Genomic DNA, 113,276 nt, shown 5'->3' with positions numbered 1-113,276 from the left:
CCGGTGACGATCAGCCCGATCACACCTGCCAGCAGGAAGGCCAGCGCCATGCCGCGGGTCGAACCGGAGCCCAGCAACCAACCCAGCTGGGCGCGTCCGGCATCGGAGTTCATGAAGGGAATCAGCCAGAACTCGGCGATCGGTCCGATCGCCAGCGTGCTCAGCGGTGCGGCGGCCAATTCGATGGCCATCGCGAAACCGAAGACGCGTCCCTGCCGGGCGAACGGGACGACCTTCTGCAGCACCGTCTGCTCGGAGGCCTCGGCGAAGGTCACCAGCCCCATATAGATGAAACAGCCCACCGCGAGCAGCGGAATCGACTCGCGGATCGGCATCACCATGCCGACGACCCACATCACGATGTTCGCGAGCAGCAAGGTGCGCACCGGGTTGGAGCCCAGGCCGGTGCGGGAGATGATCGCCCCGCCGAGCACGAACCCGATGCTGCAGACACCCCACAAGATGCCCCACGCCTGCACCGGCATCAGCTCGAGGCCGTAGGGGTCGAGCAGCGCCATGTAGATGCCGCCGAGCAGGTTGTTGAAGGTCGAGAAGATCACCAACGCCATCAGGCCGGGAATCTCCCGGGTCATCCGGAATGCCTGCACGAAGTCCACTTTCGCCGGTGCTCCCTCGGCATGCTGAATGACCGGTTCGTTGATCTCGATCGTCCGCAGATGCAGAGCGGTCGCCGCGACGATCAGCACCCCGGCGCCCAAGATCACGCCCATGCCGAGAAAACCGACGGCCAGCCCCGACACCACCGAATTGAGCGCAAACCCGAGGCCCTGCACCATCCCGACCATTCCGTTGGCCTTGGGCCGGTCGGTTGCGGGCACCAGCATCGTCACGCAGGTCGCCAGCGCCAGATTGCGTACTGACTCCACCAGAGCACCGGCCAGCAACACCAGCAGGAAGACCCAGAAGAACGGACGCCCAAGGTCCAGCAAGGTCTCGGACGGCACGAGCCAATACAGCAACGCGCCGACCGCGAACGCCGCGGCCGTGCAGATCGTGGCGCCGGTCATCACCGTCTTCTTGCGGACGCGGTCGATGAGCGTGCCGAACGGCACGCTGGTCACGGCGAGCAGCAGCATGTAGGAGCCGCCCAGAATCGAGGTGACGAGCACCGAACGCGATTCCAGGTACGCCCAGAACGTGAAACCGAACCACACCATTTGGGTCGTGATGTTGGCCAGCAGGGTGTTGAGCAGCACCCGTTTGAAGGTGCGCATAGTTCTCCCGTCGAGTCAGCAAACAAAGAAAATTGGACGCCCGAACTCGATCGTCCGCAGGTAGATCTTCGGGCTCAGGTCAGAAGCACGAGAATACCTGAGCCCACAAACTTCACTGATTCAGCTGCTCGAAGCGGTGCGCCCAGGCCCCGCTGATCGGGTTGGCGTCGGCCACCAGAGCGTTGAACCGGGCGTCGGTGATGTCGCCGATCTGGGTGATCGACTTGGCCAGCTCGCGTTCGGTGGAGCTCTCGACCCGACGCCAGCCCGCCGTGACCAACTGCTTGGTGGAATGCACATTGGCCATGGCCGCCACCCACGGCATGCCGTGGCGCTCACGGTAGGCCTGATCGACCGCCAGCATCGCCTCGCGGTCCTGATCGTCCAGCCGGTCGAGCGCGAGGGTGCTGGTCTCTTGGATCGCCTTGATGTCATCGCCGGCATGATCGGGATCCATCAGCAGGTCGATGATGTCGTGATACGACTCGACCAGTTCGCGCTGCCTGTCGGTCGGTGCGGTCAGCACGACATGCTGGAATGCCTCGCGCAGCTCGGCTGCGTCCGCGAATGGACGAAGGCCCCAGGCCTCCTCGATCGGCCAGCGCACCGGGAAGAGTGGCGAGAAGACCTCGACGAATTCGTCGTGGTCGAGCGCGTTGATCTGCGACAAGGTGATCGCCTTGCCGTCCTTGACCGCCAGGTCGGGGCCATCGGTGTTGCCGGTGTGGAAGAACAGCAGATTCAACAACACCGCGGTGAGCGCGCCGATCGTCACGCCGGAGCCGAGCAGGATCTGCGCCCACCCGGGCACGGCCTCGGCGATGCCCGGCTGGAAGGTGACCAGCATGGCCAGCCCGACCGAGGTCGCGACGATGACCGCGTTGCGGTTGTCGTGCAGGTCGACCTTGGCGAGGGTCTGGATGCCCACCACCGCGACATTCGCGAACATGGCGATGGACGCTCCGCCCAGCACCGGCGCCGGGATCGCCGCGACGATAGCGGCCGCCTTGGGCAGCAGGCCGAGGATGATCATGATGGTGCCGGCCGCGGTGACCACCCAGCGTGACTTCACCCGGGTGAGCCGCACCAGCCCGACGTTCTGCGCGAAGCAGGTGTAGGGGAAGGAGTTCAGAATTCCGCCGAGCATGGTCGACAGGCCATCGGCGCGCAGCGCCGCGGCGACATGGTCAGGAGTGACGCGTTTTCCGACGATCTCACCGGTGGCGAAGACGTCGCCGGTGGTCTCGACGGCGGTGACGGCCATCACGATCAGCATCGAGACGATCGCGGCCAGCGAGAACTGCGGGATGCCGAAGAAGAACGGCGTGGTGATGCCGATCGGTGCGGCGTCGCCGACACCCGAGAAGTCGGTGTCACCGAACGCCCATGCGGCGAGGGTGCCCGCGACCAGGCCGATCAGCACGGCGATGGTGCCCATGAATCCGGAGAAGAGTCGCTGCACGAGAATGATCAGCAGCAGTGTGCCGCCAGCGTATCCGAGGGCCTTCGGCAGCATCCCGGGATCGCTGGTGCCCCAGCTCACCACGTCGTTGGACGCCACCGACAGCAGCGTGGTGCCCATCACCGTCAGCAGCGTTCCGGTGACCACCGGCGGGAAGAACCGCAGCAGCTTCGCGAAATAGGGGGCGAGGAAGAAGGTGGCCAGCCCTGCGACGATGATCGACCCGTAGATCGTGGCCAGGCCTTCGGTGCCGCCACCCGCCGCCAGGCCGATCGCGATGATCGGCGAGACGGCGGTGAAGGTGACGCCTTGCAGCAGCGGCATCTTGACGCCGACCTTGCGTCCCAGGCCCGCCGATTGGATGATCGAGGCGATGCCGCAGGTGAACAGGTCGGCATTGATGAGGTGAATGGTGTCCTGCGCGGACAGGCCGAGGCCCTGCGCAATCACCAGCGGCACGATCACCGCGCCGGCATAGAACGCCAGCACATGTTGCAGGCCGAGGACGGCGAGTTTCGGGGTGGGTGGCACGGCGTCCACCGGGTCGATGAGTGGTTTGTGGGCGGCAGGAGCAGTCACGGACACGTGCATATGTTAAGTGCCGCCCGCCGGAACATGGCACTCGGGTAGTCGTTCTTGCCGCAAGTGGCCGCTAACGGGTGCGCTTGTAGGGGGTGTACCCGAAAACCGGCTCGAGATCGGCGACGAGCACCATCGCCTGGTGCGGGGCCAGCGTGAGGGTGATCGTCGCGCGGTGGGCGGGCACGTTGGTGCCGCTGAGCAGGTCGGTGAGATCGGAGAGATCCATCAGCATCGACTCGGGCACCAGAACCGTTTCGGTGACCTCGTCGGACGACGGGTTGGCGACCACGAAGACCGCCTCGCCGATGTGGTCGGTGTGGCGCTCGAAACCGATCAACCGGTCGGTCACCAGCCAGCGGATATCGCCGACGCGAAGCGCTCGGTGCTGCTTCCGGATCGAGATCAACCGGTGATAGAGCCGCAGGGTCTGGTTGGAGCCTGCGACCAGATCCCAGCGCATCGGGGCCCGATTCTCCGGATCGTCGCCGCCGGTCTGCCCGAGCTCGGTGCCGTAATAGATGTTGACGGCCCCGGGCAGGGTGAACTGCAAGACCGTCGCGAGCTCGCGGGCGCGGGCGTCCGGGATCGTGGAGGTGATTCTCGGCACATCGTGATTGTCGAGGTAATTCCAGCACTTCAGCAGATGCTCGAAATCCGAATCGGCGAAGTAGCGCTCCAGCATCGCCTGCATGTGGCCGGCGGTGATCTGCTGGTTGGCGCCCAGCAGCAGGATCTCGCGCAGAGTGAAGCTGAGCACGCCATCGAGGGCCGGGAACCAGCCGGCGGGGTAGTTGCAGACCTCACCCAGGGTGAGTGAGCCGGGCAACTCATCGTGGGCAGCCTGGGTGAGTTGCGCCAGATAGTCCGGCCCGAGCTCGAAGGCCACATCGAGCCGCCAGCCATCGATGCCGTCACGCAGCCAGCCGCGCACCACCGAATCCGGGTCACCCCAGATCTCGCGCTGCACCTCCGGGTTCTCGATCACCAGTTCGGGCAGGTTGACTGCGTTCGCCCAGGCACGGGCGCCACCCGGATAGTCCGGATTGAAATCGAACCAGCCACGATGCGGGTCGTGCTCGTCCGAACTGGCGGCCTTGAAGGCGGGACTGTGGCGTCCCATGTGATTGAAGACGCCGTCGAGCACCAGCCTCATGCCGCGGCCGTGCAGCTTGGAAGCGAGCTGCTTGACGTCGTCGCGGGTGCCGTATTCGGGGCGCACCTTTTTATAGTCGAGCCCGTCGTAGCCGTGGTTCGTCCAGGCCAGGTGGATGGGGCACAGATAGAGCACGTCGGCGCCCAGCTCGGCGACATAGCCGAGGCGGGATTCGAGGCTCGCGATGTCGCCTCCCCAAAAGTCGATCTCGTGCGACCAGACCTGCTGGTCTTCGAGATAGTGCCCTTGGGTCGGGGTTTCGCTCCAATCGCGAAGTCTCTTGGGTGCGGGATAGAGATCCTTCTTGGACGCCAGGTCGGCGCTCGGCGCGAACCGGTCGACGATCACCTGGTAGATCAGCGTCCCGTTGCGCCAATCGGCCTCGCGTTCGTCGTATTTGCTGGTGGGGGCACTGCTGCTGTCACCGTGTTGCTCGTCGGACATGGTTCCACGCTACCTGCAGCCTGCCCGAGGAGGTCTTGATGATGCCTGCGGCGCCGCCCCTGTGCCGGGCCGGGTTCGTCCTCGTCGCCGCCCGGGACCAGCCCCTCGAATCCCCCTATAGGGGCGATAGGGGTTCCGGGCTCATCCCCGATGTTCCCGGTCGCCCGCCGGCGCAGACTCTTACTCGAGACTTCCACTCATCACTTGGCCTAAAGGCCCCGTTGAAAGGCAAGAGCTGTGGCTGACGATATTTTGTCGAACAATGACGTTGAGACCGAGATCGAGGATTCCTTCAATACCGAGACAGAGGTCGAAGTCGAGGACTCCTTCAATACCGATACCGAAGTCGAGGATTCTTTCAACGACATCGCGTCCAATAACGACGTCGAGGTGGACGATTCGTTCAACACTGACGTCGAGGTCGAGGATTCGTTCAATACCGATACCGAGATCGAAGACTCCTTCAATGATGTCGCCTCCAACAATGACATCGAGGACTCGTTCAACACCGAGACAGAGGTCGAGGTAGAGGATTCGTTCAATGACAGCTCGGATAACTCCACCAACGTGGGTATTGCCGTCGAGGATTCTCTGAACGATATCGACGACTCCTACAACGACACCGCTGTGCTCTCGGGCAATGAAGATTCCTTCAATGACGTCGAGGACTCGTACAACGACACCGACGTTTTGTCGAACAACGAGGTCGAAGTCGAGATCGATGATTCCTTCAACGATGTGAGCGACTCCTACAACGACAATTCGACCAATGTCGAGGTAGAGGTCGAAGACTCCTTCAATGAGACGACCGACAACTCGATCCGCAATCAGGACTCGTTCAACATCACCAGCTCGTTCAACACCCAGACACTGAACGACTACTCGTCCACGGTGGGCGTGCGCCAGTACAACGCCGGCTTCGACAGCCTGAACCTCGGCGGCGCGGGCGTCGGCTTCTTCGGCAGAGGCTTGGGCGGCGACACTGACCTCAACGTTCAGGTGGACGCCCGTAGTCTGCAGTTCGATCAGTCGGTCAACCAGGTCATCACGGCCGGCGACGACGTCAACCAGGCCTTCGGCCAGAGCGCGAATGTGGCATTCGGTGACGGCTCGCTCGCGGCAGGCGGCGACATCGGTATCGACAATTCGGTGGTGAACGTGGCCACCGGAGACATCGCCATCGGCAACACCGAGATCAGCACGCAGATCGACGATTCGTTCAATGATTTCTCCGAGCAGTACAACCTCGACCTGGAGATCGAGGATTCGTTCAACGACTACTCGACCAACGTCGATGTCGATATCGAAGACTCCTTCACCATCGACGATTCGTTCACCAGTGAGATCGACGCCACCTACGACAACAGCTTCGAATGGGCGAACAATGGCAACATCTTCAGCCCGGGCGCAGGTGCCACCGGCGGCGAGGGTGAGATCGACTTCTGACCCGATAGGGCCCGAGACCCATCGTCCGACGAAGTAACTGAACCCGGTGGAATCCGCCACCCGAACAACGCAGCCCGGCTCCAAGTGGGAGCCGGGCTCGCGGGCGTTCACACGCAGCACCTGCACGAAGTCGCCGTTGCACCAGTTCCTGCGCCCGATGTGCGAGAACGCGCCCGATATATCGTGCGCAGCTCACTACTTCGGGCGCGGCTGGGTGGACGCCGTCAACGACGCCGACATGAACGAGAAACACGAGGGAACCGCATGAGCACACAGGTGAACCCGGTAGCTGCCGACTCCATCGACGCGGGTGATGTGGGTGTGGCAGGTAGCGCTGCGTCCCACACCCCGGATAGCGGACTCGGCGAAGCAACCGTGCCCCGCCGCAGCCTCACCGCCGTGAAGCCGGCCACCAAGCCTCGGACTGCCGCGGCCCAGGCCAGCCCCACAGCCATCGTCCCGCGTCCGCAATTGCTCAAGCTGGTCGAACAGACCGGCCGGTTCGCCACCGTGACCGGACGCACCGACCTGGTGCAGCGGCTGGTAGCGACCAGGGCCAGGCTGCAGGATCCCAACGTCCGCGTGGTGGTGGTCGGCGAGTTCAAACAGGGCAAGAGCAAACTCATCAACGCGCTGGTGAACGCCCCGGTCTGCCCGATCGATGACGACATCGCCACCAGCGTGCCGACCGCGGTCGGCTACGGCGAACAGCCCGGCGCATGGGTGATGACCCGGCCCGAAGGTGCCGACCAGACGCGAGGAAAGCCACAGCCCGGCGCACCGGTCGTCCGCAATGTGGTCGACCTCGACCAGCTGGCCGACTATGTCTCCGAGAAGGGCAACCCCGGAAATGAGCGGCATATCGTCGCCGCTGAGGTGGCGCTGCCCCGCGAACTGCTGAAGGACGGGCTGCGGCTGGTCGACTCACCCGGGGTCGGCAACCTGGATTCGACCCAGGCCCTCGCGACCCTGTCGGCGTTGTCCACCGCGGACGCGGTGCTGCTGGTCTCCGACGCGTCGCAGGAATACACCGACCCCGAGGTTCAGCTGCTCAAGCATGCGATGCGCATCTGCCCGAACGTGGCCGCGGTGCTGGCCAAGACCGACCTGTACCCCGAATGGCGTTCGATCCAGCACATCGATCAAGGCCACCTGAAGCAGATCGGCGACCTGCCGATCTTCGCGGTCTCCAGCGACCTGCGGCTGCTCGCGGCCCAGCAGCAGGACCGCGAACTCAACAGCGAATCCGGGTTCCCGGCGCTGGTCACCCACCTGCGCCGCGACGTGGTCGAGCGGGCCGAACTGTTGGGCGCGCGCAGCGCCGTGCACGACATGAGCTTCGCCGTCGAACAGATGACGGTCACGGTGCGCACCGAACTGAACGCCATCCTGCACCCCGAGGACACCCCGCGGATGATCGCGCAGCTCGAGGACGCCAAGCAGAAGGCGGACGACTTCCGCAGCGTGTCCGCACGCTGGCAGGTGGCGCTGGCCGACGGTATGGCCGACCTGATCTCCGACATGGAACACGATCTGCGCGATCGGTTGCGCCGGGTGCAGCGGGAAGCCGAGGAATCGATTGACGACGGCGATCCCGGCCCGATCTGGGACCAGATCACCGAATGGATCGATCAGCGGGTCGCCGCCGCGATCTCCGAAACCTTCGTGTGGACCGAGGAACGCTCGACCTGGCTCGTCGAGGAGATCGCCGAACTCTTCCTCGCCGACGAACGCGAACTCCCGGTGATCGAAGTCTCCTCGGTCGACGGGCTGCTGGACCCGGTTGACGAACTCCCCGATTTCGAGGAGGGGCACCTGGGGGCGGTCGAGAAGATCTATATCGGCGTGCGGGGCTCCCGATCTCGCTGCTGGCAGGGGTGCTGGTAGGACGCCGCGCCTACCGCGAGGACATGGCGAACCGGCTGACCAGACGTCGTTTCGAGGCCAAGAACATCGTCCGCCGCTATATCGACGAGGTGACCTTTCAGGTCTCCAAGCAGCTGAAGGACCGGCTGCGGATCGTGCAACGCACCGCTCGCGACCACTTCACGTCCATCGCGGACGAGCTGCATCGCTCGCTGGCCGAATCGGTGCTGGCCGCCAAGCAGGCCGCCGGTTCGTATTCCGACGAGCAGGACAAGCGGGTCGCACTGCTGAAGGGGCAACTGCAGCAACTGGAGCAGCTACACAGTGGGCTGCCCGCTGTGCAGGCATTGCCCACCGCCGAGGTACGGCGGGCGGTGACCAGATGAACGACGAACTGGACGACGTGGCCGGGCTCATCGCAGACGCCCGGTCGCTCTATAGCCGCGACCATTCGTCCATCGGCACACTGGACGAACTCGATGCCAGGCTGCGTGAGCCGCTGCGGCTGGCGCTCGCCGGCATCGTCAAGGCAGGAAAATCGACGCTGCTCAACGCCCTGCTCGGCGAGCAGATCGCGCCGACGGATGCCGGGGAATGCACGAAGGTGGTGACCTGGTACCGCTACGCGGACACCCCTTCGATCACCTTGCACCCCCATGACGGCCCCAGCCGTCGGCTGCCGATCCGGCGGGTGGCAGGGCAGCTGGTGATCGACATGGACGCCACCTCGGCCGACGAGGTGGAGCGGATCGACATCGGCTGGCCGGCGCCGGTGCTGAAATCGGTCATCCTCATCGACACCCCCGGCATCGCCTCGTTGTCGTCCGATGTCTCGACCCGCTCACTGGATTTCCTGACCCCCTCCGATGCCCCGTCATCAGCGGACGCGATCGTCTACCTGATGCGTCATCTGCACCCGTCGGATCTGGGATTCCTGGAGGCCTTCCGGGACACCGCGGCCGGTGCCTCCCAAACCGTGAACGCGGTGGGGGTGCTCTCCCGCGCCGACGAGATCGGGTCGGGCCGCATCGACTCGCTGCTCTCGGCGGGCAAGGTGGCCAGCCGCTACGAACGTGACGGCGAGCTGGCCCGGCTGGTGCTCGGGGTGGTGCCGGTCGCCGGTCTGCTGGCCGAGGGCGCACGTACCTTGCGCGAATCCGAGTTCCGGGCCTTTCGCGCGCTCGCGAATTGTGACCGGGGCGTCAGGGAGCGTCTGCTGATCTCGGCCGACCGGTTCACCGCCCCGACCGGCGACCTGGCCCTCGACGCCGGCACCCGAAGGCAGCTGCTCAATAGGTTCGGGCTGTTCGGCGTCCGGCTGGCAGTCTCGCTGATCAGGGCGGGTGCGCCCGATTCGGAGCAGTTGGCGGCACAACTCATCGAGCACAGCGGCCTGGTCGAACTGAGGGATGTCATCGACCGGCGTTTTCAGTCGCGGGCCGCCACCTTGAAAATCAGGGCGGTGCTCGACGGGCTGGAGCGCCTGCTGGACGCGGCACCGCGCCCCGGCGACGAGCAGGTGCGCGCCGGCATCGAACGGATCCGCGCGGCCGCGCATGGCTTGCGCGAACTTTCCCTGCTGTCACGGGCGCAGGTGTCAGGCCTCGGGCTGCCCGATGGGCTGAGCGCGGAGGCGGTGCGCATCGTCGGTGGGGATGGCCTGGACGCCGCCAGCAGGCTGGGGCTGGGCGAAGCGGCGGACCCGTCGTCCGGGCGACTGAGACGCCAGGTCGCCTCGGCCATCGACAGCTGGCGGATTCAGGCCATGTCGCCGTTGCTGAACCGGCCAGGAGTCGATGCGTGCCGGATCGTGATTCGCAGCCTCGATCAGATCGCCTCAGGCCTCGCCACCGATACCGGCGACCTCGCCCAGCCCGCGGCGGACATCGTGGCGCCGGGCGGTCCAGCGGATGGCCGACGGCAGATTGCTGATCAGCAGCGCGAGCGTGACGGCTACGATCTGGCCGGCTAACAGCTGGCGGATACTTTCTTCGTTCTCGCCGCCGGCGATGAGCTCGCGGCCCAGCCCGAAGAGCAGCAGCTACGCGCCGAGCGTGACGAGCTGCCACCACCTGGTGCCCGGCTTGCGGTTCATGAACGACACCATCAGGGTGATCTGGACGAGCAGCAACGCGATCATCACCCCGAAGACCGACCAGTAGACGATGTCGGCGGCCTTGTCATAGGTCTCGTCCGGACGATCCGCCTCTACCGCGCGGATGGCATCGGCGATCAGCGGCAGTTGGTCTTCGCGGATCACGAAGAAGAAGACGATCGCCGTCGCGGCCAGCACGAAATTGATCGCCCAGAAGAACTGGCAGGTGCGCACCGCGAAAGGCGGGGGCACCTTCACCACCACCGGTGCTGCATTGCCGTTCAACACAGAAGGACGCTCGGGCCTGGCCTGCGACGGCTTCGCGGTACGAATCCGCGTCACCGCCGGGGCCGGGCCCGAGCTATCCGATCGATCCAGTTCAGTCATCGACATGATTCCACTTGATCGCTATCACTGCTGGTCGAATTCGCCCGGAGCGTCCAAGCCGGGGTCGTAGACGATCGCACCGGCGTCCTCGTACTCGGTGACCGGGTACTCGGTGACCGGAGCCACCTCCACATAATCTGCGGCAGGAACGGTCTCGGCCGGTGCAGCGTCGAGAGGGGCGGCATAGGCCGCGTCCGACGCGCCATCGGTGCTGACGCTCAGCGAGGCGTCCGTGTTGAAGGAGTCGTCCACGGTGAACGAGTCCTCGACCTCGGTGCCGGTAGTCACCGACTCGTCGTTGAACGAGTCGTCGGCCTCGACCTCGACGTCCACCTCGGTCGACTCGTCGTTGAACGAATCGTCGATGTCGATATCGGTGGTGGTGTTGCCGATGCCGATGTCTCCGGTGCTGATGTCGGTCTCGGAGTTGTCGGTGAGCACGTCGTCGCCTGCCGCCACCGAGCCGTCGCCGCTCGCGATGACGGCTTCCTGATCGAAGATCTGGTTGACGTCGCCATGCGCCCAGATGTTCTGATTCACCGATTGGTCGACGATCGTGGCGCGCGCATCGACGGCGAAGTTGTTGGTGATGTGGGAGATCTCCTGGGCCGGGGTGGGCGGGAGAGGCTTCACGGGCGGCAGATAGCCGCCCGGTCCGTGTGCCACCGGTATCACCGGGGCAGGCTGCGCCACTCGCGCGACGACATCGGGCCGGTCAACGACAACCGGCGCGACGGCGCGCACATCGGCGGCGCAGACATTCGATAAACCGGCCGAGGCGAGCGCCTCGTCCGGGTCTGCAGCGAACTGCTCGGCCGCGGCCGGGTCGCGCAACAAACTGAGAATGAACTCGATGAGCGCGTCGGCAATCGTGGCCAAGGGTGTGGACATATCGCAACTCCTGTCGTGCGGGAATTCTGATCTGACCCTAGGCCCGTGCCGCCCGCGTGACATGGGGGTTGGCCCCCATGGTTGTTCGTGGCGGATCGGGGATCAGCTTCGGGGTTCGCCGTTGACGAGCTAATTCGCGCTCACACCCCAAGGGATGCACCGATGACCAGACGCAACTTGGCTATCAGGTCCGAGCGGGAGGTGGCGTCCAATCGGCGGCGGATGCTGGCCACGTGATGCTCGACTGTGCGTGGCGAGATGAAGATCGACTCGCCGATCTCGGCGTAGGTCTTGCCCTGCAAGATCAACTGGGCGATGTCGTTCTCCCGCTCGCTGAGCGGGTTCGGCTCGCGCTGCGCGGTGGCCGGCTGCACCGTTTCGGCGGCCGGGGTCGTCCGGGCCTGCTCGGGCGGATGCAATTCTCGGGCGCAGGCCGGCAGCCTGGCCGCTGCCCGGCGATCGGAGGAGACCCGCTGGGCCGCGTGCGACGCCAGCCTGGCCCCGTCCCAGGCCAGACCGACCGCTGCGAGCGCCCGGGCGGCGGTTTCGGCTTGGCCCGGGTCGGCATTGCCGGCGAGCACCGCGACCCACATCGATCCGGCCTGCGCCATCGCGGCGGCGACCGCGCTGTGCGGCGCGGCCGCGACCAGGGCCTGCGCGTGTGACGCCAGCCGGGCCGGCTCGTTGAGCAGAATGCCCTGTTGGACGAAAGCCCAGTGCAGATGATTCGACCACAGCGGGGGAGACCCCAGCGCTTCGATCAGATCGAGCGCCCGCTTGGACGCCACCCCCAACAAGGAGGCCTCGCCGAGCCGGGCGCCGGCATCGATCAGGGCGCCCAGTGGCAGCAGCGAGTAAATGGAGACATCGGTGTGACGCCGGTGAGCGACCGCGGCATTCCAGGCGGCGCGTAGCGCCTGAACATCTTCATAGTGGCGCGCCAGCATGATTCGCACGGTGCCGAGAAGCATCAGGTCGCGTGTCGATTGCCTGCCGATGAGCCGTTCGGCCTGGGCGAGGGCTTCCCGGGCGTCCGCGGGCCGTTCGGCATAGATGGACGCGAACGCCTGCCACAGCAGCAGTCTCGCTCGGGCCGGATCACCGCCTTGGCCACCCTCGACGGCAGCGACCATGACATCTCGGGCGGTCTGGGGCTGGCCTGCGGCGATCGCAACCGCCGCCGCGATCACCGCAGGTAGTTCGGGAATCGGCCCCACGTGCCGCGATGCGGTATACAACTCGGAGGCACGCACCAGATCGAGCAGCGCGGTGAGATCCGGAACCGGTGCGAGCGAGGCCGCCAGGCCTTCCTCGAGCAACTGCAGGGCGACGCCGAGCGTGGTGGGTGCCGGTGACGACTTCTGAGCCGGAATGGCTCTCTCCGGCATCCCGACACCCAGGTGGGCAATCGCGGCCCGGGCACTCGACTGCGCACTGATCGGTGGCCTGGCCAGATAGCTGTCGCTGCTGATCTGCGGCATGCCGCGCGCGCTCCAGATCGCTGCGGCCAGATCGGTGAGGCCATCGTCGTGCGGATTCCCCGCCGCCGGATCGAGCGCGTCGAGGATCGTGGCCGCCGTGTCCAGGTCGTCCTGCCGCCAGGCATCCAGGGCCCGGGCCGCGGACGAGGGCGCGGGCCCGGTGGCAGGATCGGGATCTGCGTGCTGTTCACCGACCGTTTTCAGACCGGCATGCCGATGAGCGGGGGTGCTCGCCATGACGGCTTCTCGGACGATCGGTGCGGGCTGCCCGTTGCGCAGCAGCAGCCCTTCGGCATGGCCTTGGGCAATTAGAGCGTCCGCGATCCGCGGATCGGCATCGGGGCAGCTCCCCATCGCCTGCGGATTGATGCTGACCACCTCGATCAGCTGTTTCAGGTCATCGTCCTCGCGGGCGACCCGGGCCGCGATCTCATCGGCGAGAACCTGCCGGATCCCGGACAGCTCGGGGTCGTCGTCGCTGCTCAGATACTCGTACAGATACATCGCGCGGATGACCAGCCAGCTGATGCCGCCGGTGAACTCCGTGATCCGTGCCAGGTCCCGGTCGGGGATTTGGAAGGCGTGGGTGCGCTGCAGAGCCAGCACGTCGCGCCGGGAGAGCTGCCCCAGCACAACCATGGGGATCGAACGCTCGATGGTGCGTGCGATGTCGGTCAGGATCTCCGATCGCGGCCAGGGCCGCGCGCCGATGATCAGGCCCGCGTCCGGTTTCGAAACGTGCTCGTGCAGCTGACCGATGACCTGGGCGTCGAGCCGGTGCGCGTCGTCGACGACGAGGGTTGCCGAGCGCGGTAACTCGGCGATCGAGGTTGCCGGACGCCAGTAGTGCACGTCGGTGCCGCGCGCTATCAAGATGTCGGCCGCCTCATCGAGCAACGCGGTGGTGCCGCTGCCCGCCGTTCCCAGCACGAAAAGCCGGGGCACCGCCAGATCGGCGATCGTCCTGAGGGCGGTCTGCGCGCTGGCGAAGGTGACGGTTGCGGCATGATGCGAGTCAAGTTGAGTCATGAGTGATTCCCCCGGTGAGTAGGCGACGTCGAGGGTGGTGACGTGGCGGTGTTGTCGGTCGATTGAACGGTGGCGGACGCTAGCGGATACGGGTGGCCGGTGGAGTCTCGGTCATCGGCTGCTGCCGGCTGCACCAGCAGCCAGACGGCGACCAGCACCACCGCGGCCACGATCAGGGCGATGCGGACGATGCGTGTGAGGTGCGCGCTTGACGGCAGGCGAAGCTTTCGTTTCTGCCGGGGAGCCTCGTCCGGCCGGTCGTCGCCGTCGTCTTCGGTGTGGAGGTCGTTGCCGAAGATGGAGTGGTCGCGTCCGGCAGCCGATTCGAGACCTGCCTGTGCCGCGCCGAGAACCGTGGAGGCCGCCGGATCGGGGTCGATGACGATGGGCCGGTCGAACAACTCGGACAGCCGCTGGGCGATCCGGGGCATCCTCGACGTGCCGCCGATCAATATGATCGCGTCGAGGTCGGCCGCGCCGATCCGGGCATCGTCGAGGGCCTCATCGAGCAGATCGGCGGTGTGTTCGATCAGCGGCTCCGCGAGTTGTTCGAGCTCTGCTCGGGTGAGTCGCACGTTGGTCTGGACGGGCGGCACCATCACCTGGACGGTGACATCGGTTTCGGACGACAGCGCTTCTTTCGCGGCCGTCCCGCTCTCACGCAACCGGACGAGAGCCTCATGCGCCGCGACATTTCCGCTGGTCAGAGTGGATGCCTCGGAAAGCCCCGAAGAATCCACCAGGTATCCGAAGATGGCGTCGTCCAGATCGGCCCCACCGAGATCGTCCAGTTTTCCGGTGGTTCCGGCAGGCCGGACGCTGCCGTCGGAGCCGGCCTTCATGATGGTGCAGCGAAATGTTTCGCCGCCGAAGTCGTAGATGGCGATGTGATGCCCGGCGTCCAGCGAGGCGGTCTGCCGGTAGCGGGCCACCGCGGCCTGCGCCGAGGCGGTGAAGCCGAAGCCGGCGAGACCGCACGCGGTCAGTGCGTCGGAGACGATCTGCAGCCGGTGTGGCCCCCACTCGTCGGGATGCACGATGACCAGGCCGGTGGGCGGCTCGTCCAACTGCTCGGTGGCGCGGTTGGCGACCCACGTGAGCGCTTGAGCAAACGCCTCCGGCGCCTCGATGGTCATCTCGGCGACGGTGAAACCGATCGGGTCGCCGATGCGCCCGGACAGTCCGTGAATGAGGCGTTCGGGATGGGCCTGGCCGTGCAACACGGCCTCGTCCCCGAAAATCAGCACACCGTCGGGCCGGACGAAGACCGCCGCGCTCGTCTGCGTGCCATGGCCCAGCCGAACTGGTTCTGTCGTGGTTTGTCCGTCGGAGCCTTGGTGGGCCACCGCGCAGGCGATGCGCCGTGCACCGATCGAAACGGCCAGATTGTGCTGCGTCACGTCGCGGTCCCCTCCCGAAAAGTCAGTTGGGGTAGTTGAAGCATAAACCGCGAGCAGTTCCGCTAGTGGGGGTCAGATGTTCGCTTTTAGCAAATCCACAGAATGCCGATGTGGCCCGGTCTTCGAGCGGGAGCGCGGAATAGGGTTGATTCATGATCCGGTTCGCCACTATCGGTACCAGCAAGATCACTCACCAATTCGTCGACGCCTTGACCCAGGCGCCCGGCGCCGAGCTTGTCGGCGTCTATTCGCGGAGCACGGATAAGGCGCGCCGGGCGAGCGCCGATTTCGGAGTCGGCCTGACCTGGACCGATCTCGGCGAGATGCTCGGCTCGTCCGACGTCGATGCGGTTTACGTGGCCAGCCCGAACGGCATCCACTATGAGCAGGCGGGACGCGCACTCGAGGCCGGCAAGCATGTTCTCGTCGAGAAACCGGCAGTGCCGACCGCCGCCGAGTTCGCCACGTTGCTGGACGAAGCCGAACGGCACGGGGTCGTGATCTTCGAAGGCATGCGCAACATCTATGATCCCAGCGTCGAAGCGATCAAGGCGCTGCTCGGCACCATCGGGCAGATCCGCCGGGTCTCGTTGAGTTTCTCGCAGCGCTCAAGCCGCTACGACCTGGTGCTCGCCGGCAAGCAGGTGAACATCTTCGACCCGAAGCTTTTCGGGGGAGCGCTCTATGACATCGGGGTCTACTGCGTCGGGTTGCTGATCGAGCTGTTCGGCGTGCCCGAATCCGTCTCCGGCGCCGACGTGACGATCGGATCGGGTGCCGACGGGGCAGGCATCGTGGTGGCCGCCTACCCGGGAATGGCCGCAGACCTCTCGTACTCGAAGATCACCGCTTCCGCCCGGGTCAGCGAGATCCAGGGCGAGCTCGGCACGCTCACCTTCGATTCGGTGACCTCTCCCCGCGAGATCGCCGTCAGCTATCTCGATGGACGCAGCGAAACACGGACGATCGATCTTCCCGCAGACAATCCGGCGGACAACATGGTCTTCGAAATCGAGCGGTTCTGCGACCTGGTCGCCGGTGCCGATCCGACGCCCGATCAGAACCGCACCTTGCGCACCCTGCAGATGATGGACGCCATCCGGGCGTCCATCATCAGGCCCTAACTGCGCGACATCGCCGCGGTCTCCTCGGCCTCCATGCCCGCGACGAACTCGTGTTTGGACGATTGCCAGCCGTCCTCGTTCATTCCGGCGCGCCAGTAACCTGAGATCGAGACGTCGGCCTTGTCGAAGCCGCGCTCGACGAAAAGGTAGCGGCGCAGGTCCTTGACCATCTCGGCGACGCCATGGACGAACCAGCTGGTCTTCCCATTCGTCGGGGTCGCGACCGTGCGGACCTCCTCGGCGAGCTTTTGGCCATAGGGGGCGCCGTCGCGATACACCCAGACGATCTCGACACCGGCGACCGCGGGAAGCTCGAAGACGGACTGCTCGTCGGCCACTTCGAGGAAAGCCACCCCGGCCTTGCCTGCGGGGAACTCTTCGAGCGCCGCGCAGATCGCCGGGGCGGCCGCCTCGTCGCCCGCCAGCACGAAGTAGTCGTAGTCGCCGGTTGGCGTCCAGGCTCCGCCCGGCCCGAAATAGTTGATGCGATCCCCGGGCTTCGCTTGCTCTGCCCACGGCCCGGCGACGCCCGTATCGCCGTGGGTGACGAAATCGATGTCCATCGTCCCGTTCACGGTGTCGCGGCGCCGCAGCGAATAGGTGCGGGTGGTGGGCCGCTCGTCCGGATGCTCGTCGGGGTCGAAAGGAAGCGCGTAGTCAGACCCGGCAGGCGGGAAGAGCAGCTTGACGTAGTGGTCGGTGAAGGGCAGATCTAAGCCCACAAGGTCGGGCGAATCGAGGCTCACCCGGATCAAGCTGGGAGAAATCGTCCGAGTGGCGGTGACGGTTGCGTGACGCACGACTCGCTTGCTGGGTGGCATGTGACCTCTTCCGGTTGATTCCAGATACTTAGGTCAGCCTAACCCGCCGCGTCAAGGAGAGCGGGCGCATTAGTTCGGTTCACAGTAGCCCGCTTCGGTAGGCGGCCACGGCAGCATGCACTCTGTTATCGACACCAAGGACGTCGAAGAGTTGGGAGACATACTGTTTCACTGTGCCTTCAGACAGATACATTGCCTGGGCGATTTGGGAGTTCGAAAGTCCGTGGCCAATGTGGGTGAGGAGTTCGATCTGGCGGGGCGTGAGAGCATCGGTGAGGTGCTTTCGGGCACCTTCGGCCCGCTGGCTGTCATGTTCGCGGGAAGCGAGCCAGCGCGCGACCCGCGGTGAAAATGCGCCGCCGCCTTGTGCGAGTGCTCGGACACTGGTGATGAGCTGCTGGGGATCGTCGGACTTCAGGAGGAAGCCAAGTGCGCCGGCGCCAAGCGCGTCCGAGATGAGGTGATCATCGGAGAAGGTCGTCAGCATCGCGATCGGAAGCTTTGGCTGCTGCCGCCGGATTTCACGCAGAGCCTGAATGCCGTCGAAACGTGGCATCTGGATGTCCAGAAGGGCGACATCGAGGCGATGCCTAGCTGCTTCGCGGACAGCTTCATGGCCGTCGGCTGCTTGCGCGGTGACTTCCATGTCTGACGCAGAGGTGAGGATCGCGGCGATTCCGGTGCGGACGAGCCGGTCGTCGTCGGCGATCAGGATTCGTGTTCGCGCTGCGGGATCATTCTCACGGGCGGTCATGACGCGGGTACCGTTCCTGTTCTACTCACCTGCTCAGAGGCGAAACAGACAACGTAGACATCGACGCGTTCGAAGAAGCTGACCTCGGCTTCGAAGTAGCGGCATTCCTCTGCCGATCGCGCGGGGAACTCATCTCGGGGCGCATCGAGCATGTCCAGGGCCGGAAGCACCTGTTCGACGCTCGCCCTGTCATCGCCCACCGCGATCGCGGCGAACTGAGAGCTACTCAGCACCGGCAGCGTGTTCGCGAGGACGAAGTAGCCAGCAACAACGAATGCGAGTGCGCTCGCAAGGGCCAAGGGCACCGTGATCGCCTTCCGCGCGGCGTTGGCGCGCAGACTGGCCGCTTCGTTTTCGGCCTCGACAATGACCAGGTCGTCCGGTGCCCTGTCTCCTGAGACGCGTGCGTGGAGCGGCAGAGTGAGAGTGATCGAGTACGCGGCCGCTGTGCTATCGACGGAGAGGTGACCATCAAGCATCCTCGCCCGATGACGCAGGCCGGTCAGCCCGAACCCGGGCCCGGTCGATTCAGCCTGCCGCTCGGGCAAGGGGTTGCTGATGCGTGCGATCACGGTCTCGCCATGAGTTTCGACACGAATGGTGACGGGCTGACCCGAAGCATGCTTGGCCGCGTTGGTGAGCCCCTCCTGAACTACCCGCGCCACGGCGTTCGCTGTTTCTTCACTGGCTTTTTCTCTCAGAGTGTCATCGACCTTCGCATCCACGTGCATGCCCGCCCGGCGAGCGCCCTCGACAGAGTCCTCGATCGTCTGCGGTGCCCAGCTTGCAGCGGCGTTGTCCGACTCGCGAAGCAATCGAACCGCGAGTCCAAGGTTATCGGCCGCGTCCGCCGCGAGCTCGCGAATATTGGCGACCTCGGCCCGGTCATCGTCCGATAGGGACGCCGTGACAGACAGCTGCCCGAGCCGTACGGCGATGAGCGTGAGGGAGTGGCCGAGACCATCGTGCATCTCCGCTGCGAGCGTCATCCGTTCCCGCTGCACCGCAGCCCGGGTCTCGCTGGCCCGTCGCTGTGACTCGGTGGCGGCAAGCTGCCAGCCTCGGCGTTGGAACTCTCGCCGCTGGTGAAGGGCGCGACGAATCGTCAACGGGCCGGCGAGTGTCAGGGCCGTCAGTAGTCCGTAGAGCAGGCCCTGGAAAACCGGCTCAATCTGTAGGAGTGGAAGTTGGACCGCGACCGCCGCCGATATCGACCCCGCAGTCACGCCAGACACCGGCGCACGAGGGGTCGTCAATACGAGTGCAACCGCAACAATTGCGACGAGAGTCAGGATGAGCACAGGGGCGTCCGCCAACCAGCGCGTGGACGCACCCGCGCAAGCGCCGGCGATGCAGGCCACAATCGTCTGCCGACCATGACCGGCCATACGATTCCTGAAGCGTTCGCTCATGGCCCCAACCTACAGACGCCGTTTCGGCCGGGACATTAACGATAGTGAACATCAATGACAGACTTTCGGCACTGCTGAGAAGCGGCTCGGTGAACCTAGCCTCACAGGCATGATCGATCTTCTGCGCACGATCCTCGAACAAGCCAGTGCACATGTCGCACTAGTGCTGGTATGTGTCCTGCTGGCCGCCGCGATGGACGCAGCTCTTGGCATAGGCGCCATCCTGCCTGGAGAAACTGGGATCGTGCTGGCCGCGATCGCCCTGTCCGATCGTGCCGAACTTATCGCCCTCGCCGTAGCCACCGCCGCCGTAGGGGCCTTCATCGGCGACCACATCGGCTTCGCGGTAGGCCGTGGGCTCGGATCGCAACTGGGAGACACCAGAGTTATTCGACGGCTTGGAATACACCGATGGAACACTGCTCGCCAATATGTCTCGGGCAGATTCTGGACAATAATCCTTGCGCGACTGCTCCCTGGCATCCGCACCTTTGTCGCCGCCGCAGCAGGTTCCTCCACCATGCCCTATTCAAGGTTCGCCGCAGCCTGCGGAATTGCGTCTGTTCTTTGGGCGACACTCTGGGTCGTCGGCGGCGCCACTATCGGCACCGCGCTCCTGGACGCGGTCGAACACTACACATTGCCCACTCTGACGGTACTCGCCGTTGTCGTGGCGAGCCGGCTATTCGCTCGCCGCCGAAAGAAGGTCCACCTATGAGCCACCTCACCACCAAACGTGCCCGCGCTCACGACTGGGCAACCATCCCCAATGCCATCACCCTCGTCCGGCTCGCGCTCGTCATCCCCGTTGCGATCCTGATCGTCAACAGGTCACAGCACGTGCTGGCCGTGGTCCTGTTGATCGTCTTCGGGGCCAGCGACTGGGTCGACGGCTACCTCGCGCGCAAACTCGGTCAGTCCAGCAGAACAGGTGCTGTGCTCGACCCGATCGCAGATCGCATGGGTGTCGCAGTGATCGCGTTAGCGCTCGTCGTCGCCGGTCAGCTAGCCATCTGGGTCGTTCTGGGCATCGCGGCAGTCGACGTCACCCTCGCTGTGACCTACCTCATCGTGCGACCGAGCCATGCTCCTGGAGTGTCTTGGATCGGAAAGATTCGCACAGCCGTGCTGATGGCAGGCATCGTGCTGGTCGGGCTCGGAGCGATCCCGGAACTCGATCAACTCGGCCTCGCGGGGCAAGCGCTCTGCATTATCGGAGCGGCCCTCCACCTCGTTGCAGGAATCGGGTACTGCTCCTCTATTGTGCGTGGACCTCGTGAAGCCTGAACAGGGGCGCATTCACGTCTGTCAGGCCCAAGATTTCCTCGAACACCCTGTCGCCTGCGGAACGTGGCCGGGAGTTCGATTTCAGCCTGGTAGCTCTGATCGAAGGCTTGGTTCGCACGGACTGCCTCCTCTAGGCAGCACAAATGACGAGTGTCACGTTCTGCCCGCCGAATCCAAATGAGTTGCTGATCGCGGCCCGCACGGGCGAGCGGCGGGTCTTTTTGACGACGTCCAGCTGGATTTCGGGGTCGATGGTCTGCAGATTGGCGGTCGCGGGAATGATCCCTGATTCAATGGTCCGTGCCGTGATGATCGCTTCGACGGCCCCCGCTCCTCCGACGAGGTGGCCCAGCGCGCCCTTCGGAGCAGTGACGTTCACACCGTCGCCGAATACTTCAACGAGCGCCTGCGCCTCGGCGCGGTCACCGATGATCGTCCCGGTCGCATGGGCATTCACGTGGCCGACATCGTTCGGGGTGAGACCACCGCTCGCGAGTGCCTTGCGGATGGCACGGACCTGGCCGATTCCGCCCGGCTCGGTGCCGGTGATGTGGTGTGCGTCCGAGGTGATGCCCCATCCGGAAAGCCAGGCATGGATGTGGCCGCCACGTGCGGCGGCGTGGCTCTCGCTTTCGAGAATCACGATGCCGGCTCCCTCACCGAGTACGAAGCCTCGGCGGTCGGTGTCGAACGGCCGGGAGAGTCGATCGACCGGCCCTCCGTCCGGTTTGGCGAGAGCCTGGGCTTGGGCGAACCCGGCGAGGGTCAAAGGAGTGATCGCCGCCTCGGCTCCGCCTGCGATCACCACGTCCGCCTCGCCCTCTTGGATGAGTCGCGCACCCATCGCGATGGCCTCCGCTCCCGATGCACAGGCCGACGTGGGGGTAAAGACTCCGGCCTTCGCGGCGTACTCAATGCTGATCTGGGCTGACGCGCCGTTGGGCATCAGCATGGGCACGGTGCGCGGTGACACTCGCCGCGGACCGCCGCTCTCAAGAGTGTCATCTTGGCCGAGCAGCGTCTGAATGCCTCCTATTCCGGTCCCGACGGCCACCGCCAGGCGTTCGGGCTCGATGTCGCGAAGCCCCGCCTGCTGCCACGCCTCGTTGGCTGCGACAAGTGCCAACTGTTGACTCCGGTCGAGCTGCCGTGCCCGGACGCGGCCAAGAACCGTTTCGAGATCGGTCGTCACGGGAGCGGCGACACGAACCGGGAGGTCAGCCCATGACGCGTCCAGCTCGTCCAGTTCGCGTGCTGCCGAGCGCCCCTCGATCAGGCCTGACCACAGGGTGTCCACGTTGGCTCCCAGCGGGGTCACCGCTCCGTGGCCGGTCATCGCAATCCGCATCAGCGTTCTCCTGTCTTGTATCGTATACAACTACATTTGTATCACATACAATTAAGAGGTGGCCGACAAGAATCAGCACAGGCAATCCGTTCGTGGTGCAGGCACGCGTTGGAGGATTCGCGAGGCCGCGATGGCCCTCTTCCGAGACCGCACGTTCACCGACGTCACGGTGAGTGTGTTGGCCAAGGCCGCCGGCGTCTACCCCAACCAAATCACCCACCACTTCGGCTCCAAGGACGCGCTGTATATCGACGCCGCATTCGGGCTTCTGCTGCGAGACACCGAACGCCTCAAGAAGGCAGGTCGTAGAGTGTCCACACCTGATGGTCTGCGCGAGGTGCTCGCCCGAACTGCTCTCACCATGCCATCTACGACCGTCGTGGTGAGCGCGCTCGCCCTCGCGCGCGGGAACCCCGCGGTGCAGCCGACGGTCGAGACTGGACTCAACCTCCTGTTTCGCCACTCCGAGCGGTTCCTGGAGAAAGAACTTGGCGAACACGGATGGACGACAGACCAAGGTGTCGGCCGGGCGGCGAAGACATTCTGGAGCGCGGTCTTCGGCGCCGTGCTTATCTCTCAGGCCGGCTTCCCAGGAGGGCCGTCCTCTGTCGACGTGGCGGCCACACTGTCGCTTCGCCCGGTTGATGAGAGGTAGCTTCGCCCTAACTGCATCAGTTCTCGAGCTCGAGAGAGACGAGAACCTCGACTACACGGCGATTCTTGAATCGCGCCGTAGAAGGTGTTGCGCTTCCCCTCAGAACACCGGTGGATTCGCGCCAGGCTATGCGAGGATCCCGGCAACGACAAAGCAGCCGAACGCGACGAGACTGGTGAGCGTGCGTGCCAGGTTCCAGCGCGTCCACGGTCGTTCAAAGGCTTGACGCGCCACTCGGAGACCCTCCGGGCTGCTGAGCGTCGCGCGATCGAGCTGATTGTTCAGTGGCACGTTCTTCACCGCCGTGATAGCGAAGGTGAGCAATGACCCGCCCGCAGCCGCACCGATGAGTGTCGGCATGAACGACACCTTCCAGATAGTGAGTGCGGCGCAGGCGACCCCGGTGACGGGTGCCGCGATGAAGACGCTCAGGAACCAGCTGTTGAGGATCGCCCGGTTGATCGCCTGGAACGCACACGCGAATGTACGATCATCTACACGCCGGAGGCCGGGAACGACGGCACAGGAGAATACGAAGAACACTCCTGCGAGCAGCCCATTGGTGACGGTGGCGACCGAGAGCAAGCTCGTCAGAAAAACGCACATCTGGCTGCCTGGTCAGCTTGCCGCGAGGAGGCGGTCGATCGTGACATCGATCGGCGTATGCCCGCTGACCTGGCGGTCGCCGCGAGGCGCGAGCAGCCCCTGTTGATCAGCTCGATACAGTTCGGCAAGGCTTGCTGCGATACGCGGCCGGAAGCCTGCTTCGGTAAGCACGTCCGCCCACACTTCTTCCGGAATAACCTCGACCGTCAATTCCTGGCCCAGTGCGCGACCCAGCACCGCAGCAACAGCTCGCTCCGAATACGAAGGGCCGAGAACATCAATTGCTTCACTCACGCTGGGAGGTGATTGCAGGACGTCGGCGGCGACTGCTCCAAGATCAGCAGTGGCGACCATCGGAACCGACACATCCGCCGAACCGGCGAACACCGGGTAGATGCCGCTCTCGCGAGCCGTATCGAGCACATCGGCGAGCTTCTCCTGGAAATGAACCGAGCGTAACGCACTGAGCACCGTGCCCGTCGCACGCAGAGCCACTTCCGCGCAGTGCAGCCCGGCGATCGGGCCGGTGCCCTCGGCGAGGTCCGCGCCGCCGGACGAGAGCAGCACCACATGCGGCACGGCGGCACCGGCCACGGCGCCCGCGATCGATTCGACCAAACGCTCCGTGTGCTCGTTGAGATCATTGGTGGTGAGGTCGAACGGCAGCAGCGCGAAGAACCCAGCGCAACCTGCGAGCGCTTCAGTCAGCGTGGAACGGTCGTCCAATGAGACGATGCGTGCTCCGGCACCCTGCGCCTCCCAGCCATCGGCATCGACCTGACGACGCACGAGTGCCCGCACTTCCGCATCCTCGGACAACAGTTGCCTTGCTACAGCCGATCCGACTCTGCCTGTTGCCCCGGCAACGACGTACATAGCGTTTCCTTTCGGTCGTATAGCGCTCTTACCAGTCCGACCGTACGATGTTGACGACGGTGGATCTATGCCTGAACATTCGAGTTTCTTGCTCATTCATCTGCTTTGGTCGGAACTATCGTGATCATCCATGGAAGGCTGTGCGCATGGAAGATGCTGTTGTCCCCGGCAGTACCGATCGGCTGGCCCGAGTGCTGCACACGCTGCGAATGCGCAGCACGTTCTACTGCCATGCCCAGCTCACTGAGCCCTGGGCGCTCGAGATGCCGGCCATCGTCGACTCGATCAGCTTTCATGTCGTCACCGCCGGCACCTGTTGGCTCCGCCTGCCGGGCGGCGAGTCCCGCGAACTACGAGCAGGAGACCTGGTGTTGGTGCCTCACGGGCTCGGACATTTCTTGGCCAGTGCGCCAGACGCGCCACCCGGCCCCCGCGTCGATCTGCTGCCGCAGCAGTACCTCACCGACCGCTACTCACTCCTGCAGTACGGAGGTGATGGTCGGCGCGGTCAACTGATCTGCGGCATCGTCTCGTTCGACGACGCGGCAGCACGGGAGCTCATGCGTGCGCTGCCGCAACTATTGTTCGTCGGTGGCGATACCGCCTCCGCCGCGGAACCGATCCGTGACACCCTGCGCTTCATGGCCGGCGAACTCGCACGCACGCAGCCCGGCGGCGAGGCCGTGGCCACCAGGCTCGCCGACATCCTCGTCATCCAAGCGATCCGCACCTGGCTCGCCGCCGATCCCGACACCGGGACCGGATGGTTGCTCGCCATGCAGGACGAACGAATCGGCAGAGCGCTCGAAGCAATCCACGCCGACCCCGGTCGCGAATGGACACTCGAACGACTCGCACACCTCGCAACGATGTCGCGCTCATCATTCAGCACCCGCTTCACCGAGCTCGTTGGAGAAGCACCGATCGCATACCTCACCCGCTGGAGAATGAACATCGCCCACAACCGGCTCCGTGAAGAGAACACCACCGCGGCCCGACTCGCCACCGAACTCGGCTACCGCTCCGAAGCAGCATTCAACCGTGCCTTCACACGCATCATCGGACGGACACCGGGGGCAGTGCGCCGCGAACAAAGCGCGATCTCTGGGGGTGTGATCACGCCGGTGCGATCCTCATTGTCGCTGCTCAGACCGTGATCCTGCTGACGGTACGGATGTTGCGATTCGTAGTCGTACGCTTCCAGGCGGTGCGGCCAAGTTCCTTGCCGAACGGAGAACTGGTCGTGTCGGTCACGGGCACGTTCCAGTAGATCACGCCCGGTCCGGGCAGTACGCAATCCTCCCCGTGCGGAAGATCATGGTACTTCTGCATCAGTGCATCCCTCGTCGCTCCGTCCGCGCCGAAAATCACATAGGAATTATGGGTCGTGTCGGCAGGGTCGAAGGGCAGTTCATCACGGGCTCGGCGGAGCTCATCGAGGGTGACGAGCACGCTCCAGGCCTCGTAGCCGAATCGCGCCGTAAGTGCCCGCTCGATCGTTGCTTTGAGTTCCGCGCGATCTGCGGCGTCCGAAGTGAAGCGCGCGTTACCACTGGCGAGATATGTGCGCACATCTTCGAAGCCGAGCCCAACGAAGAGTCCTTTGAGATCCGCCGAACGGATCGTGATGCCCTCGACGTTCACCCCGCGCAGCAGAGCTGCATGCTCCATGTGCGTGACCTCTTTTCTTCAATCACCCTTTCATCCACGATCCAGGCGGCGGATCGGGTCGACCGATCCGCCGCTGGGCGTCGGTTACTGCGTCTCGCCGGTTTCCTGGCCCGCCGCCCAGGCGGCGACTCGTTCCATGCTTTCGGCTTCGGAGAGATCTTCGACACGGGACATGACCGACCAGCGCACTCCGAATGGATCATGAATGGAGGTGAAGCGGTCGCCAGAGACGAACGTGCTCGTCGCTTCACGAATAGTGGCTCCGGCATGTTCGGCTCGTTCTACTGTCGCGTCGATGTCCGCGCAGTACAGGCCCATCGAATAGCACACGTTGTCTCCCGACGGAGCTGGCACGAGCCCGTAATCAGGGCTGGGCTCGCCGAGCTGCAGTTTGCCGTTACCGAAGTCCAGCTCGGCATGGACCACGATACCGTTGATCTCGGTGGCGTCGACGAGGCGAGCGCCGAATACTGAGCGGTAGAATTCGACAGCATCGGTGGTACCGGTGACCGCGAGGAACGGGGTCAGGCTGGTCGACCCGTGCGGGATGCCATCGGTAGTGTGGTTGCCAGAAACGCCAGGTTGGTGCAAGTTGTTTTCGGTCATGCTTCGAGCGTATTCGCGCGACGGCCACGGTGGCTTGAAGATTCACGACGAGGTGGGAACGGAGGTGCCATGACTGAGCTCACTGACGGACGAGGCATCCTGTACCCGACCAAACTCCCGTCCTTCCACAGAGAACGAGCAGAGGAAGGCATCGACGCATGGATCCGCTGGTTCTGGGTGCCGCGCTGGGAGCTTCCTCCAGGGCGAACATCTCGGCAGAGAGTGCTTCCGTTTCCGGCGTCGAACCTGGTCGTTCAAAGCGACGGAGTGAAGCTCCATGGCCCCACCACCGGCACGTCGCACCAGGATCTCCGCGGCCGCGGGTGGGCGGTCGGTGCGTCGCTCCGTCCAGCCGGAATCGCATCACTGCATGCAGATCCACACGGTATCAAAAACTCCGAGATTGCCTTTGACGCTCCCGAGCTGCATACGACCGTGACTGCTGCCATGGGAAAAGGGAAAGACACAAACGGTTTGGAGCACGCCATCGTTGCATTCACAGAGTGGGCTGCAGAGCGCTTCCAGGCTGCGGACGCGAATGCCATGCTGGCCAATGAGATGGAGAACCTCATCTCCTCAGACCGGACCATCGTTCGTGTCGATCAGGTCGCAACGCACCTGGGAATATCGATCCGCGCAGTGCAGCGTCTCGCGCGACGCTATGTGGGTCTCCCACCGCTCGCGATTATTCGCCGGTACCGCCTCCAAGAGGCCGCTCTGCGCTTGCGGCAAGACCCCTCACTTAACATTGCACATGTCTCGGCAGAACTCGGGTACGCGGATCATGCCCACCTCGCCGCAGACTTCCGTAAGGTCCTCGGCCTCGCACCGAGTGCGTACAGAAGTGACAGTCGCGATATCTAAGACCAGGCGGCCACTGACGTTCGCAATGTGCGCGACATGCTCATCGCGATGCGTCCTTGGAGCTGCGGCTCAATGATCCGAGCATGCCGAAGCATCGCGGATCCCATTTCCTTTCGGATCCGGAAGTGCGGCCGCACATATCTCAATCGGGTCGGTGCGTGTCCGCAACTGGCAAGCGAACAGCGAACCCTGCAGCCTTGTACGTGGATACCGCGGCCACATTGGAGTTCTCCGCGCAAACGATGGCGCTGGAGGCCACCATCTCACGCAGGTTGTTGGCGGCGGCGATAGTGATTGCCCTGCCATGAACTCGTTGTGGTCATCGAATGCTGCCAGACTGCGTGCTGACGTGTAGAAGGGACTTGCCGCCATGTTCATCCAGGCGTTCAGTCGCCGACGGCGATCTTCCTCGGTGAACGGCGTGTCGGTGCCGCTCGAACTCTGGTCGGTTTTGCTGGTCGAAAAGTGAACGGTTGTGGGCAGTTTAGCCCTGGTTGTTGTCGGTTGTTGTTCTGATGCTGGGCAGGCTGTCGATGCCTCGGTTGCGGAGTCGGTAGCTGGCTCCTTTGAGGGTGAGGACGTCGGCGTGGTGGACGATGCGGTCGATCATCGCTGCAGCCACGACTTGGTCGCCGAAGACGCCTCCCCAGCCGGAGAATGGCAGGTTGGAGGTGAGGATCAGGCTGGCGTGTTCGTACCGGCTGGACACGAGTTGGAAGAACAGGTTCGCGGCGTCCTGCTCGAAGGGGAGGTAGCCGACCTCGTCGACGATGATCAGTCCGTAGCGGCGCAGCCGGGTGAGCTCAGCGGGTAGTTTCCCGGCGTGGTGGGCGTCGGTGAGCCGGGTGACCCAGTCGGTCGCGGTCGCGAACAGGACGCGGTGGCCGTAGTGGGCGGCCTTGATGCCCAGGCCGATCGCGAGGTGGGTCTTGCCGGTGCCGGGCGGGCCGAGCAGGACGACGTTGCGGGCCTCGGTCAGGAACCCACCTCCGCCGAGCGCAGCAACCTGCTGGCGTATCGCGGGTTGGGCGTCGAAGTCGAAGTCGTCGAGGGTCTTGCGGGCGCCGAACCCGGCCGCCCGGATGCGCATGTCGGCGCCGGAGGCGTTACGTGCTGATACTTCGCGTTCCAGCACGGCGGCCAGGTAGTCCTCGAACGTCCAGCCGGCATCCCTGGCCTGGTCGGCCAGCCGGGTCGCGGATTCCAGGATCCGGGGTGCTTTGAGGGCGCCGGCCAGCCAGGTCAGCTGCTTGGTGGTGTCGCCGGTTTTGGTGGTCATCGTGGGCCTGCCTGGGTGTCGATCCCGAACGCCTTGTCGTAGTCGGCCAGGTCACGAACCAACTCATCAACGGTGGGTCGCGGACGGGGTTGTTGGAACTCGCGTCGCAGCCGGGCGGCGGTCTCGACGTGAGCGGTGTCGGTGACGGTCAGACCCCGGGCCCACAGGCGAGGATGCTCGGCGACGAGCCTGTCGTCCAGCTTCACCTGGACCCGGTCGAGGTCGGCGCGGGCCGCGACCATGCGGCCGATCGCGGTCGGATCGACGGAGTAGTCGTTTGACGCGATCCGCACGTAGTAGTCGCGGCCCAGCCGGACCTGGCTGCGCCACCCGACCACAGGTGGCACCGGCGGCAGGGCGAGCATTGCGGCCTTGTCGGTCTCGAGCCGGTCGTGCGGCCGGGCCCGGATCGTGCGTACCATCCGGGTGTTCGCGGTGGCCAGCCAATCGGTGAACTGGGCGTTGAAGTCGGCCGGGGACAGGAACGTCCGCCCGGGCATGAACGAGGTCTCGAACCAGCCGTTACGCCGTTCCACGACTCCCTTTGATTCGGGATCCCGGGGCGGTAGCAGCACCAGCCGAGTGGCCAAAGTGCCCATGAACGCCGGCACCCCTTCGGAGCGGTGCCGGCCACGGCCGATGCCGCGCTCGTTGTCCCAGATCAGGCGCCGGGGTACCCGGCCGAGCTGCTGGAGCAGAAGCCAGGTGCCCAGCAGCAGGTCCTCGGTGGTCTTGGTCGGGATCATCCGGCCCAACACGAACCGGGAGTACGCCAAGGTGATCACCAGCACCGGCAATAAGCTGGCCATGCCGTTCTCCAGCGGGATCTTCCGCGGCGGAAACCACAAATCACATTGAGCCGCGTCCCCGGCCTCCCACACGATCCGGTCGGCCGGGTCCCGCGGCTGGTACTCCGGCCGGATCCGGGACACGTTATCCCGGAACCACGACGACGACCCCGTCCAGCCCACCCGCTCCGCGAGCACCGTCGCCGGCATATCAGGCGTGTCGCTCAACAAGCCGCGCACCCTCGCCTCGACCGCCGAGAACGACGTCACCGCTGATCGACGCTCGTACTTCGGCGGCCCGTCCGACTTCACCGCCTTGATCACCGTCGTCCGCGAGATACCCAACCGCCTCGCGATCGCCGCATGCGGAACCTCCTCCGCGGCCAGCCTCCTGATCAATGCCCAATCCTCCATAGTGATCACCCTTCCGATGATGTCGGGTGTCCACTTTTCACCGGCGAAACTGTTCAGTTTTCAAGCGGCGTCGACACGGCGTACCGCGAAAAGCGGACCAATGTACTGACACCCAGTCTTCGGCTCTGTCCGGGCCGATGGGTTCGACCCGAACTTCTGGTTCTGGAACAGGTCCAGACAGGTCTATGAATAACGGGATCCATGGCTCATCAAGTTGCCACCCGTGCTCTGACAGTGCTTCTAAGAACGAGTGGGTTCCCCGTGTCTCGATCGTAGCGGCACCGACCGGCAATACGCCCTGCCGCGGATCCTCGACGTCGCTCACTGGTTGATGGGCAAACTGGTCATTGTCGTGCAGTTCGGGGTGAACTCCCAGGCGGAGAAGTCGTGGTCCATCCAGAAGTCCCACAGCCAGAATTTCTTCTCCTGCTGACCAGGTCCGGAGCGCTCTCGCAGTTTGCATTCATGCCGTTGGTGGAATACCAACCCAGGTCGCCAGGGTGCAGTTGTATCGCGCCGTCGTCATGCTGCCAGCCCGCCAGCATCCATGCCACGACACTGAGTTCCGAGACATCAGGCGTACGTATGTCGATAGTCATGTGTTATCTTCTCGCTCATTCACGTTCTCTTTGTAAAGAGTGCGCTGTCACCGTGGCACCACTTCGCCTGAGCCCGAAATGTCCTGCATAATCTCGGGGCTGCCTGCGTAGCGGATTTCACCGCTCCCATCGATTGTGGCATCGAGCGCCCCGCTGACGAAGACATCTGCCGTACCGGACCCGCCGATCACGACGCGGGCATTCGTACTTTCGAGATCATGCGCGTAATAGCCACCGGATCCGCGGACTTCGACTTCGTGTTCGTCTGTCCTTCCGTTGACAGTAATCTCGCCTGCTCCATCGATCTTCGTGGCCAGCTTCTGGGCATCGATGTCTTGGGCGGCGATCGATCCTGATCCATTGACGGTCATCGAGGCGCTGTCGGCTGCAATTCCGTTGGCGTGAACACTGCCTGAGCCCTCCACCAGGATGATCGGCTCGGCTGCACCGGTGAAGTCGACCGTCGCCTCTCCGGAACCGAGCACGCTGATTGCGTCGACCGTGGGCACGGTGAGTTCGTATCGGATGTCCCCGCCCCAGGCGAGCGGTTCGCCATCGATGCCCAGGTGCAGGACTTCATCCTTGACTTCTGAGGTGAGGCGGTCAATCACGTTCTCACCAGCCGTCACGGTGAGCGCGGTATGGCCGCCCCTCGTCACGTTCAACTCTCCCGAAGTATCGAGCTCTACGGCGCTGACCATCTCGATCTCCCGCTCCTGTGTGGTTGACGGGCCGGTGTAGGCCTGACTGCACCCTGTGAGCGCAGCGAGGCAGATTGCGACGGATGCTGCTGAAGCGATGAAACGTTGATGCATGAGACACGACGCTATTTCGTTGCCGCTCCCACCGACAGACTCTGCGGAGTGAGATTCAGGGAGTGGGAATCACCCTCCAGGGTGAGATCATGTTGCCACACTTCATGTTGCCGAACCGCAGGTTGATGACGTTCGCCGGCCTATGCGGTCACCCCAGGAGCGTCTCGATCAGTTGTTTTGCGTGACTTCGGTGGAGTCGACGTCGACCCGGTGGCCGTGCGCGTCGGTCGGGCGCAGTTGTGCGAGTGGGTGGCCACTCTCGTCCACGAGAGTGGAGTGCGCTTCGTCGTCGGCGAAGGCGTGTCGCTCACCCCACTGACGCAAGGCCACGATGACCGTGAAGAGGTCGCGGCCCGAGTCGGTGAGGACGTAGACCTGGCGGCGTCCAGATATTGCCGTCTCTCGCTTGAGGATGGCATGATCGACGAGGCGACGAAGCCGGTCGGTGAGGATGTTGCGCGCGACCCCGGTGCGTTGCTGGAAGTCAGTGAACGACCGAGCATTGTCCATCGCGTCGCGAATGATCAGCAGGCTCCACCGGTCTCCGACAAGGTCGAGCGTCCGCGCGACCGGGCACGCCGGGTCGGTCCAGGTCACGTCGTCAACATGCACGACTGAGTTCATCACGCCTCCCGATGAGTTGCAGATTGAAACCATTCTGCCATACTTTCTGCCATACTTAAATCAGTTGCATATTGCTACTGATTGGGGGTGGTGTGAGACTTACGCATGGTCGAAGGACGCTGCTCGCGATGGTCTGCTCAGTCGCTGTCGCGACGATCTACGTCGCCCAGCCAGTACTCGCGCGGATCGGGCGAGAGTTAGGAGTGCCAGAGTCTGACCTGGGGTGGATCGTGACAGCTGGGCAGATCGGCTACATGGTCGGCTTGGTTGTCCTGGTCCCGTTGGGAGACGTGCTGGACCGGCGCAAGCTCATCGGGGGCCAACTCCTCCTCGCCGCGGTCGGCATGCTGGTGGCCGCGGTCGCCCCTGGTCTGTGGCTGTTGCTCATCGGTCTCGCCGCGACAGGTCTGTTCGCCGTCGTCGTGCAGACCACCGTCGCATTCGCCGCTGATCTGTCCACGCCTACCGAGCGTGGCCGCACGCTCGGAATCGTCACTTCCGGTGTCATCATCGGAATCCTTGGGGCGCGCGTCCTGGCGGGGGCTCTCGCCGGCCTGTGGGGGTGGCGAAGTATCTACCTCACGCTCATGCTGCTTCTCGTCGCGCTCTCGATCGCGGTGCTGAATCAGCTGCCGGCAGACCGCCGATCGAATCGCAGGACCTACGGCGACGCGCTGACCTCCCTCGGACACCTCTTCCGTGAACCGCTGTACATCTCGCGCGGACTGATCGCGTTCTTCCTCTTCGCTTCCTTCGGCACGCTCTGGAGCGGACTCGCGCTACCACTTGCTGCCGAGCCGTGGCAGCTGAGCACCGCCCAGATCGGCTTGTTCGGAATCGCCGGGCTCGCGGGCGCACTGGGAGCTGCACGGGCAGGTCGATGGGCCGATATCGGCCGAGCCAACCCCGTGACCGGTACCGCACTGGCACTGCTGGCCCTCTCCTGGATCGCATCGGGGCAGGCCACCTGGTCGCTCTGGCTCGTCGTCGTCGGGGTCATCGTCCTGGACTTCGCGGTCCAGGTCGCGCACGTCAGCAACCAGACTCTTCTCACCAACGCCTACTCTGGTCAGACCAGCAGCACCATCGGCGGTTATATGATCTTCTACTCGCTCGGCTCCGCCCTCGGAGCGACGGCCACAGCCATGATCTACTCCACGTCAGGATGGACCGGATGCGCCATTCTCGGGGCAAGCTTCGCCGTCTGCGGACTACTCACCTGGACGCTGAGCCGGCGCACGGTCACGAGAACGCGACACGACGACGGCTACGGATCAGACCATACCGACGAGACGCCGAAGGCAGGCTGAAGAAGAATTACCCGTACGAGTCGCTGACGAACGAGGGGCGCCGACGATTGATCGAACGCTGTAAGACCAAACCCATCGCCCAAAAGTCGGTTACGGGTCATCGAAAGCGGCTCTTGAAGCACTGACCAGAGGTGTGGCCATTGATCTCGGCCCCCAAGGACTCCGCGTCAATGCGGTCGCCCCTGGTCCGGTACAGACAGGGTGGATGAGTGAGAACCTCGTCCGTGAAGCCGTGACAGCGATCCCGCTGGGGCGCGCCGGCACGCCGGAGGACATCGCCGATGCATGTGTCTTCCTGGCCTCACACCAGGCGCGGTGGATCACTGGCCAAGTACTCCAGGTCGCGGGCGGACACGCACTCTAACTACTGCTGAGCGCTTCACACTTCGAGTTCTGAACGGTATTACAACTTCCGCTCACCTGAGAAATAATCAAGACTTGTGGATCTGGGGGGAGGGTGTGCCTTCCCGCATAATGATCACTGTCAGTTCCAGTTCTTGATCAAGTCAGCGTTGCCGCGCTGGCGGGAAGGCACTCCTGTGCTTAACGTAGTTGATATCAATGTTGGTTCCAACCCCGATGGTGATGGCCGGTCGTTGTTGGATCAGATCGTGCGGGATGGGGCGCGGCAGATGCTGGCGGCGGCGTAGCAGGCCGAAGTCGCCGCCTATATCGACCAGCACGCCGATCAAACAGATGGGGATGGGCACCGGCTGGTGGTGCGTAACGGCTCCCACCAGCCACGCCAGGTGGTGACTGCTGCCGGCGCGATCGAGGTGAGAGCGCCCCGGGTCAACGACAAACGCACGGATGCGGTGACCGGGGAGCGCCGCCGGTTTTCGTCGAAGATTCTGCCGGCTTGGGCCCGTAAGAGCGGCGATATCACCACGGTGCTGCCCTTGCTGTATTTGCACGGCCTGTCGACCAATGATTTCGGGCCGGCCCTGGAACAGTTCTGGGGCACCAGTGAGGGTCTGTCCCCGGCGGTCATCACCCGGTTGACGAAGCAATGGCAGACCGAGGCCCAGGCTTTTTCTGAGCGTGATCTTTCCGACAGCGATTACGTGTACATGTGGGTCGATGGCATCCATCTCAAAGTACGTCTTGCCCAGGAGAAACTCTGCCTGCTCGTGATGATCGGAGTCCGCACCGATGGCCGCAAGGAGCTGATCGCCCTGGCGGACGGGTATCGGGAATCGGCCGAGTCGTGGGCCGATCTGCTGCGCTCCTGCAAACGGCGCGGCATGCAAGCCCCGGTACTCGCGGCAGGGGATGGAGCGCTCGGCTTCTGGAAAGCCGTCCGGGATGTGTTCCCGGCCACCCGGGAGCAGCGTTGCTGGTTCCACAAACAGGCCAACGTTCTCGCCTGTCTCCCGAAATCGGCGCAGCCGAACGCGGTCAAAGCGATGCAAGAAATCTACAACGCCGAGGACGAAGCCCACGCCCGCAAGGCTGCGAAAGCGTTCCAGCACGTGTATGGGGCGAAGTATCCGAAAGCAGCAGCCAAGATCACCGACGAGCTGGACGTGCTGCTCGAGTTCTACCACTACCCGGCCGAGCATTGGGTGCACCTGCGCACCACGAACCCGATCGAGTCCACGTTCGCGACCGTCCGGCTACGCCAGAAAACCACGAAAGGCCCCGGCTCCCGGTCGGCTGGTATCGCGATGGCGTTCAAACTCGTCCAAACCGCCGAAACCCGGTGGCGGGCAGTCAACGCACCCCACCTGGTGCCACTCGTGAGAGCCGGAGCCACCTTCACCAACGGCATCCTCGACCAACCCGACACAGACAACCAAAACCAGGCCGCCTAAAAGGTGCCGTCCACAGGATTTGACAATAACTCCGCTCACCTGACACCCGCTTGAACGGCTCGCAGCGCTCGGGCTGCAAGGTCGGTTAGGGCGTCCCGGAGTTCTTCACTCTCAAGCACTTCGAATTCGAGGCCCGATAGTCCGACGTACAGTGCAAACTCCTCGGGGGTATTCGAACCAGCCGTCAGGATGCTTGTGCCATCGCCAGCATCGACGACCTGTGCGATCGTCTGATCGAAGTGACCGGCGACGATATCCGCCGGAGCGTGAAAGCGCACGCGGGCGCGAAAGCGATACGGCGCGGTCGTGATGCTGTGTACCGTGAACTTGCGCACCTCCTCTTCCGGGATTTCTCGTCGCGCGAATTTCTCGGGGAGGATCACGGGCCGCCGAATTCGGTCGATTCGCAGTGTGCGCCATGCGGCATGCTCAGGGTTCCACGCGACGAGGTACCAGCGTTCGGCGGTGTGCACGATCCGATGCGGTTCCACGACCCGCCGCACTTCCTCACCATCGTGCCGCACATAGTGAATTCGCATCCGTGACCGCGCAGAGATGGCGTTGGTAATGGTTGTCACAACTGTAATGTCGACGTCGTCGCGCCGGGTCGTTAGTGGAATCATTGCCTGCTCGACGTCGGTGATCTGGTGTCGTGTTGACGGGGCGAGGGACCGTTCCAACTTCGCCAGCGCTCGTGCTGCGGGCTCTTCGATTCCGGTGACAGCGCCACTGGCGGCGGCGCGCAGACCCACGGCGATGGCTACGCACTCGTCGACGGTCAGAGATAGAGGCGGGACGGCCGCCCCTGCGCCCATCCGGTAGCCGCCTCCGCGCCCCCGAGTTGCCCCGATGCCATATCCGCGCTCTCGGAGATCGTCGATGTCTCGTCGCAGTGTGCGGTCGCTCACTTCCAGCCGCTCCCGCAGTTCTGCCCCAGACCAGTCGCGACGCGACTGGAGGAGGGCGAGGAGTTCAAGAGTGCGTCCTGTGGTCCGTGTCATGCCAGCATCCTCTTTTACTATCCGGTCATATTATGGCCGCATATGGCGTCAGAGTGAAGATATGACAAACACAGAAGTAGATCCCAGAGTCCACCCCTTCCACATCGAGTTCGGTGACGAGCAGGTGGAAGACTTCCGTCGCCGAGTCCGAGGCACACGACATGCCGCGCCCCTCCCGGTCGATGACTGGACGACCGGTATCCCGTCCAACGAACTCGCCGAACTCCTGGCGCGCTGGGCCGAGCACGACTGGCAAGCCACTGAGGATCGCCTCAACGCTCTGCCGCATATCCTCACGAATATCGATGGTCAGAACATCCACGCCGTGCACGTACGCTCACCGCATCCCGATGCGGTGCCGCTGCTCTTGATGCACGGGTGGCCCGGCTCGTTCCTCGAGTTTGAGTCGCTGATCGGTCCGCTCACGGATCCGCCAGCCTATGGCGGAGATGCGTCCGACGCTTTCGACGTTGTGATTCCGTCGCATCCGGGATTCGGTTTCTCGATGCCGCTGGTGGGCACTGACTGGCAACGAGGCGACATCGCAGCCGTGATGCTTGAGCTGATGTCGCGCCTGGGTTACGAACGCTTCGCGGTGCAGGGCGGTGATGTCGGGGCGGGAGTCGCACCGGAGATCGGCCGACTCACACCTGAAAGAGTCATCGGTGTGCACGTGAACGGCTCACTCGGATCGTTCGTAGGCGGCGTCGATGAGGAGACGAGAGCTGCGCTCACCCCTGTCGAGCAGGACCGTCTGCGTCGTGTCGGGGAATTCATGCAGCGCGAATTCGGGTACATCGCTATCCAGTCCACGCGCCCCGGTCTCGTCGGCCAGATGCTCGCGGACAGTCCCGCAGCACAGTTCGCGTGGATCCTCGACAAACTGCAGGCCTGGACACACCCTGCGGAGCGTCCGGCCGCCGACATCCTCGGTGAGCGCTTCATATTCGAGAACGCAGGCCTCTATTGGTTCACTGCCTCCGGTGGCACGTCCGCCTACGTGGGGTACGCGCAAGACGCCGCGTGGGGTACGCAACCGGAGAGCTCCGGCGTGCCTACCGCGGTGATCGTGTTCGCGCACGATGTCGGACTGCGGTTCGCAGAGGAGAAGGCGAACCACATTGTTCGATGGACCGACGTCGAAGACCGAGGAGGACACTTCGCGGCGATGGAAGAGCCGGATCTGCTTCTTGACGACGTACGTGAATTCCTGCGTCCATTGCGCTAAAGACGACACTTCCCAGCTCGGGCGCGCCCGGTTGATCTAACCGTGGCCCGCCCGACGCGTGGGCGCGCGAAGATCACCCTGGCGGTTGAGAAACGCTCAGCCGTCGGGGTGATCAGTTCAAGTCTCTCCGGCGTCAGAGTTAGATACATGGTGAAGCGTAGACTTTCCGTCGCCGATCACACCTCGCAGCAGTGGCGTATTCATGAGCTCGCTCCCGACTTCGAGGTAGAGGATGTGTGGCGGGTGAGAACTCCTGGAGCAGGCGCTGATGACTTCCTGACCTACTTCATCGCCGCGAACACCGCGGCAGCGGCAACCTATCCAGCGTTGGCCCGGGCGGTCTTCACCTGCTCGCTCTCGCTCGCCGCACGACACGGAAGTCTCGTTCTTGAACGCCACCGTCGCTGCTGCTTCGGTTCCTCAACGGCGTGTTACCTCCTTCCGGCGGTCGGGCGCTATCCAGCTGGGGATCAGTTGCGTATGACTGTGAGAGACCGCCAGGTGAGAACCATGATGGCGAGAGCGGTCGTTGTCAGCGCCGCGGCCACCCAAACCGGCGCAAGCAGCCCGAGCCCAGTTACCAGCCCGAACGCACCAAGTACAGGTCCCGCGGCAGCTCCGATGTTCAGTGCTGCGGTTGCGTACGAACCATTCATCGTTGGCGCACCTGACGCGGCGTACAGCACACGCGTGATCAAAGTGCTGCCGACACCGAATGAGAGGAATCCCTGAACGAACACGAGGACGACCAGCGCAACGGGATTCGACGCGAGCAAGGCCAACACGATCCAGCCCGTCAACAGCAGCGGCCCTCCGACTGCGAGCACGAGGCCGGGGCGTTGATCCGACAGTCGTCCGGCGGTCGTGACGCCAAGGAACGATCCTGTGCCGAACATCACCAGCGCAACGGACACCCAACCTTCGGCCAGACCCGCAATCTCGGTCACGACTGGGGCGAGGAAGGTGAATGCCGCAAAAGTTCCGCCGTTGGTCAACGCTCCGAGCACCATGGCCAGAATCAGCCGTGGTCGCGCCAATTCGCTGAGCTCAGCACTCAGCTTTGGTGAGGACGCACTTGTGGCGGACTGCCTGGCCTTGTTCGTGATGCCGCGGATGATTCCGAAGAACGCTGGAACACAGAGGATGGCGATCGCCCAGAACGTGGTTCGCCAGCCCAGCGCGGTGCCGAGCAGCGCGCCGGCGGGGACGCCTGCGATGGTTGCGATCGTCGTGCCGGAGAGCAGGATCGACAGTGCGCGCCCTTTCTGGTTTGGTGGAACGAGGGTCGTGGCCGTGCTCAGCGCTACGGCGAGGAATCCGGCGTTTGCAAGAGCGCTGAGCACTCTGGTGATGAGGAGGAGTGAGAAGGCGGGGGTCGCCGCTCCGATGGCGTGACTTCCCGCGAATAAGAGCAGGCAGGCGACCAGTGTGAGCCGCGGTGGCCACTGGCGAGCAAACGCCGCCATCACTGGTGCGCCGATGACCATACCGACCGCGAATGCGGAGGTCAGCAGACCCGCCGTGCCAACCGATACGTCAAGTTCGGTCGCGATCGCGGGGAGCAGTCCCGCGAGCATGAATTCTGATGTGCCCATGACGAAAACTGCCAGAGCAAGCATGTAGAGGGGAAAAGGCATCGAGTACTCCGAAGTGAGAGATCAAGAAAATGGTTCTTCTTGTCACCACGGCCAGGCCCGGGAATGCCAGACACACGCCCACGGAGATTGCGGGCGTCGAGATCAGTAATTCAAGGGGCTGGCGGTGTGACCGACAACCCCGGACCTGTCTGACTCGGGACTCGACATGTCCTGCACTCTACAGTGCCGGGCTGTGAGCGGCGCAAAAGGGCGCCTGCTCAATCGGCTTGGGGCTCTCGAGGGGTTTTCGGGCCACGATCGTGAAGGTGCAGGGGATCTTGTCTCGCCATTCCGGGTCGAATTCCCACGACCGGGGTGTCGGCCTTCTCGTCCAGCATCAGCAGCGCCGGATGCCCGTCACGGACCACGGTGCTGATCGCGTCGGGATCGGCAGCAAGGGCGTGGGTATCGTAGAGGTCCTCGTGCAGCAGTGCGCGATCCTCCCAGAGTGCACGATTGACATCGCGGGCTGTTTCCCAACCAAATCACCCACCACTTCGGCTCCAAGGACGCGCTGTATATCGACGCCGCATTCGGGCTTCTGCTGCGAGACACCGAACGCCTCAAGAAGGCAGGTCGTAGAGTGTCCACACCTGATGGTCTGCGCGAGGTGCTCGCCCGAACTGCTCTCACCATGCCATCTACGACCGTCGTGGTGAGCGCGCTCGCCCTCGCGCGCGGGAACCCCGCGGTGCAGCCGACGGTCGAGACTGGACTCAACCTCCTGTTTCGCCACTCCGAGCGGTTCCTGGAGAAAGAACTTGGCGAACACGGATGGACGACAGACCAAGGTGTCGGCCGGGCGGCGAAGACATTCTGGAGCGCGGTCTTCGGCGCCGTGCTTATCTCTCAGGCCGGCTTCCCAGGAGGGCCGTCCTCTGTCGACGTGGCGGCCACACTGTCGCTTCGCCCGGTTGATGAGAGGTAGCTTCGCCCTAACTGCATCAGTTCTCGAGCTCGAGAGAGACGAGAGCTTCGACTACACGGCGATTCTTGAATCGCCCGCATCCCGCAATCTGCTTAGGATGATGCCTCAACGAGGTCATCTGTATCCCCGTGAAGCGTACGCCTCACGGATCATCAGGAGCGCGCAGGGAACATATAGCGCTGCGGCGCAAAGCCAGAGAGTGCCGTCGGCACCCATTCGAGTGAGCGCGAAGATGCCGGTGAAGGTGACGGGGCCGATGATCGAGGTGAGGCTATTCAGGCTCGCAAGCGTCCCCTGCAGGTGCCCCTGCCGCTGGTCGGGGACGCGTCCGGAGAGCAGCGTCTGCAGTGCGGGCATGGTGATACCGCCGAGTCCGAGAGCCGCGAGGATCGGCAGCATCGCCCACGCGTTGATGATAAGGGCGAGGCCGATAAGGCCGACGGCGTCGGCGACGATGCCGACGAGGATCGCTCGGGTCTCGCCGACCCGGGACACGATGCGTCCGGTCAGTGCCGCCTGCACGAACACCTGCACCAGCCCGAAAATGGACAGTGAGACGCCAACTTCGACGGGGCTCCAGTCGAGGCGTTGCTGCGTGAAGAGCACCCAGCTGGAGCCTGGTGCTTGGCCGATGAACTGCACCATGCCGAAGACGGCGAGAAGGAGCAGCATCCCTGGCGCCGCGGTGAGCTTCGCCGTACTGGGATCTGGTGCCACCGTGCCGTCGCCACCCTGTGGCCGCGTGTCTCGCAACAGACTCAAGCTGAGTGCGAGGATGATACCGGTCAGCGCGGCGGCGACGAGGAATGGCAGATGCGGCGAGATCCCACCGAAGAAGCCACCGATGGCGGGGCCGGCGATCATGCCACCGCCGTAGCAGGCACCGAGCCACCCGTACCGCTTCGCACGCTGATCAGGCGGAGTGATGTCGGCGATCACCGTCGCAGTGACGGCGTTCGTGGCACCGGTGACCCCGGCGACCGCGCGGACGAGGTAGAAGACCCACAGTGTGCTCGTCAGTGCCAGCACGAGGTAGTCGATCGTCGCTCCCGCGAGCGAGGCGACAAGCACGCGGCGTCGTCCGAAACGGTCAGAGAGTTTGCCGAGGATTGGGGCGCAGAGGAATTGCATGACGGCGTAGAGCGCGGTCAGCAGCCCGACGTGCAGAGGGATCATGTCGTCCGGGGCGCCGATCTGGTCGAGCAGGGTGGGCAGAATCGGCATCACGAGGCCGAGCCCTGCGGCGTCGAGGGCCGCCGTGATGAGCACGGTCGTCAGGGTTCCCCGGTGGGAGAGGCGAACAATCACCTTATCTAAGATAAAGTTATCGATGATAAAGTGCAACCATGGCTCAGCACCGGACACGTCTCGACCGCGCGGCGGTACTGCGCGGGGCGCGGCAGGTACTCGACGAGACGGGGATCGACGGCTTCACGACTCGCGCGCTGGCCGCTCACCTCCAGGTACAGCAGCCCGCCCTCTACTGGCACTTCCGCACGAAGGCCGACCTCCTCGCTGCGCTGGCCAGCGATGTGCTTGACCGGGAGCACCACGCCTCTTTTCCCGAGCCCGAGGAGAAATGGGACGCATTTCTGCTTCGCAACGCGAGAAGCTTCCGGAACGCATTACACGCGGTCCGCGACGGCGCACGCCTCCACGCCGAGCATCACCGCAGACCATCCGACGACGACACTGACGAGGGAACTGATGCACCTGACCGGCAGATTGGGCTTCTCGTGTCGCAAGGATTCGATGAGCAGACAGCAGTCAGCGCCCTGATCGCGGTCAGCCGATACACCGTCGGCGTCGTGCTGGAGGAACAGGCGGCAGAGGCCGGCAGTGCGAGCGATCCGGAACGCGACCGGGAGTTCGACTTCGGCCTGACGGCACTGATCGACGGATTGGCTCGCGCCCGAGCCGTGTTTGGCGAACCGTAGCGAATCGTGACCGCGCGTGCCGTTCAGCCTCGCGCCTGCGTGAAGAGCAGAATGTGTGTCTCAAAGGCTTCTTCAGTATTGATCCCTGCCTGGGCGAGCGTTCGTATCGCCCACTCTGCGAAGACGAGCGCTGCTGGCGCTCCTATGAGGTCATGCCCGGCCAGTCAGCGCTCCAGGACCGCCGCGAGGCAGACAGATCAAACCAAAAACAAGCCCCGGCCGGGCCGCCGGTCAAGTGTTGGGTCCTACCCCGCACCGGCAACGGAAGTGTCTTGCCTCGTCGAAGCGCTTCAGCACCAGGCCCGCGGCGAGGAGCGATCCGATGATCTCTGACAGCGAGTGCCGCCACTCATAGCTGCGGATCTGGGCCGTAGTGCCTCACCGGCATACGTCGACCCGTCGTCCCAGGTCTGCGCCTGCCCATTGTGTCGTCTGTAGCTTCAGCCCGACCTCGTCTCGCCAGATAGCCGACGGACGCGGCAGCGGTTAAGACTGGCCAGGGCACGGCCGTCAGATAGCAGGCCGCGCAGAGCCATGCCCAGCCGTCATATGGTTGCCCACCGAATGGATCGACCAGGGGCCAGTTAATGATCGACGCGACGACGAGATATGCGAGGATGGCGGCTCCGACAAGTCCTGCGATGCCCCCGATGATCGGTGCGGTGCGGGCCACCCTTGGTGGGGTTCGAGGGGGGAGTACCCGCTGGATATTGAGGGAGAGGAGCAGGCAGCAGCCAGCTGCGGCGAGCTGGAGGGCCGAGAGGCCGAGCGCGTACCAGGTGCCGCTTCCGGGGAAGTCCTGGAACGCTCTCCACGCTTCTGGTGTTCCGAGCGGCACCCCGATGGCTGGGAGGATCCTCCAGAGAGCTGTGGGCAGGGCGACGAAGAACGACGCCCAGGCGCACACGATGATCCATTGGGGCATCCGCGCCGTGACTCGGGTTCGGGTAGGGGTCATCATCTTGCGTACGCCTTTCGTTCAGCTGCGGCAGGCCGCTTCGGCGCGTTCTGCCGGTTCCCCGGTGAGAGCCGTCCGGCTGTCGCGAGGACTGTGGTTCCCCAGATCAGCCAGCCGCCGTACACGAGCAGTCCAGTGGCCGCACCGGCCGGATCCTGCGCGACGGCCCAGAGACCCGAAGCACCGAGGGCAACGAGGAGGAAGCCGCCGACGAGTGCAACGGGGCGTACCCAGGCGGGGGCCGGGCGGCTCCACCACCGCATCGCAATGACCAGAGCAGGCGTCGCAGCAAGGGAGACCACGACGGTTGCGAAGAATGTCGCATCAATGATACCGAGGGTCTCCGGAGGCGCCGCAACAGCGATCCCGATCGCCCAGATTACCTTCAGCACCGGGTAGATCAGCGATGCCGCGATCCCCACGATCGGCACCCACATGGGCACCGGTACGCGCGCTTCGCGCTCGGGTGCGAGCGGGTTGGGGACGAACCACAGGCTGAACAGTGCGATCGCGGCACCGACGGAGACACACGTAGAGATCGGATCGACAGGGAATGGGATGACGCCCACGAGCCTGAGCAGGTGCAGTACCAGTAGTGTGCATGCGGTCGGCAGCAGGAGCACCGTCGCGAGTAGCAGCCCGGTGTACCGCTGGCCGGTCGTCCGAGCAAGCAGGCGGAACACGACGGCGACGACGATTCCGGCGAGCACGAACCAGCTCGGCGAGTTATCTGCGACATAGCTAGCAGCGGAGTGCAGGAGGGCGATGACGCCGGAGGCGGCGCCGATGCCGAGCGACACCCAACTCGCAACGGACGAAGCGCGGCGTTCACGATTCATTCTTTGAGTCATTTCTCTTCCCAGTGTTCTTCTTTTCAGTGTTGTGTCGAGTACGGCCTGCTGGCGGCCGTAGGCATGCATTGCGCTTCGGTACTGCGGTGCAGCGCGTAGCCCCACGTCGCGAGAGCAAGGAGCGGCCCCCACAACCAGAACGGGAAGACTACGGCGGTGACCAGGACGGGGAATCCGATTCCATCGGTGCCTGCGAGCAGCAGTGAGTCGAGACCCGCTGTGGTGAACAGGATGGCGACGATCGAGGAGGGGACCACGGCTAGTGGGGTCGGGACCGGTCTGCCGCCCACTCGTCCGAACCAGGTCGGGAATCGACTGCCCCAAGGCAAGATGAGTCCAAGCGTCAGGATCCCTCCAGTGAGCATCCCCGAGCCGAGGATGAGGCCGGTCGCCATCGTCAACGTGTCGTCGGCGTAGTCGCCGGGGTCTCCGGCGAGCGGCCACGGGGTCAGCCAGCTCAATCGCGCAATGACGTACGGCAACGCGCAGCACGCGGCGGCGATCGTGATCGCGACCCGGTGTTTGAGGACGAAGCGTCCGGGCATTCCGGGAGTGCGTTGCAGGAGCATGGCACCAGTGAGCACCCACACCCCGGAGAACAGGAGCAGCAACAGCGGTGAGGCGGAACGTGCCGGGTCTGTGACCAGGTAGTCGCCGAACTGGCGGTACAGGACGGACAATGGTGTCGGTCCGACGACGAGGAACACCGCTGCGGCTGCACCCGCGATGGCGACGATGATCCGCGCCACCGGTGCTCTGACCACGAAGACGAGAAGTGCGATGATGCCGAACGGCAGGGCGTGCGAGAGCGTGTAGCCGGAGATCGCGAGCCCGTTCAGGCCGACCAGGCCGACCGCTGCGAGTACACCGGATACCACCGCGACCGTGCCGATGAGCGTGTTATGTTCTCTGCGGCCGAACAGCGCGATAAGTCCGACGACCGACGCCGCGGCGCTGACCGCAGCTTGCAGTAAAGCGGCGGCCGGTTGGCCCATTGTGGCGGCCCCGAACAGATGGTGGATCGGTGCGGGGTTCGGTCCAGCAGCGTACGGGCTGAGCTGCGGGGCGGCCAGCCAGACCAGGCTCGCAGAGAGCACAATGACCGCGAGCGCGGTGCCGATCCAGTTCAGCGCTCGGAGGCTCCGCTCCTGTGGTGGAAAGTGGGTTGTGGTGGTCATACCGTCCAGTCTTCCGGGAGGGACGGCGGAGATCATCGCTCTGCTGGGCGAAGGCGGCTCACCCGAGCGGGTGATCTTCGTCTCTGAGTTTTTCCCCGGGTTGCACGAGGCCATGCTCGTACGCCCAGATCACGACTTGGATCCGGTCGGAGAGGCAGAGCCCCGCGAGCACTGCCTTCACGTGCGTCTTCACTGTGTTGTCGCTGAGGAACAGCTTCGCGGCGATCTCACTGTTGGAGGCGCCGCGGGCGAGCAGAGCGAACACCTCCTGCTCGCGCGGGGTGAGCGGGTCGAGGAGGCCGTCGGTCGGCAGTACCTGGCGGCGCACGTGTGTGAGCAGCGCTGCGGCGGCACGTGGGGCGACGGCCGCATCTCCGGCGGCGACCCGGTGCACGGCATCGCACAGCTCTGCCGGCCGGGTGTCTTTGGTGAGGAAACCGCTGGCCCCGGCACGGATCGCGGCGAACACGTACTCGTCGATATCGAAGGTGGTGAGAATCAGCACCCGTGTGTGCGGACTGATTCGGAGAACCTCCGCGGTGGCGGCGATGCCGTCCATCCCCGGCATCCGGATATCCATGAGCACGACATCGACACGGTGCGTGCGGATAAACCCGATTGCGGCCGCACCATCGTCGACACCGCCGACCACAGTGATGTGTGGGTCCGCTCCGAGCACCGTGGCCAGTGCTTCCCGGAGCAGAACTTGATCATCGGCGAGGAGCACCGTACTGGGTGTGGTCATGAGGTCACCTCCGTCGGGAGTACAGCTCGCACGCACCAGCCGTTGCTAGTGCTGACATCGAGGGTGCCTCCAGCACGCTCGACTCGCTCGGCCAATCCGATCAGACCGGTTCCTTCGGCGTCGGACGGTTCTTTCACTCCGCTGCCGCCATCGTCGCGCACAGTGATCACGACCGCGGTGTCACTCCAGTCGACGGTGACCTGGATACCTACCGGCGGTTTCACATGGCGGATCGAGTTCGTGACTCCTTCTTGGACGACGCGGAATGCAGCCAGGTCCGCGTCAAGAGCAAGACACTCCGGCATACCCTGGGCGGTGAGTGTGATCGTGTGCTCTGTGCTGCGCGCGTTCTCGACAAGGGTGCCAACGGCAGCGATCCCGGATGTTGGGGTGAGCGGTGCAGCGTCCGATTCGTCGAGGGTACGGATCATGCTGCGCAGGCCGCGCATGGCTTCGCGACCGGTCTCGGCAACCTTTTCCAGCGCAGCGTCGCCCGTAGGTGTGATGCCCGAACCGTCAGCCCCGATCACGATCCGTGCGGCTTCCGCCTGCGCGATCATCACGGTCAGGGCGTGCGAGACAACATCGTGCAGGTCGCGACTGATCATCGTCCGCTCTTCGGCCACGGCGCGCCGCATCGATTCCTCCACTCGGCTGGCCTCAGCACGGCGGTACCGTCGCGTGAGCACGCCGAGCGCCCAGGCTGCGACCACCCCGGCGACCAACGTAGCGCCCTCGAACAGCAGCCACATAGGATCCTGCTCGCCAGTCTGGCCGGCACTGGCCACAGCGATGACCCCGGCTCCGACAAGCCCGACTACCAGTGCAAGGATCGAGATCCGGCGACCCTCTCCCGATGCGAGTTTCCACACCAGGAGCAGGTACACGATGCTGGAGGGCAGCATCGCCGCGCTTCCTATCCCCGGGATCACCGTGAACGCGAGGACGAGCATCAGCACCGATCCCGCGGCGAAGGCGACCGTAGGGCGCCAGGCGCAGAGGAGCCCGGTCGCGTGCAGTGCGACGCACACACCGATCAGCCACGCGGCTTCGCCAGAGGGGATCGATGCGGACGGCGCCTGGACGAGCCCGACTACTGATAGTGGCAGTGCGAGGATCGTCATGATCGCGGCAGCGACGACCTCCCCCGATACGGCCCGCGGGGGCCGCCGAGTCGAAGACGCGTCACTGAACCTCACGATTCCAGTATCCGGGAGATCCGTTCTCGCTGCATCACCCGGACGGGTGACGCGACGCACCGATGCAGGCTGCTAGATTACGTGTCATGCGCTATCAGCAGCGATTTCTCAACCCCCGGCCGGAGAACGGCCGCGGGGTTCTCGACGTGCGTCAGTAGCTCACCGGGACTCCGCAGGCGCGGCCGGGGAAGTTTCGTTCTTCTCGCTCGCCCGCAAACTTTCTGGAGACTCTCTCATGCCTCATGCCGACTACCTGACCCCCGATGAACTGCACCGCTCACTGACACTTCGTGACCTGACCGATCCCGACCAAGGAGAGCACGCGATCCAGCTGCTTCTGGACGCTGTCGTCTCCCGGCTTACACGCAAGTGGGGCAGCACCGTCCGCATAGTGCGCAGCTCGCCCATCGTGTCGATCACGGCGAACTACGATCGCCTCGGCTACGACCCCGGGGACGTAACACGCGATCGCCGCTATACGCGATACCTCAGCCCGACGACGATGCTGCGAAGTCACATGAGTGCGGAACTGCCGGCCGCTCTGGATGCATATGCGGCAAGCCATGACGTCGATGAGTTGATCGTCGCGCCGGGACTGGTGTACCGGCGCGACACCGTCGATCGTAGCCATGTCGGGGAGCCCCATCAGGTCGACCTGTGGCGCATCCGCAGTACGGGTCACACCAGCGATGAAGAGATGCTCAGCATGATTCAGGAACTGGTCGACGTCGTGCTGCCGGGTGCCGAGTGGACGGTCACCCGAGCCCAGCACCCCTACACCCTCGGGGGCCGGCAGATTGATGTTCGGCATGAGGGGCAGTGGCTCGAACTCGCGGAATGCGGTCGTATCCATCCCAGCGTCCTGCGCGGTTCCGGTCTCGACCCCGAGCATTGGTCGGGCCTTGCACTAGGCATGGGACTTGAGCGCGCCCTCATGCTCCGCAAGGCGATCCCCGACATCCGCTATCTTCGTGCGAATGACCCGAGAGTCAGCACGCAGATGCTGAACCTGGAGCCCTGGCGGAGCGTGTCGTTGCTCCCATCGGCCAGGCGCGACATCTCCGTCGTTGTCGAGAACGAAGCTGACGAAGAAATCATCGGGGACCGGATCAGGACTGCGCTCGGAGACGAGGCGGACGTGATCGAGTCGGTCGACGTGCTCGGCCGCACCGCGCATGAAGACCTGCCCGAGGCCGCACGCTCACGTTTGCAGACCAGACCCGGACAGGTCAACTTGTTGCTGCGGATCATCCTCCGTCCGATTGACCGCACGCTCACCGCGGACGAGGCCAACATGCTGCGCAACATCATCTACCGAGCTGCTCATCGCGGCCCGGTGATGGAGATGATCTGAGGCCAGGGGTGAGTCCAGTCCGCCTTCGTGATCTCGTAGGTGACTTCACCGAGTTCACTTCCGGGAAGCGGGTCGTCCCAGTCGCGGACTTCGGTTGCGATATGTTGCATCCCGATTTTCTCCATGACTCGGCGCGAGGGAGTGTTCACCGCCATCGTTTCTGCCCAGGCGCGATCCAGCCCGACAGTTTCGAAAGCGTAGTGCAGCAGGGCAGTGGCGCCTTCGGGTGCCAGACCCTTGCCCCATTGTGAGCGCAGCACCCGCCAGCCGATCTCCGCTTCGCCGAGCTTCACGCCATCGCCGGGCTCGGAATCGCTTCGACCGAGGTCCCACCATCCGACGAAGCTATCGTCCACGAATCCGACCCACCAGCCGAGGCCCGCGGCATCGGCGATCTTTTCGGCGCAGCGCGGAGCCCAGAATTCGTCGCTTTCCGCAGCGGTCCGGGATCGGCCAAGTAGATATCGCATCACCGCAGGGTCAGTGTCCAGCTCACGGTGTAGTGGCAGATGCTCGGGCGTCATCGGTCTCAGCTCAAGACGTTGGGTCGTGATGACAGGGCGCGTCATGATGGCTTCCTCCGATCAAGATACTGCGTTACGTCGATGCCTTCTGTTCGGGACGACGGTCGTGGTGGGTCGCCGCAGCAAGTGAGATCGTCACGGTCACGAAGAAGGTTGCATCGATAATGCTCGCGCATGCGTCTTGCTGGTTAGTATCACTCCCGGCGTTGAGTCGCCTCAAGCACGGCCTGCGCGCGCGTCCACAGCAAAGCGCCACCGACCCCGGGGATAACCCGCCTGCGGGCTCCGCGAATTCGTTGTGCCAAGATCTGTCCATGATCGGGCGAGTGGCTTTGATCTTTCTCCCCGAACAGCACCGTCACCGGGATACGGATCTGATCAAGCGACAGCGCCCAGGGCCGCATAGCGATGAGAGTGTCGCGAACGTACCCGGCACCGCCGTTGGCAAAGCCCTCCTCCAGAGCCTCCCGGTAGAGAGACAGGAATCTGCGATCGGAATAAAGCGCCCGATCCGAATGGCACGCTCCTGCAAGGACCATCTGCTCCATCGCCTCGGGGGTGAAGGACTGAAAGACTCGGGCGGCTTCGGCGGGGTGTTCGTCCGCGAGCACGGCCAGCTGCGCGGCCTCTGCGGGCAGCATCGCTTGTATCGCAGGGTGCGCGACCTCGTCGGCAGGTGACACGAGTACCAACTGCGAAGCCCAGCCGGCTACGGCCGCTCCCAACCCGAACACGCTTCCCTGCGAATTCGCAACGACCGGAACCGACGGCTCGCCGATGGCGGCCTCGACGAAGACGCGATAGTCGTCAACGGTGGTCGCGAGCGTGCGCTGCGCATGCAGGTCCGAACCCTCCATGCCGGGACGATCCATAGTGAGCAAACGGACGTGAGCACTATCGAGTAGGTCTTCTCCGAAGCACATGCTCTTTCCGGTACCAGCACCAGCGATGAACAGTACCGGGGCGCCGGTGGCGGGCCCGAACGACCTTCCTGTCAGCACGCGTCCATCGGCCGCATGAACGACAAGCTGAGACGGATCCTGCATGCTGTCACACTAGCGCCACGCATTGGGGGGCTGCGATTCTTTAACTTCAGGCCGGAGGATGTCCGCGGGTTCTCGACGTGTATCAACTGCACACCGGATCTCCGCGGGTGATTAGTGGAGCCAAGTGTTCAGTGATCGCCGAAGCGAGACCTATTTCACTCCGCGCATCAGACGCACGATCGGCTTGCGGGCCAGGAACAACACGACGCCTACCACGATCGAGCCGCCGCCGACACCCAGGAAGTAGGGAATCTCGTTGGTGGTGTCGTAGAGCGACGACAGTGTTCCGGCCATCGCCGAGCCGAGCGAGACCGACAAGAAGTAGAGCGCCACCATCTGCGAGTGGTAGGCGTTCGGTGCCAGCTTTGTCGACAGTGATTGCCCGACCGGCGACAGGCACAGTTCGGCGAGGGTGAAGAAGAAGAGGATCAGCACGATCGCCCAGAACGGCACGGTGCCGTCGGCGCCTCCCGCGAACGGGATGAAGAGCAGGAAGGCGACACCCATGATGACGGTGCCCAGCGAGAACTTCACCGGCGCGGTTGGCTGACGGTCGCCCAGCGTCGTCCACAGAGCCGCGAAGACACCCGCGAAGATGATGATGAAGACCGGGTTGATCGAGTTGACCACGCTCGGCGGCAGGTCCATCCCGAAGACGTGGCGGTTCAGCCGCTGGTCGGAGTAGATCGCCATGACGGTGAACTGCTGCTGGAACAGTGACCAGAAGACCGAGGACGCGATGAACATCGGAATGAACGAGAAGACTCGGCTGCGTTCGTCCGACTCGACGTTCTTGCTGGTCAGGATGACGACGAACAGCACGACCGCGGCGATCGAGGTGAGCACCACGACGATGGTCGACAGGTATTCGGCCTGGATCAGGCCGGAAACGATGATCGCAATGAGAACAGCCAGGACGACGACCAGGCCAATCGTCCAGTTGCGCTTCTCTTTGGAGCTGAGCGGATTGGTCGGCTTGGAGCTCGCCTCACTCAGGGTGTGGTGGCGCATCGCGATGTATTGAATCAGGCCGGCCGCCATGCCGACCGCAGCCAGGCCGAAGCCCCAGTGGAAGCCGCGCCAGCCCCACAGCGCGCTGGTGCCGAGCGGGCCGATCAGGGCGCCGATGTTGACGGCCATGTAATAGATCGAGAAGGCGGCGTCGCGGCGGTTGTCACCAGGCGAGTAGAGGTCGCCCAGGGTCGTCGAGGTCGTGGTCTTCAGCGATCCGGCGCCCACCGCTACGCAGATCAGACCGATCGCGAGCCCCGGGATGCCGGGCAAGAAGGCCAGCGCCAGGTGGCCGATCATCACCGAGACGGCGGACGACAGCAGGGTCTTCTCGGAGCCCAGCACCCGGTCGGCGATCCAGCCACCGAGCACGGACGAGAGGTAGACCAGGCCGCCGTAGGCGCCGACGATCGATGTGGCTGCCATCTCCGACAGCCCGAGCCCGCCGTCGCTGACCGAGTAGTAGATATAGAAGGCCAGCAGGCTCTGCATGCCGTAGAAGCTGAAGCGCTCCCACAACTCGACGCCCGCCAGGTTTGCCAGGCCCCAGGGGTGCCCGAAGAAGCCGCCATGCCCCTTGGACGCGTCGTTGCCCGCGGAAGCCGGCGTTGATTCGGAAGTGGTTGATGACACGATGTCATTCCTCGTCTGTGACCCTGTGGGTCGTCGTCTAGGTTTGCCGCAGTTTTTACCGCGAACCCGCGGCAGATTATCACGATCCGTGCGCTAAAGACAGAGCAGGGTGCGGCGTCACCGCAAATACTCACGTGTGCGCGGGCTGTTGCAGAGTCTCGATCCAGGCGTCTGGCCAGAGCAGCACTTAGCCCGGAGTTATATATCCTTGCGGCTGTGTTGGGGTGAGTGGGTCGAGCTGCCTGATGCTCCGCGTGAAGGTAGACCGGCCGCATCCTCGGAGTTGGGCGCTGGTTATGTGTCTGGCTGCTTCGTCCGTTCTCGTGCGGGTGTTTGGAGCCCATGACGGGGTCAATCTGCCCCCGAGTCTTGCTTCGATAAGGAGACTCAGCGACAGCGGATGGTTTCAATCGTGCAGCGGGGCCCGTTCGCCCTGGCCAGCCGGGTGTCTCCGGTGAGCAGGGTTGCGTTCAGGAGTTCGGCTAATGCGACGTAGGCGGCGTCATAGGTTGTCAGGTCGTCGCGTAGCTCCCAGCAGCGGTCCAGGAGCCTGACGTGTTCGACTCGTTGCATCGGAAGCGCCTGCAGATCTGCTATGGCCTGTTCGGCCCGTTCGGGATCAAGCAGATGCCCACGGACCAGCCCTCGCCAGACCGACACGACTTCCAGGTCGATCAATGCGGGGGCGGCAAGCGTTTCACCGCGGAGTCTGCCGCGCGCGGCATCACCATCCGTACCGTCGTCGGTCAATGCCACCGCCAGCACGCTGGCATCAATGACCAGCACGCTCGTCCCTCACTGCCAGGGCGGCATCCTCTAATGACAACCTGCCCCCTGCGTGCGTGGCGACCGTGTCCATTACCTCATCGACTGTTGGCTGACCGGCCTCTGCGATCAGTTTGGCCAGCAGGTATTCCTGCAGCGATTGATGCGCCTTGGCTGCCCGCTGCTGAAAGACGGAGTGCGTCTGCTCAGGCACATTCTTGATCTGGATGTTCGGCATGGAGCCATTATGGAGCCGCTAGTGCTGGGACTCAAAGAGTGAGCGTGGTCTGGCGCGCTCGTCGAAGTGGTGAGGTCAATCATCTGACCGTCAAGCTGAAGAGCAGACTGCCCCCTCGTCGGAGCTGGTCTATGCGCCTGACTGGTTCGTCCGGCCTCGTGGGGACGCTTAGATCCGGTGATGACGGGGCCAAACTGCCCCCAAATCTTGGCTATGGAACTGGTCTCGGTCACTTGCCCTGATTGCACGCGAGTGGGCTATGTTCGAGGTAAGTTAGTTGAACAATCGTCAACTAACTGTCGAGGTCATGATGGACGAGAAGCGGCAGATCTCGCGCGAGGACGCGCAGGCCAGCCTGGATACTGTTGCTCAAAGCAGGGACAAAGCGGCGAAAGTGAAGGCGCGTCCGGTCTGGTTGGACGCCTCGTTTTGCGTCGGGGTCGGAATCGTGATGGTAGTGGCGAATATCGGCCCGAAGTTGCCGTCAGTGCCCATAGCGCTGGGATGCCTGACGCTGATCGCCATTGTGTATGCCCTGGCCAGCCGCCGATGGGTGAGGCGCAAGGGCCGCATTGTTGATGAGCGATCGGTCGGCAAGAACATGCTGATGTTCTTGATGGCGTATGCCCCTATCGTTTTGTCAGGGATGCTGAGACCCGACGACGGGTGGTCGCTGCCGGTGTCGATTGGTGTTGGCGTGTTCATAATGATCAGCGGTTTCGCCTACCTGCGATTGGACGAGCGGTACCAGGCCCGTCGGCTGGCCGCCGGTGACTACGACCCATACGACTTGGTATGAGCTGGGAGCCAATCACGCCGCGCTTCGATGAGCTGATTCACATGCCGACGAGACTGAGAATCACGGCCGCTTTGGCGACGGCTACCGATATGGAGTTCAACGCCCTTGAGGAGGCGCTGCAGATCTCGACGTCCCTATTGTCGAAGCAACTCCGAGTCCTCGTTGACGCGGGATACGTCAAGCTCGACAAGCGTCCCCAACGGACAGGTCGTCCGCGCACCTGGGTCAGCTTGACGACGGCCGGACGACGCGCCTACTTGGGACACATCAAGGCGCTGAAGGAACTCATCGGTTCGGATGAATACCGATGAGGGCCTGGATGAAATCGTTCGTCAGTAGGAGTGGTCGGCCATCAGAGAGTCAGCGCAAACCTTCTTGTGATTCATTCAGGATCTGGGCGAGTGTCGTACGGCGATCTTCGGGCCAGCCCATCGGATCGGCTAGGTCCAGTTCTCCTTGTTGGATGGCCCACCAGAGCGTATCCGCGATCGAGCAATGTCCACAGGTGCGCGGTGAAATGACGCCCCACATGCCCATTCGTGGCGGATAATCCCAGCCGGAGTCAAACGCTTCGTCCGGGGTGAGCAGCGCCGTGGTGCCGCACACCTCACACCGATGTTCAAATGCACCCATGCCGCCATTGTGTCAGGCACGACTCCCGAACTTCCGCAAGTCGCGAGCGAGGCGTCCTCCGCGTTCTGACAAGCAGAAATCCTTCACCAGATTGGTGAAGGATTCGACTTGGCGGAGGATACGAGATTCGAACTCGTGAGGGCGTGAACCCAACCCGCTTTCCAAGCGAGCGCCATAGGCCTCTAGGCGAATCCTCCGCCGAGCATCCTAGCCGCAACCCCCAAGCGGACGCCAACTTGCGCGTAGTGCTTCGTCCGCGGTTGCCCTCGGAAGAGAACCCAGGGCCTCGCTTCTCTCGATCAGCGTCGCCGTGTTCGGGCTTTGCCCTCAACCGTTTCGCTTCCTCGCGGTAGGCTTGAGGGTCATCAGGGCGCCGTCCCTGGTGCGAGGCAGCGCATATCGAGGAGGGCAATGATGTCTGAAAAGCTAGAAACTGCTGGTCGCTGGGTCGTCGGAACCGACGGCTCGTTGCGCGCCGAGAAAGCGGTGATGTGGGCGGCAAAGCACGCGTCCGAGCGCACGACACCAGTGCCTTTGTTGATCATCCACGCCATTCCGGAGTCGCCGATCCCTTCGCGTGAGGCGGCGGCCGTCGCTCAGAGTGAGGGGCGCTCCTATGCGGAGATGGTCCGGGACAAGGCGAAGAGGATCGTCGGTGATGTCGCCGAGCGGGTCCGCACCGAGTACCCGAAGCTTCAGGTCGAGACGGCAGTGGTCGAGGGACATCCGGCGGACATCCTCGCCGAGGCGGGCAAGGATGCTGACCAGATCGTTGTCGGTGCCCGTGGTTCCGGCGCGCCGGCGCTGGTGAAGATGCTCGGTGGCACGTCTGATTACGTAGTCGCCCAAGCGCAGGGCGCGATTGCTGTGGTGCCCGATCAGGCCGAGGATCACGAGGGCGCCCCGGTCGTCGTCGGTTTGGACGATTCGCCGCAGGGCAACTTGGCCGTTGCTCGCGCATTCCAGGCAGCATCGCTGCGAGGCGTCCCGCTGATCGCGATCACGGCCTGGGACTACGGCCCATACGACGCGTTCAATGCCGAACAGTGGGAGTACAGCATCGACGACATGACCAAGATGATGGTCGAGGCCGCCGATCAACTGATCGCTGACAAGGTGAAGGAGTTCCCGGATGTGCAGGTCGAGGTGCGTGCCGTACGCGGACGCCCCGAGGCCGCGTTGATCGAGGCATCCCGGACGGCCGGCCTGGTGGTGATCGGATCTCGTGGACGCGGCGGCTTCGCGCGGCTGCTGCTCGGCTCCACGAGCCGGCACGTACTGCGCGAGTCCTACTGCCCCGTGGTGATCACCCGCGCTGTCGGCGGCTGGAAGGATCAGAAGGGACGCTCGGGTGCGGTTCCGGTGGACCCCTTTCCGCCCGCAGCAGGATTCCGCTGATGCGATTCTTGAGATGGAGATCAACCGTTCGCAGCGGGTGATCCGGTAAGGGTCTGGCAGGGAATCGGTGCGTCGAGTGCGACACGCAGCAGTCATTCCCTGGCGGCCTTAGAGCTTGACCAGAGGGTCTTAACAGACCGAACCGGTGGAGTTGGACCTATCCAACTCCACCGGTTCTTTGTTTCTCGCCTGAGTTCTGCCCATCTAGCGTCTCTGCCAGGTGGGCTGGCCTCGCGTTCCCCCACGCTCAACGGCTTCCAACCCGCTCGCGCGATTCGGCGCAGCCTGTTTGTTGGCCTCGCGATCTGGGCAAGCTCGATTGCACTCGGCCCTCCTCAGGGTGCCGCCCAATACGCCCACGACGGATGCCGGCAAAGCAGCCTCCGAAGGACTCTCCCGACACGGTGATCAGCCGCGTGCGGCCGCCTTCGCGGCCTTCGGTAGGGCGGCCGCCAGCACGTCGAACTCACGATCGCCCAGGGCGTCCGAGACGAACCAGGCCTCGAACGAACTCGGTGCGATCCAGACGCCTTCGTCCAGCAGGGTGTGGAAGAAGCGTCCGAAAGCTGCGGTGTCTTGAGTCTTGGCCGAGTCGTAATCGGTGACCTCGTCCGCGGTGAAGAAGACGCTGAACAGGTTGCCCCAATTGTTGATCCGGTGCGGCACGCCTTCGGTGCTCAGCGCGTCGGCGATCAGCGCACGAAGCCGCTCGCTGGCCCTGTCCAAATGCTCATAGACCTCTGGCGTCGCGTTCTCCAGAGTCGCCAACCCGGCAGCGGACGCAACGGGGTTTCCGCTCAGCGTTCCCGCTTGATAGACCGGTCCGGCAGGGGCCAGCAGATCCATCAGCTCGGCACCACCGGCGACCGCCGACATCGGCACGCCACCGCCCACGACCTTGCCATAGGTGAGCAGATCGGGTGCCCAGCCCTCGTCCTTGACGGCAGCACCGAAGTAACCGGTCGGGCCGACCCGGAACCCGGTGAGTACCTCGTCCATGATCAGCTTCGCGCCGTGGCGGCTGCAGATCTCTCGCAGGCCCTTGTTGAATCCCTCGGGCGGCACGATCACGCCCATATTCGCGGGCACCGCCTCGGTCACCACCGCGGCGACCTGACCGTCATCGGCAGTGAATGCCTCTTCGACCAGGTCGAGGCGTCCATAGGGCAGCACGATCGTGTCCGCTGCGGTGCCCCTGGTCACTCCGGGAGAGTCAGGCAGCCCGAGCGTCGCCACCCCCGAACCCGCCGCGGCCAGCAGCGAGTCGCTGTGCCCGTGATAGCAGCCGGCGAACTTGATGATCTTGTCGCGTCCGGTCGCCCCACGGGCCAGCCGCACCGCCGTCATCACGGCCTCGGTGCCGCTCGAGGTGAACCGCACCCGGTCGACCGGCTGCACCATCGTCACGATCTTCTCGGCCAGCGCCAGTTCGGGCAGGCAGGGCGCTCCGAAAGAGGACGAGCGCTCGGCGGTGCGCTGAATGGCCTCCAACACGGCCGGATGCGCATGCCCCAAAATCATCGGCCCCCAGCTGCCGACCAGATCGACGTACTGCTTGCCTTCGGCGTCGGTGATCCAGGCACCCTCGGCCTTCGCCGCGAATCTCGGCGTCCCGCCGACGGCGCCATAGGCGCGCACCGGTGACGAGACGCCGCCGGGCATGACGTTCTTGGCGCGGGCGAAGAGTTCTTCGTTGCTGGTCATTTCTTCAGTCCTTTTTGAGATGTGGCGCGAATGGGGTCGGCTACCGCCAGTGGGATACGCGGGACGAGTGCCCGGATGACGGTCGAGCCAAGAGCGGGAAGGCGGTGACGGTTGCCGCTCATGACCTGTCTGAGCGGTCATTCAGCCAGTCGGCAACTTCGGTCGCCCAGTAGGTCACGATGATCGAACCTCCGGCCCGTTTCACGCTGGTCAGCGCTTCGAGAATGGTCTTCTTGCGGTCGATCCAGCCGTTCGCCGCGGCTGCCTCGATCATCGAATACTCGCCCGACACGACATAGCTGGCTACCGGGATGCTCACCTGGGCGGCGGTCTGGGCCAAAATGTCGAGATAGGGCAGACCGGGCTTGACCATCACGATGTCGGCGCCCTCGTCCACATCGAGCTGCACCTCGCGCAGTGCCTCGACGCCGTTGGCCGGGTCCATCTGGTAGGCCTTGCGGTCACCCTGCAGCGACGAGTCGACGGCTTCGCGGAAGGGCCCGAAGAAGGCGGACGCGTACTTCGCGCCGTAGGCCATGATCATCGTGTCGGTGAATCCTTGCTCGTCAAGAGCGGACCGGCAGGCAGCAACCTGGCCGTCCATCGCCCCCGAGGTGCCGACCATGGTCGCGCCCGCGCGGGCCAGCACGAGTGCCATCTCCTGATAGCGGACGAGGGTTGCGTCGTTGTCGACACGTCCGCCCGGGGTCAGCACGCCGCAATGCCCGTGGTCGGTGAACTCGTCCAAACACAGGTCGGCGATGATCGGCATATCGGGCACGGTCTCGGCCAGTACCCGCACACCCTTGGCCAAAATGCCGTCGGGATTGGTGGCCTCGGAACCGGTGGCGTCCTTGTGCAGCGGGATGCCGAAGAGCATAAGCCCGCCGGTGCCCGCCGCTGCCGCTTCGAGGGCCGCCTGGGCCAGGCTTGCGAGAGTGTGCTGGTGGACGCCCGGCATCGCGGCGATCGGGCGGGGCTCGTCCAGCCCCTCGACGACGAACATCGGCAGCACCAGATCGGCCGGATCAACCCTGGTCTCCGCGACCAGCCGCCGCACGGCAGCGCTCTGACGTAACCTGCGGGGACGCTGAACAAGGGACAAGACGGGCTCCTTCACGATTCAATAAACGCTCCCCATGAGCATAGAACGTGAGCTTGTCGTGCTGATAAGTGGTTGCAGCAGCCACTACGGCAAGAGATCAAAGTGTTACGGACGGGCGTTCATCGCGCAGGGGCAAGGCAGTCAAAGCGAGGGCTCGTAAGGGCCAAATGGATGGGACGACTTAGCCGAGCAGTCGACCCAGGACGATGCCCCCGAGCGCGGCCGCGAGGCTGATGGCGAACATTGCGGCGCCCAGGCCGAGGGCGGCGAGGTGTCGTCCGGATCGCACCAATCTCGCCAACTCGACACTGGCGGTGCTGAAGGTGGTGAAGCCGCCACAGAACCCCACCCCGGCTATCGCTTTCACATCAGCCGGACCACCTGCTGCGATCCAGCCCGTCAGAAGTCCGAGGATGAACGAGCCGATGGCGTTGATGGTGAAGGTGGCGAGCGGGACGGGACCGCGGACGCGTCCGGTGAGCCAGCCGTCGAGGGTGAACCTGGCACCGGCGCCGAGTCCGCCGCAGATCGCCACCCAGAGCGCGATCATGATCCGCTCCTCGAATAGTGACCCTGCGATGTCCGCGGAAAATCGTGGGTGTTGAGCGAACGTGTCGCAGTGATAAGCCTGAATCCGCCGTTGGGCGCGCAGTAAACGGGTGGATTGAGAATAAGGTCTAACGTCATCGTCGTTGACCCTTCTGAGCTAGCGTCCACCGGGTTCCGATCATCGCCAGGTAGGCGACGGCGAAGCCGAGGGCGATACTGATCGCCGCGTAACAAAACGCCGCTATCAGGTGACTGGTCTCGCCCAACCGCACGGTTTCCAGAACGAAGGTTGAGTAAGTGGTAAATCCGCCCAAAACTCCGGTGCCGAAGGTCAGTTGCAGTTTGCGGCGCTTCTCCTCGTCCGCGATCAGCAAGGTGAGAAGCTCGCTGAGCAGCCCGAGCAGAAACGCTCCGGAGATGTTGATGGCGAACGTCGCCCAGGGCAGTAGATGATCGCCGGACGCAGTGAACGCGTTCTCGATCGCATTGCGTATCGCGGTTCCGCAGGCGCCGCCTACCATCACCAGAATGATCAGTAGTGGACACAAGTGAGGCGGTCTCACCTGCGGCGTTCGGTTCTCGGTCATGCGCCGGTGATCCCGAGGCAGTGGCCGAGCGTCCGGCTGGTGGCGGCGGCGTGGCCGATCTGGGGCCGATCGACTGGTGCCACTTGGTAACCACGCGTCGGCGAATCCGGGCTGTGCGAGCTGGTTGGCGTGATGCTCATTCGAGAGGGATCTTCCAGTCGACGACCGTGGTCGGGATTATCAGCACCGGACGATGTTGATGGTGCGCCAGATGCCTGCCGAGCGTCCCCTCGAGAAGCCGCTTCACCCGGCCGCCGCCCGGACGCCTGGTGCCGACCACGATCATGCTGGCGTCCACGGCCCTGGCCAGGTGGGTCAGGGCACGGTCGGCGCGCCCGGCCAGATAGCGGAATTCCCAGTCAACAGGAGAACTCAGCAGGGTGTTGCGCAGCGCAGCAATCAGCTTGTCCCGCTTGGCCTGCCAGATCTCGTCGCCGGAGAAGTCCGGATCGAGACCGCCGTGCTGCACGGTGCCGTCGGGAAACTCGCGCTCGGTGATGCGCTCCGGGTCGGCGTAGGCGAAGTAGACCTTGGCGTGCAGGGTCTCGGCCAGCCTGGCCGCAGTGACGACGACGATCTCGGGCTGGCCGGGTTCGATGCCGACGACCAGCGCATTCCTGGCGAACGGCGTGATGCGTTCGACGCCCGGCTGCGGTGTCTCGTTCATGACTCAAGCATGCCCCTGTCTGAGCCACTGCGCTGGGCGACGGCAGTGGCGATCGCGTCCGGATTGGTGGAATCGATCTCTACCGGACGCCAGCCGAGTTCGCGGCAGCGCGCAGCGGTGATCGGGCCCACGGCGAACACGGTCAGCTCGGAGGGAAGCTCGGGTGCCAGCGAAGCCAGAGCGGACGCGGCGCTGGGTGAGCGCAGCAGCACGCCCCCGAGTTTCGTCAGATCGGGCAACCGGACGCCCGGGATGGGCACGGTGTCATAGATCGCTGCCTCCAACACATGCCAGCCCGCCTCGCTCAGCCCGTCGGGAAGGAGCCGCCTGGCCCGTGCCGAGTGCGGGAGCAGCACAGTTGGGCGCGAAGTGCCTTCGCCATGTTCAAGAAGGAATGCGAGAAGGTGTTCGGCGCTGATGCCCGGTGGGGTGACGATGCACTCACGGGCGAATTCGGGGAGCGAGGATGCCGTGCGTGCTCCCACGGTCGCTATCTTGAGGCCATGTGCCAAGCCCTCGGCGAGTAGTGAGTCCAACTCATTAATGGTTCGCTGCCACATCTCCCAGGTGCGTGGCGAGGTCACCACGACCCAGGTTGCCGAACCAGTTCCACCAGTTGCCTGGCTATCAGGCAAGCCGGCAGAGGCCGGCTTTGGCTGATTCAGGTCAGGGCTCAGATGGTCATTGGCTAATCCGGACTCGGTAGACGATAGCGACCCTGCGCTCAACCGCTTGGCCAGTTCCCTTGCCGGGTCCGGATCGGCGACCGGAACGACCTGCAACAACGGGCAGATAACCGAATCGATGCCTGCCGCCGCGAGCGCCTCGGCATCCGACCGATTGTGATCGGGACGCACCAGAAGAATCGGTCTCATGGATTCACCGACATCCCGAGCCTGCAAAAGAAGTTGAGATCAGCCGAACTATGCATCCGGAAAGAGTGCCTGGTGACGAGCGTGTGAAAGGGCCAAATGCCGGGTTCGGTGCGATAGCCACAGTGCTGCGAAGCCGATGCCGTCTTTCGGACGATAACCATCGATACCACGTTGGCTACTAGCCCATCTGGTCCAAGAGCTCGTCGCAGATCGACAGGCCCAGCGCCCGGGCCTCGTCCTCGGTGCTGACATGGCCGGTACGCGAAATGCGGTCGTAGACGATGCCACGATGGGCGGTGACCTCGACCACCAGATTCATACGGTCGTCGTGCAGCCAGCTGGCCAGTGCTCCGACCGCGGTGGTGCAGGTGGCACCGATGCCCGCGAGTATGGCGCGTTCGGCGACCACTGCCAGCCGGGTGTCCTCATTGTCGATAGCAGCCATCTCGGCGGCAAGTTCTCCGGTGCGGCATTCGACCGCCAGTGCTCCCTGCGCCGGGGCGGGGAGCAGCGTGCCAGGGTCGATGTATTCGGTGATGGCATCTTCGTGGCCCAGCCGCAGCAATCCGGCGGCGGCGAGCACCGCTGCGTCCACTTCGCCTTCGGCAACCTTGCGCAGCCGGGTGTCGACGTTTCCCCTGATGGGGACGATTTGCAGATCGGCCCGGGCGCGCTCGATGCCGACCGCGCGCCTGGGGCTGGAGGTGCCCACCTTCGCACCGGCGGGCAGGTCCTCCAACCGGACGCCGTCACGCGAACACCACGCGTCCCTGGGGTCGGATCTGCGTGGAATCGCGGCGATGGATAGCCCCGGAAGCGGGGCACTGGGCAGGTCCTTGAAGGAGTGCACCGCCAGGTCGACGCGTCCATCGAGCAGCGCATCGCGCAGCGTGGCCGCGAAGGCTCCCGGACGCGAGGGCGCGTCCAGGGGGATTGACACGTCATCGCCCTCGGTGCGGATGATGGTCAACTCGACCTGCCGGCCCGTGGCCTCGTTGATGGCCTCGGCCACCATCTGGGATTGGGTGCGGGCGAGCAATGAGCCGCGCGTGCCGAGTTTGAGTGGTGCAGTGTTGGTCGTGCTCATTGTCCGGTCACCTCGATTCCGAAGACTTCCTCCAAGGCTGACATGAAATCGCCGAGCTCGCCATTGCGAGCGGATTCTTGGGCGCGCACGCTCGGCTGATGCAGCAGGGTGTTGGCGACCCTGCGCAGCGAGCGGGCGACCAGGGCCGTCTGCTCGGGGGAGTTGTGGGCGGTCACGTCGCCCAGTTCCTGGGCGACGATCTGATTGACGTAGGAGCGCACCGCCACGATCGCGGGATCAGCCAGCCTGGTGCGCTCCGCCTGCAGATAGTTCTCGACCGCCACATCGATCAGCTTGCGCGCCCGTTCCAGCGACTCCACATGGTCATTCGGCGTGCACTGGCCGACCACGTCGAGGTCGATGAGGTCGATGCCGGGCGTGGTGGCGAGCTCGGGGGAGACGTCTCGTCCGAGCGCGAGATCGACCACGGGCAGAAGTTCGGCAGCCTGGCCGCGGGCCTCGGTCAGCTGGCGTGAGGTGAGGTGATAGGCGGTGCGGCCGCGTCCGCTGCAGGCGATCAATGCCTGGGTGGTGCCGAGCGCGGCCGGAAGTTCGGCATCGGTGAGCGGCGTGACCGGATGGGTTGTGGCGAAGGCGGCCGCGCGTCCGGACGATGAGTAGACCGAAACCTCGGCACCTCGCCGCAGCAGATCGGCGGTGACGACGCCCGCGTAGGCGCCGGTGCCGATCAGCAGCGCTTGCTTGCCACGCAGCGCGCCATGCCTGGATTCGGCGAGATCGAGAGCCACCGAGGCGACCGATCGTCCCATCGCGCCGAGCATGGTGGCATTCGCGACCTGCTTCGACGTGCCCAGCGCCATCTGAAAGAGCCGGTGCAGCGGGGGAGATGCCTGCTCGGACGAACGGCGAAGCGCCTTGCGCACCTGGCCGGCGATCTCGGCCTCGCCGACGACCATCGAATCCAGCCCGCAGGCCACCTCGAACAGATGCCGCACCGCGTTGCGCAGACCATAGACATCGGTTATCGGAGCCAGATCGGGAACGCCGGCCTTGCCGAGCAGATCCCGGGCCAACCGGACGGTCTGGTGGAAGTTCTCCGAATCGACAAAAAGCTCGCAGCGATTACAGGTGGCAAGCGTGATCAACCCATGGACGCCATGGGCCTCGCGTAGCTGCTCGCCGGCCCGCTCGGCCGCTGCGGTGAATTGGGTCAGGGCATCGGAACTCACCTGGTGATGGCTGAGACCGATGGCTAGGACTGGCACGGTGCTTAGCGTATAGCTTGAATCGTCAACGGTGCGTGGCGGGATCCTCGTCCGGGCTCACTGACAGACCTCGACGGCCACGGCGGTGCCCATGCCTCCGGCGATGGCGATCGCTGCCAGTCCCCGCCTTCCTCGGCCCTGCCGCACCAGCTGAGTGAACAGCCGGGTCAGCAGTATGGCGCCGGTTGCCGCCCAGGGATGTCCGAGCGCCAAGGCACCGCCCTGGAGGCAGTTGCGGTCGTCCGCGATGCCGACCGCGTCCAAACACGCCAGGACCTGGCCGGCGAATGCTTCGTTGAACTCGATGGCGTCGAAGTCGGCGGGGCCGAGCCCGGTGTGCCGGTAAAGCTTCTCGACCGCGGGCACGATGCCGAATCCCGGACGAGCGGGTGTGCCGCCAACGGTCACCATGTCGAGGATCCGCAAGCCTGGGACGCCCAGCCTCGCGTGGGTCTCGGCGTCGGCCACCATCACCAGGGATGCGCCGTCATTCACTCCGCAGGAGTTCGCAGCGGTAACCGTGCCGTTCGCGCGGAAGACCGGGCGGAACCTCGCCAGCCGTTGCTCGGTGAAGCCTCGGCGGGGACGCTCGTCGTGGCCGACTCCCGCGATGGGCCAGATCTCGTTGTCGAAGATGCCGTCATCAATGGAGCGCACGGCACTCTGGTGGGAGCGCGCGGCATAGGCATCCTGCCGGTCACGGCCGATCTGCTGCTCGTCGGCGAGCAGATCGGCGGCCAGTCCCATCCCTGGGTCGTCCAGGCGTTCGGGGACGAATGGTGCTTTGGTGAACTCTTCGAGGTCTTCTGCCGGAGTGTCGGTGCTGGCGCCCGGCCAAAACGTCCTCGGCTGAGTGGACGCGGACTGTGCTCCGCCGGCCAGGATGATCCCCGCGTCCAGGGCGAGGGCACCGCGGGCACAGGCCACCGCAGCCAGGCCGGCGCCACATTGCTGGTCGACGGTCAGACCGGTGACCTGTTGCGGAAGCCCCGCGTCCAGGGCGCAGTAGCGGGCCAGGTTGCCGCCCGGCCCGCGCAGATTGCCCAAGATGACCTGGCTGATCTGTTCGGGGGCGGGGCAGCGCCGAGCTAGTTCGGCTATCAGGGGAGACGCCAGCTGGTCGACCGTGACGGATTTCAGTGCCCCGTGCTCGGTGCCGATGGGTGTGCGGATCGCATCGATGATGACCGGGAGATCGTTCACGAGGGCCTTTCCTCAACAGTTGGCTGGGTCCGGTGTCGCCGAATGAGTGAAATCAGTTTGTCTTCGTCCACTTTGCCCGCCGGGGTGAGCGGTGGTTCGCCAATCACGGCCCACGATCTGGGACGCTCGGCCGGAGCCAGATTGGCCTGGGCCCAACCGCGCAGCTTCTGGACGTCGGCCGGCCGCGTGAGCGCGCAGCCCAACACCTTGCCCAGGGATTCGTGCGGGATGCCGACCAGATAGACCTCGCCGCGGGCCTGCTCGCGCAGCCGTCCGGCAAGCGAGGTCAGCTCAATAGTCACGCCACCGGTGGTGATCGAACCGTCGCGTCCGTCGATGTGCAGGCGGTCGCCCAGGAGTGAGCCGCGATCGCCGATGCTCACGAAGCCGTCGTCCGAGGCCTGCCACGGGCCCACCGGCGAACCGGGAGCCGGACCGTCGGAGACCCAGGGGGAGCGTACCCAGATGCGTCCATCGATGATGCGCGCCTCGACCTGATCGAACAGGTGCAGGTCATCAAGGCAGCTGCCCCACGCCACCAGCGAAAGTTCGGTCGCGCCGTAGTAGTGCTCAATCCGCAATCCGGCTTCGAGCGCCTCGTCACGTAGTTGGCGACTCAAGCCGTCACCCGCCACCAGCACAGTGAGGTGCATCGAAGTCGGTAGCCCTGGTTGGGTTGCGTTTTCGGGCTGGCGTGGAAGGCCTTTGTGTCGATCAGTGGATTGCTCTGCGCCTGCCATTTTCGCAGATCGGGCTGGGAGAGCTTGAGGGTTGTTGTCTGAACCTGCAAAGCGTCCTGGAGTTGCAAACCGCCCGGAACGCAGCGCCCGGGCCAACCCGGATGGTGTCATGGTGCAATGCGTGGCACCTTCGGGATCGGCTGACCACGAGGCGCCCACCCAGTCGGCCAGGCAGGCGGCGAAAAGGTCCATGGTCGCGCTGAGCGGACCGGGGATATGGAATCTGCCGGCCGGGGTCAACCCCAGCCTCGCGGCTGCCGGGGCGAATGAATCCACCCATGAGTCGGTGCTGCGCCAGATCGTCCGCGGTGTTCCGGTGGTTCCTGAGGTGTGCACGGCGATCTTCAACCCACGTCGGTGGGCGTCCCAGAAGGCCGCAACCGGGTCAGCGGCCGCAGCGACATCGACCGTCTCTCGGTAAGGGGATGCGGAATCGAGGGGGCTCGGGTCAGGGGTGGTGGCTTCGCTGGGGCTTGAGTTGGCAGCCGCATGACTTGCGTCGAGATCCCTGTCCGTCGGGTTGGTGGTCGCATGGCCTGTGTAGAGATCCCTGCCCGCCCTGGCGGCGTCAGCACTCATGATCATTAACACTGTTAAGGAAAGTCATCGAGCCTGAGTATAGGAGCATAGTGATCGAAGTGCAGAGTGGGGACACATGTGGAGGGCGTGCGAAATCTTCCGCGATTCGCTGCAGAACGCGGCGATTGGGCTGCTTGGATCGATCTAGCCCAACAGTTGCGGAAGGTTTCGCACGGGCTGAGGACCTGGCCGATGAAAAGCCGGTGCTCATCTGCAACTCCGGAGCGCGCATTGTGGCGCGTCCGGCAGGGGCGATAAGCTGACCGGGCCGGTCAGCTTGACCGGAGTGAGGTGCCATGCGAAAGCCGGTGAGATTCCGGTGCTGTCCCGCAACGGTGGTCCGCTCGCTGCATAAGCAGCGTGTGGCAAGCCCGGTCGACTGGCCCTCGCACCCTGCAGCGAGGGCTCCCGGCAGAGGGGCCGCAAGGAGTTGAGTTGAGCGAATCCGCTGAGCACGCAACGAACCCCCACATTCTTTTCGGTATCGGAGTCGGACCCGGCGATCCCGAACTGATCACCGTGAAAGCGGTCAACGCCTTGCGTGGCTGCGACGCCATCTTGGTGCCCGCGACCGAGGCCAGCGGGTCCGATTCGGGACGCGCAGAGACGATCGTGCTGGCCGCCTGCCCCGAGGTCGCCGACAAGATCGTCCGCATCCCGTTCTCGATGGCCGACCGCACCGGGGTGACCAAGCGCCGCGCCGACTCGTGGCAGGCGTCGGCCGACCAGGCTGTCGCCTCGTTCAACGAGGGTGCCACCGCGATCGGGTTCGCGACCATCGGCGACCCGTCGGTCTACTCGACCTTCAGCTACCTGGCGTCGTCGGTGCGCGAGCAGATCGCCGACGTGCAGGTCGAGGTCATTCCCGGCATCACCGCGATGCAGGCACTGGCGGCCGCGTCGCGTACCCCGCTGGTCGAAGGCGACGAGATCTTGGCGTTGGTGCCGCTCAAGAAGAGCATCCAGCCCCTACTGAAGGTGGCTGAAGCCGCCGACACCTGCGTGATCTACAAGGCCGGACGCCACCTTCCGGAGTTGAAGGACCACCTCGCCGAGATCGGTGAGGACGCCATCGCAGGCATCAACATAGGCCTGCCGAACGAGCAGCTGAGCCAGGTCAGCGAACTCGAGAACGCCCCGTATTTCACCAGCGTGCTGTGGCCGGCCAAGCGCAGCGGACGAGGACAACGGCTGTGACTCCGGACAACTCGAACGCGACAGGCCGTATGAATCAGATGGCTGAGCGCAAATACAAGCTGGGTCGAGAGAGTCATCCGCGCCACGCAGCCGAGCGGGAGCTCAGGCTCCGGCTGGCGCAAGCTGCAGTTGCGATGGACACACCAACCAGAGCAGACGAGGAGAAGCCGGCATGAGCGAAGAAATCTCGGAGCCGAAGTCCACTTCGGAAGAGGCGAACGGCTCCAAAGCCGAGTATTCCCTGATTCCACCGGCGGGCGGCGAACCCGGTCAGGGCAAGGTCGTCTTCGTCGGCGCCGGACCCGGCGCCCCCGACCTGATCACCGTCCGCGGAGCCAGAGTGATCGCCCAGGCTGACATCATCATCTGGGCATCGTCTCTGGTCAGCCCGGAGATAGTGGCCGGTCACAAGCCGGACGCGCTGCTGGTCGACTCGGCCACCGAATCCCTCGAAGACATCACCCCGCTGTACGAACGCGTCCGCGACGAGGGACTGCTGATCGCCCGCGTGCACACCGGTGACCCCGCCATCTACGGCGCGACCGCGGAGCAGCGCGAGGTGCTGCGGGATCTCGGCGTGGCCTACGAATCGATCCCGGGGGTTTCGGCTTTTTCGGCCGCAGCCGCCCGCTCCGATGTGGAGATCACGCTGCCCGAGGTTTCACAGTCACTGATCTTGACCAGGCTGGAGGGTGGCCGCACCCCGATGCCGCCCCGCGAGAGCGTCCGCGAGTTCGCCACCCACGGCACCACCATGGCGCTCTATCTGTCGGCGGCCCGAAGCCACACCCTGCAAGAAGAGCTGCTGGCAGGCGGATATGCCCCCGACACCCCGGTCATCATCGGCCACCAAGTGACCTGGCCGGACGAGATCATGGTGCGCTGCACCCTCGACCAGTTGGCGGCCACCATGAAGGAACACAAGTTCTGGAAACACACCGTGATCTTGGTGGGCCCCGCGCTGGCCGAGACCAAGATGGTCAAGCGCAGCCACCTCTACCATCCCGGATTCCGGCACGAATACCGTGACGCCGACCCAGCGGCCGCCAAAGAACTCGCCGAGAGGGGAGCCCAGGCATGATCACCGTCTTCGGTTCCGTCAGATCACTGTCTGCTGAGTTGCACGAATCCGCAGTCGCCAAGGAGCCTGCCGAGAAGGGAGCCCAGGCATGATCACCGTCTTTGGCTATATCGGTTCACCGTCTGCCGAGTTGCGTGACGCAGCCGCCGATGCGGCGCTGGTCGTCGGTGGGCGCCGTCACCTCGACGCGCTGAATATTCCCGAGGAGCGCCGCGTCGTGCTGGGAGCTATCGCCCCGGCGATCGAAGCCATCCAGGCCCTTCCGGACGCCGCGAAGGTCGTGGTCATCGCCTCCGGCGACCCGCTGTTCTACGGCGTCGTCCGGCGCATGAGGGTGGCCGGACTGAAGGTGCGGGTGATACCCGTGGTCACCTCGCTGCAGCTGGCCTTCGCCGCCGTCGCGCTGCCCTGGGACGACGCCTTGCTGGTCTCGCTGCACGGCAATGATCCGGCTCCCGCGATCGAGGTATTGCGTAGCCATCCCAAGGTCGGCCTGCTCACCGACGGCAAGCACGGCCTACCCCAGATCGTGGATGCCACCGCAGGCCTCGGCCGCACCTATGTGCTGGCCGAACGCTTGGGTGAGTCGGACGAGCAGGTCCGCGTCCTCACCGAGGACCAGGCCCGCAAGATCACCGAGCCTGCTCAGCCGAACGTGGTGCTCGTGCTCGCCCATCACCCGGACGACCCCGCCGCACTCGGCGAGCAGACGGCAATCGTCGGCGGATTTCTGGCAGGAGGAGCCCAAGCGTGAGCGAACCCATCATCGGCCAAGTGGCCACCAGCACCGCGAGCCAGGCCCGGGCCGACGCCATCGACGCCTTTCTCGGCGCGACCAAGCGATACACCACGTCATCGGCCGAGGGCCTCAAACAAGCCTGGGGCGAATGTGACCTGATTATCAGCCACTTGGCCTTGGGCGCCACCACCCGGCTGATCGCTGGCCTGCTGGTGAACAAGAAGACCGACCCAGGTGTGGTCGTGGTCGACGAGGCCGGCAAGTTTGTGGTGCCGCTGGTCGGCGGCCATGTCGGCGGAGCCAACGAACTCGCCAAAAAGGTTGCAGATGGGCTCGGCGCCACCGCGGTGCTGACCACCGCCACCGACGCCCTCGGACTGCCCGGCCTCGACACGCTCGGCTGGGACACCACCGGCGACCTCGCCGGAGTGACCGGCGCAGTCATCGGCGGACGCCCGGTCGCGCTGGTCCGCGAGCATCCGTGGCCGATGCCTGCCCTTCCGGCCAACGTCACCGAACCAGGCGTGGAGCGGGTGGAGCGCCGCGGCACCCATGTCAAGGTGCTGCCCCCGCCGCCCGACCCCGAAGCCCGCATCCTGCTCAGCGACAAGGCGAACGTTCCCACTGATCTGCCGACGGTGGTGCTGCACCCCACGTCGCTGGTGGTGGGGATGGGCTGCAATCGCGGCACCTCCGTCGAGTCTTTGCAGAGTCTTCTCGACGCCGCCTTCGAAGCACACGGTCTGGCGAGGTCGTCCATTGCGATGTTGACCAGCGTGGACGCGAAAGCCGACGAGCAAGGCCTGCTCGAGCTGGCCGCCCAGTTGGGCGTGCCGTTCGTCACCTATCCCGCCGACGAACTCGCCACGCAGCAGGTGCCGAACCCCAGCGAGCACGCCCAAGAAGCGGTCGGCACCCCGAGCGTGAGCGAGGCGTCCGTGCTGGCCTCGGGCGCCGGGCTGATCGTCCAGAAGCAGAAGACACCCGAGGCAACCATCGCCATCGGCAGGCTGGAGCCCCGCGGTGAACTCGCCGTCGTCGGCCTCGGTCCGGGCGCCGAAGACCTGCTCACCCCGCGCGCCCGCAGGGTGCTCGCCGAATCGGCCATCGTGATCGGCTACCGGCCCTACGTGGCGCAGATCCGCAAGGTGCTGCGTCCGGGCACCGAGGTCGTCTCGTCGGGCATGGGCACCGAAGACATGCGCACCGCGCTGGCCATCGAGAAGGCCCGTGAGGGGCGCCGGGTTTCCATCGTCTGCGGCGGCGACCCCGCCATCTATGCGATGGCCTCGCCCACCCTGCAGCAGGGCACCGAGGGCATCGATGTCGAGATCGTGCCCGGGGTGACCGCCGAACTTGCCGCGTCCGCCATCTTGGGTGCACCTCTCGGGCACGACCATGTCACCTTGTCACTGTCGGATCTGCACACCGATTGGGCACTGATCGAAAAACGCCTCAAGGCCGCTGCCGAGGGCGATTTCGTGGTCACCATGTACAACCCGCGCAGCCGCACCCGGCTGGCGAACCTGCCCCGGGCGCTGGAGATTCTGGCAGCCCACCGCCCGGCCGGCACCCCGGTCGCCGTGGTGCGCGATGCCAGCCGCCCCGAGCAGACCCATCGGGTGGCGCCGATCGCCGAATTCGATCCGGAATGGGTCGACATGCATTCGATCGTCATCGTCGGCTCGTCGACGACCCAGATGCTACCTACCGGAGTCGGAAGCCAGGCCATGGTTACCCCGCGCGACTACAGCTGGATGGAGAAGAAATGAGTTCATTGGTCATCGCCGCGCACGGCACCAGGCTGGCCGAGGGCCAGCAGGTCTGCCGCGCCCTGGTCGATCGGGTGCGTGGCATGCTGCCGGAGACGAAGGTTTACGACGCCTACGTCGAGCTCGACACCCCGACCATCGAAGACGCGGTCGCCACTGCGCTCGCCGAATCTGCGGACAAGCACGTCGTGGTGGTGCCGCTGATGATCGGCGCCGGTGGGCACGTGCACGACGACATTCCCGGCGGCATTGAGGCCGGACGAGCCAAAGCCGGCGTCGGGGCGGTCAGCTACGCCGGTCACCTCGGGCCCGACCCGCTGCTGCGGGCAGCTGCCCGCGATCGGATCGCCGATGCGCTGGGTGACTGGACCGCTGATGAGACCAGCGTGGTCTTCCTCGGACGCGGCTGTTCGGTGCCCGAGGCCAACGCCGACCATGTGCGGCTGGGCCGGCTGCTGCGCGAAGAGGGCGGCTACGCCGATGTGGTGACCGGATTCATTCAGATCTCCGACCCCGATCTGACAACGGCACTCGACCGCGCCTACGCCCATGGTGGACGCAAAGTCGTGGTTATGCCGCACTACCTGTTCCCCGGTTTGCTGCAAAAGTGGGCGAAGGAGCAGTCCGCGGCCTGGCAGCAGAATCATCCCGATGCCGAGGTCAGGGTTTCCGAGCTGATCGGTGACTGCGATGCGCTGGCGCAGATGGTCGTTGACCGCTTTCGCGCGGTCAGCGACGGCTGGGTAGGCCCGGCTACCGGGCCGGCTCCGCAGGTCTATCTGAGCGGATTGGTGCTGACCGGACACAAGGTACTGATCGTTGGTGCCGGAACGGTCGCCGGCCGCCGGATCGGCAACCTGCTGGAGGCAGGAGCCGACGTGCAGGTGGTGGCACCCGATGCCGGTGAGAAGATCACCGCGCTGGCCACCGAGGGCAAGGTGGCGTGGGCGCCACGCGCAGTTTCCGAGGATGATCTGGACGGCGCCTGGTACGTGCTGGCCCTCACCGATGCTCCCGAGGTCAACGCTCAGGTGGCCGCCTGGGCAGAGGCGCGGCGGGTGTTCTGCGTCCGTGGTGACGATGCGACCGGCGGCACCGCCTGGACCCCCGCAACCGGCGAGGTGGCAGGGCTCAAGGTGGGCGTGGTCGGAGACCGCAACCCGCACCGCACCGCGCATGCCCGCAGCGCCGCCGTCAAGGCGTTGGGTGAGTTGGCGCAATGAGCGCTGGTGAGCAGAGCGACTCGAGTATCCGGGAGCCGGCAGCCACAACCCCCGGGGCTGCCGGAGTCGCTGACCAGTGCCGCGCGCCCCACGCTGCCGAAGGGGATTCCACCGTGGCTGCCGCAGATCGGCGCCCGTCGACGGAGTCGCCCGCCGGGGACTTGGCTGAGTCGACCGTACGCCAAAGCCCATCGACAGAGCCGCCCGAGGGGGACTGCCGCCGCGAACTGATCCTGATCGGAATCGGAGCCGGCAACCCGGAGTGGGTGACGCTCGAAGCCATCGGGGCGATCCGCACGATCGACGTGCTCTTCGTGGTGCTCAAAGAGGATCAACTCGACGACCTGGTGGAGGCCCGCCGGGTCATCATCGAGCGGCACCGCGACACTCCGCTCAAGACTGTTGAATTGCGCGATCCGCCCCGGCCCTGGCAGACCACCCCGGACTATCCGGCCGCGGTCGCCAAATGGCGGGCGCAACGCCTCGAGTCGTGGAGCTCGGCGGTCGCCGCTGAGCTGCCCGGGGGGGCGAGCGGTGGGTTCCTGATCTGGGGCGATCCGAGCCTGTACGAGAGCACACTGGCGATCGTCCAGAAGCTCGCGGACGCCTCCGGCAAGGCCGGTCGTCCGATCGATTTGCGGGTGATCCCCGGTATCAGCTGCGTGCTGGCCCTGGCCGCTGCCTTCAAGATTCCGCTCAACCGTCAGGGGCGCTCCGTCGAAATCTCGCCGGCAAGACTGCTCGCCGCCGGCATGCCCGAAGATACGGACGATGTCGTGGTGATGCTGGACGGCAAGCAGACCTTCTCGAAGATCGATCCGGCGGGCATCGATATCTACTGGGGTGCCTACCTGGGCGCCGAGAACGAGATTCTGATTTCCGGGCCGTTGGATGAGGTTCGGGACGAGATCCTGCGCGTCCGGAAGGCTGCTGCCGAGGCCAACGGCTGGATCTTCGACACCTACCTGCTGCGCCGAGTCTGATCCAGCGACCGGTCCACCGTCTCGTGCTGTAGCGCCTGCACTCACCGAATGGTGGGCGAGGTCGATTGCGCTCGGCCTTAATCGTATTCGGCGTTTCACGCCTACGACGCCTTCCTCGTCCTCGGCAATTCGAGCAAGCTCGATTGCGCTCGAACCTCGTCGTCGTACTGTTCGCGCTTCGTGCTGCAACTACTTCGTTGGACTGGCAGCTCGAACAAGTTCGGCTGCTCGCTCTCTCTCATACTGAGGCATCCTCACTAGCGGGGAATGCGACTTTTCCGCTAACCTGTACCTGCCGCGCCAAAGGTGTCGTCAGCGTTCGGTGGGGAGGGGACCCAAATCAATGTCAGGCTTGCTAGCCTCATCTATGTTTGTCGCTTCGTTCTTGTGGACAAAGGAAAGCTGCCATGAAGGCAAAAGATCTGGCTATCAAGCTGCCCCCGGTCAGGGTGGGCGATCCGGTTTCGCGCGCCGTGAAGATCATGGTCAACGAGGGCCTGCCGGGCCTCGTGGTCACAGATTGGGACGACAAGCCGCGCTACGTGCTGGCCGATGCCCAGGTGCTGCGATTGATGGTCTCCCAGTATCTCGACGACTCCGCGCTGGCGCGCACCATCGACGAGGCCTCGGCCGATCAATTCTGGTCGGACATGGGCACCCGGTCTCTCGGGGAGTGTCTCGAACCCGACGAGCCGAAATTCACCAAGGTGCGCACCGATGCCACAGTGCTCGACGTTGTCATCGCCATGTCGAAGTCGCGCACTCCGCTCATCGCGGTGGTGGACGAGACCGGCAAGCTGACGGGGTGCATCACGTTGAACGGGCTGCTGGCCGCGGTCGCGTTGCCCTACGTGTAACCCGCGTCCTCGCTCCGGACGCGTGGCCCGCGTCCTCGTGCCCCTCACTGCTGGCCGGATCCCCGCGACGTCAGTCGTCGACCATGTTGCCGCGCCCGAAATGCTTCATACTTCGGGCGCGCAAAGCGAGGACGCGCGCGGCGTGGTCATCAACGAGTCGGGTTGATGGCCGTGTGCGCGAGGTGGGGATGGGAGTGACCCGCCTATGATGCACGAATTCCTTGCCCTCGGCATTTTCGTTGCCGCCTTCGTGATGATCGCCTCCGAGAAGATCAGCAAGGTTCTGGTGGTGCTGGTCGCCTCGGCGCTGATGATCGTCACCGGGGTCGCGCCCGGCAACGAGGTCTTCTATTCGCACGAGGTCGGCATCGAGTGGGATGTCATCTTCCTGCTGATGGGCATGATGATCATCGTCGGCGTGCTCAGGCAAACCGGCGTATTTGAATTCCTCGGGGTCTGGGCGGCTAAGAAATCCAAGGGGCATCCCTACCGATTGATGGTGATGCTCATGTTGATCACTGCTATCGCTTCCCCGATTCTCGACAATGTGACCATCATCATGCTGGTGGTGCCCGTCACCATCGTCGTCTGCAATAGATTGCACATTCCGGCGCAGCCCTACATCATCGCCGAAATTCTCGCCTCGAATATCGGCGGCGCCGCTACGCTTATCGGCGATCCGCCGAATATCATCATCGCTAATAGGGCGAATCTGACATTCAACGACTTCATCGTCCATATGACACCGATCGTGGTCATCACGTTCGCGCTTTTCGTGTTGCTCACCAGGGTGATGTTCCGCAAGGAGTTTCACTTTAATCCTGAATACGTTGACTCGGTTATGGCCATGAACGAGCGCCGCGCCATCACCGATGTGCGGACCCTGGTCACGAGCCTGGTGGTATTGGGGCTTGTCATCGTCGGGTTTACCTTGCACTCGGTGTTGCACATCGCGCCGTCGATCATCGCGCTGATCGGTGCCTTGGTGATGGTGCTGGTGACCGATACCGACATCAAGGACATCATCGGCGAGGTCGAGTGGCCCACTCTGGTCTTCTTCGCCGGTCTGTTCATCATGGTCGGCGGCCTGGTCAATACAGGCGTCATCGAGGCGATCGGACAGTGGGCAATCGGCGCGGTCGGGCACGATTACACGCTTGCTGCGGGCACGCTGCTATTCGGTTCTGCGGCACTGGGCGCATTCTTCGACAACATTCCCTATGCGGCCACCATGGCCCCGATCGTCGACGTTCTGGTCAACTATGGGGCCGATTTCCATGATGGTAGTTACCTGTGGTGGGCATTCGCATTGGGCGCTGATTTTGGAGGAAACGGTACCGCCGTGGCAGCCAGTGCAAATGTCGTCGGTATCGGGCTCGCCGCCCGCGCCGGTCATAAGATCTCGTTCTGGCATTTCACCAAATACGGCATCATCACCACCGTCTTCAGCTGCGTGATCGCCTGGATCTACGTCTACCTGCGTTACATCGCCTTCGTGTAGGCCGATCGATGCCCTGACCCCCGCGCGCAAGAATGGGGAACCATGAATGCTGATCCGGACGCGCGGTCTCTGCTCGACTACACCATGTTCACGGTCAAGGAGACGACGGAACTCATCTCCAACGACTTCGACTTCTTCGCGGTCGGTGAAGGCGGCCGTCAGATCGGAAAGATCAGCACGGTCGGGCCCAACGCCGTGCGATTCGTGGCAGGTAGCCGCGAATTCGACTTGATCGATGCGGACGGCACACCACTACTGCACATCAGTGACCCGGTAGGTGTCGGCCCCGACAAATACCGTTTCACCCTGCCCAACGGGGAGCGGTTGGCCACAGCCACCAAGAAACTCAGCCTCCTGAACGTCAGGCTCAAGGTCGCGATGGCCAGTGGGCTGGTTCTCGAGGTGGACGCCGATAGTTTGGCCAGCCAGTTCGAGATCCGCGCCCCTGAAACGGTGGCGGCCTGGATCCGTAGAACGACGCGCGCATTAGGGTCGTCACTTGCGGAAAACTCGGCCTACTCGGTGAGCATTGACCCGCAGGCCCCACCCGAGGTGCGGCTGGCGGTCATCGGCACATTGCTGGTCATAGACCGCGTGCATCAGAAGGCCGAGGATCGAAGCGACGTCTGATTGCACAGCGGGGCCGCCGCGCCCTGGGCTGGGCCCAGCAAGCGTGCTCCTCACTTCGTTCGTCAACAGCCTCAATCGCCTCAGGAGAACAAGCAAGCTTGCTCTCCTCTCGTCTCAGTCGACTGTGCTGCGCAGGGATGCGCAGCAGGCGGAAATCGGCAGACTGAGGTTCAGGCCTGAACCTTGTTCGTCCGTTCGTCGGTGCTGGCGATGGCGTTGACGGCGGCAACGGTGATCGCAGAGCCACCCCGGCGTCCGGCCAAGACCAGGTATTCGAGCCCGAACGGGTTGTCGATCAACGCCTGCTTCGACTCGGCGGCACCGACGAATCCGACCGGAATCCCGATCACTCCGGCGGGCTTCACTCCAGTGTCGCGCACCACCTCAAGAAGCCGGAACAACGCGGTGGGGGCGTTTCCGATCGCAACCACCGCACCATCCAGCCGCGGCAGCCACAAATCGACGGCCGCGGCCGTCTTCGTGGTGCCGAGCTCTTTCGCCATCTCGGCCAGCCGGGGATCGCCGAGATGGCAGACGACCTCGTTCTGCTTGGGCAGTCGGGAACGGATGATGCCGGTGGCGGTCATCGTCGAATCGCAGAAGATGGGCGCACCATTCCACAGCGCCTCACGGGCACTCGACACGATCCCGGGCGTGAAAGCGATATCTGCGGGCAGATCGGTCTGAGCGGCGGCATGAATCATCCGGACGACGACCTTCGCGACATCGTCGGGGAATCGCGTCAGATCGGCTTCGCGGCGGATGGTGGCGAACGATTCGTCATAGATTGCCGCTGCGTCGGTCAGATACTCGTAGGTCACGCTCACTAGGGGTCCCCTCGTCGCCTCGAAACGTCGTGTCCTAGAATCGCATATGCGTCAAGTAACGAGGAAGCTGGGAAGATCCAGCACGGTCGCGCCACTGTGAACGTTCTATCCGAACGAGAGTCAGAGACTCGTCTTGATGTGCTTCATCGAATTGTTGGGACGCGTCATCTCAAAAGGAGAGATTCCGTGCATATCGCCGAAGGCTTTCTGCCTCCACTTCAATGCGCTGCCTGGTATGTGGCAGCCGCCCCCTTCGTCATTCATGGCGCACGTTGTGTCCTCAAAGAGGCCCGCGAATCGACCGAGAACAAGATGCTGCTGGCCGTCGCGGGCGCCTTCACCTTCGTGCTGTCGGCCATCAAGCTGCCTTCGGTCACCGGTTCCTCCTCGCATCCCACCGGCACGGGCGTGGGCGCCGTCCTCTTCAAACCGCCGGTGATGGCCTTCTTGGGCACGGTGGTGTTGCTCTTCCAGGCGCTGCTGCTGGCCCATGACGGCATCACCACGCTGGGCGCGAACGTCTTCTCGATGGCGATCGCGGGACCCTGGATCGGTTACGGCGCCTACAAGCTCTGCCGCAAGCTCGGGCCATCGGTGGCGATCTTCGCGGCCATGTTCTTTGCTGATCTGAGCACCTACTGTGTCACCTCGGTGCAGCTGGCCATCGCCCACCCCGATCCGGTCTCCGGCTTCGGTGGTGCGGTGGCGAAGTTCCTGAGCGTCTTCGCCATCACGCAGATTCCGCTGGCGATCGCCGAGGGCTTCGTCGGGGTGCTGTTGTTCCGCTTCCTGGCCGGTGTGGTGCGTCCCGAACTGGAGCGCCGCGGCCTTCTCACGCCCAAGCCCGAGACGACCGATACTGCCAAGGCCGGCAGCCTCCTCGAGGCAGAGGAGTCCACCCATGCTTAAGAAGAACCCCTGGATCACCTTCGGCCTGCTCGCGGCGATTGTCGCCATTTTCGTGATCTCGTTCGTCATGGCTCCCAAGCCGAGTGGGGACGAAGAGAGCTTCGCCGGTACCGACTCGATCGTCTCGGAGACTCTGGAGGATGAGGGCGCCGAACCCTGGTTCCAGCCGATCTTCGAGCCCGGTTCGGGCGAGATCGAGTCTGGGCTGTTCGCTCTGCAGGCTGCCCTCGGCGCCGGCATCGTCGGTTTCGCGCTCGGCAACCTGCGTGGCCGCGCCAAGCAGAAAGAAGAGCTTGCGGGCGCAGGTGCTGCGTCCACATCACCGGCATCCGATGCGATTCATTCCGATCCAACCCACGAGGACGAACCGGCCCCGGCCGTCGAATAGCTCCAATGATCGCTCTCGATGATGCCGCCTGGGCAGCCCCGTGGCGGCACATCAGGGTCGGCGAGAAGCTGCTGCTCGGCATCGGGCTGATTCTCACGGCCCTGATCGCTCCGGCGTGGCCCACCGCGCCGTCGGTCGCGCTGGCCTCGGTGGTCTCGGCGCTCGGTCCGGCACGCATCCCGGTTCGCACATTGGCCATCGCGTTCAGTGCACCGCTGGTCTTCATCCTGATCGGTTCGATCTCGGTGGGCATCATGGTCGGCACCCCTCCCTCGGACGCCTGGTTCGCGCTGGGCCCGCTCTCGATGAACCAGGCCTCGGCGCTGACCGCATTGCAGCTGTTCGCCCGGTCATCGGCGGGTACCTTGGCGGTGCTGTTACTGGCCACCACGACCCCGATGGTCGACCTGCTCGGCTGGTGCCGGCAGAAGGGCATACCCGGGCCGCTGGTCGAAGTGGCATCGCTCATTTACCGGCTGCTGTTCGTGCTGCTCGACACCGCGCTCGCCATGCACGCCGCGCAGGTCGCCAGGCTGGGCAATGCCCCGGCAGGCCCGAGGCCACTCAAGAGACGCCTCGACACCGCGGCGAACACCATGGGCACCTTGCTGATCCGCTCCTGGGATCGCGCGAGCCGGCTCACCGACGGCCTGGCCGCCCGGGGGATCGAAGGCGACCTGGTCACGTTGCCGCGCAGGCTTCCCGCCTCCCCGAAGTTCCTGGTGCGTTCTGCTGCGCTGATCGCAGGCATCTGGCTCATCACAGTCTTGTGGAAGGTTCTTTCATGATCCTCGCCGCACATGACATCGTGGCGTCCTATCCCGGAGCCCAGCCGGTCTTGAAGCAGGCCTGCTGCGAACTTGAGGTTGGCACCCGGCTGGCGCTGCTCGGCGCGAATGGTTCCGGCAAGACCACGTTGTTGCGCTGCTTGTCGGGAGCTCATAAGCCCGACGCGGGCGAGATCCTGCTCGCCGGTGTCAGGCTCAAGCACAACAAGCACGGTTTGCGAGATCACCGCCGGCGCGTCCAGCTGGTTCTGCAAGATCCGGACGATCAGTTGTTCTCGGCGGACGTCACCCAGGATGTCGCCTTCGGCCCGCTGAATCTCGGACTCGCCGAGGACGAGGCGCGCGCCCGGGTGGACGAGGCCCTCGATCTGCTGGGCATCACCCACCTGGCCGATCGTCCCACCCATCAACTGTCCTACGGCGAGCGCAAGCGCGTGACCATCGCGGGCGCGGTGGCCATGCGTCCGGACGTGCTGCTGTTGGACGAGCCGACCGCGGGTCTCGACCCGGCGGGTGTCGAAGACGTCCGCTCGGCACTGGAACGGCTGACCGCCCGTGGCACCACTATCGCGTTGGCCACCCACGATGTGGATTTCGCCTTGTCGTGGGCGGATGAGGCGGCGGTCGTCGCCGCCGGGCAGGTGCATCAGGGCGCGATCACCGCGATGCTCTCCGACACCGAGCTAGTGAGCCAGGCTCACTTGCGGCAGCCTTGGCAGCTCGAACTCGCGATCCGGCTCGGGCTCGACTCCTGCCCCCGGACGATGGACGAGATCGTGTCGGCTTTGGATACCAGGGGTTTGCGCCGGCCGTGAAGATAGCTACTTTCCCGGTGACGAGAGGTACCAGCCGGACTGGTCTCGCCTATTGCTTGGTGCACGCCCACTGGGTGACCGCGCGGGCAGGCGTCCAGCTGAGGAACCGGCCCAGCGGCTCGGCGTTCTCGATCGCGAGCCGGGTGAGTGAGCCGCCGTATGTTCGGTATCGCTCGGCCAGCAGTGCTTCGGTGTCGAGCGTGACCCCGTGCGCGACGATGCGTCCGCCCGGCTTGAGAGCCTGCCAACAGCCGTCCAGCACGCCGTCGGTGACCCCTCCGCCGATGAAGATCGCATCCGGCGCGGGCAAGCCGGCCAGGGTTTTCGATGCCTCACCAATGACTACTTGGACGCGTCCGGGAACCATGCGTTCGATATTGCGGACGGCCCGTTCTGCGCGCTCCGCCTTGCGTTCGAGGCCGATCGCCGTCGCGCCAGGCGCGGCTCGGCACCATTCGATGGCCATTGCCCCCGAGCCCAGCCCGACATCCCACATCAGCTCGCCCGCGGCCGGACGCAGGAACGCGAACGCGCTCGCCCGCACGTGCCGTTTGGTGATCAGGCCGTCGTGCTCGAACGCCTCGTCGGGCAGTCCGGGAGTCGTGCTGCATTCGGCAAGCTCGGCGGGCGTGGGAAGCTCAGATGTGCTCACAACCCACGAGGGTACCGGCTCGGCGGCTGCACAGATAGGCTCGCTCACGGCGAGGACGTTTCGGATCCTGGATGACCGCAGCAGGCCACGGCCTGTCCGAACTATCTCTGATAAGGAGAAAGATGTTACAACCGCTTGAGCCCGGCACGGTCGTCCTGGTGGGTGGAGGCCCCGGAGACCCCGACCTGATCACCGTCGGTGGGCTGCGCGCCATCCAGCAGGCCGACGTCATCATCTATGACCGGCTGGCGCCCCTCGAGGTGCTCGACGAGGCCAGGCCGGACGCCGAGAAGGTCGATGTGGGCAAGATTCCGCGCGGCCCGCAGACCTCCCAGGACGACATCAATGCGATGCTCATCGAGCATGCCCTGGCCGGCAAGAAGGTCGTCCGGTTCAAGGGTGGCGACAACTTCTTGTTCGGCCGCGGCGGCGAGGAGGCGCTGGAGTGCGCGGCCGCAGGCGTCCCGGTGCGCCTGATTCCCGGTGTGAGCTCATCGATCGCAGCACCCGCGCTGGCCGGTATCCCGGTGACGCATCGTGGCTTGGCACAAGGGGTCACCATCGTCAGCGGCCATGTGCCGCCGGGTGATCCGCGCTCGTCTTTGAACTGGCGAGCGATGGCCACAACCGGCACCACGCTGGTCATCCTGATGGGGGTCAAGTACCTGCCCGAGATCGTCGCCGAACTGCTCGGTGCCGGTCTGGACGATCGGACGCCCGCCGCGATCGTGATGAACGCGGGCTCGGATCAGATGCGGACGCTGCGCGCCCCGGTCAGCGAACTCGCCGGCCTGGCCGTGCGGGCGGGAGTGACACCGCCCGCGATCACCATCATCGGCGCGGTCGCCGAGCTTGAACTGGCGCAGGCGGTTCAGGTGGACGAAGCACAGAATTGAGAAGAACGATCGGTCGGAATGGTGATAAGTGCTTGTCTTGATAGCAGGGCCAGCAGGTCATCTTTGTCCGGCGCCTGCTTGATGAGAGTAAGTGGAGACGGGCGCGCGTGGCGTGCGGAAACTCCGGCAACTGCTGATAAACCACAAGCCGTTGCGGCGCGACCTCACGGATGCGACCATGGCGTTGCCCGGGCCGGTGGCACAAGGACATCAGCATCGAACGGGGCAGAATTAAGCCCGACCGCCACCTACCGCCGTCACCCAAACGACTGCTTTATCGACGCTGGTAACCTGTTCGATTCCGTCGGGCAGGGGCGGGCGAGCGATCATCACCACCGGGATGCGGAGGGACGTGGCGGCGTCCAACTTGGCGGCATTGTCGTCGCCCCCGGAATCCTTGCTGACCAGCATCGTGATCTGTTCATCACGCAGCAGGGCGAGCTCGTCGTCGAGATCGAACGGGCCGCGAGATTCCAGAATCCGGAAGCCTGCGGGAATCGGGTCGCCCTGCCACTCGGCCACTCTTGCCAGCACGTCGGGCAATCCGCCGTAGGCGGGCAGCGGCTGGCGTCCTACGGTGAGCAAGATCCGGCCTCTGGCCTTTGCTGCGGCTCGTGCGGCTGCGGCATGATCGGGCACCCACGTCCAGCTATCGGCATCCGGACGATCGGCCCAGCTCGGGCGGGTGAACCGCAGCAGCGGGGTGCCGGTCGCCACGCACGCCTGAGCGGCGTTGGCGGTCATCCTCGCCGCGAACGGGTGAGTCGCGTCCACTACTGCGTCCATCTCACTAGCGCGCAGGTAGTCGATCAGACCGTCGACCCCACCGAAGCCGCCCACCCTGGCGCCCGGCTGGCTGCGTGCCCGGCTGGTTCGTCCGGCCACCGAGGTCACCACGTCGATGCCTCTCGCTTCAAGCTTGGCGGCCAACTCGCGGCCATCGGCCGTGCCACCCAATACCAGCACTCTCACGCGCTCGAGCCTATTAGCCCACGAACCGAATCACCGATGAAGGAGCAACGATGGCAGGAATCCTGATCGCGGGAACCTCGTCCGACGCCGGGAAATCTCTCGTGGTGAGCGGAATCTGCCGGGCCCTGGCCCGCCGTGGCATCGACGTGGTGCCCTTCAAGGCGCAGAACATGTCGAACAATTCCATGGTGTGCGCGGACGGCTCCGAGATCGGTCGCGCGCAGTACCTGCAGGCCCAGGCCGCCGGGGTCGAGCCGACCAGCATCCTCAACCCGGTGCTGCTCAAGCCGGGCACGGATCGGCGGTCGTTCGTGGTGCTGCGCGGACGCCCGGCCGGCACCCTGGAGGCCGGCGAGTTCGCTACCGGACGCCGCCAGCTGGCCGAATCGGCGTTCGCCGCCTACCAGGAGTTGGCCGAGAACCACGAGGTCGTGGTTGTTGAGGGGGCCGGCTCGCCCGCCGAAACGAATCTTCGCTCCGGTGACTACGTGAACATGGGGCTCGCTCAGCGGTTCAACTTGCCCGTGGTGCTGGTCGGCGACATCGATCGCGGCGGCATCCTGGCCAGCCTGTTTGGCACCTGGGGCATCGTCTCGGAGGCCGACCGGGCGCTGTTGGCCGGGTTCATCATCAACAAATTCCGGGGCGATCAGAGTGTGCTCGACCCCGGGCTGGACGACATCGCCCGGCGCACCGGCATGGAGAATCTCGGCGTGCTGCCCTGGCTTGAGGGCGTCTGGATGGACGGCGAGGACGCGCTGCAGGTCGATCGCTGGCGCTCCGAAGTCGGCCCTGTCCTGGACGGCATGGCCCAGCTGAAGGTGGCCGTGCTGCGGTTCCCCAGAATCTCGAATGCTACCGATGTCGAGGCGCTGGCCAATACGCCCGGCGTCGACGTCACAATGACCGATGATCCCTATGTCGTGGAGGCAGCCGACTTGGTGATCTTGCCCGGGTCCCGCTCCACCGTCGACGATCTGACGTGGCTGCGCAGCCACGGTCTGGAAGAGGTCATCGTGAAAAGGCACGCATCCGGGCATCCGCTCCTGGGGATCTGCGGCGGCTACGAAATGCTGGCCACGACCATTGAGGACGAAATAGAGACCCGCAAAGGCCAGGTGAAAGGTCTCGGTCTGCTGCCGATCGAGGTGCAATTCTCGGACGAGAAGGTCACTCGGCAGGCCGGTTACGAATGGAACGGTCAACAGGTACATGGCTACGAGATTCACCACGGCATCTGTGAGCTGACCGGCGACGCCGAGCCGTTCCTGGACGGTTGGCAAGTGGGCGCCACGTTCGGCACGATGTTGCATGGCAGCCTGGAAAACGACGACTTCCGCACGGCGTTCCTGACCCGCGTCTCTGAGTTGACCGGGTCGGGCTGGCGTCCGCAACCTGGCGCGGTCGGATACGCGGCGGCCAGGGAAAACATGATCAACATGCTGGCCGACGCAGTCGAGCAGAAGGTCGACCTCGACCGGCTGCTCGAGCTGGCTCATGGCGCCGGCTCGCAGGCGGGAGTCCCCTCTGACGACACTTTGGACGTCTGCGAATACTCCGAGATCGAATCCGAACCCAAGACCTCGCGCCAGCTGCGCCTGCAACCGAGATTGATCGTGAATACCGGCGACGGCAAGGGGAAATCGACAGCGGCATTCGGCGTCGGGTTGCGCGGCTGGTCGCAGGGCTGGTCGGTCGGCGTTTTCCAGTTCATCAAGACCTCCACCTGGCCGACTGGCGAAAGGCTGGCCTTCCAGACCCTGAACGGCGTGCATCAGCGCACCGGCCAGGGCGGCTCGGTGGAGTGGATGAACTTCGGCGAGGGACGCACCGCAACCCGTGCCGGGGCCAAGGCCAATCAGCGCGAGCTGGCAGAAAAGGGGTGGGGGATCGTCCGGGAGCGGCTGGAATCCCAAACGCACGACCTGATCATCTTGGACGAGTTCTGTCACGTACTGGCCAAGGGCTGGCTCGATACCGACGAAGTCGTCCGGATCCTGAAGAATCGGCCTGGCCATCAGCACGTGGTGATCACCGGACGCAACGCCCCCGCGGGTCTGATCGACGCGGCCGACCTGGTTACCGAGATGCGCAAGATCAAACATCCCTTTGACAAGGGTGAAAAGGGCCAGGCCGGAATCGAATGGTGACGATGGTGACGAACTATCCGCGGATCGTGCTGGCCGCACCGAACTCGAGTTCCGGCAAGACTACAGTCAGCATCGGGCTGATGGCCGCCCTGCATGACCGCGGGCTAAAGGTCGCGCCCTTCAAGGTCGGGCCGGACTACATCGACCCCGGCTACCACACGGTGGCAACCGGGCTGCCCGGTCGCAACCTGGACGCCTGGCTGTGCGGTACCTCGAGGATCGCGCCGCTGTTCGCGCACGGGGCTGCCGGGGCAGACGTCTCTGTGGTCGAAGGGGTGATGGGGCTCTACGACGGCCGCCTGGGCGTGACTTCCGGTCGTCCGACAGCCGCTCGCCGCGCGTCCGCATCCGAAGGCGCTCAGAGTGACATCCACCAGCAACAAAAACCCGCTCCGGTGCCGCCTGCGAAGGCTTCCACGGATGGAGCGGAAACGGCCGGCGGACGCCGCGGATTCGGCTCAACGGCTCATGTCGCCGAGCTGATCGACGCGCCCGTCGTCTTGGTGATGGACGCCAGCGGAGTCTCCCGCACACTCGCGGCTTCGGCGTACGGCCTGGCGTCGCATCCTCACGCCCCCAAGGTCGCCGGGGTGATCATCAACAAGGCCGGTTCGGCGCGCGCCGTGGACGAGCTGCGCGATGCCTTCGACGAGGTCGGGCTGCAGGTGCTGGGCGCAATCCCACGGTCGAAGGATCTGATCGTGCCATCCAGACATCTGGGATTGGTTCCCGCCGCCGAACGCGACCAGGCGCGGGCGGTCATCGAGTCGGCCGCCAAGCTCGTTGTAGACCATGTAGATCTTGATGCCGTGCTGGCGATTGCGCGCTCGTCAGCCCAATTGGATGTGCAACCATGGTCGCCCGATGCTGAGATGACAAGGGTGAACGGGCGCCCGCGGGTCGCGGTCGCAGCCGGTCGCGCCTTCACCTTCCGCTATGCCGAGACCACGGAGCTGCTGCAAGCGGCTGGCTGCGAGGTCGTCGAATTCGACCCGATGACCGATCGCCGGCTTCCCGCCGGGGCTCACGGACTCTATATCGGCGGCGGCTTCCCGGAGATCTACGCTGAAGAACTTGCCGCGAACCGTCCTCTGCTGGCCGACGTTCGCGCGGCTGTTGGTACAGGCCTGCCGACGGTCGCCGAATGCGCCGGGCTGCTGTATCTGTGCCACACCCTCGATGGCATGGACATGGCGGACGCCCTGCCGCTGGACGCCCAGATGTCGCCGCGGCTGACCATGGGATACCGCGAACTGGTCGCCGAATCGGACTCGCTGGTCACCCGCGCCGGAGAGACGGTCTATTCCCACGAGTTCCATCGGACGATGACGACATTGCGTGGCGGCAGTTCGCGGCCCGTCGCTGCGTGGCTGGTAGACCAGGCATCCGGACGCCACGAGGGCCTGGCAACTGACTCGGTGCTGGCGTCCTATCAGCACATTCACTGGGCCGGCTATCCCGAACAGGCACAACGCTTCGCCGAGGCATGCGCGGCATTCGCCACCTCAGGTGCGCGCTGGGAGCCGGTCGCCGAGCAGGAACCGATCCCGGAACCTAATCTGCGGCACCACGGTGACGCCCAGCTTCGCCCGGGCCTGGTCGATCTGGCCGTCAACGTGCGCCCCGCTCCTGGATGGTTGCTGTCCGAAGTCGCGTCCGGCGCGGACCACTGGATGGCCTACCCGGTCGCCGAACAAGCACAGCAGGCGCTGGCCTCCAAGCACGGTCTGGCCGCGGATCAACTTTTGCTGACGGCCGGTGCAGCCGACGCATTCACTCTCGTCGCGAGAACTTTCCCGGAGCGCAAGGTACTGATCGTGCACCCGCAGTTCACTGAACCTGAGGTCGCTTTCCGTACGGCCGGGCATCAGGTGCGCAGGCTGATGCTGCGCGCAGATGAGGGTTTCCGGCTGGATGCGAGCCGGATCGGCGCTGACCGCGATCTGGTGATCATCGGGAACCCCACCAACCCGACCGGCGTCCTGCACTCGGCTGACCAGATCCGCAAACTCGTGCGTCCGGGCCGGATCGTGCTGGTCGATGAGGCCTTCATGGACTTCGTGCCGGGCGAAGCCGAATCCATGTTCCGCGGCGAGCTGGCCGGCCTGCTGGTCACCAGATCGTTGACCAAGCTGTGGGGGATCGCGGGACTTCGGGCCGGGTTCGTGGTCGGGGATGCGTCCCTGATCGCTGAGATGGCGTGCCATCAGGAGCCGTGGCCGGTGTCCACCCCTGCATTGGACGCCATGATCGCGACCACCACCGCCAAGGCCAACGAGTCCGCAGCTGAACTGCTCGTCCAAGTTGCGCGCGAGCGCGAGCATCTGGTGGATGCGCTGAGCGCGGCAGGCTTCCCGGTGGCCGGTGATCCGCAAACACCCTTCGTGTTGGTCGACGTCTCTGCCCTGAACGTGCCCAACCCGGTCGAATCACTGGCCGAACGGGGCTTCGCCGTGCGGCGCTGCGACACTTTCCCCGGTCTTGGCCCGAATTGGATCAGGCTCGCAGTTCCGGACGAGCAGGTCAGCGACAAATTGGTGGACGTGCTCGTCCAACTCGTTGCGCGTTGCGGTTGAGGATCCGAGGTTGTTCGTTCGCATCTGGACTGCATCCAAGACGGCCGTAAGGCGATGCGCTTTTCCGCCAACCACGCGTGGGTTATGCGTCCGCCGATAGGATTGGGATGCTAACGAGGACGATGGCTGGTGGACGACGTAGGAGGTCGTGATGACTGAAGAACTTCAGACTGCGGGCCGATTTGTTGTGGGTACCGACGGATCCGAGAGGGCGAACAAGGCAGTCGATTGGGCGGCCGAACGAGCCCAAGTGCGCGGTATGCCGCTGCTCGTGCTGAACGTGATCTCGGAGGTTCCGATACCGAGCAAGAGCAAGGCTCTCAGGTTGATGTCGAGTGAGGGCAACTACGTCGAGAAGTACCGGCAGAAGGCTCAGGAGCGGCTTGACAAGGTGATTGCCCACTTGCGGGAGCGTTACCCGAATCTTGAACTCGAGGGCAAAGTCGTGCAGGGCAATCCGCCCTACGTGTTGGCGCAGGCGTCCCGAGATGCGTTCCTCGTGGTGGTCGGCGCTCGCGGTCATGGCGCTCCTATGTCGGTGCGTCTGCTCGGCGGCGTTTCGGACGCGGTCGCGACGCACTCCCACGGGCCGGTCGCGGTGATCACCGACGAGTCGCTGGAGAATCCCGGCGGACCGGTCGTGGTGGGCGTCGATGACTCGGAGGAAGCAAAAGGTGCCATCAGATTCGCGTTCGAGACCGCTCATGCCAGGGGGGTGCCGCTGGTTGCCGTGAACGCGTGGGATTTTGGTGCCTACGACGCCTACAACGCGGACGTCTGGGAATACACCGTCGACGAGATCGTCGAGGGCCTCACCGACATGGTTGAGGGGCAACTTGCCGAAGGCAAGGCGAAATACCCCGATCTGCCGGTCCAGATCAAGATCGTGCGGGGCCGTGCCGAGATCGCCCTGGTCGATCAGTCGAAGGATGCGGGTCTGATGGTCGTCGGTTCACGTGGACGCGGAGGCTTCGCCGGGCTATTGCTCGGCTCGACCAGCAAGCATGTCCTGCGAGAAGCGCACTGCCCGGTGATCGTGACCCGTGGAGAGAATCCGTTGGACGCAAGCGTCTGAGCATGGGCGGGTCAGGCCGCGACCTGACTTGGCGTGTGGGCTGAGCAGAGTGCGAACGAGCAGCTGGTTGAGCAGGTTCAGAAGTCCGGCTGCCCGAGCGTGAGTCTGCGGACCGATTTCGGGTTCCAGGCGCGGTGCCTCTAAGATGGACGAAGGTCCCCCGTGCGGCGGTAACTCGCCCAACCCCCCAGGGTCGGAAGGCAGCAAGGGTAAGTGAGCTCTTCCGGGTGCGCGGGGGGCCCTTCTATGTCCGCAAGTGGCTGGTGATCCCAGCCCGTCCAGCCGCGAGTTTGTTTGATCGGGCGTGTGGGCTGGATGATCCCGGATCTGTCCGGACGCGAGGCGTGGACCACCCACGGACCCGATCCCGTCCTCGCCATCAGGGCACGGCCAGGCCGTCATCACCTCACCTGGCCCACACCACAAACCTGACGTACATCCCCGCAGGAACCAGCGTGAAAATTGTCAGTGCGGCAGCATAGGCTTGCCGCGTGGATGACGAACTTGGCCCAGACTCCGGCGACCGCGCTGATGGTCCGGACGACCTCACCCTTTTCGGGCAGGAGGAGCCCGGCCTTTTCGACATGCCATTGCCGCTTCCCGAATCCGAGTGCGATATCGCAGCGCAGAACGAAGACCTCCCGGACGACGAACCAACCGTGGCCGAGGAACAGCCCACCCCCGAGACCGAAGACGAATCAGAGTCCGACGAGGACGAAGAAACCGAAGAAGTTGACGATGACGTCGTCATTCAAGAAGGACCCGATTTGTTCGAGGCAGACTCACCTCCCGGCGAACGCGCAGACGAGGCATCGGACGATTCACCGGCGCAGCCCGTCGAGCCGCCGCTGGTGCGCGATTCTGAGTTACAAAACGTTTCGGCCCCGGCCGCCGACCGTCCGGCCCCTGACCGTCCGGCAGCCCCGCTGGCGCTGTACAGGCGCTATCGTCCGGACACCTTTGCCGAAGTCATCGGGCAGGAGCACGTCACCGAGCCGCTGTGCCGGGCGATCGCCAACAACAAGGTGAATCACGCCTATTTGTTCAGCGGGCCCAGGGGCTGCGGCAAGACCACCAGCGCCCGCATCCTGGCCCGCTGCCTGAACTGCGCCGAGGGTCCCACGCCGACACCATGCGGCGAGTGTGAATCCTGCCGTGCCCTGGCAACCGGAGGGCCGGGCAGCATCGATGTGATCGAGATCGACGCCGCGTCCCATGGCCGGGTGGACGATGCCCGCGAGCTGCGGGAAGGCGTCTACTTCGCCCCGGTGGCGAGCCGATACAAGATCTACATCATCGACGAGGCTCACATGGTGACCAAGGAGGGCTTCAACGCCCTGCTGAAGGTCGTCGAGGAGCCCCCCGAACACGTCAAGTTCATCTTCGCGACCACCGAGCCCGAGAAGGTTATCGGGACGATCCGTTCGCGCACCCATCATTATCCCTTCCGGCTGGTGCCGCCGCGCACCCTCACCGCGTATCTGGAGAAGATCTGCGGCGAAGAGGGCGTCGATGTCGAGCGCGGGGTGCTGCCATTGGTGGTGCGTGCCGGTGCAGGTTCGGTGCGTGATTCGCTGTCGGTGCTCGACCAGCTGCTGGGTGCCGCCGACCACGGTCATGTTGCCTACCAGCAGGCGGCCGGGCTGCTCGGGTATACCCCCGATGCGCTGCTGGACGAGATCGTCGACGCCTTCGCCGCCGGTGATGGCAAGGGAGTCTTCGCGGCGATCGACAAGGTGATCGAGGTCGGCCAGGATCCGAGGCGATTCGCCGAAGACCTGTTGGAGAGGATGCGTGACCTGGTGATCGTCGCGCAGGTGCCGGACGCGATCGGCTCCGGGCTGATCGATGTCGCCGATGACCAGGCCGAACGTCTGCAGGCGCAGGCCTCCGCGTTGGGTGCCGGAGAGCTCACCCGGGCGGCCGAGGTGATCGCCACCGGCCTGGTGCAGATGCGGGGTACGACAGCGCCCAGGCTGCATCTCGAACTGATCTGCGCCCGCATCCTGCTGCCCACTGCGGACGACGATTCCCGCGGGGTGCACGCCAGGCTCGACCGGATCGAGCGGCGCCTGGACATGCCCGATGTGGTGCCCGGACGCCCCGCTGCTCCGGTTGCGGCGGGCTCCGCGCAATCGACCGACGGCGCAGGCTATCTGAGCCGCGATTCGGTCTCGCACGTTGCTGCCCAGGCGCCGGCCGGCCAGCGTCCTGCCGGGCAACGTCCTGCCGGGCAACGTCCTGCACAAGCCTCGGGTGGGGAGGAACTCCAGGAGCAGCGGCACCCGGACCACGCTCCTATCGACCACGTCCCCGCCCCTGGTGGGAACCAGGACGAGGAGATGCCGGTGGGCCAGCAGTCACCTGCGGCACCCGATCGGTCTGGCCAGGAACAGGGGAGCGGTGCCGCGGCTGGCCAGGGCGCGGTCGATTCAGGCTCGCAGCAGCCGTCCCCCGCTCAGCAAACTGAACGATCGGATCGCGCCGCCGCGTCGGCGTCGTCTGCTCACCAGGCACCCGCGTCGGATGGGCCGAGCGCTGACTACCGCGAACATCAGCAGCGAACAAGCCAGGCACCTGCCTCAGGCGGGCCGAGCACGGCGGATCTGCGCAGGCTGTGGCCGCAGATCTTGGAGGAAGTGAAGTCGCACAAGAGGTTCACCCATGCGCTGCTCAGCCAGAACGCGCAGGTGGTCGAGGTCCGCGGCAGCGAATTGCTGCTCGGCTTCGCCAACCCCGGCACCTTGGAGCGCTTCCAGTCGGGCGGCAGCATCGATGTGTTGCGGCAGTCACTGATCGCCGTGCTGGGAGCCGACCTGCGTATCTCGGCCTCGGTCGACGGAGGGCCGTCGTCCGAGAGTCGGCAAGGCCAGCATCGTGCCCCCGCCGAACCGCCGCCGGGGTATGAGCCCGAACCGGAGCCGGAACAGGTCGTCCACCATTATCAGGCCGCCCGTGACAATCGCCGTCCGACTGGGGACGAACTGTCTGCCAGGACGCTGAACGGTGCGCCGGCCAGAGCGTCCGAAATGTCGGAATCGGTGATGAGCGATATTGTCACCGCAGATGACGCGATACTCGACGAATCGGGTGGGGACGCCGCCGAACTGTTGAAGCGCCAGCTGGGCGCGCAGATCATCGAAGAACAGGAAATCTGAGCCCACCCTGGGTTTGGGTCAAGTCGCGAGAGGACCAACCATGTTCCCAGAGGGAATGGACATGAACGAACTGTTGCAGCAGGCGCAGAGCATGCAGGCGCAACTGCAACAGGCACAAGAAGACCTTGCCAACACGGTATTCAACGGCACCGCGGGAGGCGATCTCGTGCAGGCGACCGTGACCGGCGCCGGTGAGTTGGTCGGCCTGACGATCAAGCCGGACGCCGTCGATGTCGACGACCTCGAGTCGCTGAGCGACCTGATCGTCGCCGCGGTTCGGGACGCCAACACTCAGGCCGCCAACCAGGCCCAGACCATGATGCCCGATCTCGGCGGGCTGGGGTTGTAATCCGTCCCACCTGCGCCATGCATGGAGGCCTATTTAGAGGCATCTGTGTGACCTATGAAGCCCCAGGTCAGAAAGCACTTGACGACATGGGGCGGTAGGTTCTGAATAGGCCCCGTGTACTTAGGAAGGTCTGAAGTTACTTGTACGACGGTCCCGTCCAAGATCTGATCGACGAGCTGGGACGCCTGCCCGGCGTCGGCCCGAAGAGCGCTCAACGCATCGCCTTCTGGTTGCTCGACCAGCCCGCCGAAGATGTCGATCGGCTCGCGCATGCGCTGGTCGAGGTCAAACAGAAGGTGCACTTCTGCGAGATCTGCTTCAATGTCACCGATCAGGAGGTCTGCCGCATCTGCCGCGACCCCAAGCGCGACCCATCGTCCATCTGCGTGGTGGAGGAAAGTAAAGATGTGGTGGCCATCGAGCGCACCCGAGAGTTTCACGGCCGCTACCACGTACTCGGGGGCTCGATCAGCCCGATCGCCGGACGCGGGCCCGGCGACCTACACATCGCCGAGTTGGTGCGCAGGCTGAGCGACGATGCCATCACCGAGGTGATCCTCGCCACGAACCCGAACCTGGAGGGGGAGGCCACCGCCACCTACCTCAGCCGGCTGCTCGGCCAGACCCCCGGCATCCAGATCACCCGGCTCGCCTCCGGCCTGCCGGTCGGCGGCGATCTCGAATATGCGGACGAGGTGACCCTGGGTCGCGCCTTCAGCGGACGCCGCTATGTCGACTGAAGTGAGCAGTGCCGTATGAATTGCGCTCAGCCAAAGCGATTCACTTGAAATCATGACCCGGTCTGATGACGGGTGAGCGCTGCGGCGTGTTGTGGCTGATGGCCTTAGCCCCTGTGAGATGTACTCGGCCAGGACGTTGGTAGCGGCGTGGCTGGTTGAAATGGGGAGAACCCCCGAAGGGGATGTGGGTTGTCAAGACTCAATCCGGTTCGGAGGTTCTCGTGTTCCACCCCAACGCGAGGTTGACCATCCAAATGGCCGCCAGCCTGCCGTATCAGCTTTCCTCGTATTCGACGCCGCGCTCCAGCCGGACGATGTTCACCGCGCCCCAGAATCCGAGGCCGTTGATGATCACCCGGGGATTGCCTTCGGGCGCGCGGACCGTGGCCTTCGCCATCTTCGGTTTCTCCCACGCGAAGCTGCCCATGAATCCGATGCCGTTGACTTCGACGTCCATCTCGGGTGGCACGATCACGTTGGTGCCGCCCATCACCGCGAAACAGGTGATGACGGTAGTGCCGCTGGTGAAGATGACATCACGCAGGTCGATGTCGGTGCCGCCCCAAAAGGCGATCGACACATGCGTGGGGGCGACCGTCCATTCGGCGGCCCGCTCAACCCCACTCATGATCGCGATCGACAGCGAGGTGCCCTTGGTGCCTTCCGGAGCAAAGACCGCCGGCAGTGCGGCCTCGTCGGGCTCGGACTGCCAGGAGTCCTGAACGATCTCGGCGTCGTATACCTGGGGCGCCTGGTAGATGGCCTGCCCGGGTGCTAGCTCTTCTGAAAGTGCATCGCCGGGCGGCATCCCGCCGACGTCGGCCAGCAGGTCGTCCAATTCGTCGAGGTGTTTCGAGGAAAGCGCCGAGGTCGAGCGCTCCTGGAATTCGTCGCGGGTAAGGCGTCCGTCGCCCCATGCGCGCGTCAATGCTGCGATCGCTTTCTGCCGGTCAGCGTCTCCCGCGCGCTGCCGCGGCGATTCCTGCAGGTTCTCGTCGTGGCTCATGCCCCAACTCTAGGTGCCGAACAGAGCGCGGTGCCGGTAAGATTCGAGGCCGGGGCTGGTTATTGGGTTCACTTTTACAGCCATAGTGTGTAAAACCGAACCCAATAAGTCTGGATCCAGTCAATGGGTGCCAGCCACGCAGGCAAGTGGACCGGTTTCGCCCAAGCTGCGGCGGCCGCCTACAATGAGATCCGCTGCTGCACGGCACAGATGGGGCCATCACCCCGGAGCTGCCGGAAGAACGGCCGGGAGACCGGCTCACTAGACCCGGCCGCAGAGCGCGAATAAAGAGGGGACACCCGGGCCACGTCGCTGGTTCGGGGCTGAACCTGAATCTGCCGATGGGCGCCTTAGGCGAAGACCGGTGGATCTGGGTTGGACCCGGGAAGCGTTGATCGGCACGATTGGTGCGAGTCGACGACTCCAGGTGATGTCCCAACAGGGGTGGTACCGCGGACGCCGGACAAACGCGTTCGTCCCTTGATCGGCTTTCGACAAGGGATTTTCTTCATGAGTGAGCAAGAGGTGCCCCAGCCCGAGGCAGGCTACCAGGCCGTGCCCGCGCAGCTTGATCTGCCGGCGATGGACCACGAGATCATCAAGCTGTGGGACGCCAAGAACACCTTCCGGCGCAGCTGGGAGGCCACCAAAGACGGCGAGCCCTGGACCTTCTTCGAAGGACCGCCCACCGCCAACGGTCACCCCGGCACCCACCACATCGAAGCCCGCGTCTTCAAGGACATCTTTCCCCGCTTCAAGACCATGCAGGGGCGTCGGGTTGACCGCAAGGCCGGCTGGGATTGCCATGGCCTGCCGGTCGAACTCGCCGTCGAGAACGAGCTCGGCATCGACGACAAGTCCGAGATCGAGGAATACGGCGTAGCCAAATTCAACGCGCTGTGCCGCAAGTCGGTGTCCCGCTATGTCGGCGAATTCGCCACGCTCACCAACCGGATGGGCTACTGGGTCAACCTCGACGACGCCTACTGGACGATGGACCCGCACTACGTCGAGTCCGAGTGGTGGGCCCTCAAACAGATCTTCGACAAGGGCCTGCTGGTCGAGGACTACCGGGTCACCCCGTACTGCCCCAAGGACGAGACCGCGCTCAGCGACCACGAGGTCTCCCAGGGCTACCAGGACGTCTCGGACCCCTCGGTCTATGTCCGTTTCCCCTTGCTGAGCGGCCCTTGGGCAGGAACCAACCTGCTGGTGTGGACGACCACCCCCTGGACGCTGGTCTCCAACACCGCCGTTGCCGTGCATCCCAAAGTCACTTATGTACGCGCGGTCGCAGGCGATGACTCCCTGGTGGTCGCCGAGCCATTGTTCGACTCCGTGCTCGGCTCGATCAGCGATGAGGACGGCAACCAGGTTTGGAAGGTCACCGAGAAGATCACCGGCGCTCAGATGGAGCGCTGGGACTATCAGCGTCCATTCGAGCTGGTGCAGTTCAAGGACAAGGCCAACTACGTCATCCTCGCCGACTACGTCACCACCGGTGACGGCACCGGCCTGGTGCACGAGGCTCCCGCCTTCGGTGCCGACGACATGGCGAGCTGCCGCGCCTACGGGCTCGAGATGGTCAACCCGGTCCGCTCCGACGGCACCTTCGACGCCGACGTTCCGCTGATCGGCGGCCAATTCTTCAAGTCCGCTGACAAGCCGCTGGTCGCCGACCTGGAGAAGCGAGGGCTGTTGTGGAAGCTGCAGCCCTACACCCACTCCTACCCGCACTGCTGGCGCTGCGGCACCCCGCTGATCTACTACGCCCAGCCGTCCTGGTACATCCGCACCACCCAGATCAAGGACGCGCTGCTGCGCGAGAACGAGGCCACCAACTGGTACCCCGACACCATCAAGCACGGCCGCTACGGCGACTGGCTGACCAACAACATCGACTGGGCCCTGAGCCGTAGCCGCTACTGGGGCACCCCGCTGCCGATCTGGCGCAACGAGCTCGACCCCTCGAAGATCGTCTGCGTCGGCTCCCGCGCCGAACTGGGAGAACTGGCAGGCCAAGACCTTACCGAGCTCGACCCGCATCGTCCGTTCGTCGACGACATCACCTTCACCCTGCCGGGCGTCGAAGGCGTCTACCGGCGCGTCCCCGAGGTGATCGACGCCTGGTTCGACTCGGGATCGATGCCGTTCGCGCAGTGGGGCTACCCCTACGTCGAGGGCTCGAAGGAGAAGTTCGAGCAGCACTATCCGGCCGATTTCATCTGCGAGGCGATCGACCAGACCCGCGGCTGGTTCTACACGCTGATGGCGGTCGGCACGCTGGTCTTCGATCAGTCCAGCTACCGCAACGTGTTGTGCCTGGGCCACATCCTCGCCGAAGACGGACGCAAGATGAGCAAGCACCTGGGCAACATCTTGGAGCCCATCCCGCTGCTCGACGAGCACGGGGCGGACGCGGTGCGCTGGTTCATGGCGTGCGCCGGTTCGCCGTGGTCGGCCCGCCGGGTCGGCGCCGGGGCGCTGCAGGAGACCACCCGCAAGGTGCTGCTCACCTATTGGAACACCGTCGCCTTCCACAGCTTGTATGCCCGGGCCAACAAATGGACGCCCAGCGGCCAAGCGCCGGCCATCGCCGATCGCCATGTGCTCGACCGCTGGCTGACCTCGGCCACCCAGCAGCTGATCGTCGACGTCACGAGCGACCTCGAGAACTTCGACACCCAGCATGCCGGTGTATTGCTGGCAGACTTCGTCGACAACCTCTCCAACTGGTACGTTCGCCGTAGTCGCAGGCGTTTTTGGGCAGGCGATCCGAATGCCTTGTGGACGCTGCACGAGACCCTCAATCAGTTGACCCGGCTGCTCGCCCCGATCGTCCCGTTCATCACCGAGCGGGTCTGGCAAGACCTGTTCGTGCCGACCGACCCGCAGCTTCCGGATTCGGTGCACCTGACCAGTTGGCCGGTGGCCGACACCTCGCTGATCAATGAGCAGCTGGACGACGCCATGAAGCTGGCCCGCCGGCTCGTCGAGCTCGGCCGCGCCGCCCGCGCCGAGGCCAAGGTGAAGACCCGCCAGCCGTTGCGCCGGGCGCTGATCAGCTCGAACGCGCGCTCGCATCTGCTGGACGCGCTGCTGGGCGAGATCACCTCTGAGCTGAACATCGGCTCGGTTGAGACCTTCAGCGACGCCGGCGATGTCGTGGACTACTCGGCGAAGGCCAACTTCCGGGCCTTGGGCAAGCGCTTCGGCAAGCAGACCCCGGTGGTCGCCAAGGCGGTGGCAAGCGCGGACGCCGCCGAATTGGCCAACACCCTGGCCGATGGCGGAACCGTGAAGCTCGACGTGTCCGGTGTGGGCGAGGTCGAACTCGGTGCCGGCGACATCTTCATCACCGAGCGTCCACGTGAGGGCTGGTCGGTGGTCGACGAGGACGGTCAGACGATCGCCCTCGACCTGGAGCTGACCCCCGAGTTGGTCGCCGACGGCATGGCCCGCGAAGCGATCCGCTTCATCCAGGAGACCCGCAAGGCGTCCGGTCTGGACGTCAGCGACCGCATCAAACTGCAGTGGGCCGCCGACAACCCCGACACGGCGAAGGCCGTCGCCTCCCACCTGAAGCAGATTGCGGACGAAGTGCTCGCCGTGGCCACAGCCGAAGCGCCGGCAGCCGAAGGCTGGGCCGACGACGCCGAGACCGGCCTGCACGTTCGGGTTGAGAAGGCGTAGCCCTTCGCTCGCCGATCGTGTAGATCCACCGCCCACCACGGGCGAAGTTTCTACACAATCCTGGGTGGAGCTACTCACCAGAGAGTGGCCACTCCGACGCGGAGTGGCCTGGTTAGATGGATGTATGGAACTGCCAGCAGATGTCCGAAGGCCGTCCACTGACAAGACCCCTACTGAGCTACCGCCGTTTGCCCGCCCGGCCAGCGAGGTCGCGACTGAACTCGGCAGCAACCTATCGTCCGGCCTGACTGCACCAGAAGCCGCGCAACGGCTGGCGTCTGACGGACCAAACGAACTCGAAACCGTGGCCCCTACTCCTTTGTGGAAGCGGTTCTTCGCTCAATTCACCGATCCGCTGGTGATCCTGCTCCTGGTCGCGATCGTCATCTCGACCGCCGCCTGGGTAGTGGAAGGAGCCGTCGGAGCACCGATCGATTCGATCGTCATCTTGGCCGTGCTGCTGCTCAACGCCGTTATCGGCCTGGTCCAGGAGAACAAAGCGGACGAGGCGGTGGCCGCGCTGCGAGAGATGACCAAGGCCACCACCCTGGTCATCCGCGACGGCTCGCGGCAAGAGATCGCTTCGAGTGAGCTCGTCCGCGGCGACATCGTGGTGCTCGCCGAGGGCGACCAGATTCCCGCGGACGCCCGGCTGATCAACGCGGAGTCGTTGCGCGTCATCGAATCGTCGCTCACCGGCGAGTCGGAGCCGGTCTCCAAGTCGACCGCCCCGGTCGATCAGGCGGCCGAGATCGGCGACCGCACCAATATGGTGTTTCGCGGCACCGCGCTCGCCCAGGGCAGCGGCACCGCCGTGGTGACAGCAACCGGCACCGACACCGAGATGGGATCGATAGCGCAGATGCTGTCATCGGTCGAGGACGCCCCCACCCCGCTGCAGCGCGAGATCACCAAGGTATCGAAGATCCTGGGCATCGCCGTGCTGATCATCGCAGTCGTGGTTATCGCCGCGTTGGCGCTGCTGGGCAACGTGCATTCGGTCGATGACTTCATCGAGACCCTGCTGCTGGGGGTTTCGCTGGCGGTCGCCGCCGTTCCGGAGGGGCTGCCCGCGATCTTGTCGGTGGTGCTGGCGCTCGGAGTTCAGCGGATGGCCGCACACAACGCGGTCGTCAAGAAGCTGACGAGCGTCGAGACACTCGGATCGGCGACGGTGATCTGTTCCGACAAGACCGGAACGCTGACCCGGTCGGAGATGACGATCCAAGAGGTCGCGACAGCGTCCGGGACGACGGTCGTCACCGGAATCGGATACGAGCCGAGCGGCGAGGTGGCGCCCGACCTTGATCGCGACGGCGAGCCGGATAAGGCCGAACTCGCCGGCGACCTCGCACAAGAGGTCACGCTGGTGCTGTCGGGTGGAGTGATGGCTTCCGATTCGGAACTCGCTCAATCCGACGACGGCAGCTGGCATGTGCTCGGTGATCCCACCGAGGGCGCTTTCCTGGTTGCCGAGCGCAAACTGGGCACCGACGGCTCCCGCGAGGGCAGATTCGAGCGCGTCGGTGTGATCCCCTTCACTTCCGAGCGCAAGCTGATGAGCGTCTTCTATTCGGACGCAGAGCACAACTCGATCACCATGGTTGCCAAGGGGGCACCCGATGTGCTGCTCGATCTCTGCACCGGCGTGCGCGTCGGTGACGGTTCACGTCTGCTGGACGACGCTCATCGGGAGCGTGTGAACTCGGAGATCGAGGGCATGACGTCGCGGGCGCTGCGCACTTTGGCAGTCGCGGTGAAGCAGGTCTCGCGTGAAGACTTCGAGGCCACCACCGGCGGCAGCGAGGAACAGCGCGCCGCCAAACTCGACGAGCTGGAACGTGACTTCACCTTGGCCGGGGTCGTGGGCATCATCGACCCGGCGCGTCCCGAAGCCGCACAGGCGGTGAACCAGGCCCGTCGCGCGGGCGTCCGCGTCCTGATGATCACCGGTGATCACCCGGCCACTGCCGGACGCATCGCAGCCGATCTGGGCATCTCGCCCGAAGGCGCCCAGGTGCTGACCGGCGCCGAACTGACCGCGATGGACGATGAGCAACTCGCCGCGGCGGTTGCGCAGACCACCGTCTACGCCCGGGTGGCGCCGTCGCACAAGATGCGGATCGTGCGCGCCCTGCAATCCCAGGGCGAAACGGTCGCGATGACCGGCGACGGCGTGAACGATGCGCCTGCGTTGCGGGCCGCCGATATCGGCGTGGCGATGGGCGTGGCCGGCACCCAGGTGACCAAAGAAGCGGGCACCATGGTGCTGGCCGACGACAATTTCGCCACGATCGTGGACGCGGTGCGCGAGGGACGCCGGATCTTCGACAACATCCGTAAGTTCTTGCGCTACCTGTTGTCGTCCAATATGGGCGAGGTACTGACCATTTTCCTCGGTGTCGCGCTCGCCGGCGTCATCGGCTTGACGACCGAGGACGGAACCGGCGTGGTGGTGCCGTTGCTCGCTACCCAGGTTCTGTGGATCAACTTGGTGACCGACTCCGGGCCCGCGCTGGCGATGGGTGTCGACCCGTCGATCGAGGATGTCATGGCTCGCAAGCCACGCCGTGCCGAGGAGCCGGTGATCAACAAATCGATGTGGACAGGAGTCTTGACCATCGGCCTGGTGATGGCGGTGGCGACCTTGCTGACCATCGACATCTTCCTGCCCGGTGGACTGATAGCGGGCACCGACTCATTGGAGGTCGCCCGCACGGCCGGCTTCACCACCTTGGTCTTCGCCCAGCTGTTCAATACGCTGAATTCGCGTTCGGAGGATGTCTCGGCCTTCCACCATCTCTTCGTGAATCCCTGGCTGTGGGGATCGCTGGCGCTCGGGGTGGTGCTGCAGGTGCTGGTGGTCGAGATCGGGTTCCTGCAGGTGGCGTTCGGGACGGCGGCCCTGGATCTGGCCCATTGGGGCGTTTGCGTGGCGATGGCGTCGTCCGTGCTGTGGTTCGACGAGATCCGCAAGCTGATCCGGCGCAGGCTCTGATGGCCCGCGGGAGAATCACTGCTGCGTGTCGCTTCGTTGATCGTTCGCCTGACTGCGTTGTGCTCACGGCTTTGCCGTAGAACGCCATCGGTGGCCGTGGACATCAACTCGACGAGCGGGAAGCTTGCGTGGCTGCCCCGCCCGACGTGTGTGCGTAAACTGCTACGCTTGCGCACATGACCATCATTGCTGCTCGTGACCTGCGCAATCACACAAGCGATGTTCTGCGCCGCGTGAGCGACGGCGAACGCATCACGGTAGCGGTTCGCGGTCGTCCGTCCGTGGAGCTTGCCCCGGTGCGGCAGGCGCGTCCCGAGTTCTTCTCCCGCAGCGAGCTCGCCGAGCTGGTCTTGTCCTTCCAATCGGATCCTGGGCTCACACATGACCTTTCGGTGCTTGCTGGTGAGACCACGGACGATCTCGGGCCACTCACATGAGCGCCGACTCGATCTCGTCGCCAGACCACGGCGAACGGGGTTTGCTCGACACGAGCGTGTTCATTGCGCAGGAATCCGGGCGGCGAATCGATGTGTCGTTGCTTCCTGATGAGGGTTATGTGTCGGTCATCACACTTGCCGAACTTGAGGCCGGGGTGCTCGCGGCGTCCGACCAGACCATTCGTTCGCGCCGCCTCGCGACCCTGACGCGCGTCTCGGCGCTCGTGCCGCTCCAGGTGGACGCAACTGCTGCTGCCCATTGGGCACGTATGAGAGTCCAGCTAGCGGAGAGCGGACGCCGAGTCAATGTGAATGATCTTTGGATAGCGGCGGTCGCGCTCGCGAACGGGCTTGCCGTCTATACCCAGGACCACGACTACGATCCTCTCGCTGAATTGGGAGAGCTCCGAGTCATCACGGTGTAACCAAAAGCTCTGCAAGAAACTCTTCTGGTAGATACCTCGGGTGTAGCGATCACGCCCTGGGCGCGGGCATTTCTGCCGTTCTGGCGGACGATCCTCAGCGCGCCTGCTCCCCGGATACCGGCAGAACGCTGATCACAGAACCTCGAGATCGGCCAGGGCGGCGAGCACGTCGCCGGGCCCCACGGCCAGCAGGGCGGGATCGGGTTGATCGGCGAAGACATCGCCGCGGCGCCGGCGGGCGTCGGTCAGCACCCGGTGCGGGCCGGGCGGCGGACCCCACTGCTCGGGGGCGGCGGGACCGAACAGCACGACCGAGGGCGTCCGGTAGGCCGACGCCAAGTGCGCCGCTCCGGTGTCCGCGCTGATCACGGCGGCGGCCTCGTGAACCAGGGCGGCCATCTGTGCCAGATCGCAGCTGCCGGCGAGCACGGCTTCGTCCGCCAGCCCGGTCGCCCGCGCAACCGTCAGTGCCCGCTCCCGCTCGGACGCGCTGCCGGTGAGCACCACCTCATGTCCCGCGTCCGCCACAGCGCGAGCCAGTTCGGCGAAGCGTTCCACCGGCCACTGCCTGCTCGCATAGGCCGCGCCGGGATGGACGATGACCGCCCCCGGGTATACGGACGCGACCGGCGGCGGATCGAGATATAGCTCCATCGGGTCGGCGTCGATGCCGTGCCAGCGCAGCATCCTCGTCCAGCGTTCGCGTTCGTGGATGTCGGCCAGCCATTCCGGGCCCTGCCAGACCGGCCCACCGGCGTCGGTTTGGTGGTGCCCGATCCGGCGGTGCGGGTTCAACGCGTCCAGCCGCCGGTTGCTCTGCGGGCCGCGACCGTGCAGATTCACCGCGATATCGACATCGCCGCCGAATGCGATCGGGGCTTCCAGGCCGGGAGTATCGAACAACTCGATGCCGCCGACCAGATCGACGATGGGCTCCAGCCAGGCGGGCCCGAGGTAGCGGATCCGATGCTCGGGAAACGCCCGGCGCAGAGCACGCAGGGCGGGCACCGCGACCAGCAGATCACCGAGTTTGAGCGCGCGCAGCACCACGAGCTCGGGAGCGGACGCCGATCCCAGGCGGGCCTCACGCATGGTGTCTCCTAGCCGCAACAGGTACGAGGCTCCGTCCAGATCGGCGCCCGGTACCTGGTGACTATAGTGAGCGCATGCCCCGATCGTCCGAAAGCACCGCCCGGCTGCCGCGCGCCGTGCTCTTCGACCGGGACGGCACGCTTATCGCCGATGTGCCCTATAACGGCGACCCCGCGCTCGTCGACCCGATGCCGGGTGCCCGCGCGCTGCTCGACGAGCTGCGGGCGGCAGGAGTGCTGGTGGGCATCGTCTCCAATCAGTCGGCAATCGGACGCGGCCTGATCACGACCGCCCAGTACGAGGCCGTCACCGCCCGGCTCACCGAACTGCTCGGCGCCTTCGACGTGATACTCGCCTGCCCGCACCTGCCCACCGATGGTTGTGACTGCCGCAAGCCCGCCCCGGGAATGGTGCTGGAGGCCTGCCGACGGCTCGAAGTGCCGCCCGCAACCACGGTGGTGATCGGCGACATCGGCTCCGACATCCAGGCGGCCCACCGGGCGGGGGCGTCCGGGATTCTCGTCCCGACCCCGGTCACCCGTGCGGCGGAGGTCGGCGCCTGCCGCCATGTCGCCCGAGACCTCGCCGAGGCCGCAGAGCTGATCCGAAGCGGAGCCTGGAGCGGCCCGGCCTGGGCGGATACCGAGCGGGCAGACACCGGGGAGGCAGCACGATGAGCCGGGTGCTGGTGGCCCGGCTCGACTCGCTCGGCGACGTGCTGCTGGCCGGCCCCGCGATCCGCGCCGTCGCGGCCACCGGCGAGGTCACCGTCTTGTGCTCCACCCAGGGTGCGCCCGCCGCCCGGATGCTGCCCGGTGTGAGCGACGTGATCGTCTGGAACAGCCCCTGGATCGTCGCCGCCGCACCTTCCGTCGAACCGGCCGATATCGAACAACTCGTCTCGGCCCTGCGCGGCTTCGACGAGGCGGTGATCCTGACCTCCTTCCATCAGTCGCCGCTGCCGCTCGCGCTGCTGCTGCGCCTTGCCGGTGTTTCGAAGATCACCGGGGCGTCGGTCGACTACGCGGGGTCGTTGTTGGATGTCAGGCTGCGTCCGGGAGAAGATCTCGCGGAGAACCAGCCGGAACCCGAACGGGCCCTGGCGATCGCCGCCGCTGCCGGCTTTGCGCTGCCCGAGCGCGATGACGGCCGGCTTGCCGTCAAACCGCCCCCGGACGTGCACCGGCTGACCGGCAGCGGGCCCTTCCTGGTGGTGCATCCGGGCGCGGACGCACCCGCCCGCACCTGGCCGGCAGACCATCACGCCGAACTCGTCCGGCTGCTTGCCGAGGCCGGTCGCCGCGTCCTGGTGACCGGAGCCGCGGGCGAGAAGGCGTTGACCGCGGCCGTTGCGGGCCGCTGGGGCGAAGACTTCGGCGGACGATTGACCCTGCCCGAACTCGCCGGGGTGCTGGCCGGCGCCGACGCGGTCGTGGTCGGCAACACCGGCCCGGCCCATCTCGCCGCGGCCGTCGGCACCCCCGTGGTGAGCCTTTTCTCGCCGGTTGTTCCGGCGATCAAGTGGGCGCCCTACGGCGTCACCTGCGTCCTGCTCGGCGACCAGGATGCCCCCTGCAAGGATTCCCGCGCCCGCATCTGCCCCATTCCCGGGCACCCGTGCCTGAGCAGAACCACCCCCAAGGATGTAGTAGCAGCACTCAGCCCACTGCTTCAGTAGAAGAAGAAGTGCATCACTGCGCTTCCTGATCTTAGGAGGCATGGATGAGAGTGCTGGTCTGGCACGTGCACGGCGGCTGGATGAATTCGTTCGTCCGCGGCGGGCATGACTATCTGCTGCCCAGCACGCCCCGCCGAGACGCCTGGGGGCTTGGCAGAGGCGGACGCGACTGGCCCGCGAACGCCATCGAGATTTCTCCCGACGAGCTTCGCGATACCGATATCGACGCCGTCGTGCTGCAGCGCCCCGAAGAATTGGACGCCTGCGAGCGGCTCACCGGACGGCGTCCGGGCCGCGATCTGCCCGCCGTCTACCTCGAACACAACACCCCCAAAGGACCCACCCCCGACGTGGTGCATCCCCTCGCCGACCAAAGCGAGATACCCATCGTGCACGTCACGCACTTCAACCGGCTGTTCTGGGACAACGGCCGCGCGCCGGTGCGGGTCATCGAGCACGGCATCGTCGACCCGGGTGCGCAATACACCGGCGAGCGCGCGAGCCTCGGCCTGGTCGTCAACGAGCCGGTCCGCCGGTGGCGGGTCACCGGAACCGATCTGTTACCGGCCTTCGCGGCCGCTGGGCCGCTCGAGGCGTTCGGCATGAAGACCGACGCCCTGGCCGAGGCACTGAACCTCCCTGACGGCAGGCTGCGCGTCCGCGGTGATCTGCCGAGCAGCGAGCTGCACGCCGAACTCGCCCGTTGCCGGGTGTACGTGCATCCGCTGCGGTGGACGTCACTCGGCCTCGGGTTGCTGGAGGCGATGCACCTGGCGATGCCCGTCGTGGTATTGGACGCCACCGAGGCCGCCCGCGCGGTGCCGCCCGAAGCGGGCGCCATCAGCACCGACATCGACGAACTGGTCCGGGCCGCCGGCCGGCTGCTGGACGATCCCGAAGAGGCCGCCCGGCGCGGCCGGGTGGCGCGTGAAGCAGCGCTCGACCGATACAACCTCGCCCGGTTCCTCACCGATTGGGACGAAACACTCGATGCCGCGGTTACCAGCCGGCGCCGCAGCGAGAAGGGAGCACGACTGTGAGAATCGCCATGGTTTCCGAACACGCCAGCCCGCTCGCCGCCATCGGCGGAGTGGATGCCGGCGGCCAGAACGTGCACGTTGCAGAGCTGTCGTCCGCCCTTGCCAGACGCGGCCACGAACTCACCGTCTATACCCGCCGCGACGACCCGAACCTGCCCGAACGGGTCAGCACGCGGGCCGGGTTCGAGGTCGTCCACGTCGCCGCCGGACCCGCCGAGGCCTTGCCGAAGGACGAACTGTTGCCCTTAATGCCCGAGATGGCCCGTCGGATGGCAGCCGACTGGCTGCTCGACCCGCCGGACGTGGTGCATGCGCACTTCTGGATGTCGGGGCTCGCCTCGCTCGACGCGGCCGCCCAGACAATCCCGGCACCACCGGTGTTGCAGACCTTTCACGCGCTGGGCTCGGTGAAACGGCGCTATCAGGGCGCCGCCGACACCAGTCCGCGCTCCCGCCGCTGGCTGGAGCCGGGTGTGGCCCGCCGCGCCGACGGCATAATCGCCACCTGCCCCGATGAGGTGCGCGAACTGACCGCTCTGGGCGCCGACCCGTCGCAGATCTCGATGGCGCCCTGCGGAGTCGACCTCGATCTGTTCACCGCGTCCGGACCACCAGAGGCCATCGGCGGACGCTCCAGGATCGCGGTCATCGGACGGCTGGTGCCGCGCAAGGGCGTCGATCTGGCGATCCGGGCTCTCGCCCGGCTGAAGGACGCCGGACGCGACGATGTCGAACTGCAGATCGTCGGAGGGGCGGCCGGGGCCGATGGGCTCGACCGCGACCCGGAGGCCACCCGGCTGCGCGGGCTGGCCAATGAGCTGGGGGTTGCCGACCGGACCATCTTCCGCGGCCAGCTGCCCCGCACCGCGATGCCCGCCTTCCTGCGCAGTTGCGCTGCGGTGCTGTGCACTCCGTGGTACGAGCCCTTCGGCATCGTGCCGCTCGAAGCGATGGCCTGCGGGGTGCCCGTCGTGGTGGCGGCCGTCGGCGGCCTGCAGGATTCCGTGGCCGACAACCTGACCGGACTGCATATTCCGCCGCGCGACGATGCCGCGCTCGCCGATGCCGTGCGCCGGCTGCTGGACGACCCAAAGTTGCGCTCGCGGATGGGCCGGGCCGGCAGACGCCGGGTCGAGGCCGGCTACTCCTGGGACCACGTCGCCGCCTTGTCGGAAGCCGCCTACCAGGCGGTGCTGCGTTCGCGTGTTCCGGCGATGGAGGTGCAGGCATGACCGCGATCAGTACCCGCCGAAGCGACGCCGCGACCTTGGTGGACGACCACCTGAACGGGGTGGCCACCTCGATGACCGATCTCGCCCGGTCGCGCGACACACTCGTCCGCTGGGGAATGACGCTCGCGCACCGGCTGGCCGCTGGCCAACGCCTGCTGGTGGCCGGCAACGGCGGCTCGGCCGCCGAGGCGCAGCACCTGACCGCCGAGATCGTCGGCCGTTTCGACGGCGAACGCGAACCCTTCTCCGCGATCTCCCTGCACGCCGACACCTCCACTCTGACAGCGGTCGGCAACGACTACGGCTTCGACCAGGTCTTCGCCCGCCAGGTGCGCGGCCACGGCAGGCCGGGTGATGTGTTGCTGCTGTTGAGCACCAGCGGTGAGAGCACGAATCTGCTCGCCGCCGCTCAGGCCGGCCGCGAACAGAGGCTCGCGACCTGGGCGTTGACCGGGGCGGCACCCAATTCGTTGTGCCGGGCGGTGGACGATCACATCGCCATCGGCGGCGACTCCCCGAACGCGCAGGAATGCCAGTTGGTCGCCGTGCACGCCATCTGCCGGGTGTTCGACGCGACCATCGCCGAGCTGCGTAACGACGCGTCCATCGCCGGACTCCGCGACGGATCGGAACGGGGGCCGCTATGGGCATCACTGTGATCGGAGACGTGCTGCTCGACCGCGACATCGAGGGCTCCTGCACCCGCTGCGTGCCCGACTCGTCCGCCCCGGTGATCGATGTCGAGCGCTCCCGCAGCCGGGCCGGCGGCGCCGGGCTGGTCGCCCGGATGCTCGCCGACGACGGGCATGACGTCACCTTGGTGACTGTGCTGTCCGACGACCAGGCCTCCTGGGAACTGCGCAAACAGCTGACCGGCATCAACCTGGTGGCCGGGCCTTCCGGAGCGCCCACTCCCATCAAGACCCGCATTCTGCAAGACGGCAGCGTTTCGGCGAGGGTGGACGAGGGCTGCGCGCCGGCCCCGGTGCCGAACGCGACCTGGCCGATGCTGGCCGCCATCCAGGAGGCCGACGTGATTGTCGTCGCGGACTACGGCAGAGGACTGCTGAACTGCCGCGCTCTGCGCAGGCTGATCGCCGAGCTGGCCAAACGAGTGCCGGTGGTCTGGGATCCGCATCTCAAGGGTGCCGCGCCGGTGCCCGGGGTGAGCGCGGTCACCCCCAACCGTGGCGAGGCGTTGCGCTTCGCGGGTGTGGAAACCGACGACAAACACGGCGTGGCGCGGGCGGCTTCGCGGCTGATGGCCAACTGGCAGGCGAAGAACGTGGTGATCACGCTCGGCAGCGAGGGAGCCTGGCTGCAAACCGTATCCGACGGCCGGCAGATACCGGCGGCACCGCTGCCGGATGTCGACGTCTGTGGTGCCGGCGACCGGTTCACCGCGGCCCTGGCGATCGCGTTGCCTGATACCGACCGGCCGTCCGCGGCCGTCGCCGAAGCGATCGCCGTCACCGGTGACTTTCTCGCCGGCGGTGGGGTAGCGGCCCTGCCCCCGGTGAACAACACGGCGAACCCGGCGCGAACAGACCAGGCACCCGGCCTGCCGGACGCGGCGGAGGTGGTGCGGCTGGTGCACGCTGCCGGCGGCACCGTGGTCGCCACGGGCGGCTGCTTCGATCTGCTGCACGCAGGCCACCTGCGTACCCTGCGCGCGGCGCGCGCCAAGGGCGATGCGCTGATCGTCTGCCTGAATTCGGACGAGTCGGTGCGCCGCCTCAAGGGCTTGTCCCGGCCGCTGATGAGCCAGGACGACCGTGCCGAGCTGTTGCTCGGCTTGGATTGTGTGGACGCGGTCGCGATCTTCGGCGAGGACACTCCGCTCACCGTCTTGGCGAGGCTGCGTCCCGACATCTGGGTGAAGGGCGGCGACTACATCGCCGAACTTCTGCCCGAGCACGAACTGATGGCCGGCTGGGGCGGCAGCGTGCAAATCGTGCCGTTCCATCCCGGCCGCTCGACCACGGCCCTGGCGGACTCCCTCAAACATGCCGCCGGCCTGATCGAATCCACCTCGATCGAATAGGAGGAATCATGACTGTCACAACCGATACCGGCAACGGCACCTCAGGCCCCGGCCGCGTCCTGATCACCGGAGGATCGTCCGGTTTGGGTGCCGCGCTCGCGCACGCCGTGGCCGACGCCGGCGGCACACCCATCGTCTTCGACCTGGAACCGCCCAGCCTGGTGTCGGCGGTCTTCTACCGCGTCGACGTTGCCGACCGGCAGGCCGTCGAGCAGGGCGTGGCCGCCGCGGTCGACAAACTCGGTGGCCTGGACGCAGTGGTCACCGCGGCCGGCACCGACGCTTGCGGACGACTGGACGAGATCCCCGCCGAGAAGTGGGAGAACGTGATCAACGTGAACCTGCTGGGCACCGTCCGGGTCGTCCGGGCGGCCTTGCCGCACCTACAGAAATCGCATGGTCATGTGGTGACCGTGGCGTCCACACTGGCGCTGAGCGCGGTCAGCGACGCCACCGCCTACTGCGCGTCCAAATTCGGGGTGCTGGGATTCTCCCGGTCACTCATCGCCGAAACCCGCGGCGAGATCGGGGTCACCACCCTGATTCCCGGCGGCATGGACACCCACTTCTTCGACGGCCGCACCGAGCAGTATCGTCCGGCCGACAATTCGACGCTGAACGACCCCGCCAATGTCGCCCGGGCGGTGCTGTTCGCGCTCGACCAGCCGGCCGGTTGCGCCGTGCGGGAGCTGGTGATCTGTCACGAACAGGAGGAATCCTGGCCGTGATCGGCCTGCTCACCCGCTGCGGCGGTCTCACCCGGTGCGCCGGCCAGCGCGCGGACATCGGCGTAGACATCACGCGGCTCGACGGCGTCATTGAGCGGGAAGGTGTGGTCGCATTTCTCGGCCGTCCAGCCCACCTGGGTGACGTCGGCGCCGCAGACCGGGCAGTGGGTCACCCAGCCGATGTGCATCCGGTGCCGGCACCGGCCGAGCGGGGCCGCGTTGATCACATTGCCCACCCAGTAGATGCCGACCGTCGCGGTGCCGACCGCCTGCGCCAGATGCCGGGGGCCCGAATCGTTGCCCACCATCACATCGGCGGCCTCGAGCAACCCCACCAAGCCGCCGATGCTGAGCCGTCCGGCCAGCGAACGAATCGTGCCCGCTCCGGCGGCCGGCGGTTCGGCGGACGCCTGGGTCACGGTCGCCTCGGCCACCACTTGCCGGGCAAGTTCCTGCTCGGAGGCATCACCGATCACGTCGACATCGAAACCGTCCTCGGCGGCCCAGCGGGCAACCTGCGCGAAACGTTCGGACGCCCAGCGGCGGCGGGCGTCGGTGGCACCCGGATGCAGCACCAGGCGCGGCCGGTTAGGCGAGGTGCCGGTGAGCGCGTCCGCGGCGGCGGCGCGGTCCGCGTCCATCACCTGGATGCGTGGTGTCAGTCCCGCCGTGGTGGCACCGGCCAGCCCCACCACCTCGAGCGCCCGCAGCACCTCGTGCTGGTAGTAGAGGTAGGGCAGGTTGCGTTCCAGCGGCGCCGCGTCGTCGGTGCGGGTGCCCACGGTGTGCCGGGCGCCGAGATTCAGCAGGAACGGATTCGAGAAGCGTCCGCCGCCATGCACCTGCACCGCGAGATCGAACTCGCGGGCTCGCATCCGGGTGAAGAAGGCGTCCACGGCGTCATCGTCCACCTGGCCGTCCCGCACGCCTTGCGCAAAGGGCAACACCTCGACATCGTGCACCGGACCCGGCCGCCCCTCGAACAGTTCCCGATGCAGCGGGGTACCCAGCAGGGTGATCTCGGCGCCGGGGTAGGCATCGGCGAGTGCCTCCATTGCGGGCAGCGCGAACAGCAGATCGCCCAGCCCGCCGCCGCGCAGCACGGCGATGCGATGCACATCTTCGAATACCGGACCGAGGGGCCCGACCGCTTCTCGAACGTTCGTCATGGTCACCACCCAACACCCCAAGGCTCACCGACACAGCAGAACCAAGCAAGACGGAGGAGATTGTTATGACTGCCCGAACCGATCAATCCATCGTTATCGTCGATCCGCGTGATGGCTCCGAGGTCGGTACCGTGCTTTCCACCTCACCCCAAGCAGTCGACGAGGCTCTGGCGCAGGCGCGCCGGGCCTACCCGGATTGGCACCGCATGGCACCGGCCGTCCGCGGCGAGCTGCTGGAGGCCGCCGCCGACGCACTCGAAGCCGACACCGCCGAGCTGGCCCGGATGAACGAGCGGGAGACCGGCCGGCCGTTCGACGAAGCCGCCGCCGGTGTAGCGGCGGGCGCGGCGACGCTGCGCCAGTACGCCCAGCTGGGGCCGTTGCACCGCGGCGAACAGCTGTGTGGCCAGTTCGGAGCCATTGACTACAGCGTCCACGAACCGTTCGGGGTGGCGGTCGTCCTCACCCCGTGGAACGACCCGGTCGCTGTCGCGGCCGGACTGATCGGGGCCGCGCTGGCCACCGGAAATGTCGTCATCCACAAGCCCAGCGAACGGTGCCCGCATCTCGGACGGCTGCTCGGCGAGGCTCTCGGACCGGTTTTCCCGATAGGCGTTCTCACCACCCTCGACGGTGGCCCCATGACCGGCGAGGCGCTGGTCTCGGGCGCCGATGTCGTCGCGCACGTCGGTTCGACCGCGACCGGCCAGGCCATCGCTCGCCAAGCGGCGGCCACCGGCGCCAAGGTGATCCGGGAGAACGGCGGCAAGGATCCGCTGATTGTGGACGCCGATGTCGATCCGGCCTGGGCTGCCGAGCAGGCGGCCGTCGGCGCGTTCGCGAACAGCGGCCAGATCTGCACCTCGGTCGAACGGATCTACGTGCACCGCCAGATCGCCGCCCGATTCTGCTCCGAACTGGCGGCCCGCGCCCGGCAGCGCAATGCCGAGCACTCGGTCGCCCCGCTGGTCGACCGGCGGCTGCGCGAGATCGTGGCCCGTCAGGTGGACGAAGCGAACGCGGCCGGGGCCGAACTGCTGGCCGGCGGCATGCTGCCCGAGGGGCCGGGTGCGCACTATCCGGCGACTGTGCTGGCCGGCTGCACCGCCGAGATGGAAGTGATGCGCGAAGAGACCTTCGGCCCGGTCGCGCCGGTGATGACCGTGAACAGCTTCGACGAGGCCCTGGCCCAGGCGGCGTCCGGACGCTACGGTCTGGCGGCGACCGTGTTGACCCACAATCTCGCCCACGCCCAGCGGGCCGCCGTCGAGCTCCCGGCGGGCACCGTGAAGGTGAACGCCGTCTTCGGCGGCGCCCCCGGCGGATCGGCGCATCCCCGCAAGGACAGTGGTGCCGGAGCCGGCTACGGGCCCGGCCTGCTCGACGAGTTCACCCAGCTGAAGGTCGTCCATATCGAGCAAGGCGGTGAGAACGCATGACCGCGGCACCGCTCAGCCGGCTGGCCGCCCCCGGTCCCGACACCCCGGGCCTGCTGGCCGCCGCGAGTCCGCGCATCGCGGTGCTGGGCGACGCGCTGTTGGACGGCTGGTGGCACGGCAGCACCCGGCGGCTCTGCCGGGAGGCACCCGCGCCGGTCGTCGAACTGGACGATCAGCGGGCAGCGCCCGGCGGGGCCGCGAACACCGCCCTGAACGCCGCCCGGTTGGGCGCCCGGGTCAGCTTTTGGGGGATCGTCGGCGACGACCGGGAGGGCGTCCGGCTGCGCGAGTTGTTGAGTGCCGGAGGGATCGACTGCGAGAATCTGATCGATGCCGAAGGCGCCACGACGACCACCAAGAGCCGCGTGCTGGCCGGTGACCAGATCATCGTCCGGGTCGACTCGATCGCCGATGCTCCGCCGCCGGCCGCCCGGCAGGCCCTCGCGGGCCGGATCGAAGCGGCACTGGACGACATCGATGCTGTGATCATCTGCGACTACGGCATTGGGGTGCTCGACGGCGCGGTGCGGGAGGCACTGACCGAAACCCTGCAGCCCGGCGGCGCAGACAGTGCAGACAGCGCAAGCAGGCGTGGTCCGCTGGTAATCGTGGACGCGCACGAACCCGAGCGCTGGCATGATCTGCATCCCGATCTGGTCACCCCCAACGAGCAGGAGGCCCGCCGGATGCTGGACGCCGGGCAATCGGGCGGCGTCCCGTTGGCGGCCGGACGATCAGATGGGCGCGCCGGATTCATGCACGATCACCGCGAGCACTTGCTCGCCGCATCCGGGGCCGGGTGTGTCGTGGTGACGATGGACGCCGACGGCACCGTCGCCCTGCCGGGACCCGGTTTCCCGCTCGACGACGAGCACCGCACCTGGGCGCGTCCGGTGACCGAGAAGCAGGCTTCGGGTGCGGGCGACACTTTCGTTGCCGCGCTGGGCGTCGGGCTGGCAGCCGGTCTGCCGGCAGCGGCCGCGCTCAACCTCGCCCAATCGGCGGCCGATGTCGCCGTGCACTGCCCGGGCACCGCCGTCTGCTCGACGGCCGATCTCGAGGCGTATCTCAGCGGGCTGGCCTGTGAGGTGGTCGACCTCGACCTGCTGGAGCACCGCGTCCGGCAATACCGGGCCGAGGGCAAGCGGATCGTGCTGACCAACGGCTGCTTCGACGTGCTGCATCGCGGGCACACCAGACTGCTGGAGCAGGCCCGCCAGCTGGGCGATGTGCTGATCGTCGCGATCAACGACGATGCCTCCGCGCGGCGGCTCAAGGGGCCCGGCAGGCCGATCAACCCGGCAGCCGACCGGGCGGCGGTGCTGGCGGCGCTCGGCGGAGTCGATCATGTGACCATCTTCGCGTCCGATACCGCGGTCGAGGTGGTGCAGCGGCTGCGTCCGGACGTGTATGCGAAGGGCGGCGACCACAGTGCCGAGACCCTGGCCGAAAGGCCGGCGGTCGAAGCCTATGGCGGGACGGTGCTGATCCTCGACTATGTGCCCGATCATTCGACCACCGAGGTCGTCGAGCGCATCCGCGGTTCGCAGACGGCGCTGGTGCCTGCGCACCTGGCCGAGCAAGGAGGACAGTGATGGCCGGACGATGGTCGGGGCAGTGGGGGCTGCCCGTCGCGCCGGAGGTTCCCGACACACAGCAGGAATTGCAGGTGCTGATCCCCAGCTACCAGCGGGCCGCCGAGCTGGCCGTCACCCTCAGCGGCCTGGCGGCACAAATGGACGCGAACTTCGGCGTGATCGTCGCCGATCAGAGCGAGCAACCGGTGTGGGAGCACCCTGCCGTCGAAACGATGGTCCGCCTCTTGGAAGCCCAGGGCCGCGACGTCCGGCTGGAACGAAATCTGCCGCGCCAGGGCATGGCCCAGCAACGCGATTTTCTGCTCAGGCTGGCCACCGCGCCCCGGGTGTTGTTCCTGGACGACGATGTGTGGTGCGAGCCCGGGCTGCTCGTCCGGTTGATGACCGCGATGGACGAAGCCGACTGCGGTTTCGTCGGGTCGGCCGTGCAGGGCCTCTCCTACCTGGACGATCGCCGCCCGGACGAGTGCCGGAGCTTCGAGCTGTGGGAGGGCGGGCCCGAGCTGGTCACCGAGGACAGTCCGGCCTGGGAGCGCTGGCGGCTGCACAATGCCGCCAACCTCGCGCATCTCGCGGCCGGCCTGGAGATTCCGCGCGGGGGATGGCAGCTGTACAAGGTGGCATGGGTCGGCGGCTGCGTGCTCTTCGATCGCGAACGCTTGCTTGAGGTCGGTGGCTTCTCGTTCTGGCGCTCGCTGCCTGCCGCGCACGTCGGCGAGGACGTCATCGCCCAGTTGCGGGTGATGGCGGAGTTCGGCGGGGCGGGTCTGCTGCCCTCGGGTGCAGTGCATCTCGAATCACCCACCACGGTGCCGAACAGGGAAACCGAGGCGCGCGACATCATCCCCGTCGATCCGTCGGCCACGTTGGGGTGACTACTCGTCGCTCCCTCGGCC

101 protein-coding genes, 1 tRNA gene, 1 other RNA gene, 4 pseudogenes and 1 riboswitch (1 of these 108 running past the window's edge) are annotated in these 113,276 nt (G+C 65.3%); of the genes and pseudogenes, 58 read left to right on the top strand and 49 right to left on the bottom strand.

Features of this window, described 5'->3' with window-relative positions; genetic code table 11:
• The 3 genes from QQ658_RS12245 to QQ658_RS12235 form a co-directional block, all read right to left on the bottom strand.
• Window positions 1-1,235 carry the 5' portion of an MFS transporter gene (locus tag QQ658_RS12245; protein WP_286025116.1) on the bottom strand. 226 nt of this gene lie to the left of the window's left edge, so only the first 1,235 of its 1,461 coding nucleotides appear in the window; its start codon is at window positions 1,233-1,235; its stop codon lies off the left edge, out of view.
• Between the two features lie 112 nt (window positions 1,236-1,347).
• Window positions 1,348-3,288: a solute carrier family 23 protein gene (locus QQ658_RS12240; RefSeq protein WP_502928916.1), complete on the bottom strand. Its 1,941-nt coding sequence runs from the start codon at window positions 3,286-3,288 to the stop codon at window positions 1,348-1,350.
• Window positions 3,289-3,349: 61 nt separating this feature from the next.
• Complete coding sequence (locus QQ658_RS12235; protein ID WP_286025114.1) at window positions 3,350-4,876, bottom strand: alpha-amylase family glycosyl hydrolase; 1,527 nt, start codon at window positions 4,874-4,876, stop codon at window positions 3,350-3,352.
• Window positions 4,877-5,113: 237 nt separating this feature from the next.
• On the opposite strand from QQ658_RS12235, the gene QQ658_RS12230 reads away from it, so the two are divergent.
• From QQ658_RS12230 to QQ658_RS12210, 5 genes are read left to right on the top strand one after another with little or no spacing between them, the layout of a single operon-like run.
• Complete coding sequence (locus QQ658_RS12230; RefSeq protein ID WP_286025113.1) at window positions 5,114-6,322, top strand: RNA-binding protein; 1,209 nt, start codon at window positions 5,114-5,116, stop codon at window positions 6,320-6,322.
• A gap of 46 nt (window positions 6,323-6,368) precedes the next feature.
• Window positions 6,369-6,590, top strand: coding sequence for a hypothetical protein (locus QQ658_RS12225; protein WP_286025112.1), 222 nt, complete (start codon window positions 6,369-6,371; stop codon window positions 6,588-6,590).
• Window positions 6,587-8,209, top strand: coding sequence for a dynamin family protein (locus tag QQ658_RS12220; protein WP_286025111.1), 1,623 nt, complete (start codon window positions 6,587-6,589; stop codon window positions 8,207-8,209). The genes QQ658_RS12225 and QQ658_RS12220 overlap by 4 nt, the downstream gene beginning before the upstream one ends.
• Complete coding sequence (locus QQ658_RS12215) at window positions 8,200-8,574, top strand: hypothetical protein (protein ID WP_286025110.1); 375 nt, start codon at window positions 8,200-8,202, stop codon at window positions 8,572-8,574. The genes QQ658_RS12220 and QQ658_RS12215 overlap by 10 nt, the downstream gene beginning before the upstream one ends.
• Entirely contained in the window at window positions 8,571-10,160 is a 1,590-nt protein-coding gene (locus QQ658_RS12210) for a dynamin family protein (protein WP_286025109.1), read from the top strand. The genes QQ658_RS12215 and QQ658_RS12210 overlap by 4 nt, the downstream gene beginning before the upstream one ends.
• Window positions 10,161-10,229: 69 nt before the next feature.
• Here the strand turns inward: QQ658_RS12210 and QQ658_RS12205 are convergent, their stop codons facing one another.
• From QQ658_RS12205 to QQ658_RS12190, 4 genes are all read right to left on the bottom strand, one after another.
• A complete protein-coding gene (locus tag QQ658_RS12205; RefSeq protein WP_286025108.1) occupies window positions 10,230-10,670 on the bottom strand; it encodes a hypothetical protein in 441 nt (146 codons plus the stop codon).
• Window positions 10,671-10,694: 24 nt separating this feature from the next.
• Window positions 10,695-11,561 carry an IniB N-terminal domain-containing protein gene (locus tag QQ658_RS12200; protein WP_286025107.1) on the bottom strand — a complete coding sequence of 289 codons (867 nt, stop codon included), beginning with the start codon at window positions 11,559-11,561 and terminating at the stop codon, window positions 10,695-10,697.
• Between the two features lie 140 nt (window positions 11,562-11,701).
• Window positions 11,702-14,071 (bottom strand): helix-turn-helix transcriptional regulator, encoded by a 2,370-nt coding sequence (locus tag QQ658_RS12195; RefSeq protein WP_286025106.1) that lies wholly within the window; start codon window positions 14,069-14,071, stop codon window positions 11,702-11,704.
• Window positions 14,068-15,471 (bottom strand): Hsp70 family protein, encoded by a 1,404-nt coding sequence (locus QQ658_RS12190; RefSeq protein ID WP_286025105.1) that lies wholly within the window; start codon window positions 15,469-15,471, stop codon window positions 14,068-14,070. The genes QQ658_RS12195 and QQ658_RS12190 overlap by 4 nt, the downstream gene beginning before the upstream one ends.
• 152 nt (window positions 15,472-15,623) lie before the next feature.
• On the opposite strand from QQ658_RS12190, the gene QQ658_RS12185 reads away from it, so the two are divergent.
• A complete protein-coding gene (locus tag QQ658_RS12185; protein ID WP_286025104.1) occupies window positions 15,624-16,595 on the top strand; it encodes a Gfo/Idh/MocA family protein in 972 nt (323 codons plus the stop codon).
• Here QQ658_RS12185 and QQ658_RS12180 read toward each other — a convergent pair.
• The 3 genes from QQ658_RS12180 to QQ658_RS12170 form a co-directional block, all read right to left on the bottom strand.
• A complete protein-coding gene (locus QQ658_RS12180) occupies window positions 16,592-17,416 on the bottom strand; it encodes a siderophore-interacting protein (protein WP_286025103.1) in 825 nt (274 codons plus the stop codon). The two genes, QQ658_RS12185 and QQ658_RS12180, sit on opposite strands and share 4 nt — an antisense overlap.
• A gap of 79 nt (window positions 17,417-17,495) precedes the next feature.
• Window positions 17,496-18,170: a response regulator transcription factor gene (locus tag QQ658_RS12175; RefSeq protein WP_286025102.1), complete on the bottom strand. Its 675-nt coding sequence runs from the start codon at window positions 18,168-18,170 to the stop codon at window positions 17,496-17,498.
• Window positions 18,167-19,582 carry a sensor histidine kinase gene (locus QQ658_RS12170; RefSeq protein ID WP_286025101.1) on the bottom strand — a complete coding sequence of 472 codons (1,416 nt, stop codon included), beginning with the start codon at window positions 19,580-19,582 and terminating at the stop codon, window positions 18,167-18,169. Before QQ658_RS12170 ends, QQ658_RS12175 begins: the two co-directional genes overlap by 4 nt.
• A 109-nt stretch (window positions 19,583-19,691) precedes the next feature.
• On the opposite strand from QQ658_RS12170, the gene QQ658_RS12165 reads away from it, so the two are divergent.
• Window positions 19,692-20,300 carry a DedA family protein gene (locus QQ658_RS12165; RefSeq protein ID WP_286025100.1) on the top strand — a complete coding sequence of 203 codons (609 nt, stop codon included), beginning with the start codon at window positions 19,692-19,694 and terminating at the stop codon, window positions 20,298-20,300.
• Window positions 20,297-20,869, top strand: coding sequence for a CDP-alcohol phosphatidyltransferase family protein (locus QQ658_RS12160; protein WP_286025099.1), 573 nt, complete (start codon window positions 20,297-20,299; stop codon window positions 20,867-20,869). The genes QQ658_RS12165 and QQ658_RS12160 overlap by 4 nt, the downstream gene beginning before the upstream one ends.
• 130 nt (window positions 20,870-20,999) lie before the next feature.
• Here QQ658_RS12160 and QQ658_RS12155 read toward each other — a convergent pair whose 3' ends face one another.
• Window positions 21,000-22,217 carry a beta-ketoacyl-[acyl-carrier-protein] synthase family protein gene (locus tag QQ658_RS12155; protein WP_286025098.1) on the bottom strand — a complete coding sequence of 406 codons (1,218 nt, stop codon included), beginning with the start codon at window positions 22,215-22,217 and terminating at the stop codon, window positions 21,000-21,002.
• A 58-nt stretch (window positions 22,218-22,275) separates the two neighbouring features.
• Between QQ658_RS12155 and QQ658_RS12150 the strand changes: the two genes are divergently transcribed.
• Window positions 22,276-22,872: a TetR/AcrR family transcriptional regulator gene (locus QQ658_RS12150; protein ID WP_286025097.1), complete on the top strand. Its 597-nt coding sequence runs from the start codon at window positions 22,276-22,278 to the stop codon at window positions 22,870-22,872.
• A 126-nt stretch (window positions 22,873-22,998) separates the two neighbouring features.
• Here QQ658_RS12150 and QQ658_RS12145 read toward each other — a convergent pair whose 3' ends face one another.
• On the bottom strand, window positions 22,999-23,478 hold the full coding sequence (locus tag QQ658_RS12145; protein ID WP_286025096.1) for an anthrone oxygenase family protein: 480 nt from the start codon (window positions 23,476-23,478) through the stop codon (window positions 22,999-23,001).
• 12 nt (window positions 23,479-23,490) lie between these two features.
• The gene (locus tag QQ658_RS12140) at window positions 23,491-24,354 is read right to left on the bottom strand and encodes an NmrA family NAD(P)-binding protein (protein ID WP_286025095.1); all 864 of its coding nucleotides are present in this window, start codon (window positions 24,352-24,354) and stop codon (window positions 23,491-23,493) included.
• Window positions 24,355-24,500: 146 nt separating this feature from the next.
• Here QQ658_RS12140 and QQ658_RS12135 point away from each other — a divergent pair, with 146 nt between their 5' ends.
• The gene (locus QQ658_RS12135; RefSeq protein ID WP_286025094.1) at window positions 24,501-25,511 is read left to right on the top strand and encodes an AraC family transcriptional regulator; all 1,011 of its coding nucleotides are present in this window, start codon (window positions 24,501-24,503) and stop codon (window positions 25,509-25,511) included.
• On the opposite strand, the gene QQ658_RS12130 is transcribed toward QQ658_RS12135, so the two are convergent.
• Both QQ658_RS12130 and QQ658_RS12125 read right to left on the bottom strand, forming a co-directional pair.
• Entirely contained in the window at window positions 25,501-26,025 is a 525-nt protein-coding gene (locus QQ658_RS12130; protein ID WP_286025093.1) for a DUF1697 domain-containing protein, read from the bottom strand. The genes QQ658_RS12135 and QQ658_RS12130 overlap by 11 nt on opposite strands.
• A gap of 84 nt (window positions 26,026-26,109) precedes the next feature.
• Complete coding sequence (locus tag QQ658_RS12125) at window positions 26,110-26,631, bottom strand: VOC family protein (RefSeq protein ID WP_286025092.1); 522 nt, start codon at window positions 26,629-26,631, stop codon at window positions 26,110-26,112.
• A gap of 69 nt (window positions 26,632-26,700) precedes the next feature.
• Between QQ658_RS12125 and QQ658_RS12120 the strand changes: the two genes are divergently transcribed.
• Entirely contained in the window at window positions 26,701-27,495 is a 795-nt protein-coding gene (locus tag QQ658_RS12120) for an AraC family transcriptional regulator (protein WP_286025091.1), read from the top strand.
• 484 nt (window positions 27,496-27,979) lie between these two features.
• Here QQ658_RS12120 and istB read toward each other — a convergent pair whose 3' ends face one another.
• Together istB and istA are read right to left on the bottom strand one after the other, a co-directional pair.
• Window positions 27,980-28,774 (bottom strand): IS21-like element helper ATPase IstB, encoded by a 795-nt coding sequence (gene istB / locus QQ658_RS12115; RefSeq protein ID WP_286025090.1) that lies wholly within the window; start codon window positions 28,772-28,774, stop codon window positions 27,980-27,982.
• Window positions 28,771-29,976 carry an IS21 family transposase gene (gene istA / locus QQ658_RS12110; protein ID WP_286027113.1) on the bottom strand — a complete coding sequence of 402 codons (1,206 nt, stop codon included), beginning with the start codon at window positions 29,974-29,976 and terminating at the stop codon, window positions 28,771-28,773. The genes istB and istA overlap by 4 nt, the downstream gene beginning before the upstream one ends.
• Window positions 29,977-30,226: 250 nt before the next feature.
• On the opposite strand from istA, the gene QQ658_RS12105 reads away from it, so the two are divergent.
• Window positions 30,227-30,409, top strand: coding sequence for a hypothetical protein (locus QQ658_RS12105; RefSeq protein WP_286025089.1), 183 nt, complete (start codon window positions 30,227-30,229; stop codon window positions 30,407-30,409).
• A gap of 213 nt (window positions 30,410-30,622) precedes the next feature.
• On the opposite strand, the gene QQ658_RS12100 is transcribed toward QQ658_RS12105, so the two are convergent.
• On the bottom strand, window positions 30,623-31,276 hold the full coding sequence (locus QQ658_RS12100) for a GIN domain-containing protein (RefSeq protein ID WP_286025088.1): 654 nt from the start codon (window positions 31,274-31,276) through the stop codon (window positions 30,623-30,625).
• Window positions 31,277-31,558: 282 nt separating this feature from the next.
• A complete protein-coding gene (locus QQ658_RS12095; protein WP_286025087.1) occupies window positions 31,559-32,014 on the bottom strand; it encodes a winged helix-turn-helix transcriptional regulator in 456 nt (151 codons plus the stop codon).
• Window positions 32,015-32,142: 128 nt separating this feature from the next.
• Here QQ658_RS12095 and QQ658_RS12090 point away from each other — a divergent pair, with 128 nt between their 5' ends.
• The 3 genes and pseudogenes from QQ658_RS12090 (at window position 32,143) to QQ658_RS12080 (ending at window position 35,138) form a co-directional block, all read left to right on the top strand.
• Window positions 32,143-33,324 (top strand): MFS transporter, encoded by a 1,182-nt coding sequence (locus tag QQ658_RS12090; RefSeq protein ID WP_286025086.1) that lies wholly within the window; start codon window positions 32,143-32,145, stop codon window positions 33,322-33,324.
• A gap of 97 nt (window positions 33,325-33,421) precedes the next feature.
• Window positions 33,422-33,688, top strand: a pseudogene (locus tag QQ658_RS12085) (SDR family oxidoreductase); the annotation flags it as partial.
• Window positions 33,689-33,863: 175 nt separating this feature from the next.
• A pseudogene (locus QQ658_RS12080) lies at window positions 33,864-35,138 on the top strand (IS256 family transposase).
• A gap of 35 nt (window positions 35,139-35,173) precedes the next feature.
• Here QQ658_RS12080 and QQ658_RS12075 read toward each other — a convergent pair.
• Complete coding sequence (locus tag QQ658_RS12075) at window positions 35,174-36,139, bottom strand: helix-turn-helix transcriptional regulator (protein ID WP_286025085.1); 966 nt, start codon at window positions 36,137-36,139, stop codon at window positions 35,174-35,176.
• A 61-nt stretch (window positions 36,140-36,200) separates the two neighbouring features.
• On the opposite strand from QQ658_RS12075, the gene QQ658_RS12070 reads away from it, so the two are divergent.
• Entirely contained in the window at window positions 36,201-37,367 is a 1,167-nt protein-coding gene (locus tag QQ658_RS12070) for an epoxide hydrolase family protein (protein ID WP_286025084.1), read from the top strand.
• Between the two features lie 470 nt (window positions 37,368-37,837).
• Here QQ658_RS12070 and QQ658_RS12065 read toward each other — a convergent pair whose 3' ends face one another.
• A complete protein-coding gene (locus QQ658_RS12065; protein WP_286025083.1) occupies window positions 37,838-39,004 on the bottom strand; it encodes a Cmx/CmrA family chloramphenicol efflux MFS transporter in 1,167 nt (388 codons plus the stop codon).
• A 583-nt stretch (window positions 39,005-39,587) separates the two neighbouring features.
• Between QQ658_RS12065 and QQ658_RS12060 the strand changes: the two genes are divergently transcribed.
• Window positions 39,588-39,932 (top strand): TetR/AcrR family transcriptional regulator C-terminal domain-containing protein, encoded by a 345-nt coding sequence (locus tag QQ658_RS12060; RefSeq protein WP_286025082.1) that lies wholly within the window; start codon window positions 39,588-39,590, stop codon window positions 39,930-39,932.
• 114 nt (window positions 39,933-40,046) lie between these two features.
• Here the strand turns inward: QQ658_RS12060 and tet are convergent, their stop codons facing one another.
• Entirely contained in the window at window positions 40,047-41,201 is a 1,155-nt protein-coding gene (tet, locus tag QQ658_RS12055) for a Tet(A)/Tet(B)/Tet(C) family tetracycline efflux MFS transporter (RefSeq protein WP_286027112.1), read from the bottom strand.
• 77 nt (window positions 41,202-41,278) lie between these two features.
• Between tet and QQ658_RS12050 the strand changes: the two genes are divergently transcribed.
• Window positions 41,279-41,869, top strand: coding sequence for a TetR/AcrR family transcriptional regulator C-terminal domain-containing protein (locus QQ658_RS12050; RefSeq protein WP_286025081.1), 591 nt, complete (start codon window positions 41,279-41,281; stop codon window positions 41,867-41,869).
• 957 nt (window positions 41,870-42,826) lie between these two features.
• Here QQ658_RS12050 and QQ658_RS12045 read toward each other — a convergent pair.
• The 4 genes from QQ658_RS12045 to QQ658_RS12030 are packed head-to-tail and all read right to left on the bottom strand — an operon-like array spanning window position 42,827 to window position 46,800.
• On the bottom strand, window positions 42,827-43,747 hold the full coding sequence (locus tag QQ658_RS12045; protein ID WP_286025080.1) for a hypothetical protein: 921 nt from the start codon (window positions 43,745-43,747) through the stop codon (window positions 42,827-42,829).
• Window positions 43,702-44,856, bottom strand: coding sequence for a hypothetical protein (locus tag QQ658_RS12040; protein WP_286025079.1), 1,155 nt, complete (start codon window positions 44,854-44,856; stop codon window positions 43,702-43,704). The genes QQ658_RS12045 and QQ658_RS12040 overlap by 46 nt, the downstream gene beginning before the upstream one ends.
• A gap of 58 nt (window positions 44,857-44,914) precedes the next feature.
• Complete coding sequence (locus QQ658_RS12035; protein WP_286025078.1) at window positions 44,915-45,601, bottom strand: response regulator transcription factor; 687 nt, start codon at window positions 45,599-45,601, stop codon at window positions 44,915-44,917.
• Window positions 45,598-46,800 carry a sensor histidine kinase gene (locus tag QQ658_RS12030; protein WP_286025077.1) on the bottom strand — a complete coding sequence of 401 codons (1,203 nt, stop codon included), beginning with the start codon at window positions 46,798-46,800 and terminating at the stop codon, window positions 45,598-45,600. The genes QQ658_RS12035 and QQ658_RS12030 overlap by 4 nt, the downstream gene beginning before the upstream one ends.
• Before the next feature lie 235 nt (window positions 46,801-47,035).
• Between QQ658_RS12030 and srmL the strand changes: the two genes are divergently transcribed.
• Complete coding sequence (gene srmL, locus QQ658_RS12025) at window positions 47,036-48,154, top strand: PheS-related mystery ligase SrmL (protein ID WP_286025076.1); 1,119 nt, start codon at window positions 47,036-47,038, stop codon at window positions 48,152-48,154.
• Here srmL and QQ658_RS12020 read toward each other — a convergent pair.
• The 5 genes from QQ658_RS12020 to QQ658_RS12000 form a co-directional block, all read right to left on the bottom strand.
• On the bottom strand, window positions 48,124-48,723 hold the full coding sequence (locus QQ658_RS12020) for a GNAT family N-acetyltransferase (RefSeq protein ID WP_286025075.1): 600 nt from the start codon (window positions 48,721-48,723) through the stop codon (window positions 48,124-48,126). The genes srmL and QQ658_RS12020 overlap by 31 nt on opposite strands.
• Window positions 48,724-48,872: 149 nt before the next feature.
• Window positions 48,873-49,724 carry an alpha/beta fold hydrolase gene (locus QQ658_RS12015; RefSeq protein ID WP_286025074.1) on the bottom strand — a complete coding sequence of 284 codons (852 nt, stop codon included), beginning with the start codon at window positions 49,722-49,724 and terminating at the stop codon, window positions 48,873-48,875.
• A gap of 150 nt (window positions 49,725-49,874) precedes the next feature.
• Window positions 49,875-51,368 carry a peptide MFS transporter gene (locus QQ658_RS12010; RefSeq protein ID WP_286025073.1) on the bottom strand — a complete coding sequence of 498 codons (1,494 nt, stop codon included), beginning with the start codon at window positions 51,366-51,368 and terminating at the stop codon, window positions 49,875-49,877.
• Window positions 51,369-51,755: 387 nt separating this feature from the next.
• Complete coding sequence (locus QQ658_RS12005) at window positions 51,756-52,154, bottom strand: type II toxin-antitoxin system VapC family toxin (protein ID WP_286025072.1); 399 nt, start codon at window positions 52,152-52,154, stop codon at window positions 51,756-51,758.
• Window positions 52,141-52,371, bottom strand: a complete 231-nt coding sequence (locus QQ658_RS12000; RefSeq protein WP_286025071.1) for a FitA-like ribbon-helix-helix domain-containing protein — start codon at window positions 52,369-52,371, stop codon at window positions 52,141-52,143. The genes QQ658_RS12005 and QQ658_RS12000 overlap by 14 nt, the downstream gene beginning before the upstream one ends.
• Window positions 52,372-52,648: 277 nt before the next feature.
• Between QQ658_RS12000 and QQ658_RS11995 the strand changes: the two genes are divergently transcribed.
• Together QQ658_RS11995 and QQ658_RS11990 are read left to right on the top strand one after the other, a co-directional pair.
• The gene (locus QQ658_RS11995; protein ID WP_286025070.1) at window positions 52,649-53,170 is read left to right on the top strand and encodes a hypothetical protein; all 522 of its coding nucleotides are present in this window, start codon (window positions 52,649-52,651) and stop codon (window positions 53,168-53,170) included.
• Window positions 53,167-53,481, top strand: coding sequence for a transcriptional regulator (locus tag QQ658_RS11990; RefSeq protein WP_286025069.1), 315 nt, complete (start codon window positions 53,167-53,169; stop codon window positions 53,479-53,481). Before QQ658_RS11995 ends, QQ658_RS11990 begins: the two co-directional genes overlap by 4 nt.
• 49 nt (window positions 53,482-53,530) lie before the next feature.
• Here QQ658_RS11990 and QQ658_RS11985 read toward each other — a convergent pair whose 3' ends face one another.
• Both QQ658_RS11985 and QQ658_RS11980 read right to left on the bottom strand, forming a co-directional pair.
• On the bottom strand, window positions 53,531-53,803 hold the full coding sequence (locus QQ658_RS11985; RefSeq protein WP_286025068.1) for a hypothetical protein: 273 nt from the start codon (window positions 53,801-53,803) through the stop codon (window positions 53,531-53,533).
• A gap of 109 nt (window positions 53,804-53,912) precedes the next feature.
• A tRNA-Ser gene (locus tag QQ658_RS11980) sits at window positions 53,913-54,000 on the bottom strand.
• Window positions 54,001-54,217: 217 nt separating this feature from the next.
• On the opposite strand from QQ658_RS11980, the gene QQ658_RS11975 reads away from it, so the two are divergent.
• Window positions 54,218-55,201 (top strand): universal stress protein, encoded by a 984-nt coding sequence (locus QQ658_RS11975; RefSeq protein WP_286025067.1) that lies wholly within the window; start codon window positions 54,218-54,220, stop codon window positions 55,199-55,201.
• A 408-nt stretch (window positions 55,202-55,609) separates the two neighbouring features.
• Here the strand turns inward: QQ658_RS11975 and hemL are convergent, their stop codons facing one another.
• From hemL to QQ658_RS11925, 10 genes are all read right to left on the bottom strand, one after another.
• Complete coding sequence (hemL, locus tag QQ658_RS11970; protein ID WP_286025066.1) at window positions 55,610-56,905, bottom strand: glutamate-1-semialdehyde 2,1-aminomutase; 1,296 nt, start codon at window positions 56,903-56,905, stop codon at window positions 55,610-55,612.
• 118 nt (window positions 56,906-57,023) lie between these two features.
• Window positions 57,024-58,010, bottom strand: a complete 987-nt coding sequence (hemB, locus tag QQ658_RS11965) for a porphobilinogen synthase (protein WP_286025065.1) — start codon at window positions 58,008-58,010, stop codon at window positions 57,024-57,026.
• 181 nt (window positions 58,011-58,191) lie between these two features.
• Window positions 58,192-58,560: a fluoride efflux transporter FluC gene (locus QQ658_RS11960; RefSeq protein ID WP_286025064.1), complete on the bottom strand. Its 369-nt coding sequence runs from the start codon at window positions 58,558-58,560 to the stop codon at window positions 58,192-58,194.
• Window positions 58,561-58,693: 133 nt separating this feature from the next.
• Complete coding sequence (locus QQ658_RS11955; protein WP_286025063.1) at window positions 58,694-59,146, bottom strand: fluoride efflux transporter FluC; 453 nt, start codon at window positions 59,144-59,146, stop codon at window positions 58,694-58,696.
• A gap of 136 nt (window positions 59,147-59,282) precedes the next feature.
• Window positions 59,283-59,813, bottom strand: coding sequence for a universal stress protein (locus tag QQ658_RS11950; protein WP_286025062.1), 531 nt, complete (start codon window positions 59,811-59,813; stop codon window positions 59,283-59,285).
• Window positions 59,810-60,688, bottom strand: a complete 879-nt coding sequence (locus QQ658_RS11945; protein WP_286025061.1) for a uroporphyrinogen-III synthase — start codon at window positions 60,686-60,688, stop codon at window positions 59,810-59,812. Before QQ658_RS11945 ends, QQ658_RS11950 begins: the two co-directional genes overlap by 4 nt.
• A gap of 178 nt (window positions 60,689-60,866) precedes the next feature.
• Window positions 60,867-61,775: a hydroxymethylbilane synthase gene (hemC, locus tag QQ658_RS11940; protein ID WP_286025060.1), complete on the bottom strand. Its 909-nt coding sequence runs from the start codon at window positions 61,773-61,775 to the stop codon at window positions 60,867-60,869.
• Window positions 61,772-63,001, bottom strand: coding sequence for a glutamyl-tRNA reductase (locus tag QQ658_RS11935; protein WP_286025059.1), 1,230 nt, complete (start codon window positions 62,999-63,001; stop codon window positions 61,772-61,774). Before QQ658_RS11935 ends, hemC begins: the two co-directional genes overlap by 4 nt.
• Before the next feature lie 57 nt (window positions 63,002-63,058).
• Window positions 63,059-64,204 (bottom strand): thiolase family protein, encoded by a 1,146-nt coding sequence (locus QQ658_RS11930; RefSeq protein WP_286025058.1) that lies wholly within the window; start codon window positions 64,202-64,204, stop codon window positions 63,059-63,061.
• Window positions 64,201-64,857 (bottom strand): acyl-CoA synthetase family protein, encoded by a 657-nt coding sequence (locus QQ658_RS11925; RefSeq protein ID WP_286025057.1) that lies wholly within the window; start codon window positions 64,855-64,857, stop codon window positions 64,201-64,203. The genes QQ658_RS11930 and QQ658_RS11925 overlap by 4 nt, the downstream gene beginning before the upstream one ends.
• Before the next feature lie 196 nt (window positions 64,858-65,053).
• Between QQ658_RS11925 and QQ658_RS11920 the strand changes: the two genes are divergently transcribed.
• From QQ658_RS11920 to QQ658_RS11875, 9 genes and pseudogenes are all read left to right on the top strand, one after another.
• Window positions 65,054-65,365, top strand: coding sequence for a hypothetical protein (locus QQ658_RS11920; protein WP_286025056.1), 312 nt, complete (start codon window positions 65,054-65,056; stop codon window positions 65,363-65,365).
• Window positions 65,366-65,775: 410 nt separating this feature from the next.
• Window positions 65,776-65,921, top strand: a riboswitch (cobalamin riboswitch).
• Between the two features lie 37 nt (window positions 65,922-65,958).
• Window positions 65,959-66,720: a precorrin-2 C(20)-methyltransferase gene (gene cobI, locus QQ658_RS11915; protein WP_286025055.1), complete on the top strand. Its 762-nt coding sequence runs from the start codon at window positions 65,959-65,961 to the stop codon at window positions 66,718-66,720.
• Between the two features lie 172 nt (window positions 66,721-66,892).
• Entirely contained in the window at window positions 66,893-67,801 is a 909-nt protein-coding gene (gene cobM / locus QQ658_RS11910) for a precorrin-4 C(11)-methyltransferase (protein ID WP_286025054.1), read from the top strand.
• A gap of 88 nt (window positions 67,802-67,889) precedes the next feature.
• Window positions 67,890-70,303 (top strand): annotated as a pseudogene (gene cobJ, locus QQ658_RS11900) (precorrin-3B C(17)-methyltransferase); the annotation flags it as partial.
• Between the two features lie 5 nt (window positions 70,304-70,308).
• Window positions 70,309-71,535, top strand: a complete 1,227-nt coding sequence (locus QQ658_RS11895; RefSeq protein ID WP_286025051.1) for a CbiX/SirB N-terminal domain-containing protein — start codon at window positions 70,309-70,311, stop codon at window positions 71,533-71,535.
• 161 nt (window positions 71,536-71,696) lie between these two features.
• On the top strand, window positions 71,697-72,518 hold the full coding sequence (cobF, locus tag QQ658_RS11890) for a precorrin-6A synthase (deacetylating) (RefSeq protein WP_286027111.1): 822 nt from the start codon (window positions 71,697-71,699) through the stop codon (window positions 72,516-72,518).
• A gap of 407 nt (window positions 72,519-72,925) precedes the next feature.
• The gene (locus QQ658_RS11885) at window positions 72,926-73,375 is read left to right on the top strand and encodes a CBS domain-containing protein (protein WP_286025050.1); all 450 of its coding nucleotides are present in this window, start codon (window positions 72,926-72,928) and stop codon (window positions 73,373-73,375) included.
• 205 nt (window positions 73,376-73,580) lie between these two features.
• A complete protein-coding gene (locus QQ658_RS11880; RefSeq protein ID WP_353057927.1) occupies window positions 73,581-74,876 on the top strand; it encodes an ArsB/NhaD family transporter in 1,296 nt (431 codons plus the stop codon).
• 42 nt (window positions 74,877-74,918) lie between these two features.
• Window positions 74,919-75,506, top strand: coding sequence for an LURP-one-related family protein (locus QQ658_RS11875; protein ID WP_286025049.1), 588 nt, complete (start codon window positions 74,919-74,921; stop codon window positions 75,504-75,506).
• 170 nt (window positions 75,507-75,676) lie between these two features.
• Here the strand turns inward: QQ658_RS11875 and QQ658_RS11870 are convergent, their stop codons facing one another.
• Complete coding sequence (locus QQ658_RS11870) at window positions 75,677-76,333, bottom strand: precorrin-8X methylmutase (RefSeq protein WP_502928914.1); 657 nt, start codon at window positions 76,331-76,333, stop codon at window positions 75,677-75,679.
• A gap of 186 nt (window positions 76,334-76,519) precedes the next feature.
• Between QQ658_RS11870 and QQ658_RS11865 the strand changes: the two genes are divergently transcribed.
• The 4 genes from QQ658_RS11865 to QQ658_RS11850 are packed head-to-tail and all read left to right on the top strand — an operon-like array spanning window position 76,520 to window position 79,233.
• Window positions 76,520-77,242 (top strand): energy-coupling factor ABC transporter permease, encoded by a 723-nt coding sequence (locus QQ658_RS11865; RefSeq protein ID WP_286025048.1) that lies wholly within the window; start codon window positions 76,520-76,522, stop codon window positions 77,240-77,242.
• Complete coding sequence (locus QQ658_RS11860; protein WP_286025047.1) at window positions 77,235-77,630, top strand: energy-coupling factor ABC transporter substrate-binding protein; 396 nt, start codon at window positions 77,235-77,237, stop codon at window positions 77,628-77,630. Before QQ658_RS11865 ends, QQ658_RS11860 begins: the two co-directional genes overlap by 8 nt.
• Window positions 77,631-77,635: 5 nt before the next feature.
• A complete protein-coding gene (gene cbiQ, locus QQ658_RS11855) occupies window positions 77,636-78,418 on the top strand; it encodes a cobalt ECF transporter T component CbiQ (RefSeq protein WP_286025046.1) in 783 nt (260 codons plus the stop codon).
• Window positions 78,415-79,233: an energy-coupling factor ABC transporter ATP-binding protein gene (locus tag QQ658_RS11850; protein ID WP_286025045.1), complete on the top strand. Its 819-nt coding sequence runs from the start codon at window positions 78,415-78,417 to the stop codon at window positions 79,231-79,233. The genes cbiQ and QQ658_RS11850 overlap by 4 nt, the downstream gene beginning before the upstream one ends.
• A gap of 49 nt (window positions 79,234-79,282) precedes the next feature.
• On the opposite strand, the gene cbiT is transcribed toward QQ658_RS11850, so the two are convergent.
• A complete protein-coding gene (gene cbiT, locus QQ658_RS11845; protein WP_286025044.1) occupies window positions 79,283-79,885 on the bottom strand; it encodes a precorrin-6Y C5,15-methyltransferase (decarboxylating) subunit CbiT in 603 nt (200 codons plus the stop codon).
• A gap of 122 nt (window positions 79,886-80,007) precedes the next feature.
• Between cbiT and cobA the strand changes: the two genes are divergently transcribed.
• Window positions 80,008-80,781 (top strand): uroporphyrinogen-III C-methyltransferase, encoded by a 774-nt coding sequence (gene cobA / locus QQ658_RS11840; RefSeq protein WP_286025043.1) that lies wholly within the window; start codon window positions 80,008-80,010, stop codon window positions 80,779-80,781.
• 231 nt (window positions 80,782-81,012) lie between these two features.
• Here cobA and QQ658_RS11835 read toward each other — a convergent pair whose 3' ends face one another.
• A complete protein-coding gene (locus QQ658_RS11835; RefSeq protein WP_286025042.1) occupies window positions 81,013-81,753 on the bottom strand; it encodes a cobalt-precorrin-6A reductase in 741 nt (246 codons plus the stop codon).
• A 50-nt stretch (window positions 81,754-81,803) separates the two neighbouring features.
• Between QQ658_RS11835 and QQ658_RS11830 the strand changes: the two are divergent.
• The 8 genes and pseudogenes from QQ658_RS11830 to recR form a co-directional block, all read left to right on the top strand.
• Window positions 81,804-83,246: pseudogene (locus tag QQ658_RS11830) on the top strand (cobyric acid synthase); the annotation flags it as partial.
• A gap of 45 nt (window positions 83,247-83,291) precedes the next feature.
• A complete protein-coding gene (cobO, locus tag QQ658_RS11825) occupies window positions 83,292-83,903 on the top strand; it encodes a cob(I)yrinic acid a,c-diamide adenosyltransferase (RefSeq protein ID WP_286027108.1) in 612 nt (203 codons plus the stop codon).
• A gap of 2 nt (window positions 83,904-83,905) precedes the next feature.
• The gene (gene cobBC, locus QQ658_RS11820) at window positions 83,906-86,479 is read left to right on the top strand and encodes a bifunctional hydrogenobyrinic acid a,c-diamide synthase/histidinol phosphate aminotransferase CobBC (RefSeq protein ID WP_286025041.1); all 2,574 of its coding nucleotides are present in this window, start codon (window positions 83,906-83,908) and stop codon (window positions 86,477-86,479) included.
• Between the two features lie 151 nt (window positions 86,480-86,630).
• On the top strand, window positions 86,631-87,554 hold the full coding sequence (locus tag QQ658_RS11815) for a universal stress protein (RefSeq protein ID WP_286025040.1): 924 nt from the start codon (window positions 86,631-86,633) through the stop codon (window positions 87,552-87,554).
• A 151-nt stretch (window positions 87,555-87,705) separates the two neighbouring features.
• Window positions 87,706-87,801: signal recognition particle sRNA small type (ffs, locus tag QQ658_RS11810), an RNA gene on the top strand.
• A gap of 337 nt (window positions 87,802-88,138) precedes the next feature.
• A complete protein-coding gene (locus QQ658_RS11805) occupies window positions 88,139-90,712 on the top strand; it encodes a DNA polymerase III subunit gamma and tau (protein WP_286027107.1) in 2,574 nt (857 codons plus the stop codon).
• Between the two features lie 40 nt (window positions 90,713-90,752).
• Complete coding sequence (locus QQ658_RS11800) at window positions 90,753-91,061, top strand: YbaB/EbfC family nucleoid-associated protein (protein WP_286025039.1); 309 nt, start codon at window positions 90,753-90,755, stop codon at window positions 91,059-91,061.
• A 140-nt stretch (window positions 91,062-91,201) separates the two neighbouring features.
• Complete coding sequence (gene recR / locus QQ658_RS11795; RefSeq protein WP_286025038.1) at window positions 91,202-91,801, top strand: recombination mediator RecR; 600 nt, start codon at window positions 91,202-91,204, stop codon at window positions 91,799-91,801.
• A 274-nt stretch (window positions 91,802-92,075) separates the two neighbouring features.
• On the opposite strand, the gene QQ658_RS11790 is transcribed toward recR, so the two are convergent.
• Window positions 92,076-92,807 (bottom strand): DUF1707 SHOCT-like domain-containing protein, encoded by a 732-nt coding sequence (locus QQ658_RS11790; RefSeq protein ID WP_286025037.1) that lies wholly within the window; start codon window positions 92,805-92,807, stop codon window positions 92,076-92,078.
• A gap of 510 nt (window positions 92,808-93,317) precedes the next feature.
• On the opposite strand from QQ658_RS11790, the gene ileS reads away from it, so the two are divergent.
• The 4 genes from ileS to QQ658_RS11770 all read left to right on the top strand — a co-directional run bounded on the left by ileS (window position 93,318) and on the right by QQ658_RS11770 (window position 100,360).
• Window positions 93,318-96,500, top strand: coding sequence for an isoleucine--tRNA ligase (gene ileS / locus QQ658_RS11785; protein WP_286025036.1), 3,183 nt, complete (start codon window positions 93,318-93,320; stop codon window positions 96,498-96,500).
• A gap of 124 nt (window positions 96,501-96,624) precedes the next feature.
• On the top strand, window positions 96,625-99,498 hold the full coding sequence (locus QQ658_RS11780) for a cation-translocating P-type ATPase (protein WP_286025035.1): 2,874 nt from the start codon (window positions 96,625-96,627) through the stop codon (window positions 99,496-99,498).
• A gap of 176 nt (window positions 99,499-99,674) precedes the next feature.
• Complete coding sequence (locus QQ658_RS11775) at window positions 99,675-99,935, top strand: type II toxin-antitoxin system Phd/YefM family antitoxin (protein ID WP_286025034.1); 261 nt, start codon at window positions 99,675-99,677, stop codon at window positions 99,933-99,935.
• Window positions 99,932-100,360 carry a type II toxin-antitoxin system VapC family toxin gene (locus tag QQ658_RS11770; protein ID WP_286025033.1) on the top strand — a complete coding sequence of 143 codons (429 nt, stop codon included), beginning with the start codon at window positions 99,932-99,934 and terminating at the stop codon, window positions 100,358-100,360. The genes QQ658_RS11775 and QQ658_RS11770 overlap by 4 nt, the downstream gene beginning before the upstream one ends.
• 132 nt (window positions 100,361-100,492) lie before the next feature.
• On the opposite strand, the gene QQ658_RS11765 is transcribed toward QQ658_RS11770, so the two are convergent.
• Entirely contained in the window at window positions 100,493-101,452 is a 960-nt protein-coding gene (locus tag QQ658_RS11765; RefSeq protein WP_286025032.1) for a glycosyltransferase family 9 protein, read from the bottom strand.
• A 74-nt stretch (window positions 101,453-101,526) separates the two neighbouring features.
• Between QQ658_RS11765 and QQ658_RS11760 the strand changes: the two genes are divergently transcribed.
• The 7 genes from QQ658_RS11760 to QQ658_RS11730 are packed head-to-tail and all read left to right on the top strand — an operon-like array spanning window position 101,527 to window position 108,174.
• On the top strand, window positions 101,527-102,129 hold the full coding sequence (locus QQ658_RS11760; protein WP_286025031.1) for a D-glycero-alpha-D-manno-heptose-1,7-bisphosphate 7-phosphatase: 603 nt from the start codon (window positions 101,527-101,529) through the stop codon (window positions 102,127-102,129).
• On the top strand, window positions 102,126-103,130 hold the full coding sequence (locus QQ658_RS11755) for a glycosyltransferase family 9 protein (protein WP_286025030.1): 1,005 nt from the start codon (window positions 102,126-102,128) through the stop codon (window positions 103,128-103,130). The genes QQ658_RS11760 and QQ658_RS11755 overlap by 4 nt, the downstream gene beginning before the upstream one ends.
• Before the next feature lie 44 nt (window positions 103,131-103,174).
• Window positions 103,175-104,170: a glycosyltransferase gene (locus QQ658_RS11750; protein WP_286025029.1), complete on the top strand. Its 996-nt coding sequence runs from the start codon at window positions 103,175-103,177 to the stop codon at window positions 104,168-104,170.
• The gene (locus tag QQ658_RS11745; RefSeq protein WP_286025028.1) at window positions 104,167-105,402 is read left to right on the top strand and encodes a glycosyltransferase; all 1,236 of its coding nucleotides are present in this window, start codon (window positions 104,167-104,169) and stop codon (window positions 105,400-105,402) included. Before QQ658_RS11750 ends, QQ658_RS11745 begins: the two co-directional genes overlap by 4 nt.
• On the top strand, window positions 105,399-106,061 hold the full coding sequence (locus QQ658_RS11740) for a D-sedoheptulose-7-phosphate isomerase (protein ID WP_286025027.1): 663 nt from the start codon (window positions 105,399-105,401) through the stop codon (window positions 106,059-106,061). Before QQ658_RS11745 ends, QQ658_RS11740 begins: the two co-directional genes overlap by 4 nt.
• Window positions 106,046-107,446, top strand: a complete 1,401-nt coding sequence (locus tag QQ658_RS11735) for a PfkB family carbohydrate kinase (protein ID WP_286025026.1) — start codon at window positions 106,046-106,048, stop codon at window positions 107,444-107,446. The genes QQ658_RS11740 and QQ658_RS11735 overlap by 16 nt, the downstream gene beginning before the upstream one ends.
• Window positions 107,447-107,454: 8 nt before the next feature.
• Window positions 107,455-108,174: an SDR family oxidoreductase gene (locus QQ658_RS11730; protein ID WP_286025025.1), complete on the top strand. Its 720-nt coding sequence runs from the start codon at window positions 107,455-107,457 to the stop codon at window positions 108,172-108,174.
• On the opposite strand, the gene QQ658_RS11725 is transcribed toward QQ658_RS11730, so the two are convergent.
• Entirely contained in the window at window positions 108,147-109,343 is a 1,197-nt protein-coding gene (locus tag QQ658_RS11725; RefSeq protein WP_286025024.1) for a glycosyltransferase family 9 protein, read from the bottom strand. The genes QQ658_RS11730 and QQ658_RS11725 overlap by 28 nt on opposite strands.
• 65 nt (window positions 109,344-109,408) lie before the next feature.
• On the opposite strand from QQ658_RS11725, the gene QQ658_RS11720 reads away from it, so the two are divergent.
• Genes QQ658_RS11720 through QQ658_RS11710 form a run of 3 tightly spaced genes read left to right on the top strand, consistent with a single transcriptional unit; the run spans window position 109,409 to window position 113,255 of the window.
• A complete protein-coding gene (locus QQ658_RS11720; RefSeq protein ID WP_286025023.1) occupies window positions 109,409-110,782 on the top strand; it encodes an aldehyde dehydrogenase family protein in 1,374 nt (457 codons plus the stop codon).
• On the top strand, window positions 110,779-112,377 hold the full coding sequence (gene rfaE2, locus QQ658_RS11715) for a D-glycero-beta-D-manno-heptose 1-phosphate adenylyltransferase (protein WP_286025022.1): 1,599 nt from the start codon (window positions 110,779-110,781) through the stop codon (window positions 112,375-112,377). The genes QQ658_RS11720 and rfaE2 overlap by 4 nt, the downstream gene beginning before the upstream one ends.
• Entirely contained in the window at window positions 112,377-113,255 is an 879-nt protein-coding gene (locus tag QQ658_RS11710) for a glycosyltransferase family 2 protein (RefSeq protein WP_286025021.1), read from the top strand. The genes rfaE2 and QQ658_RS11710 overlap by 1 nt, the downstream gene beginning before the upstream one ends.
• The last annotated feature ends 21 nt before the right edge of the window (window positions 113,256-113,276 follow it).

It is taken from the genome of Propionimicrobium sp. PCR01-08-3, from assembly GCF_030286045.1.
Taxonomy (GTDB): domain Bacteria; phylum Actinomycetota; class Actinomycetes; order Propionibacteriales; family Propionibacteriaceae; genus Brooklawnia.
Note: the sequence above shows the minus strand (reverse complement) of the source record. Positions and strands in the feature narration are given on the sequence as shown.

What these genes read in the sequence shown, in the direction of transcription:
- QQ658_RS12240 (WP_502928916.1), bottom strand. Translation starts at nt 3,288, where the DNA reads ATGCACGTGTCCGTGACTGCTCCTGCCGCCCACAAACCACTCATCGAC.
- QQ658_RS12235 (WP_286025114.1), bottom strand. Translation starts at nt 4,876, where the DNA reads ATGTCCGACGAGCAACACGGTGACAGCAGCAGTGCCCCCACCAGCAAA.
- QQ658_RS12220 (WP_286025111.1), top strand. Translation starts at nt 6,587, where the DNA reads ATGAGCACACAGGTGAACCCGGTAGCTGCCGACTCCATCGACGCGGGT.
- QQ658_RS12210 (WP_286025109.1), top strand. Translation starts at nt 8,571, where the DNA reads ATGAACGACGAACTGGACGACGTGGCCGGGCTCATCGCAGACGCCCGG.
- QQ658_RS12205 (WP_286025108.1), bottom strand. Translation starts at nt 10,670, where the DNA reads ATGACTGAACTGGATCGATCGGATAGCTCGGGCCCGGCCCCGGCGGTG.
- QQ658_RS12200 (WP_286025107.1), bottom strand. Translation starts at nt 11,561, where the DNA reads ATGTCCACACCCTTGGCCACGATTGCCGACGCGCTCATCGAGTTCATT.
- QQ658_RS12195 (WP_286025106.1), bottom strand. Translation starts at nt 14,071, where the DNA reads ATGACTCAACTTGACTCGCATCATGCCGCAACCGTCACCTTCGCCAGC.
- QQ658_RS12185 (WP_286025104.1), top strand. Translation starts at nt 15,624, where the DNA reads ATGATCCGGTTCGCCACTATCGGTACCAGCAAGATCACTCACCAATTC.
- QQ658_RS12180 (WP_286025103.1), bottom strand. Translation starts at nt 17,416, where the DNA reads ATGCCACCCAGCAAGCGAGTCGTGCGTCACGCAACCGTCACCGCCACT.
- QQ658_RS12175 (WP_286025102.1), bottom strand. Translation starts at nt 18,170, where the DNA reads ATGACCGCCCGTGAGAATGATCCCGCAGCGCGAACACGAATCCTGATC.
- QQ658_RS12170 (WP_286025101.1), bottom strand. Translation starts at nt 19,582, where the DNA reads ATGAGCGAACGCTTCAGGAATCGTATGGCCGGTCATGGTCGGCAGACG.
- QQ658_RS12165 (WP_286025100.1), top strand. Translation starts at nt 19,692, where the DNA reads ATGATCGATCTTCTGCGCACGATCCTCGAACAAGCCAGTGCACATGTC.
- QQ658_RS12160 (WP_286025099.1), top strand. Translation starts at nt 20,297, where the DNA reads ATGAGCCACCTCACCACCAAACGTGCCCGCGCTCACGACTGGGCAACC.
- QQ658_RS12155 (WP_286025098.1), bottom strand. Translation starts at nt 22,217, where the DNA reads ATGCGGATTGCGATGACCGGCCACGGAGCGGTGACCCCGCTGGGAGCC.
- QQ658_RS12145 (WP_286025096.1), bottom strand. Translation starts at nt 23,478, where the DNA reads ATGTGCGTTTTTCTGACGAGCTTGCTCTCGGTCGCCACCGTCACCAAT.
- QQ658_RS12140 (WP_286025095.1), bottom strand. Translation starts at nt 24,354, where the DNA reads ATGTACGTCGTTGCCGGGGCAACAGGCAGAGTCGGATCGGCTGTAGCA.
- QQ658_RS12135 (WP_286025094.1), top strand. Translation starts at nt 24,501, where the DNA reads ATGGAAGATGCTGTTGTCCCCGGCAGTACCGATCGGCTGGCCCGAGTG.
- QQ658_RS12130 (WP_286025093.1), bottom strand. Translation starts at nt 26,025, where the DNA reads ATGGAGCATGCAGCTCTGCTGCGCGGGGTGAACGTCGAGGGCATCACG.
- QQ658_RS12125 (WP_286025092.1), bottom strand. Translation starts at nt 26,631, where the DNA reads ATGACCGAAAACAACTTGCACCAACCTGGCGTTTCTGGCAACCACACT.
- QQ658_RS12120 (WP_286025091.1), top strand. Translation starts at nt 26,701, where the DNA reads ATGACTGAGCTCACTGACGGACGAGGCATCCTGTACCCGACCAAACTC.
- istB (WP_286025090.1), bottom strand. Translation starts at nt 28,774, where the DNA reads ATGACCACCAAAACCGGCGACACCACCAAGCAGCTGACCTGGCTGGCC.
- istA (WP_286027113.1), bottom strand. Translation starts at nt 29,976, where the DNA reads ATGGAGGATTGGGCATTGATCAGGAGGCTGGCCGCGGAGGAGGTTCCG.
- QQ658_RS12100 (WP_286025088.1), bottom strand. Translation starts at nt 31,276, where the DNA reads ATGGTCAGCGCCGTAGAGCTCGATACTTCGGGAGAGTTGAACGTGACG.
- QQ658_RS12095 (WP_286025087.1), bottom strand. Translation starts at nt 32,014, where the DNA reads ATGAACTCAGTCGTGCATGTTGACGACGTGACCTGGACCGACCCGGCG.
- QQ658_RS12090 (WP_286025086.1), top strand. Translation starts at nt 32,143, where the DNA reads ATGGTCTGCTCAGTCGCTGTCGCGACGATCTACGTCGCCCAGCCAGTA.
- QQ658_RS12075 (WP_286025085.1), bottom strand. Translation starts at nt 36,139, where the DNA reads ATGACACGGACCACAGGACGCACTCTTGAACTCCTCGCCCTCCTCCAG.
- QQ658_RS12070 (WP_286025084.1), top strand. Translation starts at nt 36,201, where the DNA reads ATGACAAACACAGAAGTAGATCCCAGAGTCCACCCCTTCCACATCGAG.
- QQ658_RS12065 (WP_286025083.1), bottom strand. Translation starts at nt 39,004, where the DNA reads ATGCCTTTTCCCCTCTACATGCTTGCTCTGGCAGTTTTCGTCATGGGC.
- QQ658_RS12050 (WP_286025081.1), top strand. Translation starts at nt 41,279, where the DNA reads ATGGCTCAGCACCGGACACGTCTCGACCGCGCGGCGGTACTGCGCGGG.
- QQ658_RS12045 (WP_286025080.1), bottom strand. Translation starts at nt 43,747, where the DNA reads ATGCATGCCTACGGCCGCCAGCAGGCCGTACTCGACACAACACTGAAA.
- QQ658_RS12040 (WP_286025079.1), bottom strand. Translation starts at nt 44,856, where the DNA reads ATGACCACCACAACCCACTTTCCACCACAGGAGCGGAGCCTCCGAGCG.
- QQ658_RS12035 (WP_286025078.1), bottom strand. Translation starts at nt 45,601, where the DNA reads ATGACCACACCCAGTACGGTGCTCCTCGCCGATGATCAAGTTCTGCTC.
- srmL (WP_286025076.1), top strand. Translation starts at nt 47,036, where the DNA reads ATGCCTCATGCCGACTACCTGACCCCCGATGAACTGCACCGCTCACTG.
- QQ658_RS12020 (WP_286025075.1), bottom strand. Translation starts at nt 48,723, where the DNA reads ATGACGCGCCCTGTCATCACGACCCAACGTCTTGAGCTGAGACCGATG.
- QQ658_RS12015 (WP_286025074.1), bottom strand. Translation starts at nt 49,724, where the DNA reads ATGCAGGATCCGTCTCAGCTTGTCGTTCATGCGGCCGATGGACGCGTG.
- QQ658_RS12000 (WP_286025071.1), bottom strand. Translation starts at nt 52,371, where the DNA reads ATGCCGAACATCCAGATCAAGAATGTGCCTGAGCAGACGCACTCCGTC.
- QQ658_RS11990 (WP_286025069.1), top strand. Translation starts at nt 53,167, where the DNA reads ATGAGCTGGGAGCCAATCACGCCGCGCTTCGATGAGCTGATTCACATG.
- QQ658_RS11985 (WP_286025068.1), bottom strand. Translation starts at nt 53,803, where the DNA reads ATGGGTGCATTTGAACATCGGTGTGAGGTGTGCGGCACCACGGCGCTG.
- QQ658_RS11975 (WP_286025067.1), top strand. Translation starts at nt 54,218, where the DNA reads ATGTCTGAAAAGCTAGAAACTGCTGGTCGCTGGGTCGTCGGAACCGAC.
- hemL (WP_286025066.1), bottom strand. Translation starts at nt 56,905, where the DNA reads ATGACCAGCAACGAAGAACTCTTCGCCCGCGCCAAGAACGTCATGCCC.
- QQ658_RS11960 (WP_286025064.1), bottom strand. Translation starts at nt 58,560, where the DNA reads ATGATCGCGCTCTGGGTGGCGATCTGCGGCGGACTCGGCGCCGGTGCC.
- QQ658_RS11955 (WP_286025063.1), bottom strand. Translation starts at nt 59,146, where the DNA reads ATGACCGAGAACCGAACGCCGCAGGTGAGACCGCCTCACTTGTGTCCA.
- QQ658_RS11950 (WP_286025062.1), bottom strand. Translation starts at nt 59,813, where the DNA reads ATGAACGAGACACCGCAGCCGGGCGTCGAACGCATCACGCCGTTCGCC.
- QQ658_RS11945 (WP_286025061.1), bottom strand. Translation starts at nt 60,688, where the DNA reads ATGAGACCGATTCTTCTGGTGCGTCCCGATCACAATCGGTCGGATGCC.
- hemC (WP_286025060.1), bottom strand. Translation starts at nt 61,775, where the DNA reads ATGAGCACGACCAACACTGCACCACTCAAACTCGGCACGCGCGGCTCA.
- QQ658_RS11925 (WP_286025057.1), bottom strand. Translation starts at nt 64,857, where the DNA reads ATGCACCTCACTGTGCTGGTGGCGGGTGACGGCTTGAGTCGCCAACTA.
- QQ658_RS11920 (WP_286025056.1), top strand. Translation starts at nt 65,054, where the DNA reads ATGGTGCAATGCGTGGCACCTTCGGGATCGGCTGACCACGAGGCGCCC.
- cobM (WP_286025054.1), top strand. Translation starts at nt 66,893, where the DNA reads ATGAGCGAAGAAATCTCGGAGCCGAAGTCCACTTCGGAAGAGGCGAAC.
- QQ658_RS11895 (WP_286025051.1), top strand. Translation starts at nt 70,309, where the DNA reads ATGAGTTCATTGGTCATCGCCGCGCACGGCACCAGGCTGGCCGAGGGC.
- QQ658_RS11885 (WP_286025050.1), top strand. Translation starts at nt 72,926, where the DNA reads ATGAAGGCAAAAGATCTGGCTATCAAGCTGCCCCCGGTCAGGGTGGGC.
- QQ658_RS11880 (WP_353057927.1), top strand. Translation starts at nt 73,581, where the DNA reads ATGATGCACGAATTCCTTGCCCTCGGCATTTTCGTTGCCGCCTTCGTG.
- QQ658_RS11875 (WP_286025049.1), top strand. Translation starts at nt 74,919, where the DNA reads ATGAATGCTGATCCGGACGCGCGGTCTCTGCTCGACTACACCATGTTC.
- QQ658_RS11860 (WP_286025047.1), top strand. Translation starts at nt 77,235, where the DNA reads ATGCTTAAGAAGAACCCCTGGATCACCTTCGGCCTGCTCGCGGCGATT.
- cbiQ (WP_286025046.1), top strand. Translation starts at nt 77,636, where the DNA reads ATGATCGCTCTCGATGATGCCGCCTGGGCAGCCCCGTGGCGGCACATC.
- QQ658_RS11850 (WP_286025045.1), top strand. Translation starts at nt 78,415, where the DNA reads ATGATCCTCGCCGCACATGACATCGTGGCGTCCTATCCCGGAGCCCAG.
- cobA (WP_286025043.1), top strand. Translation starts at nt 80,008, where the DNA reads ATGTTACAACCGCTTGAGCCCGGCACGGTCGTCCTGGTGGGTGGAGGC.
- cobBC (WP_286025041.1), top strand. Translation starts at nt 83,906, where the DNA reads ATGGTGACGAACTATCCGCGGATCGTGCTGGCCGCACCGAACTCGAGT.
- QQ658_RS11815 (WP_286025040.1), top strand. Translation starts at nt 86,631, where the DNA reads ATGACTGAAGAACTTCAGACTGCGGGCCGATTTGTTGTGGGTACCGAC.
- QQ658_RS11805 (WP_286027107.1), top strand. Translation starts at nt 88,139, where the DNA reads ATGCCATTGCCGCTTCCCGAATCCGAGTGCGATATCGCAGCGCAGAAC.
- QQ658_RS11800 (WP_286025039.1), top strand. Translation starts at nt 90,753, where the DNA reads ATGTTCCCAGAGGGAATGGACATGAACGAACTGTTGCAGCAGGCGCAG.
- QQ658_RS11790 (WP_286025037.1), bottom strand. Translation starts at nt 92,807, where the DNA reads ATGAGCCACGACGAGAACCTGCAGGAATCGCCGCGGCAGCGCGCGGGA.
- ileS (WP_286025036.1), top strand. Translation starts at nt 93,318, where the DNA reads ATGAGTGAGCAAGAGGTGCCCCAGCCCGAGGCAGGCTACCAGGCCGTG.
- QQ658_RS11780 (WP_286025035.1), top strand. Translation starts at nt 96,625, where the DNA reads ATGGAACTGCCAGCAGATGTCCGAAGGCCGTCCACTGACAAGACCCCT.
- QQ658_RS11775 (WP_286025034.1), top strand. Translation starts at nt 99,675, where the DNA reads ATGACCATCATTGCTGCTCGTGACCTGCGCAATCACACAAGCGATGTT.
- QQ658_RS11770 (WP_286025033.1), top strand. Translation starts at nt 99,932, where the DNA reads ATGAGCGCCGACTCGATCTCGTCGCCAGACCACGGCGAACGGGGTTTG.
- QQ658_RS11765 (WP_286025032.1), bottom strand. Translation starts at nt 101,452, where the DNA reads ATGCGTGAGGCCCGCCTGGGATCGGCGTCCGCTCCCGAGCTCGTGGTG.
- QQ658_RS11760 (WP_286025031.1), top strand. Translation starts at nt 101,527, where the DNA reads ATGCCCCGATCGTCCGAAAGCACCGCCCGGCTGCCGCGCGCCGTGCTC.
- QQ658_RS11755 (WP_286025030.1), top strand. Translation starts at nt 102,126, where the DNA reads ATGAGCCGGGTGCTGGTGGCCCGGCTCGACTCGCTCGGCGACGTGCTG.
- QQ658_RS11750 (WP_286025029.1), top strand. Translation starts at nt 103,175, where the DNA reads ATGAGAGTGCTGGTCTGGCACGTGCACGGCGGCTGGATGAATTCGTTC.
- QQ658_RS11740 (WP_286025027.1), top strand. Translation starts at nt 105,399, where the DNA reads ATGACCGCGATCAGTACCCGCCGAAGCGACGCCGCGACCTTGGTGGAC.
- QQ658_RS11735 (WP_286025026.1), top strand. Translation starts at nt 106,046, where the DNA reads ATGGGCATCACTGTGATCGGAGACGTGCTGCTCGACCGCGACATCGAG.
- QQ658_RS11730 (WP_286025025.1), top strand. Translation starts at nt 107,455, where the DNA reads ATGACTGTCACAACCGATACCGGCAACGGCACCTCAGGCCCCGGCCGC.
- QQ658_RS11725 (WP_286025024.1), bottom strand. Translation starts at nt 109,343, where the DNA reads ATGACGAACGTTCGAGAAGCGGTCGGGCCCCTCGGTCCGGTATTCGAA.
- QQ658_RS11720 (WP_286025023.1), top strand. Translation starts at nt 109,409, where the DNA reads ATGACTGCCCGAACCGATCAATCCATCGTTATCGTCGATCCGCGTGAT.
- rfaE2 (WP_286025022.1), top strand. Translation starts at nt 110,779, where the DNA reads ATGACCGCGGCACCGCTCAGCCGGCTGGCCGCCCCCGGTCCCGACACC.
- QQ658_RS11710 (WP_286025021.1), top strand. Translation starts at nt 112,377, where the DNA reads ATGGCCGGACGATGGTCGGGGCAGTGGGGGCTGCCCGTCGCGCCGGAG.